The sequence below is a fragment of the Subtercola boreus genome (genome assembly GCF_003399645.1).
In the GTDB taxonomy this organism is placed as follows: Bacteria; Actinomycetota; Actinomycetes; order Actinomycetales; family Microbacteriaceae; genus Subtercola; species Subtercola boreus_A.
This window is the reverse complement of record NZ_NBXD01000002.1, coordinates 1-109,758: the sequence shown is the minus strand read 5'-3', so window position 1 is coordinate 109,758 and position 109,758 is coordinate 1. Positions and strand designations below refer to the sequence as shown.

The 109,758-nt window shown below is 67.0% G+C and carries 122 protein-coding genes, 1 tRNA gene and 1 pseudogene (1 of these 124 only partly in view); 63 read left to right on the top strand and 61 right to left on the bottom strand.

The window, feature by feature from the left end:
• Positions 1-213, top strand: partial view of a ParB/RepB/Spo0J family partition protein gene (locus B7R24_RS00630; protein WP_116417052.1) — the 3' portion only. It extends 756 nt beyond the left edge of the window; the window shows 213 of its 969 coding nt (coding positions 757-969); its start codon lies beyond the left edge, outside the window; it ends in the stop codon at positions 211-213.
• A 111-nt stretch (positions 214-324) separates the two neighbouring features.
• On the opposite strand, the gene B7R24_RS00625 is transcribed toward B7R24_RS00630, so the two are convergent.
• From B7R24_RS00625 to trxB, 4 genes are all read right to left on the bottom strand, one after another.
• On the bottom strand, positions 325-1,287 hold the full coding sequence (locus tag B7R24_RS00625; RefSeq protein WP_116417051.1) for a D-alanine--D-alanine ligase family protein: 963 nt from the start codon (positions 1,285-1,287) through the stop codon (positions 325-327).
• A 2-nt stretch (positions 1,288-1,289) separates the two neighbouring features.
• On the bottom strand, positions 1,290-2,624 hold the full coding sequence (locus tag B7R24_RS00620) for a PLP-dependent aminotransferase family protein (protein WP_116417050.1): 1,335 nt from the start codon (positions 2,622-2,624) through the stop codon (positions 1,290-1,292).
• A 132-nt stretch (positions 2,625-2,756) separates the two neighbouring features.
• Positions 2,757-3,083, bottom strand: coding sequence for a thioredoxin (gene trxA / locus B7R24_RS00615; RefSeq protein WP_116417049.1), 327 nt, complete (start codon positions 3,081-3,083; stop codon positions 2,757-2,759).
• A gap of 63 nt (positions 3,084-3,146) precedes the next feature.
• Entirely contained in the window at positions 3,147-4,139 is a 993-nt protein-coding gene (gene trxB / locus B7R24_RS00610) for a thioredoxin-disulfide reductase (protein WP_116417048.1), read from the bottom strand.
• A gap of 117 nt (positions 4,140-4,256) precedes the next feature.
• Between trxB and B7R24_RS00605 the strand changes: the two genes are divergently transcribed.
• A complete protein-coding gene (locus B7R24_RS00605) occupies positions 4,257-5,051 on the top strand; it encodes an alpha/beta fold hydrolase (RefSeq protein ID WP_116417047.1) in 795 nt (264 codons plus the stop codon).
• A 36-nt stretch (positions 5,052-5,087) separates the two neighbouring features.
• Here B7R24_RS00605 and murJ read toward each other — a convergent pair whose 3' ends face one another.
• Positions 5,088-6,701, bottom strand: a complete 1,614-nt coding sequence (gene murJ / locus B7R24_RS00600; protein ID WP_116417046.1) for a murein biosynthesis integral membrane protein MurJ — start codon at positions 6,699-6,701, stop codon at positions 5,088-5,090.
• Positions 6,694-9,126, bottom strand: a complete 2,433-nt coding sequence (locus B7R24_RS00595) for a DUF6049 family protein (RefSeq protein WP_116417045.1) — start codon at positions 9,124-9,126, stop codon at positions 6,694-6,696. Before B7R24_RS00595 ends, murJ begins: the two co-directional genes overlap by 8 nt.
• A gap of 80 nt (positions 9,127-9,206) precedes the next feature.
• On the opposite strand from B7R24_RS00595, the gene B7R24_RS00590 reads away from it, so the two are divergent.
• Positions 9,207-10,634 (top strand): CCA tRNA nucleotidyltransferase, encoded by a 1,428-nt coding sequence (locus B7R24_RS00590; RefSeq protein WP_116417044.1) that lies wholly within the window; start codon positions 9,207-9,209, stop codon positions 10,632-10,634.
• Between the two features lie 94 nt (positions 10,635-10,728).
• Here B7R24_RS00590 and B7R24_RS00585 read toward each other — a convergent pair whose 3' ends face one another.
• Both B7R24_RS00585 and B7R24_RS00580 read right to left on the bottom strand, forming a co-directional pair.
• On the bottom strand, positions 10,729-11,799 hold the full coding sequence (locus B7R24_RS00585; RefSeq protein WP_116417043.1) for an inositol-3-phosphate synthase: 1,071 nt from the start codon (positions 11,797-11,799) through the stop codon (positions 10,729-10,731).
• 110 nt (positions 11,800-11,909) lie between these two features.
• Positions 11,910-13,157 carry a glycosyltransferase gene (locus B7R24_RS00580; RefSeq protein ID WP_116417042.1) on the bottom strand — a complete coding sequence of 416 codons (1,248 nt, stop codon included), beginning with the start codon at positions 13,155-13,157 and terminating at the stop codon, positions 11,910-11,912.
• Between the two features lie 162 nt (positions 13,158-13,319).
• On the opposite strand from B7R24_RS00580, the pseudogene rpsF reads away from it, so the two are divergent.
• The 7 genes and pseudogenes from rpsF to B7R24_RS00545 form a co-directional block, all read left to right on the top strand.
• Positions 13,320-13,649, top strand: a pseudogene (gene rpsF / locus B7R24_RS17895) (30S ribosomal protein S6); the annotation flags it as partial.
• A gap of 237 nt (positions 13,650-13,886) precedes the next feature.
• Positions 13,887-14,411 (top strand): single-stranded DNA-binding protein, encoded by a 525-nt coding sequence (locus B7R24_RS00570; protein ID WP_116417040.1) that lies wholly within the window; start codon positions 13,887-13,889, stop codon positions 14,409-14,411.
• A 30-nt stretch (positions 14,412-14,441) separates the two neighbouring features.
• On the top strand, positions 14,442-14,705 hold the full coding sequence (gene rpsR, locus B7R24_RS00565; RefSeq protein ID WP_104245567.1) for a 30S ribosomal protein S18: 264 nt from the start codon (positions 14,442-14,444) through the stop codon (positions 14,703-14,705).
• 9 nt (positions 14,706-14,714) lie between these two features.
• Positions 14,715-15,167, top strand: a complete 453-nt coding sequence (gene rplI / locus B7R24_RS00560) for a 50S ribosomal protein L9 (RefSeq protein ID WP_116417039.1) — start codon at positions 14,715-14,717, stop codon at positions 15,165-15,167.
• Between the two features lie 379 nt (positions 15,168-15,546).
• Positions 15,547-16,923 carry a replicative DNA helicase gene (dnaB, locus tag B7R24_RS00555; RefSeq protein WP_116417038.1) on the top strand — a complete coding sequence of 459 codons (1,377 nt, stop codon included), beginning with the start codon at positions 15,547-15,549 and terminating at the stop codon, positions 16,921-16,923.
• A gap of 87 nt (positions 16,924-17,010) precedes the next feature.
• On the top strand, positions 17,011-17,655 hold the full coding sequence (locus tag B7R24_RS00550; RefSeq protein WP_116417037.1) for a hypothetical protein: 645 nt from the start codon (positions 17,011-17,013) through the stop codon (positions 17,653-17,655).
• On the top strand, positions 17,652-17,954 hold the full coding sequence (locus B7R24_RS00545; protein WP_116417036.1) for a hypothetical protein: 303 nt from the start codon (positions 17,652-17,654) through the stop codon (positions 17,952-17,954). The genes B7R24_RS00550 and B7R24_RS00545 overlap by 4 nt, the downstream gene beginning before the upstream one ends.
• A gap of 61 nt (positions 17,955-18,015) precedes the next feature.
• On the opposite strand, the gene purB is transcribed toward B7R24_RS00545, so the two are convergent.
• Genes purB through B7R24_RS00520 form a run of 5 tightly spaced genes read right to left on the bottom strand, consistent with a single transcriptional unit; the run spans position 18,016 to position 23,994 of the window.
• Positions 18,016-19,395 (bottom strand): adenylosuccinate lyase, encoded by a 1,380-nt coding sequence (purB, locus tag B7R24_RS00540; protein ID WP_116417035.1) that lies wholly within the window; start codon positions 19,393-19,395, stop codon positions 18,016-18,018.
• Between the two features lie 28 nt (positions 19,396-19,423).
• Complete coding sequence (locus tag B7R24_RS00535) at positions 19,424-19,978, bottom strand: low molecular weight protein-tyrosine-phosphatase (RefSeq protein WP_116417034.1); 555 nt, start codon at positions 19,976-19,978, stop codon at positions 19,424-19,426.
• Between the two features lie 12 nt (positions 19,979-19,990).
• Positions 19,991-20,398, bottom strand: a complete 408-nt coding sequence (locus B7R24_RS00530; protein WP_116417033.1) for a phage holin family protein — start codon at positions 20,396-20,398, stop codon at positions 19,991-19,993.
• Between the two features lie 15 nt (positions 20,399-20,413).
• The gene (locus B7R24_RS00525; protein WP_116417032.1) at positions 20,414-21,718 is read right to left on the bottom strand and encodes a nucleotide disphospho-sugar-binding domain-containing protein; all 1,305 of its coding nucleotides are present in this window, start codon (positions 21,716-21,718) and stop codon (positions 20,414-20,416) included.
• On the bottom strand, positions 21,715-23,994 hold the full coding sequence (locus tag B7R24_RS00520; RefSeq protein WP_116417031.1) for a glycosyltransferase: 2,280 nt from the start codon (positions 23,992-23,994) through the stop codon (positions 21,715-21,717). Before B7R24_RS00520 ends, B7R24_RS00525 begins: the two co-directional genes overlap by 4 nt.
• Positions 23,995-24,183: 189 nt before the next feature.
• Here B7R24_RS00520 and B7R24_RS00515 point away from each other — a divergent pair, with 189 nt between their 5' ends.
• The 14 genes from B7R24_RS00515 (at position 24,184) to B7R24_RS00450 (ending at position 36,957) form a co-directional block, all read left to right on the top strand.
• Complete coding sequence (locus B7R24_RS00515; protein WP_116417291.1) at positions 24,184-25,290, top strand: histidinol-phosphate transaminase; 1,107 nt, start codon at positions 24,184-24,186, stop codon at positions 25,288-25,290.
• 36 nt (positions 25,291-25,326) lie between these two features.
• Positions 25,327-26,448, top strand: coding sequence for a thiamine pyrophosphate-dependent dehydrogenase E1 component subunit alpha (locus B7R24_RS00510; RefSeq protein WP_172582647.1), 1,122 nt, complete (start codon positions 25,327-25,329; stop codon positions 26,446-26,448).
• A complete protein-coding gene (locus tag B7R24_RS00505) occupies positions 26,448-27,434 on the top strand; it encodes an alpha-ketoacid dehydrogenase subunit beta (protein ID WP_116417029.1) in 987 nt (328 codons plus the stop codon). Before B7R24_RS00510 ends, B7R24_RS00505 begins: the two co-directional genes overlap by 1 nt.
• Before the next feature lie 9 nt (positions 27,435-27,443).
• The gene (locus tag B7R24_RS00500; RefSeq protein WP_116417028.1) at positions 27,444-28,976 is read left to right on the top strand and encodes a dihydrolipoamide acetyltransferase family protein; all 1,533 of its coding nucleotides are present in this window, start codon (positions 27,444-27,446) and stop codon (positions 28,974-28,976) included.
• Between the two features lie 81 nt (positions 28,977-29,057).
• Positions 29,058-30,014: a metal ABC transporter solute-binding protein, Zn/Mn family gene (locus tag B7R24_RS00495; protein ID WP_216363581.1), complete on the top strand. Its 957-nt coding sequence runs from the start codon at positions 29,058-29,060 to the stop codon at positions 30,012-30,014.
• Positions 30,015-30,024: 10 nt separating this feature from the next.
• The gene (locus tag B7R24_RS00490) at positions 30,025-30,939 is read left to right on the top strand and encodes a metal ABC transporter ATP-binding protein (protein WP_116417027.1); all 915 of its coding nucleotides are present in this window, start codon (positions 30,025-30,027) and stop codon (positions 30,937-30,939) included.
• Entirely contained in the window at positions 30,936-31,829 is an 894-nt protein-coding gene (locus B7R24_RS00485; RefSeq protein ID WP_116417026.1) for a metal ABC transporter permease, read from the top strand. The genes B7R24_RS00490 and B7R24_RS00485 overlap by 4 nt, the downstream gene beginning before the upstream one ends.
• 50 nt (positions 31,830-31,879) lie before the next feature.
• Positions 31,880-32,269 carry a Fur family transcriptional regulator gene (locus B7R24_RS00480; protein WP_116417025.1) on the top strand — a complete coding sequence of 130 codons (390 nt, stop codon included), beginning with the start codon at positions 31,880-31,882 and terminating at the stop codon, positions 32,267-32,269.
• 176 nt (positions 32,270-32,445) lie between these two features.
• Positions 32,446-32,682: a 50S ribosomal protein L28 gene (gene rpmB, locus B7R24_RS00475; RefSeq protein WP_116417024.1), complete on the top strand. Its 237-nt coding sequence runs from the start codon at positions 32,446-32,448 to the stop codon at positions 32,680-32,682.
• Entirely contained in the window at positions 32,682-32,849 is a 168-nt protein-coding gene (gene rpmG, locus B7R24_RS00470; RefSeq protein WP_104245585.1) for a 50S ribosomal protein L33, read from the top strand. The genes rpmB and rpmG overlap by 1 nt, the downstream gene beginning before the upstream one ends.
• A 3-nt stretch (positions 32,850-32,852) precedes the next feature.
• Positions 32,853-33,158: a 30S ribosomal protein S14 gene (gene rpsN / locus B7R24_RS00465; protein WP_116417023.1), complete on the top strand. Its 306-nt coding sequence runs from the start codon at positions 32,853-32,855 to the stop codon at positions 33,156-33,158.
• A 111-nt stretch (positions 33,159-33,269) separates the two neighbouring features.
• A complete protein-coding gene (locus B7R24_RS00460) occupies positions 33,270-33,557 on the top strand; it encodes an HU family DNA-binding protein (RefSeq protein ID WP_104245587.1) in 288 nt (95 codons plus the stop codon).
• Between the two features lie 170 nt (positions 33,558-33,727).
• Entirely contained in the window at positions 33,728-35,686 is a 1,959-nt protein-coding gene (locus tag B7R24_RS00455; RefSeq protein ID WP_116417022.1) for a cytochrome c oxidase assembly protein, read from the top strand.
• Positions 35,683-36,957 (top strand): ATP-dependent DNA helicase, encoded by a 1,275-nt coding sequence (locus B7R24_RS00450; protein WP_253259179.1) that lies wholly within the window; start codon positions 35,683-35,685, stop codon positions 36,955-36,957. The genes B7R24_RS00455 and B7R24_RS00450 overlap by 4 nt, the downstream gene beginning before the upstream one ends.
• A gap of 44 nt (positions 36,958-37,001) precedes the next feature.
• Here B7R24_RS00450 and B7R24_RS00445 read toward each other — a convergent pair whose 3' ends face one another.
• Positions 37,002-37,658: a heme oxygenase (biliverdin-producing) gene (locus B7R24_RS00445; RefSeq protein WP_172582646.1), complete on the bottom strand. Its 657-nt coding sequence runs from the start codon at positions 37,656-37,658 to the stop codon at positions 37,002-37,004.
• A 97-nt stretch (positions 37,659-37,755) separates the two neighbouring features.
• Here B7R24_RS00445 and B7R24_RS00440 point away from each other — a divergent pair, with 97 nt between their 5' ends.
• A complete protein-coding gene (locus tag B7R24_RS00440; RefSeq protein WP_116417021.1) occupies positions 37,756-38,274 on the top strand; it encodes a DinB family protein in 519 nt (172 codons plus the stop codon).
• Positions 38,275-38,279: 5 nt separating this feature from the next.
• Here the strand turns inward: B7R24_RS00440 and B7R24_RS00435 are convergent, their stop codons facing one another.
• The gene (locus B7R24_RS00435) at positions 38,280-38,963 is read right to left on the bottom strand and encodes a dienelactone hydrolase family protein (RefSeq protein WP_172582645.1); all 684 of its coding nucleotides are present in this window, start codon (positions 38,961-38,963) and stop codon (positions 38,280-38,282) included.
• Positions 38,960-39,535: an SRPBCC family protein gene (locus B7R24_RS00430; RefSeq protein ID WP_116417019.1), complete on the bottom strand. Its 576-nt coding sequence runs from the start codon at positions 39,533-39,535 to the stop codon at positions 38,960-38,962. Before B7R24_RS00430 ends, B7R24_RS00435 begins: the two co-directional genes overlap by 4 nt.
• A gap of 121 nt (positions 39,536-39,656) precedes the next feature.
• Here B7R24_RS00430 and B7R24_RS00425 point away from each other — a divergent pair, with 121 nt between their 5' ends.
• Entirely contained in the window at positions 39,657-40,901 is a 1,245-nt protein-coding gene (locus tag B7R24_RS00425; protein WP_116417018.1) for an MFS transporter, read from the top strand.
• A gap of 50 nt (positions 40,902-40,951) precedes the next feature.
• Here the strand turns inward: B7R24_RS00425 and B7R24_RS00420 are convergent, their stop codons facing one another.
• The gene (locus tag B7R24_RS00420; RefSeq protein ID WP_116417017.1) at positions 40,952-43,480 is read right to left on the bottom strand and encodes a phosphoketolase family protein; all 2,529 of its coding nucleotides are present in this window, start codon (positions 43,478-43,480) and stop codon (positions 40,952-40,954) included.
• The gene (locus B7R24_RS00415) at positions 43,477-43,833 is read right to left on the bottom strand and encodes a hypothetical protein (protein WP_116417016.1); all 357 of its coding nucleotides are present in this window, start codon (positions 43,831-43,833) and stop codon (positions 43,477-43,479) included. The genes B7R24_RS00420 and B7R24_RS00415 overlap by 4 nt, the downstream gene beginning before the upstream one ends.
• 161 nt (positions 43,834-43,994) lie before the next feature.
• On the opposite strand from B7R24_RS00415, the gene B7R24_RS00410 reads away from it, so the two are divergent.
• Together B7R24_RS00410 and B7R24_RS00405 are read left to right on the top strand one after the other, a co-directional pair.
• Positions 43,995-44,906 carry a methyltransferase family protein gene (locus B7R24_RS00410; RefSeq protein WP_116417015.1) on the top strand — a complete coding sequence of 304 codons (912 nt, stop codon included), beginning with the start codon at positions 43,995-43,997 and terminating at the stop codon, positions 44,904-44,906.
• A 32-nt stretch (positions 44,907-44,938) separates the two neighbouring features.
• Positions 44,939-45,580 (top strand): alpha-ketoglutarate-dependent dioxygenase AlkB, encoded by a 642-nt coding sequence (locus B7R24_RS00405; RefSeq protein ID WP_116417014.1) that lies wholly within the window; start codon positions 44,939-44,941, stop codon positions 45,578-45,580.
• On the opposite strand, the gene B7R24_RS00400 is transcribed toward B7R24_RS00405, so the two are convergent.
• Positions 45,537-46,001, bottom strand: a complete 465-nt coding sequence (locus tag B7R24_RS00400) for a hypothetical protein (RefSeq protein WP_116417013.1) — start codon at positions 45,999-46,001, stop codon at positions 45,537-45,539. The genes B7R24_RS00405 and B7R24_RS00400 overlap by 44 nt on opposite strands.
• Before the next feature lie 181 nt (positions 46,002-46,182).
• On the bottom strand, positions 46,183-46,746 hold the full coding sequence (locus B7R24_RS00395) for an NAD(P)H-dependent oxidoreductase (protein ID WP_116417012.1): 564 nt from the start codon (positions 46,744-46,746) through the stop codon (positions 46,183-46,185).
• 137 nt (positions 46,747-46,883) lie between these two features.
• On the opposite strand from B7R24_RS00395, the gene B7R24_RS00390 reads away from it, so the two are divergent.
• Positions 46,884-47,492, top strand: a complete 609-nt coding sequence (locus B7R24_RS00390; protein ID WP_116417011.1) for a TetR/AcrR family transcriptional regulator — start codon at positions 46,884-46,886, stop codon at positions 47,490-47,492.
• Positions 47,493-47,577: 85 nt separating this feature from the next.
• Positions 47,578-48,408, top strand: a complete 831-nt coding sequence (locus B7R24_RS00385) for a sulfurtransferase (RefSeq protein ID WP_116417010.1) — start codon at positions 47,578-47,580, stop codon at positions 48,406-48,408.
• Positions 48,409-48,508: 100 nt separating this feature from the next.
• On the opposite strand, the gene B7R24_RS00380 is transcribed toward B7R24_RS00385, so the two are convergent.
• Both B7R24_RS00380 and B7R24_RS00375 read right to left on the bottom strand, forming a co-directional pair.
• Positions 48,509-48,724, bottom strand: coding sequence for a helix-turn-helix domain-containing protein (locus B7R24_RS00380; RefSeq protein ID WP_116417009.1), 216 nt, complete (start codon positions 48,722-48,724; stop codon positions 48,509-48,511).
• On the bottom strand, positions 48,724-49,203 hold the full coding sequence (locus B7R24_RS00375) for a DUF2975 domain-containing protein (RefSeq protein ID WP_172582644.1): 480 nt from the start codon (positions 49,201-49,203) through the stop codon (positions 48,724-48,726). Before B7R24_RS00375 ends, B7R24_RS00380 begins: the two co-directional genes overlap by 1 nt.
• A 127-nt stretch (positions 49,204-49,330) precedes the next feature.
• On the opposite strand from B7R24_RS00375, the gene B7R24_RS00370 reads away from it, so the two are divergent.
• The 3 genes from B7R24_RS00370 (at position 49,331) to B7R24_RS17220 (ending at position 51,877) form a co-directional block, all read left to right on the top strand.
• Positions 49,331-50,209, top strand: a complete 879-nt coding sequence (locus B7R24_RS00370; protein WP_116417007.1) for a ferritin-like domain-containing protein — start codon at positions 49,331-49,333, stop codon at positions 50,207-50,209.
• A gap of 15 nt (positions 50,210-50,224) precedes the next feature.
• Positions 50,225-51,106, top strand: a complete 882-nt coding sequence (locus B7R24_RS00365; RefSeq protein WP_116417006.1) for a siderophore-interacting protein — start codon at positions 50,225-50,227, stop codon at positions 51,104-51,106.
• A 204-nt stretch (positions 51,107-51,310) separates the two neighbouring features.
• Positions 51,311-51,877 (top strand): hypothetical protein, encoded by a 567-nt coding sequence (locus tag B7R24_RS17220; RefSeq protein ID WP_147303925.1) that lies wholly within the window; start codon positions 51,311-51,313, stop codon positions 51,875-51,877.
• Between the two features lie 14 nt (positions 51,878-51,891).
• Here the strand turns inward: B7R24_RS17220 and B7R24_RS00360 are convergent, their stop codons facing one another.
• Positions 51,892-52,929, bottom strand: a complete 1,038-nt coding sequence (locus B7R24_RS00360; protein WP_116417005.1) for an oxidoreductase — start codon at positions 52,927-52,929, stop codon at positions 51,892-51,894.
• Positions 52,930-52,938: 9 nt separating this feature from the next.
• Entirely contained in the window at positions 52,939-53,949 is a 1,011-nt protein-coding gene (locus B7R24_RS00355) for an NAD-dependent epimerase/dehydratase family protein (RefSeq protein WP_216363589.1), read from the bottom strand.
• A gap of 123 nt (positions 53,950-54,072) precedes the next feature.
• Here B7R24_RS00355 and B7R24_RS00350 point away from each other — a divergent pair, with 123 nt between their 5' ends.
• Positions 54,073-54,639: a TetR family transcriptional regulator gene (locus B7R24_RS00350; protein WP_116417004.1), complete on the top strand. Its 567-nt coding sequence runs from the start codon at positions 54,073-54,075 to the stop codon at positions 54,637-54,639.
• Between the two features lie 82 nt (positions 54,640-54,721).
• Here the strand turns inward: B7R24_RS00350 and B7R24_RS00345 are convergent, their stop codons facing one another.
• Entirely contained in the window at positions 54,722-55,231 is a 510-nt protein-coding gene (locus B7R24_RS00345) for a GNAT family N-acetyltransferase (RefSeq protein ID WP_253259178.1), read from the bottom strand.
• 134 nt (positions 55,232-55,365) lie between these two features.
• On the opposite strand from B7R24_RS00345, the gene B7R24_RS00335 reads away from it, so the two are divergent.
• Together B7R24_RS00335 and B7R24_RS00330 are read left to right on the top strand one after the other, a co-directional pair.
• Positions 55,366-55,815, top strand: a complete 450-nt coding sequence (locus B7R24_RS00335) for a GNAT family N-acetyltransferase (RefSeq protein ID WP_367302595.1) — start codon at positions 55,366-55,368, stop codon at positions 55,813-55,815.
• 124 nt (positions 55,816-55,939) lie between these two features.
• A complete protein-coding gene (locus B7R24_RS00330) occupies positions 55,940-57,499 on the top strand; it encodes an MDR family MFS transporter (RefSeq protein WP_437123489.1) in 1,560 nt (519 codons plus the stop codon).
• A gap of 75 nt (positions 57,500-57,574) precedes the next feature.
• Here B7R24_RS00330 and B7R24_RS00325 read toward each other — a convergent pair whose 3' ends face one another.
• A complete protein-coding gene (locus tag B7R24_RS00325; RefSeq protein WP_116417002.1) occupies positions 57,575-57,952 on the bottom strand; it encodes a hypothetical protein in 378 nt (125 codons plus the stop codon).
• A gap of 78 nt (positions 57,953-58,030) precedes the next feature.
• On the opposite strand from B7R24_RS00325, the gene B7R24_RS00320 reads away from it, so the two are divergent.
• Complete coding sequence (locus tag B7R24_RS00320; RefSeq protein WP_116417001.1) at positions 58,031-58,840, top strand: DUF1206 domain-containing protein; 810 nt, start codon at positions 58,031-58,033, stop codon at positions 58,838-58,840.
• A gap of 192 nt (positions 58,841-59,032) precedes the next feature.
• Positions 59,033-59,434 (top strand): type II toxin-antitoxin system VapC family toxin, encoded by a 402-nt coding sequence (locus tag B7R24_RS00315; protein ID WP_172582643.1) that lies wholly within the window; start codon positions 59,033-59,035, stop codon positions 59,432-59,434.
• Here B7R24_RS00315 and B7R24_RS00310 read toward each other — a convergent pair.
• Both B7R24_RS00310 and B7R24_RS00305 read right to left on the bottom strand, forming a co-directional pair.
• Complete coding sequence (locus tag B7R24_RS00310; protein WP_253259177.1) at positions 59,422-59,676, bottom strand: hypothetical protein; 255 nt, start codon at positions 59,674-59,676, stop codon at positions 59,422-59,424. The genes B7R24_RS00315 and B7R24_RS00310 overlap by 13 nt on opposite strands.
• A gap of 46 nt (positions 59,677-59,722) precedes the next feature.
• The gene (locus tag B7R24_RS00305; RefSeq protein WP_116416999.1) at positions 59,723-60,097 is read right to left on the bottom strand and encodes a DUF2256 and DUF3253 domain-containing protein; all 375 of its coding nucleotides are present in this window, start codon (positions 60,095-60,097) and stop codon (positions 59,723-59,725) included.
• Positions 60,098-60,213: 116 nt separating this feature from the next.
• On the opposite strand from B7R24_RS00305, the gene B7R24_RS00300 reads away from it, so the two are divergent.
• Both B7R24_RS00300 and B7R24_RS00295 read left to right on the top strand, forming a co-directional pair.
• A complete protein-coding gene (locus tag B7R24_RS00300) occupies positions 60,214-61,059 on the top strand; it encodes a DUF429 domain-containing protein (RefSeq protein WP_116416998.1) in 846 nt (281 codons plus the stop codon).
• 169 nt (positions 61,060-61,228) lie between these two features.
• A complete protein-coding gene (locus B7R24_RS00295; protein WP_116416997.1) occupies positions 61,229-61,927 on the top strand; it encodes an SDR family oxidoreductase in 699 nt (232 codons plus the stop codon).
• A gap of 109 nt (positions 61,928-62,036) precedes the next feature.
• On the opposite strand, the gene B7R24_RS00290 is transcribed toward B7R24_RS00295, so the two are convergent.
• Together B7R24_RS00290 and B7R24_RS00285 are read right to left on the bottom strand one after the other, a co-directional pair.
• Positions 62,037-62,378 carry a TIGR02611 family protein gene (locus B7R24_RS00290; RefSeq protein WP_116416996.1) on the bottom strand — a complete coding sequence of 114 codons (342 nt, stop codon included), beginning with the start codon at positions 62,376-62,378 and terminating at the stop codon, positions 62,037-62,039.
• A gap of 87 nt (positions 62,379-62,465) precedes the next feature.
• Positions 62,466-63,593: an AI-2E family transporter gene (locus tag B7R24_RS00285; protein ID WP_172582642.1), complete on the bottom strand. Its 1,128-nt coding sequence runs from the start codon at positions 63,591-63,593 to the stop codon at positions 62,466-62,468.
• A gap of 92 nt (positions 63,594-63,685) precedes the next feature.
• Between B7R24_RS00285 and B7R24_RS00280 the strand changes: the two genes are divergently transcribed.
• The 3 genes from B7R24_RS00280 (at position 63,686) to B7R24_RS00270 (ending at position 65,368) form a co-directional block, all read left to right on the top strand.
• Positions 63,686-64,516: an alpha/beta fold hydrolase gene (locus B7R24_RS00280; protein WP_116416995.1), complete on the top strand. Its 831-nt coding sequence runs from the start codon at positions 63,686-63,688 to the stop codon at positions 64,514-64,516.
• 76 nt (positions 64,517-64,592) lie between these two features.
• Positions 64,593-65,075 (top strand): MarR family winged helix-turn-helix transcriptional regulator, encoded by a 483-nt coding sequence (locus tag B7R24_RS00275; protein WP_116416994.1) that lies wholly within the window; start codon positions 64,593-64,595, stop codon positions 65,073-65,075.
• 74 nt (positions 65,076-65,149) lie between these two features.
• Positions 65,150-65,368, top strand: coding sequence for a hypothetical protein (locus B7R24_RS00270; protein WP_116416993.1), 219 nt, complete (start codon positions 65,150-65,152; stop codon positions 65,366-65,368).
• A 46-nt stretch (positions 65,369-65,414) separates the two neighbouring features.
• Here the strand turns inward: B7R24_RS00270 and B7R24_RS00265 are convergent, their stop codons facing one another.
• The 3 genes from B7R24_RS00265 to B7R24_RS00255 form a co-directional block, all read right to left on the bottom strand.
• Positions 65,415-66,167: a class I SAM-dependent methyltransferase gene (locus B7R24_RS00265; protein WP_116416992.1), complete on the bottom strand. Its 753-nt coding sequence runs from the start codon at positions 66,165-66,167 to the stop codon at positions 65,415-65,417.
• A gap of 48 nt (positions 66,168-66,215) precedes the next feature.
• Positions 66,216-67,076, bottom strand: a complete 861-nt coding sequence (locus B7R24_RS00260) for an SDR family oxidoreductase (RefSeq protein ID WP_116416991.1) — start codon at positions 67,074-67,076, stop codon at positions 66,216-66,218.
• Between the two features lie 100 nt (positions 67,077-67,176).
• Positions 67,177-67,686 (bottom strand): helix-turn-helix domain-containing protein, encoded by a 510-nt coding sequence (locus tag B7R24_RS00255; protein WP_116417283.1) that lies wholly within the window; start codon positions 67,684-67,686, stop codon positions 67,177-67,179.
• Positions 67,687-67,767: 81 nt separating this feature from the next.
• Between B7R24_RS00255 and B7R24_RS00250 the strand changes: the two genes are divergently transcribed.
• Together B7R24_RS00250 and B7R24_RS00245 are read left to right on the top strand one after the other, a co-directional pair.
• Positions 67,768-68,466, top strand: a complete 699-nt coding sequence (locus B7R24_RS00250; RefSeq protein ID WP_172582641.1) for a pentapeptide repeat-containing protein — start codon at positions 67,768-67,770, stop codon at positions 68,464-68,466.
• Between the two features lie 138 nt (positions 68,467-68,604).
• Positions 68,605-70,005: a glycine--tRNA ligase gene (locus tag B7R24_RS00245; RefSeq protein ID WP_116416989.1), complete on the top strand. Its 1,401-nt coding sequence runs from the start codon at positions 68,605-68,607 to the stop codon at positions 70,003-70,005.
• Positions 70,006-70,056: 51 nt separating this feature from the next.
• Here the strand turns inward: B7R24_RS00245 and B7R24_RS00240 are convergent, their stop codons facing one another.
• Genes B7R24_RS00240 through B7R24_RS00220 form a run of 5 tightly spaced genes read right to left on the bottom strand, consistent with a single transcriptional unit; the run spans position 70,057 to position 75,679 of the window.
• Positions 70,057-70,875 carry an IclR family transcriptional regulator gene (locus tag B7R24_RS00240; RefSeq protein WP_116416988.1) on the bottom strand — a complete coding sequence of 273 codons (819 nt, stop codon included), beginning with the start codon at positions 70,873-70,875 and terminating at the stop codon, positions 70,057-70,059.
• 46 nt (positions 70,876-70,921) lie between these two features.
• A complete protein-coding gene (locus B7R24_RS00235) occupies positions 70,922-71,857 on the bottom strand; it encodes an ABC transporter permease (RefSeq protein WP_116416987.1) in 936 nt (311 codons plus the stop codon).
• Positions 71,854-72,966: a putative B6 ABC transporter permease subunit 2 gene (locus tag B7R24_RS00230; RefSeq protein WP_116416986.1), complete on the bottom strand. Its 1,113-nt coding sequence runs from the start codon at positions 72,964-72,966 to the stop codon at positions 71,854-71,856. The genes B7R24_RS00235 and B7R24_RS00230 overlap by 4 nt, the downstream gene beginning before the upstream one ends.
• Positions 72,963-74,570: a putative B6 ABC transporter ATP-binding protein gene (locus tag B7R24_RS00225; RefSeq protein WP_116416985.1), complete on the bottom strand. Its 1,608-nt coding sequence runs from the start codon at positions 74,568-74,570 to the stop codon at positions 72,963-72,965. The genes B7R24_RS00230 and B7R24_RS00225 overlap by 4 nt, the downstream gene beginning before the upstream one ends.
• Before the next feature lie 5 nt (positions 74,571-74,575).
• A complete protein-coding gene (locus B7R24_RS00220; protein WP_116416984.1) occupies positions 74,576-75,679 on the bottom strand; it encodes a putative B6 ABC transporter substrate-binding protein in 1,104 nt (367 codons plus the stop codon).
• Between the two features lie 184 nt (positions 75,680-75,863).
• Here B7R24_RS00220 and B7R24_RS00215 point away from each other — a divergent pair, with 184 nt between their 5' ends.
• The 4 genes from B7R24_RS00215 to B7R24_RS00200 all read left to right on the top strand — a co-directional run bounded on the left by B7R24_RS00215 (position 75,864) and on the right by B7R24_RS00200 (position 79,422).
• Positions 75,864-76,268, top strand: a complete 405-nt coding sequence (locus B7R24_RS00215; RefSeq protein WP_116416983.1) for a hypothetical protein — start codon at positions 75,864-75,866, stop codon at positions 76,266-76,268.
• A gap of 116 nt (positions 76,269-76,384) precedes the next feature.
• Positions 76,385-77,140, top strand: a complete 756-nt coding sequence (gene pldA, locus B7R24_RS00210; RefSeq protein WP_116416982.1) for a 4-pyridoxolactonase — start codon at positions 76,385-76,387, stop codon at positions 77,138-77,140.
• A 5-nt stretch (positions 77,141-77,145) separates the two neighbouring features.
• A complete protein-coding gene (gene pldH / locus B7R24_RS00205; RefSeq protein ID WP_116417282.1) occupies positions 77,146-77,880 on the top strand; it encodes a pyridoxal 4-dehydrogenase, SDR-type in 735 nt (244 codons plus the stop codon).
• Positions 77,881-79,422 carry a GMC family oxidoreductase gene (locus B7R24_RS00200; RefSeq protein ID WP_116416981.1) on the top strand — a complete coding sequence of 514 codons (1,542 nt, stop codon included), beginning with the start codon at positions 77,881-77,883 and terminating at the stop codon, positions 79,420-79,422. It begins immediately after the preceding gene.
• Positions 79,423-79,474: 52 nt separating this feature from the next.
• Here the strand turns inward: B7R24_RS00200 and B7R24_RS00195 are convergent, their stop codons facing one another.
• From B7R24_RS00195 to B7R24_RS00170, 6 genes are all read right to left on the bottom strand, one after another.
• On the bottom strand, positions 79,475-80,314 hold the full coding sequence (locus tag B7R24_RS00195; RefSeq protein ID WP_116416980.1) for an alpha/beta fold hydrolase: 840 nt from the start codon (positions 80,312-80,314) through the stop codon (positions 79,475-79,477).
• Positions 80,314-81,249, bottom strand: coding sequence for a 3-hydroxyacyl-CoA dehydrogenase NAD-binding domain-containing protein (locus B7R24_RS00190; RefSeq protein ID WP_116416979.1), 936 nt, complete (start codon positions 81,247-81,249; stop codon positions 80,314-80,316). The genes B7R24_RS00195 and B7R24_RS00190 overlap by 1 nt, the downstream gene beginning before the upstream one ends.
• 56 nt (positions 81,250-81,305) lie before the next feature.
• Complete coding sequence (locus B7R24_RS00185) at positions 81,306-82,085, bottom strand: class II aldolase/adducin family protein (protein WP_216363578.1); 780 nt, start codon at positions 82,083-82,085, stop codon at positions 81,306-81,308.
• A 29-nt stretch (positions 82,086-82,114) separates the two neighbouring features.
• On the bottom strand, positions 82,115-82,696 hold the full coding sequence (locus B7R24_RS00180; RefSeq protein WP_116416978.1) for an amino acid synthesis family protein: 582 nt from the start codon (positions 82,694-82,696) through the stop codon (positions 82,115-82,117).
• Positions 82,693-83,841 carry an FAD-dependent oxidoreductase gene (locus tag B7R24_RS00175; protein ID WP_216363577.1) on the bottom strand — a complete coding sequence of 383 codons (1,149 nt, stop codon included), beginning with the start codon at positions 83,839-83,841 and terminating at the stop codon, positions 82,693-82,695. Before B7R24_RS00175 ends, B7R24_RS00180 begins: the two co-directional genes overlap by 4 nt.
• Positions 83,842-83,902: 61 nt before the next feature.
• Positions 83,903-85,039, bottom strand: coding sequence for a M20/M25/M40 family metallo-hydrolase (locus B7R24_RS00170; RefSeq protein ID WP_116416977.1), 1,137 nt, complete (start codon positions 85,037-85,039; stop codon positions 83,903-83,905).
• Between the two features lie 150 nt (positions 85,040-85,189).
• On the opposite strand from B7R24_RS00170, the gene B7R24_RS00165 reads away from it, so the two are divergent.
• Together B7R24_RS00165 and B7R24_RS00160 are read left to right on the top strand one after the other, a co-directional pair.
• Entirely contained in the window at positions 85,190-86,740 is a 1,551-nt protein-coding gene (locus B7R24_RS00165; RefSeq protein ID WP_253259176.1) for an MFS transporter, read from the top strand.
• Positions 86,737-87,177, top strand: coding sequence for a MarR family winged helix-turn-helix transcriptional regulator (locus B7R24_RS00160; protein ID WP_116416975.1), 441 nt, complete (start codon positions 86,737-86,739; stop codon positions 87,175-87,177). The genes B7R24_RS00165 and B7R24_RS00160 overlap by 4 nt, the downstream gene beginning before the upstream one ends.
• Positions 87,178-87,213: 36 nt before the next feature.
• Here the strand turns inward: B7R24_RS00160 and B7R24_RS18490 are convergent, their stop codons facing one another.
• Together B7R24_RS18490 and B7R24_RS17460 are read right to left on the bottom strand one after the other, a co-directional pair.
• On the bottom strand, positions 87,214-87,321 hold the full coding sequence (locus B7R24_RS18490; RefSeq protein ID WP_437184202.1) for a hypothetical protein: 108 nt from the start codon (positions 87,319-87,321) through the stop codon (positions 87,214-87,216).
• 305 nt (positions 87,322-87,626) lie between these two features.
• Positions 87,627-87,875, bottom strand: coding sequence for a zinc-ribbon domain-containing protein (locus B7R24_RS17460; protein WP_172582640.1), 249 nt, complete (start codon positions 87,873-87,875; stop codon positions 87,627-87,629).
• Positions 87,876-88,074: 199 nt separating this feature from the next.
• Between B7R24_RS17460 and B7R24_RS00145 the strand changes: the two genes are divergently transcribed.
• The 3 genes from B7R24_RS00145 to B7R24_RS00135 are packed head-to-tail and all read left to right on the top strand — an operon-like array spanning position 88,075 to position 91,678.
• A complete protein-coding gene (locus B7R24_RS00145) occupies positions 88,075-88,929 on the top strand; it encodes a PhzF family phenazine biosynthesis protein (RefSeq protein ID WP_116416973.1) in 855 nt (284 codons plus the stop codon).
• Positions 88,930-88,979: 50 nt separating this feature from the next.
• Complete coding sequence (locus tag B7R24_RS00140; RefSeq protein ID WP_116416972.1) at positions 88,980-90,161, top strand: hypothetical protein; 1,182 nt, start codon at positions 88,980-88,982, stop codon at positions 90,159-90,161.
• A 29-nt stretch (positions 90,162-90,190) separates the two neighbouring features.
• Positions 90,191-91,678, top strand: a complete 1,488-nt coding sequence (locus tag B7R24_RS00135; RefSeq protein WP_116416971.1) for a M18 family aminopeptidase — start codon at positions 90,191-90,193, stop codon at positions 91,676-91,678.
• Positions 91,679-91,729: 51 nt separating this feature from the next.
• Here the strand turns inward: B7R24_RS00135 and B7R24_RS00130 are convergent, their stop codons facing one another.
• Both B7R24_RS00130 and B7R24_RS00125 read right to left on the bottom strand, forming a co-directional pair.
• A complete protein-coding gene (locus B7R24_RS00130) occupies positions 91,730-91,930 on the bottom strand; it encodes a hypothetical protein (RefSeq protein WP_116416970.1) in 201 nt (66 codons plus the stop codon).
• A 136-nt stretch (positions 91,931-92,066) separates the two neighbouring features.
• Positions 92,067-92,735 (bottom strand): SIMPL domain-containing protein, encoded by a 669-nt coding sequence (locus B7R24_RS00125; protein ID WP_116416969.1) that lies wholly within the window; start codon positions 92,733-92,735, stop codon positions 92,067-92,069.
• A 66-nt stretch (positions 92,736-92,801) separates the two neighbouring features.
• Between B7R24_RS00125 and B7R24_RS00120 the strand changes: the two genes are divergently transcribed.
• Positions 92,802-94,064, top strand: a complete 1,263-nt coding sequence (locus B7R24_RS00120) for a lactonase family protein (RefSeq protein WP_172582639.1) — start codon at positions 92,802-92,804, stop codon at positions 94,062-94,064.
• Positions 94,065-94,239: 175 nt separating this feature from the next.
• Here the strand turns inward: B7R24_RS00120 and phoA are convergent, their stop codons facing one another.
• The 7 genes from phoA to B7R24_RS00085 all read right to left on the bottom strand — a co-directional run bounded on the left by phoA (position 94,240) and on the right by B7R24_RS00085 (position 98,586).
• Positions 94,240-95,940, bottom strand: a complete 1,701-nt coding sequence (phoA, locus tag B7R24_RS00115) for an alkaline phosphatase (RefSeq protein ID WP_172582638.1) — start codon at positions 95,938-95,940, stop codon at positions 94,240-94,242.
• 192 nt (positions 95,941-96,132) lie between these two features.
• Positions 96,133-96,306, bottom strand: coding sequence for a CsbD family protein (locus B7R24_RS00110; RefSeq protein WP_116416968.1), 174 nt, complete (start codon positions 96,304-96,306; stop codon positions 96,133-96,135).
• Positions 96,307-96,364: 58 nt separating this feature from the next.
• Positions 96,365-96,970 carry a hypothetical protein gene (locus B7R24_RS00105; protein WP_116416967.1) on the bottom strand — a complete coding sequence of 202 codons (606 nt, stop codon included), beginning with the start codon at positions 96,968-96,970 and terminating at the stop codon, positions 96,365-96,367.
• Positions 96,967-97,545 (bottom strand): MmoB/DmpM family protein, encoded by a 579-nt coding sequence (locus B7R24_RS00100; protein WP_116416966.1) that lies wholly within the window; start codon positions 97,543-97,545, stop codon positions 96,967-96,969. The genes B7R24_RS00105 and B7R24_RS00100 overlap by 4 nt, the downstream gene beginning before the upstream one ends.
• Positions 97,542-97,925 carry a hypothetical protein gene (locus B7R24_RS00095; RefSeq protein WP_116416965.1) on the bottom strand — a complete coding sequence of 128 codons (384 nt, stop codon included), beginning with the start codon at positions 97,923-97,925 and terminating at the stop codon, positions 97,542-97,544. The genes B7R24_RS00100 and B7R24_RS00095 overlap by 4 nt, the downstream gene beginning before the upstream one ends.
• Positions 97,922-98,119: a DUF2273 domain-containing protein gene (locus B7R24_RS00090; RefSeq protein WP_116416964.1), complete on the bottom strand. Its 198-nt coding sequence runs from the start codon at positions 98,117-98,119 to the stop codon at positions 97,922-97,924. Before B7R24_RS00090 ends, B7R24_RS00095 begins: the two co-directional genes overlap by 4 nt.
• A gap of 2 nt (positions 98,120-98,121) precedes the next feature.
• Positions 98,122-98,586: an Asp23/Gls24 family envelope stress response protein gene (locus tag B7R24_RS00085; RefSeq protein ID WP_116416963.1), complete on the bottom strand. Its 465-nt coding sequence runs from the start codon at positions 98,584-98,586 to the stop codon at positions 98,122-98,124.
• Between the two features lie 139 nt (positions 98,587-98,725).
• Here B7R24_RS00085 and B7R24_RS00080 point away from each other — a divergent pair, with 139 nt between their 5' ends.
• The 3 genes from B7R24_RS00080 to B7R24_RS00070 are packed head-to-tail and all read left to right on the top strand — an operon-like array spanning position 98,726 to position 100,252.
• Positions 98,726-99,289: an RNA polymerase sigma factor gene (locus B7R24_RS00080; protein ID WP_116416962.1), complete on the top strand. Its 564-nt coding sequence runs from the start codon at positions 98,726-98,728 to the stop codon at positions 99,287-99,289.
• Complete coding sequence (locus B7R24_RS00075) at positions 99,286-99,906, top strand: Asp23/Gls24 family envelope stress response protein (RefSeq protein WP_116417278.1); 621 nt, start codon at positions 99,286-99,288, stop codon at positions 99,904-99,906. The genes B7R24_RS00080 and B7R24_RS00075 overlap by 4 nt, the downstream gene beginning before the upstream one ends.
• 16 nt (positions 99,907-99,922) lie before the next feature.
• Positions 99,923-100,252, top strand: coding sequence for a hypothetical protein (locus B7R24_RS00070; RefSeq protein ID WP_116416961.1), 330 nt, complete (start codon positions 99,923-99,925; stop codon positions 100,250-100,252).
• A 49-nt stretch (positions 100,253-100,301) separates the two neighbouring features.
• On the opposite strand, the gene B7R24_RS00065 is transcribed toward B7R24_RS00070, so the two are convergent.
• The 4 genes from B7R24_RS00065 to B7R24_RS00050 all read right to left on the bottom strand — a co-directional run bounded on the left by B7R24_RS00065 (position 100,302) and on the right by B7R24_RS00050 (position 103,047).
• Positions 100,302-101,399: an AraC family transcriptional regulator gene (locus B7R24_RS00065; protein ID WP_172582637.1), complete on the bottom strand. Its 1,098-nt coding sequence runs from the start codon at positions 101,397-101,399 to the stop codon at positions 100,302-100,304.
• Between the two features lie 197 nt (positions 101,400-101,596).
• Positions 101,597-101,893 (bottom strand): hypothetical protein, encoded by a 297-nt coding sequence (locus B7R24_RS00060; RefSeq protein WP_147303924.1) that lies wholly within the window; start codon positions 101,891-101,893, stop codon positions 101,597-101,599.
• Positions 101,886-102,266: a TraR/DksA family transcriptional regulator gene (locus B7R24_RS00055; protein ID WP_253259175.1), complete on the bottom strand. Its 381-nt coding sequence runs from the start codon at positions 102,264-102,266 to the stop codon at positions 101,886-101,888. Before B7R24_RS00055 ends, B7R24_RS00060 begins: the two co-directional genes overlap by 8 nt.
• A complete protein-coding gene (locus tag B7R24_RS00050) occupies positions 102,247-103,047 on the bottom strand; it encodes an HAD-IIB family hydrolase (RefSeq protein WP_253259174.1) in 801 nt (266 codons plus the stop codon). Before B7R24_RS00050 ends, B7R24_RS00055 begins: the two co-directional genes overlap by 20 nt.
• Before the next feature lie 103 nt (positions 103,048-103,150).
• Between B7R24_RS00050 and B7R24_RS00045 the strand changes: the two genes are divergently transcribed.
• The gene (locus B7R24_RS00045) at positions 103,151-103,801 is read left to right on the top strand and encodes a DinB family protein (protein WP_116416957.1); all 651 of its coding nucleotides are present in this window, start codon (positions 103,151-103,153) and stop codon (positions 103,799-103,801) included.
• A gap of 15 nt (positions 103,802-103,816) precedes the next feature.
• On the opposite strand, the gene B7R24_RS00040 is transcribed toward B7R24_RS00045, so the two are convergent.
• Positions 103,817-103,890: transfer RNA gene (locus B7R24_RS00040), tRNA-Gly, on the bottom strand.
• A gap of 1,318 nt (positions 103,891-105,208) precedes the next feature.
• Positions 105,209-105,766 (bottom strand): MarR family winged helix-turn-helix transcriptional regulator, encoded by a 558-nt coding sequence (locus B7R24_RS00035; protein ID WP_216363576.1) that lies wholly within the window; start codon positions 105,764-105,766, stop codon positions 105,209-105,211.
• Between the two features lie 214 nt (positions 105,767-105,980).
• Here B7R24_RS00035 and B7R24_RS00030 point away from each other — a divergent pair, with 214 nt between their 5' ends.
• The 4 genes from B7R24_RS00030 (at position 105,981) to B7R24_RS17725 (ending at position 109,267) form a co-directional block, all read left to right on the top strand.
• On the top strand, positions 105,981-106,634 hold the full coding sequence (locus B7R24_RS00030) for a hypothetical protein (protein ID WP_116416956.1): 654 nt from the start codon (positions 105,981-105,983) through the stop codon (positions 106,632-106,634).
• Between the two features lie 119 nt (positions 106,635-106,753).
• On the top strand, positions 106,754-107,644 hold the full coding sequence (locus B7R24_RS00025; protein WP_116416955.1) for a signal peptidase I: 891 nt from the start codon (positions 106,754-106,756) through the stop codon (positions 107,642-107,644).
• Positions 107,641-108,516: a LamG domain-containing protein gene (locus tag B7R24_RS00020; RefSeq protein WP_116416954.1), complete on the top strand. Its 876-nt coding sequence runs from the start codon at positions 107,641-107,643 to the stop codon at positions 108,514-108,516. The genes B7R24_RS00025 and B7R24_RS00020 overlap by 4 nt, the downstream gene beginning before the upstream one ends.
• Positions 108,517-108,634: 118 nt before the next feature.
• Complete coding sequence (locus tag B7R24_RS17725; RefSeq protein WP_216363575.1) at positions 108,635-109,267, top strand: hypothetical protein; 633 nt, start codon at positions 108,635-108,637, stop codon at positions 109,265-109,267.
• Positions 109,268-109,758 lie beyond the last annotated feature (491 nt).

The window sequence follows — 109,758 nt, the reverse complement described above, 5'->3', positions numbered from 1 at the left end:
AAGAGGGTCCGGCCGACGGCCGGACGTCGGAACGACCACCTGGACGAGATCGCGGAACGCCTCGGCGACCGCCTCAACACCCGGGTCAAAGTCAGTTTGGGCGCAACGAGGGGCCAGATCGTCATCGACTTCGCGACGATCCAGGACCTCAACCGGATCCTGCAGGAGATGGGCGAGTCAACCTTCGGTTCGAACGGGCCGCGGTTCGAGTAGCGCGACGGCGCGGCGCTACCCCAGCGCGCTACCGCCCAGCCAGCTACCGCCCAACCAGCTACCGCCCGGCGCGCTATCGTGTCAGCGTGAGCCCTTCGACGCGCTAGCCCGTCAGCGTGCGTCGCGGATCGCCACTTCGCCGAGTGCTTCGTAGACAGAACCCAGGTCGAGCCCGGCGGCGAGGATTCCCTGCGGCACCAACGACGTCTCGGTGAGGCCGGGCAGCACGTTCGCCTCGAGGAACCACGGCAGCCCATCACTGTCGATGATGAGGTCGATGCGGGAGATGTGTCGGAGTCCGAGTGCCAGATGGATCGCCAAAGCCGCTTCGCCAGCTCTGGCCGCCGAAGCATCGTCGATGCGCGCCGGCGTGTAGAACTGGGTCTCGCCCGCATTGTACCGAGCCTCGAAAGAATAAACCCCTGATCGGGGCACGATTTCGACAGCAGGTAGAGCAAACGGGCCGTCTCCGGTGTCGATGACTCCGACCGAGATCTCGGTGCCTGACACCTTGCGCTCGATCAACGCCGTCTCACCGTACGTGTAGGCATCGACCACGGCACGGGGCAGATCGGCCTCCGTTTCGACCACCGTCACGCCCTGCGCGGAGCCTCCCATGGCCGGTTTGACGACCACCGGTGTGCCGAGATGTTTCAGGACGCCGTCGAGAACCTGTGACGCCCCGAGCTCGCGGAACGTTTCGCGTGGGAGGGTGATCGAATCAGGCGTACGGTAGCCGGCACGAGACACCAGCACTTTCGCTGTCGGTTTGTGCCAGGCGAGTTGTGCCGCAGCAGCTTCCGACCCGACGTAGGCGACACCCTGGGCATCCAGCAGGGCGCGCAACGAGCCGTCTTCACCGCTTGCGCCGTGCAGCGCTGGCCAGACCAGGTCTGGTGACGTCTCCGTGAGGTATGCGAGCAGAGAGCCGTCTGGCTCTCGCATGATGACCCTGTGACCCCTGGTGAGGAGGCTGTCGGCGACGCGGCGTCCCGACCGGAGCGACACCTCACGTTCGTGCGAGATGCCTCCAGCCAGCACGACGACGGTACGGATTTCTCTGGTGTCGGTCATTGTCAGTCCATGTCTGGTGGTGGGGCAGAGAACGAGGGAGAAGAACGGATGGTCTGCAGAGGCCCGGTCGCGTGAAAGGACTCCAGCAGATCCATTTCACCGTGAATGACGGTGGTGAGGCGCCGGATGCCCAGTCTGATCTGCTCGGGAGTGGGGTAGCAGAAGGACAACCGGATCTTGTTGCGGCCTCCCCCATCGGCGTAGAACGCCGTGCCGGGGGTGTAGGCCACCAGCTCTTTCACCGCCCGGGGAAGCATCTGCTTCGTGTCGAGGTAGTCGGGCAGGGTCACCCACACGTAGAAGCCGCCGTTCGGGGTCGTCCACGACAGCTCGGGCAGGTACTCCGTCAGAGCCGAGATCATGGTGTTCTTGCGCTCTTCGTAGACACCACGGAAGGTGCTGATCTGCCCCTTCCAGTCCGCCGTCTCGAGGTATTCGGAGATGACGAGCTGGCTGAACGAGCTCGGGCAGAGGATCGCAGATTCTGCGGCCAGGACAAGCTTCTCCCGAATAGCGTGCGGTGCGATCGCCCAACCGATGCGAAAACCGGGCGCCAGAGTCTTGGAGAACGATCCGAGGTAGATCACTCCCTCGTCTTCTGTGCTGCGCAGCGCGGGCGGCGGCGGACCGTCGAAGTACAGGAGCCCGTACGGGTTGTCCTCCAGCACGAGGATGCCCTCGGACCGGCAGATCTGCAGGATCTCCTCGCGCCTCGAGGCCGAGAGCGTCACTCCGGCGGGGTTGTGGAAGTTCGGGATCGTGTAGAGGAATTTGATCGTGCGACCCGACACCCGTACCCGGGCGATGGCCTCCCGCAGTGCATCCGGAATCAAGCCGTCATCGTCCATCAGAACGTGCTCGACATCGGCCTGGTAGGAACGGAACACCCCGATGGCACCGACGTAGCTGGGCGCCTCCGCCAGGATGACATCGCCCGGGTTGATGAAGAGCTTGGTGATGAGGTCGAGCGCCTGCTGCGAACCGGTCGTCACGACGACGTCGTCGACACTGCCCCGGATGCCCTCCAGCGCCATCACCTCGAGAATGTGCTCGCGGAGCTTCGGTACGCCCTGGCCAGACCCGTACTGCAGGGCAACCGGACCGTGATCGACCATGACCCGGTTCATGGAGTCGATGACGAGGTCGCGGGGCAGCGCGGAGACGTAGGGCATACCGCCGGCGAGAGAGACGACCTCGGGCCGCGAGGCGACAGCGAACAGGGCCCGCACCTCTGACACAGACAGCCCGGCCGCGCGGTCGGCGTAGTTGTTGTACCAGGGATCGAGGTTGGTACCCGATGTCGACGGGGTGTTTTGGCTGTTCACGTGCACTTCCATCAAGAGGCGAAATTCCATGCTATCGAAACGAAAAAGGGCCCGGCGCCACACAACATGTGGCCCGGACCCGTGCACCGCTGTGCTCAGCCGTGCTGGCACACCGCAGTGGGTGGTTCTGTCGAGAGCCTCGCTCTAGGCGAGGTAGTCGGCGAGGTCGTTCTCAAGTGCCGCCTTGGGCTTCGCGCCGATGATGGTCTTGACGACCTCTCCACCGCGGTAGACCTTCATCGCCGGAATCGACGTGATCTGGTACTTGGCTGCGGTCTGAGGGTTGTCGTCGACGTTCAGCTTTACGATACGGATCTTGCTCGAGTGCTCATCGGCGATCTGGTCGAGAATGGGCGAGACCGCGCGACAGGGGCCGCACCATTCCGCCCAGAAGTCGACCAGGATGGTGTCTTCTGAGTTCAGGACGTCTGCTTCGAAGCTGGCATCGGTGACGGAGAGGGCGCTTGACATAGGAGTTCTCACTTTCTGTTCAGACCAGATAAACAGCATCTGATCAGGTAATTTGGATGACTTTTAGGACTGCAGGCTCTCGACGAGCTCGATTTCAGCCTCTGCCTCGCGCAGCTCAGCGATGGAGGAGGCCTCCGCTAAACCCGCGAGGTAGTGCTCTGCGTCGAGGGCTGCGACGGTTCCCGATGCGGCGGCGGTTGCCGCCTGGCGGTAGGTGTCGTCGATGACGTCGCCGGCTGCGAAGACACCGGCGATGTTGGTCTTCGACGACCGACCCGAGACGGCGATGGTGCCCGAAGCGGTGAGGTCGAGCTGGCCGTGCACGAGGTGGGTGCGGGGGTCGTTGCCGATGGCCACGAACAGACCCTGTACCGCCAGATCGCTGAACTCACCGGTCTTCGTGTTCTCGAGTTCCAGACCCTCGACCGTGTTCTCGCCCTCGATGCCGACCACGGCCGAGTTGAAGACGAATTCGATCTTGTCGTTCGCGAACGCGCGCTCCTGCATGATCTTGGATGCCCGCAGCGAGTCCTTGCGGTGGATGAGGTAGACCTTCTCGGCGAACCGGGTGAGGAAGGTCGCCTCCTCCATGGCGGAGTCACCGCCGCCGATGACGGCGATCGTCTTCTTCTTGAAGAAGAACCCGTCGCAGGTCGCGCACCAGGAGACACCGCGGCCGCTCAGACGCTCTTCGTCTTCGAGACCGAGCTTGCGGTAGGCAGAACCGGTGGAGAAGATGACAGCCTGGGCTTCGAAGTCGCCGCTGTACCCGGTGGAGACCTTCTTGATGTCGCCCGAGAAGTCGACGCTGGTCACATCGTCGAGCAGAACCTCGGTACCGAACTTCTCGGCCTGCTCCTGCAGCTTCGTCATGAGGTCTGGGCCCTGGATGCCCTCCGGAAAGCCCGGGAAGTTCTCGACCTCTGTGGTCTTCATGAGCTCGCCACCGGCTTCGACGCTCGACGCGATGAGCAGCGGCTGGAGGCCGGCTCGCGCAGCGTAGATGGCGGCGGTGAAACCGGCGGGACCGGACCCGATGATGATTATCTGTCGCATCGACAAGCTCCTTGATCGCGGCGACGGTGTCACCGGCTTTTGTGCTACGAAGGCCTCAACACATCCTATCCGCCGCATATTCCGGTGCCACGGGTGGCTCACAGGCATGATGGAGGGGTGAGCGAAGCCTTCAATCCCCTCGACGGAACCCGCATCGCCTTCCAGGAGGTCGGGCAGGGCACACCCCTCGTGCTGGTGCATGGATCGGCACTCTCGAGGGCCATCTGGCGCGGCTTCGGCTACGTCGCTGCGCTGCGCGACGAATACCGCCTCGTGCTCATCGACATGCGCGGTCACGGGCTGAGTGGCAAGCCGCACGACCCCGCTGACTACGCGATGCCGCTGGTGGTCGCCGACGTGCTCGCTGTCTACGATGCTGCGGGCATCGACGCCGCGCACTACTTCGGATACTCCTTCGGCGCACGGGTGGGCTTCTCGCTCGCCGACGCACACCCTGAACGGATGCTCTCCCTCACCTCGGCCGGGGGCACCTACCGCATCGGCGCGGGCGCCGTCTCCAGCCTGTTCTTCGAGGGATACGACGAGGCCCTCCGCCGGGGTGGGATGCGCGGGTTCATCGACGGCTGGGAGGCCCGGTCCGGGGCGTCCATCGATCCTGCGACGACCCGGGCGTTCCTCGCCAACGACCCCGAGGCACTGCGCGCGTACTTTCGGCAGCTGCAGGTCGAACAGGGCGTCGATGAGGCACGGCTGGCGGGCATCCTGACCCCCACCCTGCTTCTTGCGGGCACGGATGACCGGCCGCGCTACCTCGATTCCGAACGGGCCGCACGGCTGATGCCGGACGCGCGTTTCGAGCCGCTGCCGGGTCGCGGGCACGCGAACACGCTGTTCCCGGCAGCCCCGGTCATCGAGTTGTTGCGCGGGTTCCTGTCGGAGCTGCCGCGCTGACGCTCGGGCGGAGGGTCACGGGCTACGGGCTACGGCCTACGAGCGCCTGAGGCGCCGCACGATCGGCCCCAGGGCGTCGCTCAACTCGTTCGAGCGCACCACCCGAAGGGCGAGCGCATACACGCCGAGCATGACCAGCCCGATCAGCACCATCGACACGATCGCGGGGAAGCGGCCCGACATCGAGAACCCGTCGTCGAAGTTCCCGCCCAGCAGGAAGAACACCACAAACCCGGCGATCGAGGCCGGCAGGGCTGCCAGGGCGTCCTTCGCGAAGCTCGACACGGTACGGCTGAGACCCCCGCCGAGCTTGCGGTGCAGCAGGATCCCCAGCAGGAGGGCCTGCATGATGCCGGCGATCGACAGCATGAGCGCAACGCTCGCGCCCACGACGTCTTTCGGGGCGATGAGCAGTACGACGAGACAGCCGAGGGCGAAGAAGACGGACTGGAAGACGGTCGTGAAGAACGGTGTGCGTGTGTCGCCGAGCGCGAAGAAGGCCCGCTGCAGCACGAACAGGATACTGAACGCGGGCAGCCCGATCAGGAAGGCGATCAGCACGTTGCCGATCGCGAGCGCGCCCGCGTAGTCCTCGGCGAAGACCCGGCCGAAGGGGTAGGCGGCTGTGAGCAGCACGACCGCCGCAAGCACCATGACGACCGTGATCTGGCGTATGGATGCCGCGATGTCGGCCCTGACGAGGTCGAGCCTCTTGGCGCTGGCGTTCTCACTCATCCGAGTGAAGTAGGCGGTTGCGATGGAGACGGCGACGATGGAGTGCGGCAGCATGAAGATCAGCCAGGCGTACTGCAGCACAGCGACGGAGGCGTCGCTGCCCGAGGCGGTCGAGACGACGTTGGTCTCGACCAGGCCCGCGCCGGTCGTGACGAGGATCATGCCGAACGACCAGCCCGCGATGCGGCCGGTCTGGGCCAGTCCGACGCCCTTCCAGCGGAAGTCGGGACGGTAGCTCAGGCCCACCCGGCGCCAGAAGGCGAACAGGATGAGGCCCTGCACGGCGATACCCAGCGTCGCCGTTCCGGCCAGCACGGCGATCGAGTCGGGCGTCCACCACGCGAACGGCCGGGCACCGGCCGCATCCGACCCGTAGACGGCGAGGAAGACGATGAGCCCGATGAGCGCGATCAGGTTGTTGACGATGGGGGCGAGAGTGAAGGGCCCGAAGGAGTTCCGGGCGTTCAGAACCTCGCCGAGGATCGTGTAGACGCCGTAGAAGAAGATCTGCGGCAGGCACCAGTAGGCGAAGGCGGTGGCGAGCGATGCCTGCTCGGGTGCGAAGTCGTTCACGGTGATCGAGACGAGTAACGGCGCGAGCAGGGTCGCGACGAGGGCCGCCCCGGCGAGAACGACCAGGGCGATGGTCACGAGCTTGTTGATGTAGGCCCTGCCGCCGTCGAGATGCAGGGCACTCTGAACGATCTGGGGTACCAGAACCGCGCTGAGCGCGCCACCGGCGACGATCACATAGATGGTGTTCGGCAGCTGGTTCGCGGCGGCGAAGGCGTCACCGACCGCGAAGACGCCGATGGCCTGGATGAGCACGATGGTCTTCACGAAGCCCAGGATGCGCGAGACGATCGTGCCGCCGGCGAGCAGGGCGCTGGAGCGGCCGATGGTGCGCTCAGCCATTCGGGGTCTCCTCGGTGAGGGTGTCGGAGCTGCCCGGGGCAGCACCCGCGGCATTGCCGGGGGCGACGCCGCGCTCCAGACGCCGGCGCTTCATGACCTGCCGCACGATGCCGAAGGCCAGCAGAAGGGCCGCCAACACGGCGATCACGATCGTTCCGATGCCCTCCCAGTCGGCGCTCACATTGATCTGCCGGGGCGCCGCCTGGTCGATCTCGACACCGCGGGGATTGAAGAGCTGCAGGCGCAGATTCACTTCGCCGCTGGCCACCGCCGCCTTCACGGGTACGCGTGCCGTCTTCTGCGACTTCGCCTCGACCACGACCTCGATGCGCCCGGGCTCCACCACGAGCCGGCCGTTCGACGGGGTGACCTGCAACTCGACGGTGACTGCCTCGGCCAGGTCGTTGCTGATGAGCACCGGAACCTCGCTGCTCGTGGCGAAGAGGTTGATGTTGCTGCCGTCGATGATCTTCACCGAGCCGAGGGCGTTCTCGGCGAGGGTGGCGTAGGCCGCCTCGGCGATCGTGCGGCCGGCCGGATCGTCTGCCCATGACTGGGCGAGCACCGCCATCAGGGTGGCGCGCTGCAGGCCGGTCAGGAGTTCCGGCTTCGCAATGACGGAGGAGAAATCACTGACCTCACGCTCGTACGACATCATCGCGGCGACAGTTGCCTTGCGTTCGGCAGACTCGTCGCTGTTCTTCACGCTCACACCGAGGGTGGGGCCGCCCAGCACTTCGGTGAGCCCCCGCTCGGTCGACCACGGGAGTGCCTCGAGCAGGCTGAGGGAGCGGCCGACGGCCGAGGCCGAAGACGGTGCGTCACGCCCGAGGCTCGCCACGAGGGCCGGAGCCGACGACGAAGCCTGGCCCGAGACCACGGCGAGGATGCCCGAGACTTCTGCGAGGGCGGCGTCACGACCGGTGTCGGTGGTAGCCGCGGTGGCGTTCTGCAGGGCATCCGAAAGCCTGGAATCGACGATGACCGCGGTCTTGTCGCCGATCGTTGCGGGAGCGCTGGGTGTGAGGGTCTCTGCTTCGGCCGGCAGCGCGACGTTGTCAGAGCTCAGGATGCTCGTGGTGAGGCCCGCGGCGGCGAAGAAGTTGAGGTCGTCTGTCGTCACGGTACCCGCGGCGGGCCAGGCGAGATCGGTTCGGGTGTAGTTCCACGCGAGAAGTTCGGAGGTGGTGGGGAGCGTGCCGGCGGCGGGAACGCCGGTGGGCGTGGGTGTGGGCGTTCCGGTGCTGGTGTCGCCGCCGGCGGTGCCGGAACCGGCGGCTGTGGTGTTCGATCCGCCGGCCGTGGTGCCGGTGCCCGTGGCCGAAGTGGCCGAGCCCGTCTGGCCCGGCAGCGCGAACGGGTCGGGAGTCGGCACGGTCTGGAAGTTCGCGCTCTGAAGCGCGTAGTCGAACGAGGTGGGTCGCAGCAGGTCGACGGCTCCGGCCTGGCGTTCGACGGCGATGTCGGCATCGCCGAACGACAGGGAGAAGGTGGGGTTCGAGGCGGCGGCGAGGCGGGCCAGCCAGTCCAGGGCCGACTGGGGGGCGGCCGTGCCGAGAACACGGATAGACACAATCACGCGCGGGTCGATGGCCAGCGTGGCGGGACTGTCGAGCACGGAGTCCAGTTTGTCGGCCAGCACACCACCCGGCGCGGTGTAGGTGTCGAGTTCGGCTGCGGTGAGGAGGCCGCGATCGCCCGCGGGCACGGTGAGCGGCATGATCACGGCGACGGAGGTCTCCCGTGCCGGGGCCCCCACCGACCAGACGACGGTGTTGCGCGCGTCGACGACGGTCGACGCCGCGGTGTAGGTGGCTTCGATGCCATAGGCACCCCAGGCGCTGAGGCCCAGCTGCGCGGCGGGCAGGGCGGTTCGGAAGACCGCCGTCGCGCCGGCGGCGACGCTGCCCGCCGCGAGGTCGACCGCGAGCGAGTCGGGTGACGACGCGTCAGCCGTCGACGGGCTCTGCCACTCGGTGAGGTCGGAACGGGTGCTGAGGGGGGTGCGGTCGAGCAGGGTGCGGATGCTGCCGGCCGGCAACGCCGCCGACGTCGTGTTCGTGATCGAGATCGTCATCGCCAGGTCCTGGCCGGGCTGGAGCACTCCCGCGCCGTCGGGAGCGAGCGCAACGCTCACGGCCCCGGTGTCGACCGACGGGGTCTGGGCCGAACCGTCTGTCTGGGCCGAGCCGTCTGTCTGTGCCGAGCCGTCTGTCTGGGCCGAGCCGTCCGTCTGGCCGGAGACCGTCGGGGCGGGGGAGGGCGACGTGTCGGCGCTCGCGGTGAGGGGGCTGCCGATCATCCCGAGCAGCAGGCCCGCGGAGACGGCCACCGACGCCGTGAGCCGACGGAGCCCGCCCGCTCCGGCCAGCCGGAAGACGCGTCTCGGGCTGCGGCGGACACCCGAATCTAACGCCGCATCCATGCCTGTGATTCTAGGGTGTCGGCCTGAACGGTACCGTGAAGGCCTCGCTGGTGGGAAGGCTCTGCAAGTAGGGTAACGACGTGCAATCCGTGTCGGACTCCCTCCATTCCCTGGCCGAACTCGCCTCGAAACCGCCGATCTCACTGCTCTCCGCGGCGTTCCGTGCGGCCGGGCACGAGCTCGCTCTCGTCGGCGGTCCCGTGCGCGACGCCTTCCTCGGCCGGGTCGTGCACGACCTCGATCTGACGACGGATGCGACGCCCGACGAGATCCTCACGATTATGAAACCGCTGGCCGAGGCGCACTGGGACATCGGCCGCGCCTTCGGAACGATCGGCGCCCGCATTGGCGGAGAGACCGTGGAGATCACGACGTACCGCTCCGACGTCTACGACCAGACCACACGAAAGCCCAGCGTGGAATTCGGCACCTCACTCGAGGTCGACCTCCTGCGACGCGACTTCACCGTGAACGCACTGGCTCTGCGCCTGCCCGACCTCGTGCTGGTCGACCCGTCGAAGGGTATGGATGATCTGCTCGCGGGCATCCTGAGAACCCCGTCGACGCCCGAGGTCTCCTTCGGCGACGACCCGCTGCGAATGATGCGGGCCGTGCGGTTCACCGCCCAACTCGGTTTCACGGTCGACGAGGAGACCAGGTTCGCGCTCGACGAGATGGCCGGGCGCATCGAGATCATCTCGGCCGAGCGGGTCAATGAAGAACTCAGCAAACTGCTGGTGTCTGCGGCTCCCCGGCGGGGTATCGAGCTGCTCGTCGACTCAGGACTGGCCGCGTACGTGCTGCCGGAGGTTCCCGCCCTGAGCCTGGAGATGGACGAACACCACCACCACAAAGACGTCTACCAGCACAGTCTGACGGTGCTCGACCAGGCGATCGATCTCGAGGGGTCGAGGCAGCTCGACGGATCGCCCGACCTCGTGCTGCGGCTGGCGGCGCTGCTGCACGACATCGGCAAGCCTGCGACCCGGCGGCTTGAGCCCGGCGGCGTGGTGTCGTTCCACCACCACGACGTTCTGGGGGCGAAGCTCGCCAAACGCAGGCTGAAGGCGCTGCGCTACGACAACGACACGATCGCCGCCGTCTCGCGGCTCATCGAGCTGCATCTGCGCTTCTTCGGGTACACCGACGGCGCCTGGACGGATTCGGCGGTTCGCCGCTACGTGCGGGATGCCGGACCGCTGCTCGAGCGACTGCACATCCTGGTGCGGGCCGATGTCACCACCCGAAACGTACGAAAGGCCGACCGCCTGTCGTTCGCGTACGACGACCTCGAGGCGCGTATCGCTGTGCTCGCGTCGCAGGAGGAACTGGATTCGACCAGGCCCGACCTGAACGGCGAACAGATCATGGGCATCCTGGGTCTGTCGCCCGGCCGCGAGGTCGGCGAGGCCTACCGCTTCCTCCTCGAGCTGCGGCTCGAAGAGGGCCCGCTCGGCGAGGAGGAGGCCACCCGCCGCCTCCTGGCCTGGCAGGCGGCGAAAGCGTAAGAGAGGATGTGGCTGGTCGGTGGGCTTCCGTGCGACCCACCGGCCCCGATGATCCTCTTCTACGCGGGCTGAGTTGGGGGGCGGGGGGGGGGGGCTAGGTGTTGTCGGCGATGAAGGCCTCGAGCAGGGCCCGGGCCTCGTCGTCGGGGTGCTGCACAGACGGGCTCTTCATGAAGTAGGCCGAGGCCGACTCGACCGGGCCGCCGAGTCCGGCGGCGCGGGCGATCGCCGCGGCGCGCAGGGCGTCGATGACCACGCCGGCCGAGTTCGGTGAGTCCCACACCTCGAGCTTGTACTCGAGGTTGATCGGCGCATTGCCGAAACCGTGGCCCTCGAGCCTGACGAATGCGAACTTGCGGTCGTCGAGCCATGGCACGTGATCGCTCGGACCGATGTGGATGTCGCGTTCCGGCAGTGTCACGTCGATATTGCTCGTGACCGACTGGGTCTTCGAGATCTTCTTCGACTGCAGGCGCTTGCGCTCCAGCATGTTCTTGAAGTCCATGTTGCCGCCGACGTTCAGCTGGTAGGTGTGGTCGAGCGCGATTCCGCGGCTCTCCATCAGCCGGGCGAGCACGCGGTGCGTGATGGTCGCCCCGACCTGGCTCTTGATGTCGTCGCCGACGATCGGCACCCCGGCGTCGCGGAACTTCGCCGCCCAGACCGGGTCGCTCGCGATGAACACGGGAACGGCGTTCACAAAGGCGACGCCCGCATCGATCGCGGCCTGCGCATACGACTTGACGGCATCCTCTGACCCCACCGGCAAGTAGCAGACCAGTACGTCGGCACCGCTCTCGCGGAGGGCGGCGACCACGTCGACGACCGGCGCATCCGACTCGTCGACCAGCTGGCGGTAGTACTCCCCCAGGCCGTCGAAGGTCGGACCGCGCTGCACGGTCACTCCGGTCGCCGCGACGTCGGCGAACTTCAGCGTGTTGTTCTCGCTCGCCCAGATGGCATCGGCCAGGTCGAGACCGACCTTGGCCGCGTCGACGTCGAAGGCCGCGACGAACTCGATGTCGCCGACGTGGTGGCCGCCGAAGCGCACGTGCATGAGGCCGGGAACCGGCTCATCGACGGGAGCGTCGCGATAGAAGGTGACACCCTGTATGAGGGAGTTGGCGCAGTTTCCGACGCCAGCGATAGCGACCTTGATACCCATGTGGCGTGCCGTTCTTTCAGATTGCTAGGAGAAGCCGGCTTCCATCTGTCACCTGCCACCGCGCTGCGGGCGTGAGGGAGGGGGGAAGAGGCGACCACAATTCTAACCAGCTATCGCACGGCCGCTTTCAGGTACAGCAGCAGTGTCTCGTGTGCGGTCTGGTTCCAGCTGTGCCGGACGCCGTAGGCGGTCGCGCTCGCCGAGAGTTGCGCAAAGCGCACCGGGTCGCCCAGCAGTCTCGAGACGACCCAGGCCCAGCTGGCCGGCTCGCGGTCGTCGACCAGCACACCGCTGACGCCGTCAGAGACGCTCGAGACCAGGCCCGACGTGCGCCCCGCGACCACCGGAGTACCGGAGGCTGCCGCCTCGAGGGCGACCAGTCCGAAGGTCTCGGAGTGCGAGGTCATTAGCACGAGCGACGCATCGCGCAACAGCTGAGCTGCGTCCTGGCGGCTCTGCGTGCCGGCGAACCTGACGCGGTCGGCGATGCCGAGCCCGGTAGCGAGAGCCTTCAGCTCGTCGAGGTACTGCTCCGTTCCGGGGGTCGCGGCGCCGGCGATCACGAGGTCAGGCCGCACGGCGGGCGGGATGGCCGCGAGAGTGCGGATGGCGAGGTCCTGCCCCTTCAGGCGCTGGATACGACCCAGGGTCAGGATGAACGGACGGTGCGGTGCGGTGCGGGTGCTGCCGGTCATCCCGCTCTCTGTGCGCGTCGCCCTGCCGGTCATCCCGCTCGCCGGAGGCACCGGGGCGGGGTGGAACAGCGTCGTGTCGACACCCGGTGCCACGACGTGCACCCGCTCGGGGCGCGCCTGGTAGTCGGCGAGGATGGAATCGCGCTCGGCGGCCGTCGAGACGATCGTTCCGCGGGAGCGCGTCACGAGCATCCGCTCGGAGTTGAGGCGGTTCGTGGGTTCGGCCGGGTCGCCGGGTGCCAGGCGCGCGTTCTTGAGGGCAGCGACCGTGTGCAGGCTCTGGATGTGCGGAATGCCCCCCATGGCTGCCACCGGCAGCGCGGCGAGGCCCGACAGCCAGTAGTGCGAATGCAGAACGTCGAACCGGGGGACTTCGGCCAGGGCACCCTGGAAGCGCCCGACCATCGCCGGCAGGTCACGCTTGGGGACGGCTCGGAGAGGGCCCGCCACGAGGAAGCGCACCGGTACTCCCCCGGCCGTGTGGTCGAGGGGCGGTTGATCGGCACTCGTCGCGCGCGTGAGCAGTTCGACGTCGTACCCCGCACGGTGCATCGCCTCGCCCAGTGCCACGACGTAGACGTTCATACCGCCGGCGTCACCGGAACCCGGAGCCGCGAGCGGCGATGTGTGCAGTGACACCAGGCCGATCCGCTCGAGATTCACTGGCCCACTCTAATGCCTGATCTGGTAGGCTCTACAGGTTGTCTGCATCCAGTGGGGTTCTCTCACGCGGATGGCGACTGCTGCACACACCCTCCTGTCACAGAACGTCTGTGACCGATCTAGTCCAAAGGAGGTGGGTTAGTGACGCACAAATACGAACTCATGGTCATCCTCGATCCAGAAATCGATGAGCGCACCGTGGCTCCGAGCCTCGACAAATTCCTCAACGTCATCCGCAAGGATGGCGGTACCGTCGACAGCGTCGACATCTGGGGCCGACGTCGCCTGGCTTACGAGATCAACAAGAAGACCGAAGGCATCTACGCCGTCGTGAAGCTGACCGCGACGGCCGACTCCACCAAGGAACTCGACCGCCAGCTGAAGCTCTCCGAAGCTGTCATGCGCACCAAGGTGCTGCGTGCCGAGGAGGCCATCGCCCAGGTGGCAGAGGCTGCAAAGCTCGCCGAGGCCAAGGCAGCGCGCGCCGCTGCCAACCCGAAGACCCCGTCTTCGTCGTCGGCTCCGGCGTCTGCTCCTGCATCGTCGGCGGCTCCCGCCGCACGCGCTGCGGCATCGGTCAAGGCTGCCCCGAGCAAGCCTGCTGCCGCTCCCTCCGCTGCCGCTCCCTCCGCTGCTGCCCCCTCCGCTGCTGCCCCCTCAGGTGCCGCACCGTCGTCTGCTGCGCCCGCTGCCTCCGCGCCTGCCGCCACAACCGGCGAGTAGTCGACGATGGCTGGCGAAACCGTAATCACCGTGGTCGGCAACCTCACCGGCGACCCCGAGCTGCGCTACACGCAGAACGGGCTGGCGGTTGCCAACTTCACCATCGCATCCACCCCCCGTACCTTCGACCGTGCGTCGAACGACTGGAAAGATGGCGAAGCGCTGTTCCTTCGTGCAAGCGTGTGGCGTGAATTCGCCGAGCACGTGGCCGGGTCGCTGACGAAGGGTTCCCGTGTTGTTGCAACCGGTCGCCTGCGCCAGCGTTCCTACGAGACGAAAGAGGGCGAAAAGCGCACCTCGATCGAACTCGAGGTCGACGAGATCGGCCCCAGCCTTCGTTACGCGACAGCCCAGGTCACCCGTGCCTCGTCCTCCGGTTCTGCCGGCGGTGGCGGCGGCGGGCGTGGCCAGGTCGCTGCCGGTGGCGGCGACGAGCCCTGGGCGGCAAGCGCGCCCGCAACGGCTACCTCCGGTGGCGGCGCTGATGTCTGGAACACTCCGGGCAGCTACAGCGACGAAACCCCCTTCTAAACTTCACCTTTTTCAGAAAGCAGACCAACCATGGCTGGAAAGAGCAGCGGCGATCGCCGCAAGCCGATCCGCAAGGGGAAAGACGGCAAGAACGCCGCCCCCGCGAAGTCGATCCGCGTCGGCGTCATTGACTACAAAGACGTCAACACCCTTCGCAAATTCATCTCGGAGCGTGGAAAGATCCGCGCCCGCCGCATCACGGGCGTCTCCGTCCAAGAGCAGCGCCTCATTGCCCGTGCAGTCAAGAACGCCCGCGAGATGGCCCTGCTGCCGTACGCCGGTTCGGGCAGGTAGGAATTCACAATGTCGAAACTCATTCTCACGCACGAGGTCTCCGGCCTCGGTTCCGCAGGTGACGTGGTCGAGGTCAAGAACGGCTTCGCTCGCAACTACCTGATCCCCCAGGGCTTCGCGGTGACGTGGAGCCGCGGTGGCGAGAAGCAGATCGAATCGATCAAGGCTGCTCGCGCTGCTCGCGAACTCGCGACGATCGAAGAGGCCCAGCACCTCAAGCAGGTGCTCGAGAACAATGTCGTCAAGCTCTCGGTCAAGGCCGGCAAAGAGGGACGCCTGTTCGGCTCGATCAAGCCCAGCACCATCGCCGACGCGGTCTCCGCAGCCGGCTACGGCTCGATCGACAGGCGCAAGATCGAGATCACCTCTCCGATCAAGTCGACAGGTACACACGAGGCTTCCATTCGCCTTCGTGACGACCTGAGCGCAACCATCACCGTCCAGGTCGTGGCCGCAAAATAGCTGTAACCAGAAGGAGGGGGGCGCACAAATGCGCCCCCCTCCTTCTTCGTTTTTGTCAAGTGTTTTGTGCACAGGGCGTGTCGTGCTCCGAACGTTCAACCGTGGATTCAGACATCCGATAGTCCACAGGTTGTGGTCTCAGATAATACCTGATCAGATGCGCTTTACCGGGTCAAAGTTTTTTGTTCTCCACAGCTGATTGCACAGCTTGTACACAAGACACGCCGAGTTTCGCCGAAACAGTCCACAGAGTTATACACAGGATGATTTGTGTCCCTGTGACGGGCCTTCCTAGTCTTAGCCAGCATCGCTCGCGTGTCACACCGCCCGAGTGTCAGACGGTGGCGGTAAGCCTGAGGTCACAACGTAAGGAGTTCGGGTGTCGATTGCACATCTCGGTCTGACGGGCGATACACGCGTCATCGGAGAGACCCGCGGCCACGAACGCACCCCTCCGCACGACCTCCTCGCCGAACAGAGCGCCCTGGGCGGCATGCTGCTGAGCAAAGACGCCGTCGCAGACGTCGTCGAGGTGGTGCGCGGCGCTGACTTCTACATTCCCAAGCACGAGTTCGTGTTCGACGCGATTCTGAACCTGTACTCGCACGGTGAGCCGACCGACGTCATCGCCGTCACCGACGAGCTGATGAAGTCGGGTGACCTCACCCGGGCCGGCGGCGCAGAGTACCTGCACACGCTGACCAGCCTCGTTCCCACAGCGGCCAATGCCGGCTACTACGCTTCGATCGTGGCCGAGAAGGCCATCCTGCGTCGCCTCGTCGAGGCCGGTACCCGCATCGTGCAGATGGGCTACGCCAGCGAGGGCGAAGTGATGGACCTGGTGAACAATGCCCAGGCCGAGATCTACGCGGTCAACGGAAACACCGAGACCGAAGACTACGTGCCGCTGACGACGGCGGTAAACGCGGCGATCGACGAGATCGAAGCTGCGAAGGGCCGCGAGGGCCAGATGACGGGCGTGCCGACAGGCTTCGCAGAACTCGACATGCTGACCAACGGGCTTCATCCGGGCCAGCTCATCATCGTCGCGGCGCGTCCCGCGCTCGGCAAGTCGACGCTCGCTCTCGACTTCGCTCGTGCCGCCTCGATCAAGCACGACATGCCCTCGATCTTCTTCTCACTCGAGATGGGCCGCAGCGAGATCGCCATGCGCCTGCTTTCCGCCGAATCATCCATTCCCCTGCAGAGCATGCGTAAGGGAACCGTCGAGAGCCACGACTGGACGAAGATCGCAGCGACCCGGGGCCGCATCAACGACGCTCCGCTCTACATCGACGACAGCCCCAACATGACCCTGGTCGAGATTCGCGCCAAATGCCGCCGGCTCAAGCAGCGGGTGGGCCTGAAGATGGTCGTCATCGACTACCTGCAGCTCATGACCTCGGGCAAGCGGGTCGAGTCGCGCCAGCAGGAGGTGAGCGAATTCTCCCGTGCCCTGAAGCTCATGGCGAAGGAGTTGCAGGTGCCCGTCATCGCCCTGTCACAGCTGAACCGCGGCCCCGAGCAGCGCGCCGACAAGAAGCCGGCCCTCTCCGACCTCCGGGAGTCGGGCTCGCTCGAGCAGGACGCCGACATGGTCATCCTGCTGCACCGCGAATCTGCCTACGAGAAAGACAACCCGCGCGCGGGCGAGGCCGACCTCATCGTGGCCAAGCACCGCAACGGCCCGACGGCCACCGTCACGGTCGGTTTTCACGGGCACTTCTCCCGCTTCGCGGACATGCCGCACGCCTAGCCCTCGTTGGGTCTGCCCGGCAGGGGAGCTCTCAGGCCGGGCGCAATACAATGGATGGTCAGCGTGTTTGAGAAGAGGCCATTTCCTGTGAGCAACCAGGCAGTCCCGACGGACGGTCGATCGCCCTACTGGGGCGTACCGGTGGCCAGGGCTGTTCCGGCACTCATCGTGGGCGTCTTTCTCGCTTTCAGCCTGAATCACTCGTCGCAGGTTGGTCTGTTCGTCTTCGGGTCGTACGCCATCACTGCTGGCCTGCTCGTGGCGCTTCTCTCGGCGCGCTTCGTCGGCGTTCGGGTCACACGGCGGCTGTTCGTCGCCCAGGGCGTCGTCGGTGTCGTGCTCGGCGGTCTTGCGCTCGTCTTCAACGAGGGCGGCGTTCCCTACTTCCTCTACACCGTGACGCTGTTCGGTGCACTCACCGGGTTTCTCGAGCTCTACGCGGGGCTCCGCAGTCGTGCAGCGGGCGCGACATCCGCTTCACGGGTCGTCGATGCGAACGCACCCCGGGTCGTCGACGCGCTGGCCGCCAAGGACTGGCTGGCGGTCGGTGGATTCACCGCTGTGCTCGCGCTGGTGTTCCTGATCATTCCGCTCGACATCGTGACAGCGGTGGGGCTGTTCGGCGGTTACGCCGTCATCCTCGCCATCTTTCTCCTGATCGGCGGGTTCTCGCTGCGATGGGGTCACCACGTCGATCACACCGCACCGCTGAGCCAAGAAACGATCTCGTGACCTCTTCAGAACCGACCCCACCCACCCGCAGGCAGATTCTCAAGCCGGTCGAGCTGGTGTTGATCTCGGCGGTGCTCGCCCTGTTCGTCGGTCTGACGGTTCTGCTGGCGACCCGGCAGCCCGTGCTGTCGATCGTCTTCTTCGGTATCGCGTTCATCGTGTCGCTCGTCGTGATCGCCATGTTCACTCTCACGTTCAAGCCGAACGAGGCCGAACAGCAGGAGCTGCGCAGCGAAGACGAGCTCGGCGGCGGTGGCGTCAGCGGGCCCTATCTCGGGCCGGGGCCGAAGGGCCACTGAGTAGAGGCCACCGCGGGGCGGCTTCGCGGAGCGCTCCCGGTTTTCGCCCGACGCCCGGACATCACCCGAGGTAGTCGACCAGGTCGCTCGCAAGCCCCGTGTACGACGCCGGCGTGAGCGCCACGAGGCGCGCCTTCGCCTCGGCACCGATGTCGAGACCCTCGACGAATTCGACAAGCTCTGCCTGGCCGATCTTCTTGCCGCGCGTGAGCTGCTTCAGAAGTGCGTAGGGGTCGGTGATCGAACTGCGCCCTGCCGTGATCTCGGCGCGCACGACGGTCTGGATGGCCTCGCCGAGAACCTCCCAGTTGTCGTCGAGGTCGGCCGCAAGCAGGCCTTCGTTCAGTGAGATCTGGCCGAGCCCGCCCAGGATGTTGTCAAGGGCGAGCAGCGAGTGCCCGAGCGCGACCCCGATGTTGCGCTGGGTGCTGGAGTCGGTCAGGTCGCGCTGCAGGCGCGAGGTGACGAGGGTCTGGCTCAGGGAGTCCAGCAGGGCGCTGGAGAGCTCCAGGTTGGCTTCGGCGTTCTCAAACCGGATCGGGTTGATCTTGTGCGGCATGGTCGATGAACCCGTCGCACCCTCGACCGGAATCTGGGTGAAGTAGCCGAGGGAGATGTAGGTCCAGACATCGGTGCACAGGTTGTGCAGCACACGGTTGGCGTGCGCCACCTTCTGGTAGAGCTCCGCCTGCCAGTCGTGCGATTCGATCTGCGTGGTGAGCGGGTTCCACGTCAGCCCGAGGGAGGTCACGAATTCCTCCGAGACGTGCGGCCAGTCGACCGACGCGTCAGCCGCGAGATGGGCGGCGAAGGTACCGGTGGCGCCACTGAACTTCGCGAGGTACTCGGTCTGCTCGAGCTGGTTCAGGATGCGCTCCAGCCGGTACACGAACACGGCGAGTTCCTTGCCCATCGTCGTGGGCGTCGCGGGCTGGCCGTGGGTGCGTGCGAGCATGGCCGCACCCCGGTAGTCGAGGGCCTGACGCCGCAACTCGGCGATGACTGCCCGGAGGGCGGGCATCCAGACACCCGTCACCGCTTCGCGGATGGTGATGGCATAGGACAGGTTGTTGATGTCTTCGCTGGTGCAGGCGAAGTGAGTGAGCTCAGCAACCCCCGTCAGCCCGAGCTGGGTCAGACGGTTTCGCACGAGGTATTCGACGGCCTTGACATCGTGCCGGGTGACGGCTTCGAGCTCGGCGAGTTCGTCGATCTCGGGCTGGCCGAAGGAGGTGGCGAGGTGGCGCAGATCGCGCACCTGCTCCTCGGTGAGACGGGGTGCTCCGAAGAACTCGCGATCGGTGAGGTAGACCAGCCACTCCACCTCGACGTTGACCCGGGCGCGGTTGAGACCGGCCTCGGAGAGGTGTTCGCCGAGGCCCGAGACGGCCTTGCTGTAGCGGCCGTCGAGCGGGCTGAGGGGCTGGAGGGGAAGCGTCATGGTCTGGCTCCGGGGGTTCTGGGGGGGTTCAGGGGGCTGCAGGTGCGGTGGTGGCGGTGGGGCCCTGGTGCCGGAGCGCGGGCTCGAGCTGGTGGAAGAGGGCGCGGGAGGAACGTTCGACGGTGGCCAGGACGTCGTCGAACATGGCGGGTGTCGAGTAGTACGGATCGGGCACGTCTATCGGGGCACCGTTCTCGGCGTCGAAGCTCGACAGCAGACGCACCTTCGACCGGTCGGCATCGTTCGTCGCCCAGTCTCTGACCACCCGTTCGTGGCTGCGGTCGAGCACGACGACCAGGTCGAGTTCGGCGAACCACTCCGGGTCGAACTGGCGTGCGCGATGGGCCTGGCCGTCGTAGCCGTGCTTCGCGAGAGAGGCGATGGTGCGCGGGTCGGCCTGTTCGCCCACGTGCCAGTCGCCGGTGCCGGCCGAGGAGACGGCGATACGGTCGTCGAGACCGCCGCGGTGCACAAGATCGCGTAGAACGACCTCAGCCATGGGCGAACGACAGATGTTGCCGGTGCAGACCACACAGACGCGAAAGACGCCGTCGGTCAGGGGCGTGGCGTGGTCTGCGGGCATACCTCCATTGTCTCAGGCGCGGGAGGTTCGGCCCACGCGGAAGATCGCCTTCAGGATGGCACCGATGATCGCGCTCAGGATGGCCAGCACCAGTGCTCCGAGCACTGCCCACCAGAAGCCGTCGACGGTGAGCCCGAAGCCGAAGAGGCTCGTGATCCATCCGGCGAGCAGCAGCAGAACGGCGTTCACGATGAGCGAGATCAGGCCGAGTGTCAGGATGTAGAGCGGAAAGGCGACCACACGGATTGCGGTGCCGATGATTCCGTTCACAATTCCGAAGACGAGTGCCACAAAGAGGTACGAGACGACCGCGGCGAAGACGCCGTCAGCGTAGGGAGCGAGCTTGACTCCTCCGACGATCTGAACGGTGGCCCAGAGGGCGATCGCATTCGCGACGAGGGAGAGGAGGAATCTGCGCATGCCCCACTATCCCAGCTACGGCCGGGGCGGGGAAGCCAGAAGTTCGTACGCCAGACCGCGACCGGGTGACGCGCGGAGTGCGGCTCCCAGGTCTTTCGCGGTCTGCTGGGCCGGGCCCGTCAGCAACCGGATGCTCGCCTCACGCAGTTCGCTCACCGAGGCCGTATTGGGGGCGAGTGCCAGCCCGACACCGGCGTCGACGACCCCTGCGGCACCCGCGAACTGGTCGGTCGAGAAGGGCAGAACAAGCAGGGGAACACCGGCTTCGGCCGCTTCGGTGACGCTGTTGTTGCCGCCGTGGCTCACGATGAGCGAGGCGCGTGCGAGGAGGGTCACCTGGGGGAGGAACGCGCGCACCAGCCAGTCGGTGGGAACGCCGGCGAACTCCTGCGGGTCGGAGGAGCCGGTTGCGAGGGCGACCCTGACGTCGAGCTGTTTCAGGGCATCCGAAACCCGCAGGAGCACGTCGCTCCGTACGGAGAGAAAGCTGCCGAAACTGACGTAGACGATCGGCCGGTCGGACCGGGCGATCCAGGCCTCGACCTCGTCATCGACCGGTTCGCTTCGCACCGAGGCACCGAGAAACACGTGCGGCGACAGGGCCGCACTGCGTTCTGGCGGATGGAGAGCCTCGGGGTAGTTGAACAGCAGCAGGTCGCCGTGCTCGGCGAATGCGTCGCGCGACGGCGGTAGGGCTGGGTTCAGGGTGGCGAGGGCTGCATTCCATTCCGCGGTGAATTCGTCACGGATGCGCTCGTTCAGCGCTCGGAGGCCGCTCAGCTCGGCGGCGCTCGGCGTGAAGACGGTCGGCCAGAACGGCGGATGCCCGTAGACCTCCTCGCCGACGGGCAGGGCACTCGGATGCCCGAGCACGACATCTCCATAACGGAGCCCGGCGGCATCCAGCCCCAGCCGCGCGCCGAACGCGAGGTGGTCGACGATGATCTGGTCGGGCTTCGTCCTCTCGACCACATCGAGCACTTCGCGGGCTTTCTCCACAGGATCGAACAGGAGGTCTCGGCTCCGCGCCTCGGCCTGGAATCGTAGGGTCTCGATCATCCCTCGGCGTGTCGCGTCGAAGAACCCCCGCAGGGCGTCGTCTTCACCCGTGGGCTGGTCTTCGGCACGAATGACACCGGGGTTCGAACCCCGGCCCAATTGGAGGTTGACCCGTGAGAACCCGAAACCCTGCACGATCGCGGCGGTCGCGGGCCCCGTCGCAACGACGACCTCGTGCCCGTGCTCCTGCCACGCAGTGGCGATCGTGGCGAGCGGCAGCAGATGCGAGGCGTAGTCGGGGCTGATGACGAGCAGAGTCACTGCGCGTACTCCGTGCGCGACGAGCCCGATCCCGCCGTGCCCGGTCCCTGCGGGGCCGTGGCAACGTCCCGGTAGATGCGGGTGAGGGCGTGGGCCATCGCGTGGATGGTGAATTCGTCGCGAATGAGCGCCTGGGCCTGAGCGACGCGCTGCTGCACATCGGCCTCGGGTGCAGCAGCGAGAGCGAACGCGTCAGAAAGCCCTGCCCTGATGCCCGCGGAGTCGCGGGTGTCGACGAGAAAACCGGTCACACCGTCGACGACATAGGTCGCGGGGCCGCCGCCGTTGGGCGCGATGACCACCAGACCCGCTGCCATGGCCTCGAGAAGCGCGATTCCGAACTCCTCCTTGAGGCTGCCGCAGACGTACACGCCACCCGGCGCGATGAGGGGAGGGTCGGGTGGGGTGCCGAGGGAGGTGCCGGCCGGTGTGCCGAACCGAACGGCCCCCAGCCACCGCGCGACCACGTCGTTCGGGCGGTGTCCGGCGAGAATGAGGCCGTCACGGGCTTCGGGATGCTCGGCCAGGGTTGCTTCGATGCGGTCGAGTTGCCCTCTCTCATCGGCAGAGGGGTTCGTGATGTCGCCCCCGACGAGCATCAGGTTAGTGGTGCGACGAAGGTGTGGGTCGGCGGCCCAGGCCTCGACGATGGTGGCCATGCCCTTGACGTGGTGCAGGCGGCCGACGCTGATCGCCAGCGGGAGCCCGTGCCGGTTGGAGGGCAGGGCGCGCACGAGGGAGTCGAGCTGCTCGAAGGGATCGGTCGTGGTCGTGGTCGTCTGCGGCTCCGACACCCGCCCCCGCGCTTCCGTCAGCGCGGTTTCGATCACCGATACATCGATGCCTTCGGGCACGACCGTGAAATGGCCGGGTTTCTCCTCGATGTCGATGCCCAGCAGCTCGCGCAGGTCGCTGTGCAGTTCGGGGCGCGGAAAGAGCACGATGTGCGCTGCCTGGTCGGCCAGGCGCTGCACGAGCCGGGTGCGGAACCAGTAGTGCTCGTGTTCGTCGACCGCTCCGAACCCCGCCCGGGTGAGCGTTCCGGCCATGTCGAGCGCATGGATGACGCCGTGGGGGTCGGGTGCGAGCGTGAAGACGACCGGAATGCCCAGGTGGGCGGCGACGGTCGCGGCGGCCATGCTGCCGACATCTGCCATCCGCAGGTGCAGCACATCGACCGGGCCGAGGGCGAGCAGGGCGCGCCGGATACCCCGTTCGGCCGCGATGCGGCTCGGCCAGGCGCTGGCGGTGGAGGTGGGCGCCGTGAGCAGGGGGACCGGCGCGAGAATGTGGCGTTCCTCGGGTGGGTTCGTCAAGCCCGGCAGCCAGGAGTGTTCTCCGGGCAGAGCGGCCAGGGAGGCAGCGGGGCTCCCGCGGGACAGGGTGATCACCCGATCGATGCCGTCTTCGAGCAGCAGCGCATCCCCGAGACGCACCAGCAGGGTGGCGATGCCGCCGTTGTCGCCGGCTCCCGCCTTGGTGAGCCCCCTGTCGATATCGGCGTGCAGGAAGAGCTGGGCGACAGTGAGACCTGCCGTGCGCGGCACGGTGGCTGAGTCGTCGGCGAGCCTGGCACGGCGCGGAGCGTTCAGTGCGAGTTCGACGTCGTAGGCGGCCAGGCGTGCGACGTCGCCCAGCTCACCAGGCAGCTCGGCATACCGCTGCACGACGCGCAGGCATTCGTTGTCACCGGACCGGTCGCCGAGGGCGGCCATGGCGGCAAACCGCACCACCGGGAACTCCTCATCGTCGGAGGCGAGGTAGCAGAGCGCGCGGCCGGCGACCCGACCCCCGATCAGGCCGAGCGTCTCCGCGAGCCGGGCCCTCGGTTCCGGCATGCTCTCGCCCGCTAGAGCACCCTCCACCGCCAGCGCGATGTGGTCGGGAGTGGAGAGTGCCCACTGCTGCAGCGTTCGCTCCGCGAGAGCACCGGTGAACCCGCCCGAGATGACGCCCTTGACGAGGCGGGAGATCGCATCCAGGCGCGGCAGCCTGGTCCAGAACGCCCACGCCGCGTGCTCGCGGAGGAATGCGCGGTCAGACGACAGCAGCTCGGAGAGCTCGAGCTCGGCCTCGTCGTCGTATATGCGCGCAAGGGCATGAACAGCGGCGATGGCCATCAGCGAGTCGGATTCGTCGCGGATGAGGGCACGCAACTCATCGATCGAACTGCTGCCGAACCGATCCACAGACCCGGCCAGATCATCGGCGGCCCGGAGAACATCCAGAATGAAGGGAGTCTCGTGCAGGTGGAGAAGTGTCTCGTGAAGATCCATGGTGCCCTCTGATTCATGCAGTCCGCCTCGGGGCGGAAACAACCCCTCGATCAAACATCCTCCACGAACCTCTGGCAACACCTTGACAGTGAACGTCCGGCCAACGCTCAGTCGGCGGTGCTGCGCACCTCAGCCCTGTGGATCGGGTGAACGCGGGCCCGATCTGCCGGGAGGCAATAAACTGTGGTGATGACCTCGCCTGGCACTCCCCCGATCAAGCTGCGCCCCGAGATCGTCGCCCTGCCTCCATACCGCCAGGGCAGGGCTGTCGTCGGCGGATTCAAACTCTCCTCCAACGAGAACCCGTTCCCCCCGCTGGCCGGGGTGCTGCAGGCCGCACAGTCGGCGGCCGAGGTACTCCACCGGTACCCGAACGGCCATGCGCCCGAACTCTCCGAGCGACTGGCCGATCGGTACGGCGTGAACACCGAGCAGGTGATCATCGGTGCCGGTTCGGTGGCGGTGCTGGCGCAACTGGTCACCGCAGCGGCGGGTGCGGGCGACGAGGTCATCTATTCGTGGCGTTCGTTCGAGGCCTATCCCCTGCTGCCCGTCATGAGCGGCGCGATCAGTGTGCAGGTGCCCAATCGGCCCGACCACGGCCACGACCTGCCGGCGATGGCTGCAGCCATCACCGATCGCACGAGAGTCATCATCGTCTGCACACCGAACAACCCCACCAGCACGATCGTCACGAAGCAGGAGTTCGCCGACTTCATGACGATGGTTCCGGATGATCTGCTGGTCATTCTCGATGAGGCATACGCCGAATTCGTGACTGACCCTGACGCGGTCAGCGGCATCCCGCTCCTCGGGATCTACCCCAACCTCGTCGTCCTCCGCACTTTCTCCAAGGCGTACGGGCTGGCCGGCCTTCGCATCGGGTATGGCGTCGGTCCGGTCTCGGTCATCGACGCTGCGCGCAGTGCGAGCATCCCGCTCTCGGTGACGCACCACGCCCAGCTGGCGGCGATGGCCTCACTCGATGTCGAAGACGAGCTTCTGGAGCGAGTGGCGAACATCGCCGCGCTCAGAACGACCGTGTGGCAGGGCCTGACTGACCAGGGCTGGGTTCTCCCGGTACCCCAGGGCAACTTCGTCTGGCTGCCGACGGGAGAGCACACCGCTGACGCTGCGGAGGTCTTCGCCCGCAACGGGATTATGGCGCGACCGTTTCATCCGGAGGGCATCCGCGTCTCCATCGGGGAGTCTGAATCTGTCGATAAACTCTTGGTCTCGGCCAAAGAGATTGTCGACAACCTCTCAAACATGCCGTCCGCCCAGCCGATACTTTAGAAGCTGGCCCGAACACAGAAGCACGAGGTAAGCCAGGTGGCAGACGTTTCGCCAGCCGTACAGTTTCTCTCCATCGACGGAACGTTCGCCCCGAACGAGGCTGCCGAGGAGTATCTGCCCTATCTGAATGAGCTGAGCGAGGCAGACCACCGCCAGTTCTACCGCGACATGGCGATCACCCGCCGGCTCGACGAAGAATGCACCAATCTGCAACGGCAGGGCCAGATGGGGCTCTGGCCGCCGAGCCACGGGCAGGAGGCGGCGCAGGTCGGATCAGCACGAGCATCCCGCCCGCAGGACGTGATCTTTCCCAGCTACCGCGAGCACGGCGTCGCCCTGGTGCGGGGCATCGACATCGTCGACGTCGTGAAGGTCATGCGCGGCGTCAGCATGGGCGGGTGGGATCCGACCGACCCGAAGAACGGCAACTTCCGCAACTACTGCCTGGTGATCGGCTCGCACACGCTGCATGCGACCGGTTACGCCATGGGGGTGCAGTTCGATGGGCTAGTCGGAACGGGCGACTCGTCGAAAGATATAGCCGTCATGGCATATTTCGGCGATGGCGCCTCGAGCCAGGGCGATGTGAGTGAAGCATTCGTCTTTTCGGCGAGCAACCAGACGCCCCAGGTCTTCTTTCTGCAGAACAACCACTGGGCGATCTCGGTGCCCGTGACGACCCAGTCCCGAACACCCCTCTATCTTCGGCCGCGGGGCTTCGGGATTCCCAGCGTGCAGATCGATGGCAACGATGTTCTGGCGAGCTATGCGGCGACAAGAAAGCACCTCGACGACGCCCGTGCCGGCTCCGGCCCCTCCCTGATCGAGGCGCTCACCTACCGCATCGGCGCCCACACGACCTCCGATGACCCGACCCGCTATCAGACGCCCGAGCAACTGGCGTTCTGGGTGGCGAGAGACCCGATCATCCGGTTCGCCGCCTACCTGCGGAGCCGCGGCGCCGACGACACGTTCTTCGCGGAGGTGAAGACCGAGGCCGACGACTTCTCCTCCGACCTCCGACGCCGCACGCTCGAACTCGAGTCGCCCGATCTCGCTGTCATCTTCGACAGCGTCTACTCGGAGACCCATCCCCTGGTCGACGAACAGAAGGCGTGGCTCGATGAGTACGAGCAGTCGATGAAAGCAGGTCTCTGATGGCTGCCGTTGCAGAAGAACTCCCGATGGCCAAGGCGCTCAACGCCGGCCTTCGGGCGGCCCTCGCGGCAGACGACCATGTGCTGCTGATGGGCGAGGACATCGGCAAACTGGGTGGAGTGTTCCGTGTCACAGAGGGCCTGCAGGAGGAGTTCGGGGTTCGCCGGGTCATCGACACGCCACTCGCGGAGTCGGGCATCATCGGCACGGCCATCGGCCTCGCCATGCGGGGCTACCGTCCCGTGTGCGAGATCCAGTTCGACGGGTTCATCTTCCCGGGGTTCGACCAGATCACCACCCAGCTCGCGAAGATGACGTCGCGCACCGCGGGCGCTGTGCCGATGCCCGTCGTCATCCGGGTGCCGTATGGCGGGCACATCGGCGCCGTGGAGCACCACCAGGAGAGCCCGGAGGCGTACTTCGCGCACACTCCCGGGCTCCGGGTCGTGAGCCCGAGCACTCCGAACGATGGGTACTGGATGATCCAGGAGGCCATCGCCTCAAACGACCCTGTTCTGTTCTTCGAACCCAAGAGCCGGTACTGGCCGAGGGGCCCGATCGATTTCGGCCAGAGTGCTGCGGCGCTGCATGCGACACGCGTCGTTCGCACCGGAACCGACGTCACCGTCATCGGGCACGGCGCCATGGTGGCGAACCTCCTGCAGGCGGCGCAGCTGGCGGCCGAGGAGGGCGTGAGCATCGAGGTGCTCGATCTGCGATCGCTCAGCCCGGTGGACTATGCGCCGATTCTGACGTCGGTCGAGAAGACGGGCCGACTCGTCGTGTGCCAGGAGGCGCCCGGCTTCGCGAGCATCGGCTCGGAGATCGCCGCGACGATCGCCGAGCGGGCGTTCTTCTCGCTCGAATCGCCCGTGCTTCGAGTGTCGGGCTTCGACACCCCCTACCCGCCTTCGAAGATCGAGTCTTTCTACCTGCCAGACGCAGACCGGGTGCTTGAAGCCGTCGACCGCGCCCTGGCGTACTGAGGAGCTGACATGAGTGATTCCCTGTTTAGACTGCCTGACGTGGGCGAGGGTCTGACCGAGGCGGAGATCGTCTCGTGGCGGGTCACCGCCGGCGAGACCATCTCGATCAACCAGGTCATCGTCGAGATCGAGACGGCGAAGTCGCTCGTCGAGCTGCCGTCGCCTTTCGAGGGTGTGGTGGGCGAGATCATGGTCGACGAAGGGATGACCGTGGAGGTCGGCACGCCGATCATCCGGGTCACCTCCAGCGGCATCCTGCCCGGGGAGGGGGCCGCTGTCGGGGCTGCAGGCGGTACGGCGGTCCAGGCCCTGCCGGGCGCTTCCCAGGTCGCGGCCGAGGCCCTGCCCGCCGTCACCGCTGCTGCGCCCGCCGCGCCCGCTTCATCCGGTGCGCCCGCTGCTCCCGCCGCTTTGCGGCCCAGTGCCGAACCGCAGGAGGCGGCGGGTGCCGTTCTCGTCGGATACGGAACAAAGAGCCACGTCATCAGCCGTCGACGCACCCGCGGTGCGTCCAAGCCCGCGCAGGGCGCTGCCCTCACCTCCCCCGCCTCGCCATCCGCCGGTTCTGCTCCCTCTGCTCCGACGGGTGTTGCGGGCGGCCCCACGCCGGCGGGCCACAGTGGCGCCTCGACCCCGGTCGCAACCCGGCCGATCGGCTCGTCCTCCCCCGCGATCACCGGTCTGCCGGTCATCGCGAAGCCTCCCATCCGCAAGCTCGCGAAAGACCTCGACGTGAAGCTCGCCGAAGTCACCCCGACGGGCCTCATCGGCGACATCACCCGCGACGACGTCATTCGGCACGCTTCACAGGCCAAGGTCTTCCACAACATCGAGACCCCGCAGTGGGCCGAAGAGCGTGAGGAGCGCATCCCCGTCAAGGGCGTTCGCAAACAGATCGCCCGTTCGATGGTGCAGAGCGCATTCACCGCGCCGCACGTGAGCCTCTTCGTCGACGTGGATGCGACGCGAACGATGGAGTTCGTCAAGCGTCTGCGCACCTCCGCCGACTTCGCCGGCGTGAAAGTGAACCCTCTCCTGATCATCGCCAAGGCGATCATCTGGGCGGTGCGACGCAACCCGATGGTGAACTCCGCCTGGACCGACAAGGAGATCATCGTTCGCAACTACGTGAACCTCGGCATCGCGGCCGCCACTCCCCGCGGCCTGCTGGTGCCGAACCTCAAGGAGGCCCAGTCGATGACGCTCCTCGAGCTCGCGTCGGCCCTCGAGAACCTTACGCTGACGGCCCGTGAGGGCCGCACGACGGCGGGTGACATGGCTGACGGAACGATCACGATCACCAACATCGGTGTCTTCGGCATGGACACCGGAACCCCCATCCTCAATCCCGGCGAGGTGGCGATCGTCGCTCTCGGAACGATCAAGCAGCGGCCCTGGGTCGTCGACGGCGAGGTGCGGCCCCGCTTCGTGACCACGCTCGGCGCGAGCTTCGACCACCGGGTGGTCGACGGAGACGTCGCCAGCCGGTTCCTGGCCGATGTTGCGGCGATCGTGGAGGAACCCGCCCTGCTGCTCGACTGACCACACCGATGGTGGGTGTCTGTCGATGGTGGGTGTCTATCGGTTTTGACAATCATTATCAATAAGACCTAGCATCGTGTCATGAGCTTCCGTGCATCCGCCGCCCGAACCGCCGCCGTCTCGTTGTCCGTGGTGATGGCCGTCACGCTTGCCGGGTGCTCCCCAGCAGCGACGGGCCAGGCCGCCGGCCAGCCTGCAGACACCACCGGCGCGGGTTCCTCCACCCCGATCGCGATCGTCGCTTCGACCAATGTCTGGGGTGACATCGTCGCCCAGGTCGGGGGAGACCGGGTTTCCGTCACCTCGCTCATTGACGACCCGGCCAAAGACCCGCACGAGTACGAAGCCGACGCCCAGAACCAGCTCGCTCTCTCGAAAGCGGCGATCGTGGTCGAGAACGGGGGAGGGTATGACGACTTCGTCGACACGATGATCGCAAGCGCGAACAACTCGAAGGCCGTCGTACTGAACGCCGCGGAGATCTCGGGATACGACCTCGAACCCAGCACAGGGGAGTTCAACGAGCACCTCTGGTACGACTTTCCGACCGTCTCGAAGGTGGTCGACCAGGTCGCGAGCAGCCTGGGCTCGCTCGACGCCGCCGACGCTTCGACATTCACGGCCAACGCCACGGCATTCAAGGCCAAGCTCGACGCCCTCATCAGCACCGAGAACACCCTGAAGTCCCAGTACGCCGGCAGGGGAGCGGCGATCACCGAGCCGGTTCCGCTGTACATGCTCGACGCCATCGGCCTGGTAGATAAGACGCCCGCCGAGTTCAGCGGGGCCATCGAAAGTGGTACGGATGTCGCGCCCGACGTTCTCGCCCAGACGCTCGCCCTCTTCAGCGGAGACCGGGTGAGTGTTCTCGCCTACAACTCCCAGACCAGCGGGCCGCAGACCGAGGCGGTGCTCGCGGCGGCCACCGCCGGCAACGTGCCCGCGGTTGCGGTGACGGAGACCCTGCCCGACGCAATGAGCTACATCGACTGGATGACGGCGAACCTCGCGGCGCTGTCGAGCGCGCTTTCGCAGTAATCTTCGCTAGATGACTTCCTCGAGACCTCCTTCCGGTGTGTCCGGTTCCACCGTTTCTGCAGGGCCTGACGGTGGCGTGCTGGCACTTCGGGCGGCGGCACTGCGCTTCGGGGACCGCACGCTCTGGAGCGGCCTGGACCTCGACGTTCGGTCGGGTGAGTTCATCGCCGTGATCGGAGCGAACGGGTCGGGCAAGACCAGTCTTCTGAAGGTCATCCTGGGGCAGCAGAGGCTGAGCTCGGGATCGGCGACCTTTCTGGGCGCTCCCCTTCGTCGGGGCAACCGCCGGATCGGCTACATTCCCCAGCAGAAACTCGCCGACGACGGAACGCCCCTGCGGGCGCGCGACCTCGTGGGCCTCGGCTTGAGTGGTCATCGCTTCGGCATTCCACTGCCCTCGACCCTCAGGCGACGCCGAGTCGACGCGTTGCTCGCCTCTGTGGGGGCGGAGGACTACGCCAATGCACCGATCTCGTCTCTTTCGGGCGGGGAGCAGCAGCGCTTGCGTGTCGGACAGGCGCTCGCCGGAGACCCCCGACTGCTGTTGTGCGATGAGCCTCTCCTCTCCCTCGATCTGAACTATCAGCGCGCCGTGAGCGAGCTGATCGATGCGCAGCGCCGACAGCGAGACCTCGGCGTGCTCTTCGTGACCCACGACATCAACCCCGTGCTCAACATGGTCGACCGGGTGCTCTACCTCGCCAACGGAGCATTTCGCATCGGTACACCCGACGAAGTGCTGCAGTCACACGTTCTGTCGGAGCTGTACGGTTCTGCGGTCGACGTGTTCCGCAGTCGGGGCCGGGTCATCGTCTCGGGGACCCCCGAGGAAGCCCACGCTCACCTTCATGAGGCACGTGGTGGTCGTGACAGTCTCGGAGAGAAGGGCGGCTTCGGCGGTTCGAACAAGAGGGTGCCGTCGTGACGGTCGCCGACAGCGACCTCTGGCCGCAGCTGTTCAATTTTCAGAACTACGGCGAGCTTCTCGTGCTGCTGCAGAACTCGATCATCGCCGGAGCGATTCTCGGCCTGGTCGGCGGTCTGATCGGCGTGTTCGTCATGTCGCGGGACATGGCCTTCGCCGTGCACGGCATCAGCGAGCTGTCGTTCGCCGGGGCATCCGCCGGTCTGCTCTTCGGCGTGGGTGTCGTGGAGGGCTCCCTGATCGGTTCTCTGGTGGCGGCCGCCCTGATCGGGCTTCTGGGAACGCGGGCCCGCGATCGAAATTCGATCATTGCCGTGCTCATGCCCTTCGGCCTCGGTCTCGGCATTCTCTGCCTGGCGCTGTATCCCGGTCGCACCGCGAACAAGTTCGGCCTCCTGACGGGCCAGATCGTCGCCGTCGACAACCCCCGGTTGGGCTCCTTGATCGCCATCTCGATCGTGGTCATCGTCGGCCTCGCCGTGGTCTGGCGGCCCCTCATGTTCGCGAGCGTCGACGCCGACGTGGCTGCGGCGCGCGGTGTTCCCACCCGGTTCCTGTCGCTGTACTTCATGGTTCTCCTCGGTCTTGCGGTCGCGGTCTCTGTGCAGATCGTCGGTTCGCTGCTGGTGCTGTCGATTCTGGTGACGCCGGCCGCGGCAGCACTGCGGCTCTCGTCGTCGCCCGTTCTTGTTCCGCTTTTCAGCACGGTCTTCGCCGTCGTGTCACTGGTCGGAGGCATCCTCCTCGCGCTCGGTGGCTCGGTGCCGATCAGTCCCTACGTGACCACGATCTCCTTTCTCATCTACGTGGTCTGCCGGGTCGTGCAGGCGGTACGAAAGCGGCATGGCAATACTGGCCGCACAGCTGGTCGGGCCCTCCCGCAGAGCTAAAGTTGTGGAGAACCCGACGTGAACCGCCTTTGTGCAGGAGAGGAGTAACGATGAAGCGCAACACCTGGCAGCGCGAAGCTGTGCGCACGGCCCTCTCCACGCAGGTGGGTTTCGTCAGCGCGCAGAACCTGCACTCCGACCTTCGGGGGGCCGGTTCGCACATCGGCTTGGCGACGGTCTATCGGGCCCTCGGTGACCTCGCCACCGAGGGCGAAGCCGATTCGCTGCAGTCGCCCGAGGGTGAGAGCCTCTATCGGGCGTGCTCGACGGGCCACCACCATCACCTGATCTGCCGGGGATGCGGACTGACGGTCGAGATCGAAGCCGACGACGTCGAGGTGTGGGCCCAGAGCGTGGCACGCCAGCACGGTTTCTCGCAGGCGGAACACGTCGTCGACGTCTTCGGGTACTGCTCGGCGTGTGTGCCGGCGGTCGGCTGAGCCTGCCCTCTCGATTGCTGCACAGCGCGAGGTGGTGCTAGGCTTGCTCGTTGGTCGGCGGTATCTCCGTCTGCCTTTGTATGCGCATCCCCCCTCTGCACCATTCGCGGGTGATGACGCATGCCGACAAGAGAACTTGGGTAGAGCATCCGCTCTACGGTAATTGGAGGAAAACCATGGCCGCAGTGTGCCAGGTGACTGGAGCCGTTCCCGGCTTCGGGCACAACATTTCGCACTCGCACCGACGCACCAAGCGTCGTTTCGACCCGAATGTGCAGAAGAAGACCTACTACGTTCCGTCGCTCCGACGGAACGTCAACCTGACCCTTTCGGCCAAGGGCATCAAAGTCATTGATGCTCGCGGTATCGAAGCGGTCGTCAAAGAGATTCTGGCTCGTGGGGTGAAGATCTAATGGCAAAAGCACAAGACGTACGCCCGATCATCAAGCTGCGCTCGACCGCCGGAACCGGGTACACCTACGTGACCCGCAAGAACCGTCGCAACAACCCCGACCGCCTCGTACTGAAGAAGTACGACCCGGTCATCCGCAAGCACGTCGACTTCAGAGAGGAGCGGTAACACATGGCTAAGACAAGCAAGATCGCGAAAAACGAGCAGCGCAAGGTCATCGTTGCGCGCTGGGCAACCAAGCGCCTCGAACTGAAGAAGGCCCTCGTCGACCTCAACGGAACCGACGAGTCGCGCGAAGCCGCTCGCGTGGGGCTGCAGAAGCTCCCCCGCGACGCCTCTCCCATCCGCGTGCGCAACCGTGACGCCGTCGACGGTCGCCCCCGTGGCCACCTCTCGAACTTCGGCATCTCGCGCGTGCGCTTTCGCGAGATGGCGCACCGGGGCGAGTTGCCCGGTATCACGAAGTCAAGCTGGTAGGTTACCCTCGCGGCACCGCTTGCGCGCAGGCGGTGCCCCATCAGCACAACAGATCGATAGTTCTACACAAGTTGCTGCACACGCAGCAGGATGGTCCGAGGAGGACACTAAATGGCTGACAAGTCACTGAACAAGACCGAGCTCGTCGCTGCCGTCGCCGCTTCATCTGGCCAGACGCAGACTGCTGTCAACGAGGTACTCGACTCGCTGTTCGCAACCCTCGCCGACTCGGTGTCGAACGGCGTGAAGGTCACGATCCCGGGTTGGATCGCCGTCGAGCGCACGTCGCGTGCCGCCCGCACGGGCCGCAACCCGCAGACCGGCGAGGCCATCGAGATCGCCGCAGGCAACTCGGTCAAGATCAGCGCCGGCAGCAAGCTGAAGGCAGCCGTCAAGTAGTCATCGCTCAGATCACGAAGAGGGCCTCCGACAATTTGTCGGGGGCCCTTCTTCGTGCGCGGGCGACGGCGGGCTCCGGATGCTCCTCCACAGGTTGCTGGTTTGCAACAGTTCTTCCACAGGGGCCTTGCAGGGCGGGGTTCACAGGTGCGCTGACGTAGGGTTGACGGGTGCCGAAACTGATCCGTGTCATCGGCCCGGCGGCGCTCGCCGGGGTGGCATTCGTCGCGCTCATTCTCGGGCTGGAATTCGGCGGCGGAGCGACCGCGCTGCTGCTGGCAGACCCCGGCCCCCTCGTGCGCTTCGGGCTGCCGATCGCGACGATGTTCGTGAACCTCAGCGCCGCGCTCACCATCGGTGCGCTCGTGCTGGCTCTGTTCGTCCTGCGCTCCGACAAACCCGAGTTCGGGCGTGCCCTCGATGCGGCAGCCGCGGGTGCTGCGCTGCTCACGGTCACGTCCGCCGCCACCGGCTTCCTCAGTTTTCTGAACGTCACCTCCTCGTCGGCCAGTCTCGACTCGAAGTTCGGCGAGATCCTCGGGCAGTTCCTCGTGGCGGTGCCGCTTGGTCAGGCCTGGCTCGAGACGACGCTGCTCGCCGCTGCGGTGACGGTGCTGTGCTTCGCCGTGCGCAACCTCACGGCCCTGGCGTTCGTCGCGGGACTTGCCGTGCTCACCCTCGTGCCGATGGCGCAGCAGGGTCATGCCGCAGGCACCGACGGGCATGACGCGGCCATCACCGCTCTCTTCCTGCACATCCTCTTCGCCGCCGTGTGGCTGGGCGGTCTCCTGGTGCTCGCACTGCTCTCCCGGCAGCTCGACAACAAGCGACTCGTCGAGATCGTCACCCGCTATTCGAGCATCGCACTCGTCTGCTTCATCGTCGTGGCGGCATCCGGCTACGTCAGCGCAGAGCTACGGATCGGGTCGCTCGACCGACTGCTGACGCCCTACGGCATCCTCGTGCTGGTCAAGGTCGGGGCACTGATCGTGCTCGGCCTCATCGGCGCGATGTACCGGCGGCTGCTGATCCGGGGTCTCGCCGACGGCGCCGGCCGGCTCACCTTCTGGAAGGTGGTCATAGCCGAGCTCGTCTTCATGGGCGTCGCCTCGGGCGTCGCGGTGGCTCTGGCGCGCACGGCGACCCCCATTCCCGAGGTGCTGCCGACCGCAGCGACGCCGGCAGAGCTCCTCACCGGCTCTCCGCTTCCGGTCGAGCTCACCTACGGCAACTTCTTCACTGCGTGGAACTTCGATCTGCTCTGGGTCCTGGTCTGCGGTTTCGGCATCTTCTTCTACGTCGCCGGCGTCGTGCGGCTCAAGAAGCGTGGCGATTCGTGGCCGCTGCACCGCACCATCCTCTGGGTGCTGGGTATGCTTCTGCTTCTGTTCGTCACCAACGGGTTCATGAACGTGTACGAGAAGTACCTCTTCAGCATCCACATGCTCGGGCACATGATCCTGGCCATGATGATCCCCATCCTGTTGGTGTCGGCGGGCCCGGTGACGCTGGCGATGCGCTCCATCCGCAAGCGCACCGACGGAACACGGGGAGGCCGCGAGTGGATCCTGCTCGCGGTGCACTCGAAGATCGGCAACTTCCTCTCTAACCCGATCGTCGCGGCGGCGCTCTTCGCCACCAGCCTGCTGACGTTCTACTACACCCCCCTGTTCCGCTGGGCCACGACCGACCACATCGGGCACGAGTGGATGATCGTGCACTTCCTGATCGTCGGGTATCTCTTCGCCCAGGCGCTGATCGGGGTCGACCCCGTCCCCTACAAGCTGCCGTACCCCTTCCGGCTGGTGCTCCTCCTGGCCACCATGGCGTTCCACGCCTTCTTCGGGCTGAGTCTCATGACCGGTTCGGGGCTGCTGCTCGCCGACTGGTACGGGTCGATGGGCAGGCCGTGGGGGGCGAGCGCCATCGGTGACCAGCAGGCAGGCGGCGGTATCGCCTGGAGCATCGGCGAGATTCCGACCATCATCCTGGCGATCGCCGTGGCCATCCAGTGGGGGCGCAACGATACCAAGGAGACGAAGCGTCTCGACCGCAACGCTGACCGCACGAACGATGCAGAGCTGACCGAGTACAACCGGATGCTGGAGCGATTGGGCAGCAGGCCGTGACCGCCCCGGCCGGTGCGAAGGTGCTTTCGGCCGAACAGCAGAAGGTCTTCGAGCTCATCGAGGGCACGAAGAAGCACGTGTTCGTCACGGGGCGGGCGGGTACGGGTAAGTCGACGCTCCTGAACCATCTCGCCTGGAACACCGATAAGCAGCTCGTCATCTCGGCTCCGACGGGAGTTGCTGCGCTGAACGTCGGTGGCCAGACCATCCATTCGCTGTTCCGGCTGCCGATCGGCGTGATCGCCGACCACGATATCGAGCAGAACGCCGAGGTGCGCAAGCTCCTCAACACGATCGACACCCTGGTCATCGACGAGGTCTCGATGGTGAACGCCGACCTGATGGATGCGATCGACAGGAGCCTGCGGCAGGCACGGCAGCGGCCGCTGGAGGCATTCGGCGGGGTGCAGATCGTGCTGTTCGGCGATCCGTACCAACTCGCGCCCGTGCCCGGCGACGCCGACGAACGGGCGTACTTCGCCGATCACTACGCCTCGATGTGGTTCTTCGATGCCAAGGTCTGGCAGGAGGCCCAGCTCAACATCGTCGAACTCACCGAGATCCACCGCCAGCGCGACGACGACTTCAAGTTCATGCTGAACGCCGTGCGGCACGGAATGGTGACGAAGGAGATCGCCGACGTTCTGAACGGTGCGGGTGCCCGCACGCCACCGCACGACGGAACGATCACCCTGGCTACCCGCAACGACTCGGTCAATCGCATCAATGCCGAAGCGCTGAAGCGTTTGAAGGGGGCGGTGAAGACGGCCAGGGCGGAGGTCTCGGGCGACTTCGGCGGGCGCAACTTTCCGGCCGACGAGAGCCTCGAGCTGAAGGCCGGGGCGCGGGTGATGTTCCTCCGAAACGACTCGGAGCAGCGCTGGGTGAACGGCACGGTGGGCACGGTGACGAAGATCGCCGGCTCGGTGTGGGTCGAGGTCGACGGCACGGTGCACGAAGTGGAACCGGTGAGCTGGGAGAAGTACAAATACTCCTACTCTGCGACGAGCAAAGAACTGAAGAAAGATGTCGTGGGGGAGTTCACCCAGTTCCCACTGCGGTTGGCGTGGGCCGTCACGATTCACAAGTCGCAGGGCAAGACCTACGATTCGGCGATCGTCGACCTCGGCGCCCGCGTGTTCAGCTCCGGACAGACCTATGTGGCACTCAGCCGCCTGACCTCACTGGAGGGGCTGTACCTCACTCGCCCGCTCCGCCCGGCCGACATGATCGTCGACGGAGCAGTGCAGCGATTCATGCGGCGCGCCTGAGAAACGGCGCGACCGGATTCGGGACAGCGGAGTTTCACACCCCGTCAGGCCGCTGCGGCTGCTGCCTTGGCGTCTTTCAGATCGACGAAGAGATCGGTGTTGAACGCGTAGGCGACGAGAACCTCGTCGATCACGCGCTCACGCTCTCGTTCGTTCCAGCCGACCGCGTCGAGTTGCGCGCGGTAGGTCACTTTGAACTCACGCGGTGCAGCGATGTCGGCGAACAGGTAGAAGCCGACACCATTCGTCTCGAACCCGAACCGCTTCTGCATCAGCGTGCGGATGAACTGGCCGCCCGACAGGTCGCCGAGGTAGCGCGTGTAGTGGTGGGCGATGAACCCACCGCTCCAGGTCGCTGCAACCTGCCTGATGCGTTCGACATACCGCGCGGTAGTGGGGAGCGGAGTGATCTGTTCGGCCCAGTCGTCACCGAGGAGGAAGCTCAGATCGGCGGTGATGGCGGGGAGGCGAGTGAGTTTGGGGGAGATGAAGGCGGCTGCCACGGCATCGTTCTTCATGCGCTCGGCAGCGGCCTCGATGGCCTCGTAGATGAAGAAGTGCTGGGCGACGAGGGCGATGTAGTCGTCACGATCGCCTCGGCCGTTCATCAGATCGGTCATGAAGCCGGCACCGTCACCGTTGCCCTGGCCAGACCACGTGCGCTCGCGAAGGGCCTCCGAGAAGGAAATCACGTTCATCATCAGCACTCCCAAGTAAGCCTGCCCTTACCTTAGTCGACCGAACCCCACGGGCGTCAGTGCGGAGACGAAATGGTCTGTTGCCTCCTAGGCTGAGGCCATGGCTATCGTTCCCGACACGAAGAACTGGACCTGGGTGCTCGAACGCGAGTGCCCGGAATGCGGTTTCGACTCCTCTGCCACGGCTGCGACTGACGTGCCGTCGCTGATCAGGCAGAACGTTGTGGCCTGGCCTGCCGTACTCGAACGGTCGACCGTCACAGAGCGGCCCGACGAGACGACCTGGTCCGATCTGGAGTACGCCGCCCACGTTCGCGACGTGTTCCGCATCTTTCGCACGCGCCTGGGGCTGATGCTCGAAAAGGACGATCCGGCGTTCCCCGACTGGGATCAGGATGTCACGGCCATCGAAGACCGCTACAACGAACAGGACCCAGCAACGGTCCGCGCCGAACTCATCGAGGCGGGCGAGGCGGTGGCCCGGGCGTTCGAAGCGGTTCCGCCGGGCGACTGGCAGCGCACCGGCCGCCGCGGCGATGGGTCGGGCTTCACCGTCGAGACCCTGGCCCGCTACTTCATCCACGACCCCGTGCACCACCTGCACGATGTGCGGGGCTGATCGCTTCAGTCAGCCAGCTGTTCCTGTAGGAAGTTCGTCGCCCGGGCGAACGCCAGTGCCGCGGCGTTCCTGTCGAGCCGCTCCACCAGAGTGGCGTTGGCGAAGATGTCTTCTGTGCCCGAGTAGATGTACCGGGTCACCGGCGTGCCCATCTCCTTCAGACGACTGACGAACAGGTCGGTCTCATGGCCGGTACCCCAGTCGCCGAGGTCTGAGTAGTTCAGGAGCACCGGGCACGGAATGATGCCGGATTCGTGTTCGCTGAGCCCGCCGGCGTAGGCGACGACCGCGTCGACGCTGCCCGACTGCGCGGACTGCAACCCCAGCCAGCCGCCGAGCTCGAAGCCGATGAGGCCCACCTTGCTGCTCGTCGAATGGATGCTCGCGTCAGGCGCGCCGTCGAATCCGTGGCCCCGGCCGAGCTCCACAGCATCATCGATGGCAGCGAGGGCGAAGCCGAGGTCCATCGCCTCTCGCAGCTCGTTGGCACTCGGCAGGTCGATCGTCGCGAGGCCGTTGAAGAGGTCGGGAACGACGACGTAGAAATCGCGTTTGGCGAGGGCCGCCGCATAGGACTCGAGGTAGGGCAAGCGGCCGAAGCGGTCGTGCACGATCACCACCGACGGGTGCCCCGGGGAGCCGAATGTCAACGGCCAGCCGGGCGACGGGATGTCGATGAACTGGCTCACGGGAGGTCGGGCCCCGAAGGGGACGAGAACGCGGCGGCGGCAGCGGCTTTCGATTCACGGCGTGCTTCGACGATCGCGCGGAGGCAGGCCGCCATGCCGCGCCGCATGTACCGCATCCAGAGGGGCCCGATGAGGTGCTTCATGATGAAACGGCGACCCGGAAGCGGGCGGTACCCGTAGGTCCAGGTGATGTGGGTGCGTCCCGTCGAACCGTGTGCATAGGTCCACCGGGCGACACCGTCCGACACGATGCCGCCGAGGATGCCCGTGAAGGCCGACACGTCGTAGTCGAAGTGGCCCGCGGCATCCGGAGCCGTCCCACCAGGACGCTCGAAGCGCACGATCTGCTCGCGGAACGAGCCGCCGTCAGAGAGCTTGACGGTGCGCGAGGCACCGGGATGGTCGTACTCGCCACCCTCGAAGTCGACGATGTCGACGACCGCGGGCAGGACCTTCAGGTAGCCCGTGAAGAGAGTGGTGTCGTCGCGGGGAACGACGACATCGAATGCGGTGGGCGGCGGCGAGAAACTCACACCGACCACGGTGAACATGATCAGTTCTTCGTGCTTCATGGCTCTCCCAGCAGATGTCGCGGTTGATCGATTCTACGGTGCCGCAGTCTAAACTGATGGTGTTGCTCCGAGTCGCCGGCAGGCTTTCCTGCCTTCGGAGCTGCGGGGCAGCGGGGTTCGCATGACGGCCGGCTCCGCCCATCGATCATCGGGCGTGCGGTTGCTTGGTTCATATACCGACATCCTCGCCGTGCCGGGTGCCCGGCGCTTCGCCCTTGCCGGATGGCTCGGCCGGTTCGCGCGGTCCACGAGCGGTATTGCCACCATTCTGCTGGTTTCGGCCGAGACTGGCAGCTTCACGCTCGCCGGTGCGGTTGCCGGCGCCATTGTGCTCGGGATCGCCGTGGGCGGCCCGCTGTGGTCGAGGGCTGCGGATGCCCGGGGCCAGGCCAGGGTCATTCCGTTCAGTCTGGCCATCACCGTCGTCTGGGCCGGCGCGCTCGCGGCTGTCGTCGTTCTCAGGGCGCCGGTCTGGAGTTGGTTCGCCTGCGCATTTCTGCTCGGGGCTAGCTCGATCGATATGGGATCGCTGGTGCGCACCCGGTGGCGCGGCCTGCTCGGATCCCAGGCAGAGCGGCACACCTCCCTCGCCTTCGAGGCCGTGATGGACGAGCTCGTGTTCGTGGTGGGGCCGCCGGTCGTCACGCTGATCGCGGCGACGGCCGGCCCGCTCTCCGGACTTCTCGCCGGAATCGTCGCCACGGTGGTCGGGGGAACCTGGTTGTGGGCCCAGCGGAAGACCACGCCGACAGTGGTCGTTCGCGATACGATCGTCGGTCGGCGGCGGGCTCGGTGGCGCCTGCCCGCGGGGGTACTCGGAATGCTGCCCGTCTATCTCGCGGTGGGCGTCGTCTTCGCGTCGATCGATGTCGGTGCCGTCGGAGTGGCGCGGGAGGCCGGGCAGACCTGGCTCGCCGGCATCATCCTCGGGGTGTTCGCCGTCGGCAGCGTCGGCGCGGGTCTCGCTTTCGGTCCGCTCAGTGTGCGGTGGCCGCCGGCCACCCGTGTGCTCGCCTCGACCGTCGCGTACGCGGTCGTCGTACCGTGCCTGCTCCTTCTGCAGACGCCGGTGGCGATCGCCAGCGTCATCTTCGTCGCCGGGCTGGTGACCACGCCGGTGCTCATCTCGGGCACGTCACTGATCGCCGGACTGGTCGACGATGCCCGGCTGACGGAAGCGCTGACCTGGCCGTCCATCGGTCTCTCTGTCGGTGTGACGCTCGGCGGGGCCATCACGGGGCTTGTCATCGACAGGGGCACGGCCTTCAGTGCCTTTCTGGTCTCTGCGGTCGCGGCCGTCGCGGTCGGGGTCTTCGGCACGCTTTGCGGGTTGCGCGAACGCCGGCGCCCCAGGGCATCGCGCTGACCGACGATGTTCCCGGGACGCCGGGCGCCGCCCGTGTCCTGGCCGGCGCGCTAGGCCACAGCGTTGTCTCCACCGGTGTCATCGGCCATCGTGCTCTGCTGCGAGATGCCGGTGGCGGGGCCGGCCGACCAGCTCCAGTCGGCCACCTCGGGAATGTCTTCGCCGTGTTCGCGGGTATATGCCCGGGCGCGCATACGGGCATCCTGCATCTCCTGGCGGAGCGATGCAGCGCGCACCGCGAGCCCGGGAACACGGTCGATCACGTCGATGACCAAATGGTACCGGTCGAGGTCGTTGAGCATCACCATGTCGAACGGGGTCGTGGTGGTGCCCTCTTCTTTGTAGCCCCTGACGTGCAGGTTGGCGTGCCCCGCACGGCGGTAGGTCAGTCGGTGGATCAGCGAGGGGTAGCCGTGATAGGCGAACACCACGGGCTTCGTCGGCGTGAAGATGGTGTCGAACTCCCGATCGCTCAGGCCGTGCGGATGCTCCGTGGCCGACTGCAGGCGCATCAGGTCGATCACGTTGACGAAGCGCACCGTCAGCTCAGGAAGCTTTTCGCGCAGGATCGACGCTGCGGCAAGTGCCTCGAGGGTCGGAACATCGCCGGCCGACGCCAGGACGACGTCGGGTTCTGTGCCCGGTTGTTCGGTTCCGGCCCATTCCCAGATGCCCAGTCCGCGGGTGCAGTGGGCGACGGCACCGGCCATCGACAGCCAGTTCGGCGCCGGCTGCTTACCCGCGACGACGACGTTGATGTAGTCGACCGAGCGCAGGCAGTGGTCGTACGTCGAGAGAAGGGTGTTCGCATCGACCGGAAGGTAGACGCGAACCACATCGGCCTTCTTGTTGACCATATGGTCGATGAACCCCGGATCCTGGTGGCTGAAGCCGTTGTGATCCTGGCGCCAGACATGCGACGACAGCAGATAGTTCAGGGACGAGATCGAGCGGCGCCAGGGAATCGAACGCGAGACCTTCAGCCACTTCGCGTGCTGGTTCGCCATCGAATCGATGATGTGGATGAATGCTTCGTAGCAGTTGAACAGCCCGTGCCTGCCGGTCAGCAAGTAACCCTCGAGCCAGCCCTCGCACTGGTGCTCGGAGAGCATCTCCATGACTCGGCCCGCCCGGGCGAGATGCTCGTCGACTGGCCAGATGGCACTGTTCCACTGTTTCTCCGTCTGGGCATAGACGCCCTGCAGCCGGTTGGACGCCGTCTCGTCGGGGCCGAAGATGCGGAAGTTGTCGGGGTTCTGCTCGATCACACCGGCCAGCCAGTCGCCGAGCACCTTGGTCGCCGACTCGCTCGTGGCCCCGGGGGAGGGCACCTCGACACCGTGGTTCCGAAAGTCGGGGAGGTCGAGTTCGCGGCGCAGCAGACCACCGTTCGCAAACGGCGTGGCGCTCATCCGCAGCTCACCGGCGGGGGCGAGCGACGTGATCGAAGCGAGGGGGCGGCCTGTTTCGTCGAAGAGCTCTTCGGGCTTGTACGTGTGCATCCAGTCTTCCAGAATGCGGGTGTGCGCCTCGGTGTCCCGGGCATTCGCGAGCGGTACCTGATGGGCACGCCACGTGTTCTCGACCGGCAGGCCGTCGATCTCGGCGGGGCAGGTCCAACCCTTCGGCGTGCGCAGGATGATCATGGGCCAGTTGGGCGTGCCCTCGAGTGTTCCGTCGGCGGCGTGTCGCTTGATCTCGGCGATCTCATTCATCACGAGATCGAGGGTTTCGGCCATCCGTTCGTGAACCAGCAGAGGGTCTTCGCCGTCGAACCCGCCCGAGACCAGATGCGGGTTGTGGCCGTAGCCGCGCATCAGGGCGAGCAACTGCTCCTCAGGCATCCGGGCCAGCACTGTCGGGTTCGCGATTTTGTATCCGTTGAGGTGCAGAATCGGAAGGACAACGCCGTCTTGGGCAGCATTCAGAAACGCGTTCGAATGCCAGCTCGTGGCGAGCGGGCCGGTCTCCGCCTCGCCGTCGCCGACGACGCAGGCCACGAGCAGGTCGGGGTTGTCGAATGCCGCGCCGTAAGCGTGCGAGAGCGAATACCCGAGCTCACCGCCCTCATGGATGCTGCCGGGGGTCTCGGGCGCGTTGTGGCTGGGGATGCCGCCGGGGAACGAGAACTGGCGGAACAGCCGCTGCATGCCTCTCTCGTTCTGGGTGATGGGGGAGTAGACCTCGCTGTAGGTGCCGTCGAGCCAGGCGTTCGCGACCATGCCGGGGCCGCCGTGGCCCGGCCCGGTGATGTAGAGGGTCGCCTGGCTGCGCTGCTGGATGATGCGGTTGAGGTGCGCATAGACGAAGTTCAGCCCCGGGGTGGTGCCCCAGTGTCCGAGCAGGCGCGGTTTGATGTCATCGCGGCTGAGGGGCTCGCGCAGTAGGGGATTGTCGAGCAGGTAGATCTGCCCGATCGAGAGGTAGTTGGCCGCACGCCACCAAGCGTCGACCCGGTGGAGGTCATCGCCTTCGAGCCTCTGGGGTTCCAGGTGGGGCCAGCAGGCGACGCCCGGTGTGATCGCGGCGCGGAAGGCCGTTCCGACGGTGTCGGTCTCGGCTGTACTCGAATGGGTCATGAGATGGCTCCTGGAGTGGTTTGACTTGCCGCGAGCACCAGCACTGCGGCGAGTGCGGTGACGGCCATGAGGATCATGAGGGCTGCGAGGATGCCCAGCCGGGGCCTGCCTCGTCGGGTGACGAGCTGGGTGATGACCATCGAAGCGTAGAGCAGCACGATGACGATCAGGGCAACGGCCGCCAACCCGTGGGGGGTGAACGGAAGAAGGAAGAACAGCACGGCAGCCGAGATCGCGGCGAACAGCCCCCCGACGATCAGCCAGATCCTGCCCGTCGAGGTGGTGAGCGCGGGCTGGCTGGTGACGCGGGTGGGGTCGAGGGGCGCGTGCGGGTCGTGCAGGGGTTCGGGCATGGTTCAGGTCTAGACCACCGGTCGACGAGGCGGTAGCCCCCGCCCCCGAAGGGAACCCGGGCTCGCAGCAGGAATTGCGGTATGGGGGAGGGGGCGCTGATCCCACCCAGGGGCGCGGGTGGGGCGCCGGCCGCACCCGCGGGCGCGGATAGTCTGTGGGCATGAACTGGGGTCGCCGCTACTTCGCTCTGCAGGCCGTTGCGGGAGCGGCTTGGTGGGTCACGGTCTTCGCATCGCCGTGGGTGCGTGAGACCACGCTGGGCGGTCTTCACCCGGTGGCCGTCGCGGCAGTCGACATCCCCCTCTTCGTGATCGCGTCGGCCCTCGCCGCCGGTGGGGTGCGGAGCGCCTCGATCGTCGCAGCCGGGTGGACCCTGCTTGTCGCCGTCGCTCTGGCGGTCTACGCCACACTCACCGCGCAGGCCGGGTGGGGCGTCGTGCTCATGGCGGGCGCAGCCGCCGGGTCGCTGTTCGCACTTGGCCTCGTGCTGTGGGGCCGGGTGCCCACCGAGTGGATCATTCGCGGGCCGTTCGCACCCCGAGTCGCAGTCGCCCGTGCCGGGGCGGGGCGCCATGTCGCCCTGACGTTCGCACAGATCGTCGTCTTCTGGGGCTTCTTCCTGGTTGTGCTTCCCCTTGTCATCGTCGCGCTGGAACGGCGCTGGGCCGTGGGAATCGACCTGCCGTGGCCGGTGACCGCCGCCGGAATCGGCGTTCTCGTACTGGCCAGTGCGCTGGGTATCTGGTCGGCCGTGACGATGTCGACTCTCGGTGACGGCACGCCCCTCCCGTCGGCCACGGCCAACCGGCTTGTCATCGCCGGACCCTACCGGTGGCTTCGCAACCCGATGGCGCTCGCCGGTATCGCCCAGGGTGTCGGCGTGGGGCTCCTCCTCGGCTCCTGGCTTGTCGTCGTCTATGCGCTCGCCGGCTCGCTGGTCTGGAACTACGCCGTCAGGCCGCACGAGGAGGCGGACCTCGAAGCGCGGTTCGGTGACGATTTCATGGCCTACTGCGCCGATGTGCGGTGCTGGATACCCCGGGTACCGTCTGGCCGGCAGCTCACTCACTAGAACATATGTTCGAATCTGGCTAGGCTCGAGCCATGACACTCGCATTCCAATCCTCACTCTTCGATGACCTCGATGGCGACCCCGAGCTCGAGCAGCTGGGTGACAGCGTGCAGAGAATCGAGCTGACCGAGGGTGCCTGGCTCGACATCCGCCCCGGGTGGGTCAGCAATTCGGATGCGCTCTTCGAACGGCTCGCGCAGGAGGTGCCCTGGCAGGCCGACAAACGGGAGATGTACGACCGAGTCGTCGCCGTACCGCGTCTCGTGTCGTGGTTCGGCCCCGACGCGCTGTTTCCCGACCCGGTGCTCGAGAGCGCCCAGGCCGACCTCAATAAGCACTACGGCAGGCCGAAGGACCAGGTCTTCGAGACGGCCGGGCTCTGCTTCTATCGCACAGGCGATGACAGCGTGGCGTGGCACGGCGACCGGGTCGGGCGCGCCATCGACCGCGACACTATGGTGGCCATCGTCTCGGTGGGCGCGGCACGTACCCTCTCGCTGCGGCCGAAGGCCGGTGGGGAGACCCAGCGCTTCGCTCTCGGTCATGGCGATCTGCTGGTGATGGGTGGCAGTTGCCAGCGCACCCACGAGCACGCGATCCTGAAGACCAAGCAGGCTGTCGGCCCACGCATCAGCATCCAGTTTCGACCGCACTGGAAGCGGCTGTCGGCGTGACCGCGCCATAGTCGGCCGGGCTGAGCAGTGTGACACCGCGGGTGTGGCTGAGGAGCTGGGCCCGCAATCGCACTCCGCGCCGTAGGCAGTTCTCCGCGAGCGCGCGAGCCCAGACGGTGTCGGGTTCTGCGAGCCTCCCTCGGCCGGGCCTCTCCCAGACGAGGATCAGCTGGCTGGCGTCAGCGATGTCGAGGATACCCGCGAGGCGACTCACGAGCACGTCGGTCTCGGTGCGATCGGGCACTGGTGGTAGATCGTCGAGCGGAATGACGATCGGAACGTGATTGTGCAGGTCGTCGAGCATCATCAGCCAGAGTTGGCGTCTGGCGGCTGTTCCGATCACCCGAAGTGCGCGGTCTTCGATCTGCGTGTCGGTGGTCAGGGGGTCATGGAGTGCCTTCTCGGCGGTTCGTGTGTTCATACCGAGAAGACTGGCTCCCCGCAGCCCGCCCCGCCGCGACAAACCATGATCTGTGGATAACCCTGTCGAAAGCGAGTTTGTGGAGAAGGGGAGACCGCAGCGCTTCGCTGAGCGAGCTGTGGCCCCGAACCGCCGACCGGGTCGGGGTGCGGGGCCACAGGGGTGTTGCTGGGGGTGAGGGCTAGGCCGCAGCCTTCTCCGACACGGCAGCCACGACGTCGCGCACGACAGACTCGAGCTGGGCGACGACTTCGGCGTCATCCTTCGGGTGGATCTCGGCGAAGCGCACGACCGAGCCGGGGATGGAGAGCTTCGTCTCCTCGAGCACCGAGGCGCCGGCTGTGGCCAGTGACTTGCGGGCCTCGTCCTGCGCCCAGATGCCGCCGAACTGGCCGTAGGCGCTGCCGATGGCCGCGACGGGCTTGCCCGAGAGCGAGCTGGCGCCGAAGGGACGCGAGGCCCAGTCGATGGCGTTCTTCAGCACGGCGGGGATGGTCGCGTTGTGCTCGGGCGTGATGACGAGAACGGCATCTGCTGCCGCGACAGCGTCGCGGTACGTGGTCGCCGCGGCGGGAACGGAGCCCTCGACGTCGATGTCCTCGTTGTAGAACGGGATGTCGGCGAGGCCTTCGAAGATGGTCAGTTCGACGCCCTCGGGGGCGACGCCCACGGCGGCTTCGGCGAGCTGGCGGTTGGTCGAGCCGGCGCGGAGGCTGCCGACGAGAACGAGAATCGAGGTTGACACGGTTGCTCCTAGGTAAAGAGGGAAGCCGGGGTGAGCCGGCAGAGGGGTGGTCTGACACAGAAGTAAACCGGACCGCAGTCCGTTTATTCCCGCCGGTCGGGTCAATCTGAGAATGTCCACCTGCTACGGTCGGGTGCATGGATGCCCGGCTGCTGCCAATCGCGGGCCCGAACCCGCCCGAACGAGCCGATGCCGTACGAAACCGTGGGCTCATCCTGGAGGCGGCCCGTCGCATCCTGAACGACCGCGGCGTGGACGGGCTCACCATGGATCTGCTTGCCGCAGAGGCCGGGGTGGGCAAGGGCACCATCTTCCGCCGCTTCGGCTCCCGCTCGGGGCTCCTGCTCACCCTGCTGAACGAATTCGAGACCGACTTTCAGCGACGGTTCATGAGCGGCCCGGCGCCGCTCGGCCCGGGGGCTCTGCCGATCGAGCGCCTCGTCGCGTTCGGGCGTGAGCGCCTCGCGCTACTCGAGGTGCAGGGCGACCTGCTGCGCGCGGCCGAGGAGCGCCCCGACTTGCGGTACGCCTCGGCGCCGCGGGCTGCGGGGGCGATGCACATCCACATTCTGCTCAACCAGGCGGGATACGACGGCGACACGGCCGTGCTGGCGTTCACTCTGCTGTCGTCGCTGGATGCCACGGTGGTGCTCTACGAGAACCGGTCGGCGAACATGTCAATGCAGCGGCTCGCCGACGGCTGGGAAGACGTGGTGCGGCGGGTGACGGCGCCCCGGGCATCCTGAACTGCGGGCCCGGCTCGGGGAGGCGTCGGGGCGCCGAGGCGTTCGGGCATCCCGAACCGGTCGCGTTCGGCCTACGCTTCTGTGCATGAGCATCCTCGTGACGGCTGAGCAGCTGCAGGCCCTCCTCGCATCCGGTGACCGCGTCGTCGTGCTCGACGTGCGCTGGAAGCTGGGTGGCCCACCCGGGAAGCCGCTGTACCTGGCGGGGCACATCCCGACGGCCGTCTACGTCGACCTCGACACCGAGCTTGCGCGGCACGGCGAGAAGGATGAGGGGCGACATCCGGTGCCCCTCATCGACGACCTGCAGCGGGCCGCGCGCTCCTGGGGGATCGATCCCGGCGACACGGTGGTTGTCTACGACGACCTCTCGAATCTGTCGTCGGCGCGGGGGTGGTGGCTGCTTCGCAACGCGGGCATCACCGATGTGCGCCTGCTCGATGGGGCACTGGGAGCGTGGATCGCCGCGGGCTACGAACTCGAGACGGGTGACGTTCGGCCCACGCCTGGGTCGGTGACGCTCGAGTACGGGTCGCTGCCGACGCTCGACGGCGATGGTGCTGCGGCCCTGGCGTCGACCGGGGTGCTGCTCGATGCCCGTGCGCCGGAACGGTTTCGGGGTGAGGTGGAGCCGATGGATCCGCGGGCGGGGCACATTCCGGGTGCGCGCAATGCACCCGCGGCGGCGAACGTCGACGCTTCGGGCCGGTTTTTGCCCGCCGACGAGCTGCGCGCACGGTTCGAGGCGCTGGGTGTGCGGGACGATCGGCCGGTGGGTGTGTACTGCGGATCGGGTGTCACGGCAGCGGCCGACGCGGTGGCGCTGACGCTCGCAGGGTTCGCGCCCGCGCTGTACCCGGGCTCATGGTCCGCGTGGTCGAACACGCCGGGCCGGCCGGTCGCGACGGGGGCCTGACGCGCCCACCCGGCCCGCCGACTTTGCGCAAAAGCACCCAAACCTCAGGTCTTGGGTGCTTTTGCGCAAAACGCGGCCCGGTCGGGCGCGCGCGGCGCGGTCAGGGCACCTCGTCGGGCACATAGCTCAGGATGTCGCCGGGCTGGCAGCCCAGAACGGAGCAGATGGCGTCGAGCGTCGTGAAACGCACCGCCTTGGCGCGACCGTTCTTCAGGATCGACACGTTCGCGACCGCGAGGTCGATCGCGGCGGCGAGGTCGGTCACCGACATCTTCTTCTTAGCGAGCTCGACGTCGAGGTTGATGACGATCGCCATCAGATCACCTCGGCGAGTTCGCTCTGCAGGCGGATGGCAGTGTGCAGCAACCGACGCATGACCACGACGATCAGCGCGAGCGCGGTCGCGGCGGCCGACACTGTGAGGGCCAGTACGGCGAGCGGGAGAGTGGTCGGCTGCGGGTCGGCGACGAGCCAGACGGCGAAGTAGACGAATCCGGCGGCGGCGATGACGGCGCCGACACTCAGAGCGCCGATGGCGGTGTTCACCCAGGTGTCGGCGTGTGCACGGTCGTCGAAGATGCGGTCGCGGTGAACCATCGTGACGAGCATCCACGCGCTGACCAGCACGCATTCGACCGCGACGCAGCCAGCGATGACGACCCCGACGAGCACCCCGGCCGACACTCCTGACAGCAGTGCGGTCGCCACCGCTCCGGAGGAGGCCTGCGCCGCGAGGGCGCCCGCGAACAGCAGGACGAGCAGCGACCTGAGCGAGAGCAGAGTCAGTCTGGACATGAGCACCCCATATCGAATACCGTGCATTTTGTATCGATATTCGATACGTTAACGGACAACACATTACCGCATCAGCCCCGCGGCGGCCAGTTCGCCGGGCGTTGTGCGCCAGACACAAGGAGTTCTCATGCCCGCATCGACCACCACCCAGCCCGCCGACTTCGCGATCTGGGACGACTACTTCGAGGCCAACCTCGCCCGGCACGACCGTCTCGACGCCCTGATTCCGTGGAACACCGTCTCGCTCCTGCCCGCTGGCGACGTCGTGGCGCTCGCGCGATCGCTGCAGCGTTTCGAGCTGGGAGAGAGCGGGGAGGGCGAGGGGCTCCGTTCGAAGGCCCGCAAGCGGAACGACCCCGCCTACGACCGGGCGCTCGTGCGTTTCGTCGCCGAGGAGCAGAAGCACTCCGCGCTCTTCGGCGCCGCGCTGGCCGGGTCCGGTGAGAAGAGGCTCACGTCGCACTGGTCGGATGCCGCGTTCGTGGTGCTGCGCCGCCTGATGGGTCTGCGCACCGAGGTCACCCTCTTCCTCATCGCCGAGACGACCGCGATGGAGTACTTCCGCGCGCTCGGTCGGTGCGGCGACCCGGTCATCAGAGGCGTCGCGCGGCGGGTTCTGACCGACGAGGTGGAGCACGTGCGGTTCCAGATCGATCAGCTGAGGGTGGGTTTCGAGCACACGCCGCAGGCGGGCCGGATGATCGCCGCAGCCGCCGCGTGCGTCGTCGCCGCGGGCGCGGCGACGGTTCTGGCGCTCGACCACGCGCCGGCGATGCGGGCGTGCGGATTGCATCCGCTGCTGTTCTGGGGCCGAGCCCTCCGCGCCTTCGGCCGGGCGGTGCCGCAGGCGTTCCGGCTGGGCGGGGGCGGGGAGGTGCGCTTCGGCCCGAGAACCCCCGCAGCCGTGGCCGGCACGGCGGCAGTGCCGACCGCGCAGACGGCGGGCGGTTGCGGAATGTCGCCGGTGAGCCTCGGTGTGCGACCCGAGCAAGTTAGGCTTACCTAACCTCGACAGGAGTTCATGATGACCGCGGCCCCACCCTCCCCACCAGAATCCGTACCCGCGCAGGACCCGGCGAGGCGCGGCGGGCGCCCCGCGCGGCCGCAGCTCACCCTGACGGTGGTGCGGCGCGAGCAGCTCGGTCCGCACCTGGTGCGGGTGGTGCTGGGGGGAGACCGGTTCGACGAGTTCGCCACCACCGAGGCGACCGACGCGTACGTGAAGATCGTCTTCGCGAAGCCGGAGCTGGGACTGGTGCCACCGTACGATCTGGCCGCGCTGCGGGAGAGCGGTCTTGCCGCAGCAGATCTTCCCGTGACGCGCACCTACACCGTGCGGACGGTCGATCCGGTCGCCCGCGAGCTCTCGATCGATTTCGTGGTGCACGGCGACGAGGGTCTCGCGGGGCCGTGGGCGAACGCCGCCCAGCCCGGTGACACGCTCACCTTCAGCGGGCCGGGTGGTGCCTACGCGCCCGACCCCGCCGCCGACTGGCACCTGTTCGCCGGGGATCTGTCGGCGCTGCCCGCCATTGCGGCGGCGATCGACGCCCTGCCCCGTACGGCTTTGGGGCTCGCGTTCATCGAGGCGACCGCCGAGAACGATGCTCTGGTTCTGGATGCCCCGGCGGGCGTGACCGTGCAGTGGCTGTTCACCGGTGGTGGCCACCGCGCGCGTCTCGCGGAGGCGGTCTCGTCGGCCGAATGGCTCCCGGGCCGCCCGCAGGTCTTCGCCCACGGAGAGCGGGACGCGATGAAGGCGCTGCGCGATGTCTTCGCCCAGCGCGGAGTGCTTCGCTCGGAACTCTCCCTCTCGGGCTACTGGGCCGCGGGACGCACCGAAGACCGCTTCCAGGCCGAGAAACGCGAACCCATCGGCGCGATCGAACCCGTCTCCGACTGACGCCGCCCCGGCAATGGCTCATCGAATCATTCCTTGACTTGTGAACCGCCCGAGGCCAAAGTGAGGATTGCCCAATAAAAGGAAATCGGGTAATGGAACGCTCAACAAGTAGGTCGCGCCTCGGTGCGGCGGGGTTGGCTATGGTCGTAGGCCTTACGGTGCTTGCAACGCTCGGCGTGGCGACACCGGCTGAGGCTTTCAAGAATGGAGCTGGAACGCGCCGTGAAAATGCTTCCTCATGGCCTGATCGTCGTCTTCTGTGGCTCTCTGTTTCTCTCCGGGTGCGCCGGCGAAGCCGTTGCTGATCAACCGGGATCGGCGTCGGCCCTGTCGACCTCAGGTGTGCCGCCTACCTCGGCCGAACCGACCAATGAATCACTGGACTGCACGACGGAAGCCAACAGAAGAATCCCCACCTGCACGGGAGAGTTCTTGCCCGGAGTCGCCCCCACTCCTGGGCAAGCAGTCATAGACGAGAGGACGGCGATCTCGATAGCGGTTCACGGGTATGGTTCCCCCGAGGGCTCACCCGCCGCTGCAAAGCTCATCACATACGCAGAATGGGTGGGTCACTATGGCGGCGGAACCACCTCCCAGATTGAAGACAGCAGGCCTGTTTGGGTGGTGGTGGTCTCGCAGTCGACGACGAACCTGCGGCAGCTGGGGCCTCCCGGTTCGACTATCCCAGCGGCGTCGGGTTACACGGTACTTCTCGATGGGTACTCCAGTGTGCCGATCGAGCTGGTCTACGGTGAACTGAAGATCACCTAGCCGCCCGCTGCCTCCTACCGCCGCGCCGCCCGCACCCGGCCCGCCACCACGGCCGCCACTCCGGCGGCCAGAGCGAGCGCACCGACAGCCCCGAGCGTCGTCGGCGACACGCGGGCGGAGGCCGCAGCATCCTGCAGCTCGCTGCCGACCCTGACGGTGGCACTGCCGACGGGGGCGGGGGAGAGGAACGGCACACCGGTCAGACTCTCGGCGAGCTCCCAGAGGCCGGAGGCGACCTTCAGGTCTCGCGACAGCGGCGTCGAGGAGGCGATGCGCGGGTACCCGCGAACCTCACCGGGCCCGCCGGGTCCGTAGTACTGCCCGCCGACCGCTTCGGGCGAGGTCGCTGCATACAGCACCGGCAGGGCCCCTTCGGTGCTGGCCTGGCCGACGCGGGTGAGGGCCGCGATGAGCGCGCTCTGCACCGGGTCGGTGTGCGTGTGCAGCTCGGTTCTTGCCAGGCCCGGATGCGCCGCGAACGACCGCACGGCAGATCCGGAGGCCGAGAGTCGCCTCTGCAGTTCGTAGGCGAACACGAGGTCGGCGAGTTTGGACTGGCCGTAGGCGGGCCAGCGACGGTAGGTGCGCCGCAGGTAGTTCGGGTCGTCGAGATCGATCCGGCCCATCAGATGGGCGAGGCTCGACAACGAGACGACCCGCTCGGTGATGAGCGGCAGCAGAAGCCCGGTCAGGGCGAAATGGCCGAGGAAGTTGGTTCCGAACTGCAGCTCGAACCCGTCGGCCGTGCGCTGCTGGGGGGTGGCCATGACGCCGGCGTTGTTGATGAGAACGTCGACCCGCTCGGTCTCCGCCGCGAACCGTCGCACCGATTCGAGGTCGGCGACATCGAGCTGCCGCACGGTGACGTCACCCGGCATGCGTGCAGCGGCGGCGTCACCCTTGGCGACGGTGCGGCAGGCCAGCACGACGTGCGCACCGTGCCCGGCCAGGGCGGTGGCGGCGGCCTCGCCCAGCCCGCTGTTCGCACCGGTGATGATGATCGTCTTGCCGGTCTGGTCGGGGATGTCTGAGGCGGTCCACTGGGCAGTCATGACTTCAACCTACGGCTCTCCCGGGCCCCGTCGTGACCTGGATCGCCGACACCCGCGTTTCGGTCGTCCTCGGCCTGTCGTCGGCCTGTCGCCGGGCTCGGCGGTCATCGCCATCGTCAGGGGTGCCTCGTGCCGTCGATCCCGGGCGATCAGTCGGTGTAGTAGCCCGCGTCGAGGTCGGCGAGGAGGCCCTGGTGGGTGGGAGTCCAGCCGAGCAGGGCCTGGGTGATCTCGCTCGAGGCGGGCACGTCGACCCCGAAGAAACGACCGATCCAGCCGAAGTGCCCGGCCGCAGCATCCGGAGTCACCGACACCGTCTCGAGACCGAGCTTGCGGCCGATCGCCTCGGCGATCTCGCGGGTCGGAATGCCCTGCTCGCCGACCGCATGCACCACAGACCCGGCCGGGGCCTTCTCGAGTGCCAGCCGCACCATGTTCGCGGCGTCGAGCCGGTGCACCGCAGGCCAGCGGTTGGAGCCGTCGCCGATGTAGGCCGACACACCCTTGGTGCGGGCGACACCGACGAGGGTGGAGACGAAGCCGTGGTCGCCCGCGCCATGCACCGTGGGTGAGAACCGCAGGGCAACGGTGCGCACTCCGCGCGCGACGGGGGAGAGCGCAAGCTCCTCGGCTCCGCCGCGGGGCGCATCGGGGCCGGTCATGGGGTTCGCGTCGTTCTCGGTCGCGAGGCGTCCGGGTGCGAGGAGGGCAACTCCCGAGGCGAAGAGAAAGGGCTTGTCTGTGCCGCTGAGGGTGTCGAGGAAGGTCTCGACGGCCGCGCGTTCCGTGCGACCGGCACCCAGGTAGTCGGAGAAGTCGTGGTTGAAGGCGAGATGGATGACGCCGTCGGCGTTCTCGGCGCCCGTCCGGAGGCTGTCGAGGTGTGACGCCTGCTGCGGCAAGGGCGGCCTCAGCCTCGGTGGAACGGGCGAGGCCCACCACCTCGTGGCCGGCCGCGAGGAGTTCGGGAACGACGGCTCCGCCGATCCAGCCGGATGCTCCAGTGACGAATACGCGCATTCTTCTGCTCTCTTTCTGGGGTCGGGTGATGATCGGCCGACCGTGATGTCAGTTGCTGTCATGAGCGTAGCATGATCATGACAGTCACCGACATCACCTCTTCTCGCACGGTACGCTGAGGGGGTGGGACGATGGCAACCGGGGGCGCACGAGCGCCTGATGCAGAGTGCGATAGAGCTGTACTCCGAGCGCGGTTTCGAGCAGACCACGGCCGCCGAGATCGCCCAGCGGGCGGGGGTGACCGAGCGCACGTTCTTTCGCTACTTCGCCGACAAGCGTGAGGTTCTGTTCAACGGTTCCGCCGAGCTGCAGCGCCGGGTCGTCACCGCGATCGCCGAGGCGCCGGCCGAGATGGCGCCCCTCGACGTGATGAGCCGGGCGATGCAGGGCGCCGCAACGCTCATGCAGGAGAACCGCGCGTGGTCGAGGCAGCGCACGGCAGTGATCGCGCTGAACCCGGGGTTGCAGGAACGGGAGCTGCTGAAGTTGGCGCGGCTCGCCTCCGCCGCAGCTGTCGCGCTCCGCGAGCGCGGCGTGCCCGAGCTCGCGGCGAGCCTGGCCGCCGAGACCGGGGTGACGGTGTTCAAGATCGGGTTCGAGACCTGGGTCGGTGACGACGCGCATCCGGATTTCGCGCGGTGCATCCGCGACTCGCTCGACCAGCTGCGGGGAATGACCTCGGGGGTTTAGGCGGGCACCCCTGCGCGGCCTGGGGCCGCGCCCCACCGCGGCCCCAGGCCGCACATCGCCGCGCCCCGCTGCCCCCCGCCGCTCAGAGCGGCTTGCGCATCTCCAGCTCGCGCTGGTGCGGATTCAGGATGTACGGAAAGAGCCGCCCCGTCTCGACGTAGCCCCGGCGCCGGTACGCTGCGATCGCCCGGGAGTTCTCGGAGTGCACGTGCAGCAGCAGGGCGTCTGACTCGGTTCGTGCCCACTCCTCGACCCTCTGCAGCAGCGCATCGGTGACACCGGAGGTTGCTCCCCGCCAGGCCGGCGACACGAACACCCCCACGAGCATCGGCCCGGCCGGGTCGAGGTAGCCGCCCATGGTTCCCACCCAACGGCCGCCCGCGGCCTCGTCGATGGCGACGAGTGCCGTGCCGCGCGTGTTCTCGCCGCGCCGGGCCCGCTCACGCCAGGTCGACTCGCCCAGCGACTCGGCCGTGGCGAGCGTCTCGCCGAACGCGATCGGGGTGTCGGCGAGCATCTCGAGCCGCAGCGCACGCACCCGGCTCCAGTCGGCTTCGGATGTTCGGCGAACGGTGATCGTGGGCGGGCTCACCCTCCCAGCGTAGGCCGCGTGCGGCGCCGGCGGGCGCCGTGGGGCCGGCGGGCGCCGCGGCGCCGGCGGGCGCCGTGGGGCCGGCCGAGGCGTCTGGCGGTGCCGCCGGGTAGGCGAAGATGGATCGGGTGACCGTGACGATCTCTCCCACCGACTGGAACGACCCCGACGCCGACCGCCTGCGCCGCGCACAGCGCGCGGAACTCGACACCCGCTACGGCGCCGACACCGAACCCGGTACCAAACCGACCGCAGACGACATCGCCGTGTTCCTGGTGGCCCGCGACGAATCCGGTGCCGCCGTCGGCTGCGGCGCGCTCCGGATGCTCGGCCCCGGTGAGGCGGAGGTGAAACGGATGTTCGTCGAGAGGCCGTCGCGGGGCACAGGGGTCTCCACGGTCATCCTGCGCGCCCTCGAAACCGAGGCGCTTCGGCTCGGGGTCACGACGCTGAAGCTCGAGACTGGTCCGGCCCAGCCGGACGCCGTGCGGTTCTACACGCGTGAGGGGTACACGAGCATCCCGCGGTTCGGGTACTACGAGGAATCCGAGGGCTCCCTGTGCTTCGCCCGGCGACTCTGCTAATGTAAACGATGTTCACATCGGGGGGTCGGCGTGGCGTGGAATAAACACCCGGCGCCCGCGCTTCTCGGGTGGAGGGGGCCTCACAGCCCGCCACCGACTACTGCTTCCACCGACAGGAGCCACCGTGTCTGACAAGACCCTTCCCGATCTTCGCAAGGGGGAGCCCACCGCGACCGCTGCGCCGGCCGTGCCGGCTGGGGCTGCCGGGGCTGCTAGGGCCGCCGCGACCGCCGCGCCCACCGGGCCCGACGCCGACGCCGCTCTCGCCGCGCGCAACAGGCTGGTCATCGGCATCCTGCTGGTCAGCGCGTTCATCGTCATTCTGAACGAGACCATCATGAGCGTGGCCCTGCCCCGCCTGATGGAAGACCTGGTCATCCCGGCCGAGTCGGCCCAGTGGCTCACGACGGCGTTCATGCTGACAATGGCCGTGGTCATTCCGATCACCGGCTTCCTGCTGCAGCGCTTCAACACCCGGCCCGTCTTCATTGCGGCCATGGGGCTGTTCTCCATCGGAACGTTCGTCGCGGCGACCGCCCCCGGGTTCGAGGTGCTGCTGGTTGCCCGCGTCATCCAGGCCTGCGGAACGGCCATCATGATGCCGCTTCTGATGACCACGGTGATGACGCTCGTCGCACCCGCCTCGCGTGGGCGCACGATGGGCAACATCTCCATCGTCATCTCGGTGGCGCCGGCGATCGGACCGACCATCTCGGGCCTCATTCTGAGCGTGCTCGACTGGCGCTGGATGTTCTGGCTCGTGCTCCCCATCGCCGTCGCAGGTCTCATCGTGGGCGCCCTGCGCATCCCGAACGTCACGACGCCGCGCAAGGCGCCGTTCGACGTGCTGTCGGTGGTGCTCTCCGTCTTCGGCTTCGGCGGTCTGGTCTATGGGCTGACGACCATCGGCGGGGCGAATGCGGTGAGCTGGATGCCCAGCTGGGGCCCGCTCGTCATCGGAATCGTCGCGCTCGCGGCCTTCGTGCTGCGGCAGTTGCAGCTGCAGCGCACGGATCGTGCGCTGCTCGACCTGCGCACCTTCCTGTCGAAGAACTTCACTCTCTCGATCGTGATGTTCGCAATCAGCATGATGGCACTGTTCGGCACACTGATTCTGCTGCCGCTGTACCTGCAGAACGTGCTGCGTCTCGACACGCTCTCGACCGGACTGCTGCTGCTGCCGGGTGGGCTCGTGATGGGTGTGCTGGCTCCGTTCGTCGGGCGCATCTACGACAGGCGTGGGCCGATGGTGCTGCTCGTTCCGGGCGCCATCATCGTGAGCGGGGTGCTCTGGTCGCTCACGCAGGTCACGTCGACAACGCCGGTGCCGCTCATCCTCGTCGCGCACATCGTTCTCTCCGTCGGGCTCGCGCTGCTGTTCACGCCGCTGTTCACCGCGAGTCTCGGATCGCTGAAGCCTGCGCTGTACTCGCACGGCAGCGCCGTCGTCGGCACGGTGCAGCAGGTGGCGGGTGCCGCCGGTACCGCGGTCTTCGTGACACTCATGTCGACCCGTGCCGCGTCACTCGTGGCGACCGGGGCCGACCCGATCCTGGCGCAGACCGACGGCATCCGGGCCGCGTTCCTGGTCGGCGCGATCGTGTCGGTCGGCGCGGTCGTGGTCTCGTTCTTCGTGCGCAAGCCCGCCGATGTGCAGGGTGGGTCGGCCCCGCTGGGGCACTAGCCGCACTCTGATGCGGGCAGACGGGGGCTGTCCGTTCGGGGTCGCCGTCGGGCTCTCACGTTCGGCCGGAGCCTGTCAGGCGAAGATGCGGAAGCCGTTGGCGATGCGGTTGACGGGGGTGAAGAAGGCGAAGAGCGGCACGATGATGCGCAGCATGTAGACGATCACGGTGATGTCAGCCAGGTCGGAGATGAGGAACAGCACGATGGCGACGAGGCCGAAGAGCATCGCTCGAACGGCGGTGCGGCGCCATTCCACGAACAGGATGGCGAGGCCGACCGACACGAGCACGAGGCCCGTGTCGACGACGAAGGCGCCGAGCTGGGGGTTCGTGATGAGGTGCGCGATGCTCCACAGAACGATGGCGACAGCCCACATGGTGACGAATGCCAACCCGGCGACCGGCTTCGGCAGCGACGCGCCAGGAGACCTGACCACAATGTTGTCGACCATGTGCGTTCAAACTCCTCGTTCGTGAATGTCTGAGATCCCTGGTGAAAGCTTATCCTGCGGTCGGGCTACCCTCGGAGCATGCCCGAGAACCCCGCAACGAAGGCCGCCGCCGACGCTGAGAACAGCAGAACCTTTCAGGTGCTCGCCCGCCTCGGCTATGCCGTCAACGGGCTGCTGCATGTGCTGATCGGGGTCATCGCCCTCTCTGTGGTGGTGGGCGGTGGCGGTGGGGAGGCCGATCAGTCGGGCGCGCTCTCGCAGCTCGCCAGCAATCCGGCCGGCGTCGCGCTGCTCTGGCTGATCGTCGTCGGGCTCTTCGCGCTCGGGCTGTGGCAGATCGTCGCGGGCTTCCAGGTGAGACGGAGCGATCCGAAGAAGGCCTGGGGCAAGCGCGTCTCCGAGTTCGGCAAGGCCCTCGCCTACCTCGCCGTCGGGGTCACGGCGCTCACGTTCGCACTCGGGGGCTCGAAGAGTTCGTCGGGATCGAGCCAGGGCGCGAGCGCGACGGCCCTCGCGACACCGGGCGGTGTGTTCGCAGTGGTCGCTGTGGGGCTGGTCGTGTTCGGTATCGGTGTCTTCTTCATCGTGCGGGGCATCTCCCGCAGATTCACCAAAGACCTCCGGATGCCCGCCGGTACGGCCGGCCGGATTGTCGTCGTGCTCGGGACGGTCGGCTACATCGCGAAAGGCATCGCGCTCGCGGTCGTCGGCGCGCTGTTCGTGGTTGCGGCAGCGACGTTCGACGCGTCGAAGGCGACGGGGCTGGACGGCGCCCTCAAGGCGCTCGCGGCTCTTCCTTTCGGAGCGGTCATCCTGATCGTGATCGGTATCGGACTGATCGCGTACGGGGCGTACCTCGGGGCGCGTGCGCGCTGGGGCAGGCTCTGACCCCCTCGCCAGGCCTTCCGAGCGCCCCACCGGGGCAGAAGGATCCTGACTTGTTCGCGTCGACGAGGGAGCCCCCGTGCACACGGGCAGCCAGGCCGCGGAGTGGTTGACCCGCAACCCGCCTCCCGCGTACTCAGTGCGTTCATCTCATGAGCTCGACGAGCAGATCGAGGCGGAGAGAGACTCCTGGGAGTGATCTACCTCGACTCGTGCATCGTCATCTACGCGGTCGAAGATGACGGGCAGCAGGGGCGTGCGGTGCGTCGGCGCCTGGCTGAGCTCGGTGCGCAGACGGTGGTCATCAGCTCGCTGGTGAAGTTGGAGTGCCTCGTCGGTGCTCATCGGAAGGGTGATCTCGCGTTGGTCGACCACTATCTGCGGGCGTTCGAGCAGTTCGGGCTGGTCGAGCTCGGCGACGCCCAGTACCTCCGAGCCGCAGAGCTCCAGGCCCGGCACGGCATCAGGACGCCCGACTCCCTGCATCTGGCTGCGGCACAGGGCGCAGGGTGCTCTGAACTGTGGACCGCAGACTCCCGGTTGTCGGCGGCATCCCTCGGTCTCGCGGTCGACGTCGGGTGCGGTTACGGCGTCTGAGAGCGTTTGGCGATCATGCGGGGGGCGATCCAGAGGAGCGCGACGGTTCCGACGATTGCGCGCACTGCTGCGAAGACGAGCACCCACCAGCCCATACTCTGGCCGCCGACGAGCAGGGTGACGCCGATGAGCACCAGGGCGACGTCGGCCGCGTAGGGCACCTTGAGCCAGAACATCAGTCGGCGGGTCGGGTCCATGGTTCCGTTGTGCGCCCGCAGGGCACCCGGCGCCTGTGAGCCCACGGGTGATCTCTGCAGGGACGCGCCCGTCGTCCGCGAGCCCACGGGATCAGCGGCGGCGACGGATGCGGATCGGCCCCTTCGCTGTCGACGGGTCGACGACCGAGCCGCCCTGCGTGATCTCCACTTCGCCGGCCGCGACCATCCGCCTGGCCGCCCGCCGGACCGGCTCCATCAGGGCTCGCCACTCGTCTTCGTTCGAGGTGACGGCCCGTGCGACATCCGAGGGGCAGATCGTCGACGAGGCGGCTCGGCCGGCGAGCAGGCTCCGGATGCCGTCCTCCAGTTTCAGATCGGATGCCGACACCTTCTGCCGCCGGCACGCATCGCTGCAGTAGCGCACGTCATCCCAGTTGCGCTCCCACTTCTTGCGCCACTCGATGCGGCGTCCGCAGGAGGCGCAGGTCTTGTCGGCGGGAGGCATGCTTCCATCATCCGTCGGACGAACACCGGATGCCACGGGTTGCGCTGAGGGCGAAGCGCGAAACACTCCGGCACCCCGCGACCGAAGCGCTCGGCGCGTCTTGCTACGCTGCTGGCATGATCACCGCCGGAGTCGACCTCGCGGCGGAGGCGAAGGGCACGGCGCTCGCCATCATCGAGTGGAGCGACGCGGTTACCGTGGCCGCCCCGGCCGACGGCGCGACCACGGCGACCCCCGGAGCGGTGGACGCCGGTACGGAGGAACCTGCGCCAGGCGACTCGATGACCGCCCAGCGCGCGACCCTCACCGCCCTCACCCTGGGCGTCGGCGACGACCTCATCGCCGAGACGGCCACGAGAGTCGACAAGCTCGGCATCGACTGCGCCCTCGGCTGGCCCGACGAATTCGTCGACTTCGTGGTCGCGCACCGCGACGAACGGCCCCTCGACCCCTCGAGCGACGGCGGGATGGACTGGCGCCGCAGCCTGGCCTACCGTGAGACAGACCGCCGGGTGCGCGCCCGAACCGGGCGCTGGCCCCTCAGCGTCTCAACCGACCGCCTCGGGCTGACCGCCATGCGCTGTGCGGGCCTGCTCGCGCGCATCGCGGAGCGAGGCATCCCGGTCGACCGTTCGGGCGCCGGCCGGGTGGTCGAGATCTACCCGGGCGCCTCGCTCAGGCTCTGGGGCTTCGTCACGACCAACTATCGAACGGATGCCCGGCGGCGCTCCGAGCTCGTGACAGAGGTGCTGGCGGCCGCGCCCTGGCTCGAGGTGGGGGCGTTCGGCGCCCTCATGCACTCCTCGACCGATGCGTTCGACGCGGTGATCGCCGCCCTTGCGACGCGCGCAGCAGCCCTCGGAGCATACGACGCCCCCGACGAACGGATGCTCGCCCGCGCTCGCCGCGAGGGGTGGGTCGCCCTCCCCAACGGCACCGTCGACTCGCTCGCCGGTCGCTGAGCACCCCGGTCGCCGCGCTACGCCGCGCTGCGCCCGGCCGCACTGCACCCCACCGCGCAGAGCCGCGCCGCGCAGAGCCGCCACGCGGCGCCGCGCCGCACCCCACCGCGCAGAGCCCCACCGCACCGCACCGCACCGCGCAGAGCCGCCACGCGGCTAGGCTCGCGGCATGACCACCGCTCGCCCCACCGCGCGCCCCACCGCCCTCGTCACGGGCGCAACGAGCGGCATCGGCCGCGCAATCGCGATCGACCTCGGCCGCACCCACCACGTTCTGGTCGGTGGCCGCAACCGTGCACGCATCGACGAGCTCGTCGGGTCGCTGCCGTCGGCCGAACCGTTCGCCGGCGACCTGGTGCAGGGTCCGATCCCACCTCTGCCCGCCTCGCTCGACGTGCTGGTGCACTCCGCGGGGGTGGAAGCCGGATCGACCGTCGAACACACCGAACGCGAGACCTGGGAGACCGTTTTCGCCGCGAACGTGTTCGCGGTCGCCGAACTCACGCGGCTGGCGCTCCCGGCGCTCCGTGCGGCATCCGGGCTCGTCGTCACGATCAACAGCGGATCCGGCTTCAGCAGCACCCCGGGCGGAGCGGTGTACGCCGCCTCGAAGTTCGCCCTCCGCGCCTTCACCGATGCACTGCGGGAGGAGGAACGCCTTCACGGCGTCAGGGTGTCGAGCGTGCATCCGGGGCGCACAGACACAGCGATGCAGCGGGCCAAGGTCGCGGCTGAGGGCGACGAGTACGACACGCGGCTGTACCTGGCGCCGGAGTCGGTGGCCGCAGCCGTGCGTAGCGTGGTCGACCTGCCCCCGGGCGGAACGATCGAGACGCTCTCGATGCGCCCGACCCTCCGGCGCGGGTAGGCCCCGGCCGTCGACCACTCGACCGGAGCTCAGCCGATGTGGAGCACCCTGGAGATGCGATCTGGCGGAGCTCCGTCCTGGTGGAACAGAGCCCCCGCCCGAAGCGGGGTCAGGCCGTGCGGGCCTTGCGCTGCTCGCGCCGACGTCGCCACCACGCGGATGCCCTGCCGAGCATCCGGCGCAGGAAGGCGTTGACCCGCCGCGCGGCGGCGAACTCGGTGCCGAGCACCGCGAACCCGAGGAACACGATCAGCCAGCCCGGACCCGGCAGCGGAATGAGCACGATACCCACCAGCACGATCGTGATGCCGACCGCCGCGACCGCGACGAGGTAGGAGAGGCGAAGGCGGGGATGGAGCTCGATGAACGCCCGGCGCCGGGCGAGCCACAGCCGGAACGGATGTCTCGCTGAACTTCCCTCGTCGATGCTTCTCTGCCAGGCGGTTGTCATGTGCCCAAAACTAGGCCTGCCCACTGGGAGAAACACGAGTGCGAGGTGCGCATTGCATGTCCGTCGGAACGCGCGTGCCGCGGCGGGTCAGGCCTCCGCTGGCTCCTTCTCGGGCTCCGGGTCGGCGGGCGCTGGGCGCTCGGCGTGGTTCCACACCTTGATGGTCGCCCAGGCGACCGCCGCGATCGGCACCGCGAGCACGGCCCCGACGATGCCGCCGAGGATGGTGCCCGCGGTCAGCGCGACGAGAATGACCAGTGGATGCAGCTTCAGCGAGTTCGCCATCACGACGGGCTGCAGCAGGTTGCCCTCGAGCTGGTTCACGGCGACGACGATCAGGATCACGATCAGCGCGATGAACGGCCCGTTCGCCACCAGCGCCACGAGGGCGGCGAGCACCCCGGCCAACGTCGCTCCGATGATCGGGATGAAGGCCGTGAGGAACACGATGACAGCCAACGGCAGCGCCAGCGGCACCCCGAGCACGGCAGCGCCCGCCCCGATGCAGACCGCGTCGACGAACGCCACGATCGCCGTGCCGCGCACGTAGCCGCCGAAGGTCTTGACGGCGGTGCGCCCGATGCGCACTCCGCGATCGTGCCGGTAGCCGTGGAACGGGCGGAGGAAGAACGCCCAGATGCGGTCGCCGTCTTTGAGGAAGAAGAAGAGGATGACGATGGCGAGAACCGCCCCGGTGATCACCGAGCCCGCCGCCGAGACACTCGCTATGGCGCCGGTGCCGAACTGGCTGCTCGTCAGAAAGCCAACCACCGCGTCACGCGCGGACGTGAACTGCTCCTGTCCGACGTTGAACGGAGGGCCCTGCACGAACTGCTGCAACTGGTTGACCCCCTCGACGGCCGACGTCGACAGGTCGTTCCACTGGCCCTCGACCGCGAAAACGATGAGAGCGATGATGCCGCCGAAGATCAGGATGCCCGCGACGAGCGTGATCCAGGTCGCCAGCCCTGCCGACACGTGCTTGCGCATCACCGTGATCACCGGGCTGAGCGCGGAGGCCAGAATGAGCGCAATGAGCACCGGGATCACCACGAGCTTCAGCTGCACCAGCGCGAACACCACCGCGGCGGCGAGCACGAGCACGACGATGATCTGGCCGCTGCGCAGGGCGACCTGTCCGAATTTGTCGGTGAGCATGTCGCGAAGGCTCGGGCGGCTGGGGGCGGTGGGCTGGTCGATCATCTCGGCTGGCATACGACAACACTAGAGGCGAGCATCCGGAGCCCGACGAAGCACCGCAGAATGCACCGGACCCTTGACAGGGAAGAGGGTCGATACTGGAGATCATGGCCCTCCCTCCCGAGACTCAGTCCACGCTCGATGTGCGCGGCGCGCGCCTGGCGTACACCGATACCGGCGGCGACAGCCTGCCCCTCGTGATCAACGCGCACGGCCTCACTTCGAGTCGTGCCAGCGCGATCTCGTCGACCCTCGGCGACTATCGGGCCGTCGGCGAGACGGGCCGGCGGCGGCTCCTCTCCTACGACGCCCGCGGCCACGGAGAGTCGGGTGCGGGTGACGCGCCGCAGGTCGAGGATTTCGTCTGGACCGAGCTGGCGCTCGACCTGCTCGCCGTGGCCGATCGATTCTCACCCGACGCGCCGGTCTCGGGCATCGGTCTCTCGATGGGTACGGGAACGCTGCTGCACGCGGCCGCCCACCTGCCCGGTCGATTCGACCGCCTGGTGTTGACCGCCCCGCCCACCGCCTGGCAGACGCGCGCCGGCCAGGCCTCGATCTACACGATGATGGCCGACACGATCGAGCGGTATCCGAGCGCCGAGGAGGCCGAAGCGGCGCTGATGGCGATGTTCGCGTCGGCGCCGCTGCCGGAGTTGTTCGCCGAGCTGCCGAACTATCCGGGGGTTCCGGACGTCTCGATGCGACTGCTGCCGACCGTGCTCCGAGGTGCGGCCGAGTCCGATCTTCCGTCGTTCGAGGCGCTCGCCGAGATCATCCAGCCGACGCTCATTCTGGCGTGGGCGGGCGACCCCGCGCATCCGGTGTCGACGGCCGAGAAGCTCGCCGAACTCCTGCCGAACTCCGAGCTCGTGGTGTCGTCGACGCTGCAGGATGTTCGGGGCTGGGGTGACCGGGCCGCAGCGTTCCTCGGCTGAGTCCCGGCGTGTTCTCACGCCCCTTCCTCGGGTGGCGGAAGGTTGTTGCGTCAAGCATTGGGGTTAGGATGCTGCCATGACCGATCAGCGCTGGCTCTCCCCGGCCGAATTGAGCGCCTGGAAGAAGTTCATCGCCGTCGTCGAGCTGCTTCCCGGGGTTCTGGACTCCCAACTGCAACGCGACGCCGACCTGACGCACTTCGAGTACTTCTCCCTCGCGATGCTCTCGGAGGCGCCCGATGAGACGCTGCGGATGACCGCCCTCGCCTCGCTGACGAACTCCACCCTGCCCCGGCTCTCGCACGTCGTCTCGCGGTTGGAGCAGCGCGGCTACATCCTCCGCTCGCCCTGCGCGGAGGATCGTCGCGCGACCAATGCCTCCCTCACAGCCGCCGGTCGAAAGAAAGTCATGCACACCGCGCCCGGTCACGTGGGCACGGTTCTCGCGAACGTCATCTCGCCGCTCTCCGCAGACGACGTGAACGACCTCGACCGCATCATGGGTACTCTGCTCGAGAAGCTCGACCCGGAGAACAGGTTCCAGGCGCGCGGCGCCTAGCGTTCAGGCGGCCCGGGCGTCAAGCGTTCTGCCGCGACCTGCGTGCGTGCAGACCGGAGTGCTAGACATGACGCATGAAGAACAAAGTCGGTTTCGTATTCCTGGCGCTCGTCGCCTTCCTCGCGTACACCCTCGGCGCAAAGGCCGGTAAGGCGCGGTACAAGGAGATCTCTTCCACAGTCAACAACTTCTGGAACGACCCCAAGGTGAAGAAGGCCCGCAAGCGCGCCGTCGCCAACGCCAAGAAGGCTTCCAAGAAGGCAGCGAAGAAGGCCGAGAAGCGCTTCAAGTGATCGTCGGGCCGATTCGGTGACTGTCGCGGGCTGGGCGGGATGACGGTCATCTGAGTGGTCGCGCGATCGTCATCCGCGTCACGTACGGCATCGGGTAGACGGTTCGGTGGGCGAGGTGAGGATGCTCGTCGAGCAACTTCTCGACCCGGTCGAGCAGCGCGGCCCGCTCATCGCTGCCCATCGCGATGATGTAGCTGCGTGAAGTGATCATCGCGATCACCTGGTCGCGGGTCAGCGGATTCTCCCAGAAGAACTCCGCGTAGGCGCTGCGCTCGAGGTGTGCGCCGAGTGGCGGCTCGATGCTGTCGTAGTCTTCGGCGGCCGACGATCCCATGATGCCGGTGAGCTCTTGCACCCAGTCGACCCGGTCGTCGCGGATGTTCCAGACCAGCGCCAGCGCACCGGTCGCCTTCAGTGCGCGAGCGATCTCCGCGGAGGCAGCATGCTCGTCGACCCAGTGCCACGCCTGGGCGAACGTCACGAGGTCTGCTGAGCCATCACCGACCGGTAGGTGCTCGCCCGTGCCCTCGAGGGCCCGTACCTCGGGGAGGTTCGCGCTGAGCGTGGCGCGCATCGTCGCATCCGGTTCGACGGCGACGACCTCAGCACCGCGGTGCAGGAGGGCCGCCGTGAACTTGCCCGTACCGGCCCCGACGTCGACGAACGTGCGGCCCGCCGGCTCGCCGCCGAGCTGGGCGAGCATCCATTCCACCGCGGCGGCCGGGTAGCTCGGCCTCCCGAGTTCGTAGGCGGCGACGGCGTTGCCGAAGGAGAGAGCATTACTGGTGTCGCGCTGCATAGTGTTCTCCAGGACGGGGCGAGTGTGCGTCAGGCTGAGGCAATCGCGTCAGGATCGGGCGAGTTCCCGCAGGGTGTCAACGGCCGGTGTGGTGGGACGGCCGATGAGGGTCGAGAGGTCGTCGGAGCTCTTGTCGAGCGCGCCTGCCGCGATGTTCGCATCGAGACCGGCGACGAAGCCGGCGGTTCCCTCGTCGAGGCCCGCGGCGAGGAGGGCCGCCGTGTGGGCCTCCGTCGACAGCGACTCGAACCGTACGTCGCGCCCCAGCACCTCGGCCAGCGTCGCCGCGAACTCGGTCCCGTTCCAGGCGGTGTCGCCTGAGAGCTCGAACGTGCGGCCTTCGAGACCGTCGGTGATGAGCGAGACAGCCGCGGCCTCGGCGTAGTCGTGGCGCGAGGCGCTGGCCACGCGGCCCTCACCCGTACTGGCCGCATAGACGCCCGTCGCTTCGGCCTGAGTGAGCGTCTGGGCGTAGTTCTCGGTGTACCAGTTGTTGCGCAGGATGGTGAACGGAGCCCCGGATGCCCGCAGGTACTCCTCGGTCGCCTTGTGCTCGGGGGCCAGGATCAGATCGGTCGAGTCGGCGCGGGGCGCGCTCGTGTAGACGATGCGCGAGACGCCGGCCGCCTTCGCGGCATCGATCACGTTCTGGTGCTGCTCGACACGCCCGCCGAGGTCGCTGCCGGAGACGAGCAGAACGGTGTCGCCCCGGCCGAACACGGAGGCGAGCGTCGAGGGGTCGGCGAAGTCGATGACCGCTGTCCGCACGCCCAGCCCCTCCAGGGCTGCCACTTTCTCGGTGTTCCTCCCGGCGGCGACGATCTCGGCGGGGTCGACCCCGCGGGCGAGCAGGTTGGTGATGACGAGACGGCCGAGCTGGCCGGTTGCGCCGGTGACGACGAGTGACATGAGGGCTCCTTAAGGCGTGCGTGCGTGGTCGGGGCTCCGGATGAATCGCTGGCTCCCTGAGCGTCAACGCAGGTGCTCGCCCTGAGCTTCCCGCTTCGTCCTACGAGCTCGTCGGCTCGGGGTCTGCCTGTGCGGCCGGCGCTTTCGCGGCCGCATCCGCCGCCGCGGCCGCCGCCTTCGTGGCCTTTGCGGCCCGCGCGGACTCCAGGTACCGCATCACGTCGGCCAGCCGGAAGCGGCGGTGGGTGCCGCGGTACTCCACCGGCAGGGTGCCCTCGTTCGCGAGGCGCAGGAGGTACGTGGCCGAGATGCCGAGCAGCTCTGCGGCCTGCGAGGTGGTGAGGAGCGAATCCGTCGAACCGACCACGACTGCCTGCCCGTCGGCGAACCGCTGGAGGAGGTCGAGTACGGCGTCACGCACCTCGGTGGGCACCCGGATGGCCGTCTCATCCACACTCACCGATGCCAGCCGCCCGACTGAATCGCGGGTCGGCGTCGGACTCGACGCGGCGTCGGTGTCGGCCGAGGGGATGTTCGCCAGCGCCTGTGCGAGGCGCCCCGCCGCCGCAGCGTCGACCGCTCCTGTTGCGCGTTCCCTGAGCAGAGGCATCCGTTCTCCTGACATGTCATCGAACGCTCCATCGTAGAACGCGCCCCGGCCCATGTCGGCTTCGCCCTCTACACTCGCCGTGTGCCCCCGAAGCCCGCCCATTCGAAGCCCGCCCACCCGAAGAAGCCGCTGCCGCCGCCCTCGGTCGACTTCGAACCGATTGTGCCCGACCGCCTCACCGTGGCGGCGCTCGACGAACTGGTCGCGGGAGACAGCCGTGAGAGGGAGCACTATGAGGGCGGTGCTGCCGACGGCGAGGCGCTCACCGGATGCTCGTTCCTCGAATGCCGTTTCACCGGGGTCACGCTGACCGACGCCGAGCTTCGCGGCAGCCGGTTCGTCGAGACGGTGTTCGAGGCGCCGTTCGCCCACACGCTGAAGGCGGCGCGCACGACCTGGCGTGACGTTCGGGTCGTGAACCCGCGCTGGGGGTCGGCGGAGCTCTTCGACAGCGAGCTCGACTCCGTGCACCTCACCGGTGGCAAGATCGACTACCTCAACCTGCGGGGCTCACGTCTCAGCAACGTGGTGCTGGAGGGCTGCACCATCACCGACCTCGACCTCGCCGATGCGCGGGTGACGCGGGTGGCCTTCGTCGACTGCCGGATCGGTACGCTCGACGTCACCCGGGCATCCTGCTGCAGCGTCGACCTTCGATCGAGCGAGTTCAGTCGGCTGCACGGCATCGAGGGGCTGGCGGGAGCGACCATCGACGACCTGCAACTCTCGCTCTTCGCGCCCCTCTTCGCCGAGCACCTCGGGCTGCGGGTCGAGGGCTGACACCCGGGGGTCGACGGCCGACGCCCCGGGGGTCAGGGGCCGACGCGCCGCGTTCGTTAGAGTTGGAGGCGAAGTCGCCACCCGAGGCGTCTTCGCCGCACACTCCAGCTTTCGTATACCCGTAGGGAACACCCCACCATGGCTCAAGAGCCCCGCGAGCAGTCTCGCCTCGACGCCGTCATCGCCCTCGCCCAGCACCGAGGGTTCGTCTTTCCGTCGGGCGACATCTACGGCGGAACCCGCTCGGCGTGGGACTACGGGCCCCTCGGCGTGGAGCTCAAGGAGAACATCAAGCGCCAGTGGTGGAACACCTTCGTGCGCGGGCGCCGCGACATGGTCGGGCTCGACTCGGCGATCATCCTGCCCACTCCCGTCTGGGAGGCATCCGGCCACGTGAAGGTCTTCAGCGACCCGCTCACCGAATCGCTCGTGACGCACAAACGGTACCGCGCCGATCACCTGTTCGAGGCCTACGAGGCCGAGCACGGGCATCCGCCGGCCAACGGGCTCGACGACATTCCCGACCCGGAGCACCCGAAGAAGATCGGGCAGTGGTCGCCCATCCGCCAGATGTCGGGAATGATGAAGACCTACCTGGGCGTCGTCGACGACGAGACCGGGCTGCACTACCTCCGCCCCGAGACGGCGCAGGGTATCTTCACCGACTTCGCGGCCGTGCTGCAGACGTCGCGCAAGAAGCCGCCGTTCGGCATCGGCCAGATCGGCAAGGCGTTCCGCAACGAGATCACGCCCGGCAACTTCATCTTCCGCACGCGCGAGTTCGAGCAGATGGAGATCGAGTTCTTCGTCAAGCCCGGCGACGACGAACAGTGGCAGCAGACCTGGATGGACCTGTGCTGGAACTGGTTCATCGACCTGGGGGTGTCGGCTGACAACATCCGTTTCTTCGAGCACGCCCCCGAGAAGCTGGCGCACTACTCGAAGCGCACCGTCGACATCGAGTACAAATTCGAGTTCGCGGGCAGCGAGTGGGGCGAGCTGATGGGCGTCGCGAACCGAACCGACTTCGACCTGAAGACCCACTCCGAGGCCTCGGGCAAAGACCTGTCGTACTTCGACCAGACGACCGGGGAGCGGTACACCCCGTACGTCATCGAGCCGTCGTTCGGTCTGACCCGCGCCCTGATGGCCTTCCTTGTCGATGCCTACGACGAAGAGGAGGTTCCGAACGCCAAGGGCGGAACCGACAAGCGCGTCGTGTTGCACCTCGACCCGCGCCTGGCGCCCGTGACGGTGGCCGTGCTGCCGCTCTCCCGCAACGAGGCCCTGTCGCCGCTCGCACGGCAGGTGGCGGATGACCTGGCCGGCGAGTGGAACATCGAGTTCGACGACGCCCAGGCGATCGGACGTCGTTACCGCCGTTTCGACGAGATCGGCACGCCGTTCTGCGTCACGGTGGACTTCGACTCACTCGAAGACGCGGCCGTGACCGTGCGGGACCGCGACACCATGCAGCAGGAGCGCGTGCCGATCGCCGAGCTGCACGCGCACCTCGCGGAGCGGCTGCGTCGCCGCTGACGGGCCTCATCCCCCTCCGAAGCGGCCCGACGTCGCGACCGCGGGCGGGGGCTAGCGGCGGCGTCCGTCGAGCGCGGCGCGGAATTCTTCTGCGCCCGCGCGCACCGAACGGGCGATCTCGGTCTTGTGCTCGTCGGAGAGACGGTAGTCGGGAGCGACGATCGTGAGGGCGCCCACGAGTGTGCCGTTGGTGTGGACGCTGGCCGCGCTGGCCCAGACACCGCGGTCGACTTCGCCGGCACTCTCGGCGTAGCCGGTCTTCCGAAGCGTTTCGAGGTCGGTCTCGAGTTTCTTCTGGGCGGGCTTCGACAGGGACGGCACGAGACGGTTGAAGTACTGCGCGAGCTTCGACGGGGTCAGTTCGCTCAGGAGCAGCTTCGCGCCGGCGCCTCCGTGCAGGGGCATACGGTTGCCCGGCTGGAAGGAGATGGAGATCGGATGTTCCGACTTGGCGATGGCCAGGCAGACCGCCGAGTCGTTGACGCGTCGGAGATACAGAGCGGTCTCACCGGTCTCTTCGGCCATGGTGTTCAGGATGGGCTGCACCTGCGCGCGGAAGTCCATCGTCGCCTCTGCCGCACGGGAGAGGCGCAGAACCTGGGGTGACAGCACGAAGCGACCCTTGTCGCGCTCCTCGATGAGGTCGAGTTCGCGCAGGAGAGAGATGTAGCGGTAGGCGCTCGGAACCGAGATGTCGTGCTTCTCGAGAATGTTGTCGACCGTCAGTTCCGGCATCTGCTCGCTGAACTCGAGAAGGATCTGCAGCGCCCGACGGGCGCTGTCGACACCCTTCGTGCGCTGGGGCTCGGGTGTCGCCTGCTCAGCGGCGGGGGTCTGGGCCAGCTCGGCGTTGTTGTCGTTGGCATTCATAGTCGGCTCCGATCGATCTTATCCGCGTGTTGCTCCAGACGGGCCCTCACCGCGCTCCGCGTGTGTACGGTGCGCCCAGGGCCGGCGGCACGACGGAGCTTCGCGCGAAGACGATCAGCATCACGATGACAATGATGAACGGGAGCATCTTGATGATGTCGGCGGGCACGGTGAACCCGACCACCTGAAGTGCCGGGCCGACGGCCACGGCCAGACCGTAGACGAGAGACGTGATCATGACGACGAGGATGCGCCCCCGGGAGAGCATGGTGATGACGATCGCGATGAAACCGAGTCCGTTGGTGAGGAACGGGCTGAATGTGGCCGTTGTCAGAAGGGAAAGGTAGGCACCGCCCAGGCCGGCGAGGGCGCCGCTCAGCAGCACGGCCATCGACCGGGTGCGCATCACACTGCCTCCGGCCGCGTCGAGAGACGATGGCTTCTGCCCGGCCGAACGGGTCGACAGGCCCCAGTTCGTGCGCGCCAGGGCGAAGGCCAGGCCGAGCGTCAGCAGAATGCAGATCCAGAAGATTCCCGACTGCTGGAACAGCGCCTGGCCGATCACAGGGATGTCGGAGAGCCCCGGCAGGGTGAGCTTCGGCTGCTGGCCCAGGCTCGCGGGGGACTTGGTGTAGTTCTGCAGGTACAGCACGCTGGTGATGCCCTCGCCGATCAGTGTGATCGCGAGCCCGATGACGATCTGGTTCAGGCCGAGCCACACGTTCAGGATGAGCATGGCCAGGTTCGCGGCCACGCCGCCGATCGCGCCGCCGAGCATCCCGATCCAGAAACTGCCCGTGGTGAGGGTCACGACGAACCCGGTGTAGGCGCCGACGAGCATCACGCCCTCGATGCCGAGGTTGAGCACGCCCGCCTGTTCGCCGAGGGTCTCCCCGACCGCGGCCAGCATGAGGGGCATCGCCTGAGCGATGACCGTGGCGATGAAGACGGTGACGAAGGCTGCCGAGAGCATGTCGCTCATACCGGGGTCCTCTCGGACTCGGCGCGGAGGGGAACCGGCAGGCTGCGCCTGAGGCCCGGCGGAAGGTAGCTCTGACCGAGTCGGCGGCGCTCTCCGATGTACTCGGTGACGGTCATGAAGAGCAGGATGAGGCCCACGATCACCAGGAGGAAGTCCACGTTCAACCCCGCCTGCTGGCTGGCCAGCGTTCCACCGGTCGCGAGTACGGCGTAGAACGCCACGAACGGAATGGCGGCGACCGGACGGAATCGCGCGAGGAACACCAGTGGCATGACTGCGTCGCCGTACCGGGGGTCCCAGTCGGCCCGCTGGTAGCTGAACTGGCCGAGAATGTCGATCGATCCCGCGAACGCGATCAGACCGCTCGAGAGAGCGAACAGCAGAATGACCATCCAGGTCGAGTTCAGCCCCATGTGGCGGGCCGCCTTGGGGCTTGCGCCGAAGATGTCCACCCGCAGTCCGAAGGAGGTACGGCTCAGAACGTACTGCGCCACGATGGCCAGCACGATCGCCAGCACGAAGCCGATGTGGATCTCGGTGCCGGGAATGTAGGGCAGCAGATCGGTGTCAGGAATGACCGTGGTCTGCGGCGTCGAGGTGCCGGGGTCTTTGAACACGCCCTTGATGAGCAGGTTCACGACCCCCACGGCGATAAAGGACATCACCAGCGACGTGATGATCTCGTTGGTGCCGTACCGGGCCTTGAGCAGCGCGGGGATGAGCGACCACACGGCGCCGGCGAGGATGGCGACGATGAAAACGATGATGGTGGCGAGGAAGGCGGGCATGACCGCGAACAGCATCGGCCCGAGCCCTGACGCGACGACGGCGCCGAGCAGGTACTGACCGTTGTAGCCGAGGTTCCAGAGCTGGCCGCGAAAGGCCACGATGAGTCCGATGGCCACGATCAGCAACGGCGACATCAGCGAGAGGCTGCGCTGCCAGTTGCTGCCGGTGATGCCGTACTTCCACACGCCGGCGAAGAAGTCCAGCGGGTGGGCGCCGATGGCGAGCATGATCAGGCCCGAGACGAGCAGCGCCAGCAGCACGGGTACGACGGATCGCACGAGACCCTGGGCCAGTCGGGGGGCCGAGCCGGTTGGTTTCATCGGTCAGTGCCTTCGATCGCGCCGGTCATGTACTGGCCCACCTTCTCTGCCGTTCCGGCTCCGTCGTTCACCACGGAGCCAACAAGGCGACCCCGCGAGATGACGTCGATGCGGTGGGAGAGCTCGATGAGCTCGTCGAGGTCGGTGGAGAGCAGCAGCACAGACCCGCCCTTCGCCGCGAAGTCGATGAGTATCTCCCGCACCAGGCGCACGGTCTTCAGATCCAGCCCGTAGGTGGGCTTGTTGACCACGACGAGCCGTGCGCCGTTGGTGAGTTCGCGGGCCAGGAGGATCTTCTGGATGTTGCCCCCGGAGAGGGTTCCGGCGCGAGTGCCCGGCGACGGAGTACGGATTCCGTACTCGTCGATCAACCGCCTTGCCTCGGTGTCGACAGCCTTCGGCTGGATCCGGCCCGAGCGCCAGAAGGGCCGCTGCCCGATGCGTTTGATCACGAGGTTGAGTGCGACCGACATCGAGCCCACCGTGCCCTCGTAGAGCCGGTCATCCGTCACGTATCGCACGCCGAGTTGCTGGCGGCTGTGCACGCCCGAGCGGGTGATGTCGGCGCCGTCGAAGATCACGGCCCCGGATGACGCCGAGCGCTGCCCGGCGACGACCTCGGCGAGCGCTGCCTGGCCGTGGCCGTCGATGCCGGCAATACCCAGGATCTCGCCCTCCCGCACCGTAAGCGTGACGTCTTCGGCCTCGACGTCGCGCCCGCTCGCGCGGCTGGTCACGCCCCGCAGCTCGAGGCGGACGGGGCGCGTGTCGGCGTCGATGGAACGCGACTCGAGGGTGGCCTCGGCTGCGCCCGCGAGCTCGGAGGCACTTTCTCCGGCCGCAGCGAGGTCGTCGCCGAACATTGCGGCGAGGATGGCGTCACGCGCCTGGTCTTCGGTGTAGGAGGCGAGCTCGTCGACCCCGATGGTGCCGACGTTGCGGCCGCCGCGGAGGATGGTCACGCAGTCGCCCATCGCGTACGCCTCGCGCAGCTTGTGCGTGATGAGCACGACGGCCAGGCCCTGGGCCTTGACCCGGGCGATGCTCTCCCCGAGGTGTTCGATGGCCTGCGGGGTGAGCATCGACGTGGGCTCGTCGAGGATCAGCAGCCGACTGCCCTTCCACATCGCCTTGGCGATCTCGACCTGCTGCTGCTGCCCGAGCCCGAGGTCGGAGGCCAGAACGTGCGGGTCGATCTGCACGCCGAGCAGGTCGGCGAGTTCGGCGAGCCGCTCGGCCGCCCGCTTCTTGTCGAGCATCACGCCGGTCTCGCCGAGCATGAGGTTCTCGAGCACGGTGAAGGCGGGAACGAGGGTGGAGTGCTGGTGCACCACTCCGATGCCGTGGTCGACGGCCACCTTCGGCGACGAGATGTCGACGATCTCGCCGCCGATGGCTACCGTTCCCGAATCGGGTTGCTGCATACCGGCGAGGATGCTGATGAGCGTCGACTTGCCAGCCCCGTTCTCGCCCAGCAGGCAGTGCACCTGGCCGCCGACGATGTCGAGAGAGACATCGTCGTTGGCGATGACGCCGGGGAACGCCTTGGTGATGCCTCTCAGCGAGATGACGTCACCCGTGGTCAGTGCACCGGCGATGGTCATCGTGCTCAGGCGCCCTTCTTGGCGGCGATCACCGCAGCGACCTCGGCCGCCGAGGTGGCGATCGTCGGCTTGATCGATCCGTCGATGATGCCCTGCGAGGCCTTGTCGACGGCAGCCGTGATGTCGGCGGTCATGGCATCGGTCTTCTGCAGGTACATGCCGCCGTTCTCGACGTCGACCGGGTATGTCTTCGTTCCGAAAGTGCCGGCGTCGACATCCTTGATCGCCGCCACGTAGGCGGGTTCGTAGTTCCAGCGCACCGAGGTGAGGAGCTTTCTCGGGTCGCTGAGGCCGGGGGTGACGTCGCCGATGTCGGCGATGTACTTCACACCCGCGGCAGCATCGATCGCCTGAAGGTAACCGTGCGTCGCACCGTCGCCCATTCCGAACACGACATCCGCTCCAGAGGCGATGATCTGTTCGGTGGCGGTCTTTCCCCCCGCGGCGTCGGCATAGGCTGCCGGACCGACGGAGGTGTAGAGCACCTGAATGGTCGGGTCGACGCTGAAGACGCCCTCTGCGAATCCCGACGACATAGCGAACCAGTTCGCGTTGTCGGCCGACACCACGATTCCGACCTTCTTGGTGGTCGTCGACATCGCGGCGGCGATGCCGGCGAGGTAGCCGCCCTCCTGGCCTTCGGGCTTGGCTGCCGCGATCTGTCCGGGCACGTTCTCGTCGGCGCCGGCATCCTGAATCAGAATGGGGACCTTCTTGGCGGCCGCGGTGCTGGCGGCGCCCACGTTGTACCCCGAGGCGTGAGCGACGATGAACTGCGCTCCTCCGTCGGCCACCTGGGTGAGGACGGTCTCGATGTTGTCGTAACCGGCGTCGGGCACGACGGTGACAGCGATGCCGAGCTCTTTGGCTGCGTCGTTCGCCGCGTCGATACCGGCCTGGTTGTAGCCGTAGTCCGACTCGTTCTCGGGGGCGACAAGCGCGAACTGGGTGACCGTGGTCGCGGCCGACGATGCTCCGGAGCTGCTGGAGTCGCTGGAACCGCGGCCCGATGAACAGGCGGCGAGGCTGAGGGCCAGCGCGCCGGAGACGGTGATGACCGTCAGGCGCCTGGCGGTGCTGCGGCGGCTGCCGCTGGTGAGACTTGTCATTGCCGGGATCTTCCTCTCAAGGTGATGGGCCCCCGGGTTCAGGTGCTGCGATAGCGAAGTTCTCTTACATTGTGCAGGGGTGACGCTACGATATGAGAATTTACAACAGATGCCAAGCTTGAAATTCAGTTGTTACACGCTCGAAACACGCTCCGCCAACGATGACGTACGAGGAGGTTGTCCTATGAAACGCCGCACCCCGATGGCGCTCGTCGTCGCGCTCACGCTGGCGCTCACGGCCTGCGCCGGCTCGCCTCAGCCGTCGACTCCGCTGTCGTCTCAGGATGCCGCCGCACTCGAGACGCTGGCCCAGGTGGCCGGTCCGACGTCGAACGTCGACCCGGCCGAGATCACCAGTACGGAGTGCTGGCTGCCGTCTGAGCATCTCGTCATCGACGAGACGGTCAGCGCCTCCACCTGGCGGGTTCTCTGCCGAACGCACTATGTCGATTCGAGCGGTGACCGTTATCAGGACGCGACCTGCGTCGGTGACTTCGATGCCCGGCCGATGCTCGACCACTGCTACCGCTGGGCCTACTACACGGGAACGCCCCGCTTCGAAGACGCCCCCGCTGTCGCGGCCGGGTGAGCGGGTCCGTGTTACCGGCTCGTAAACTCCCCGGCCGACGCTTGACAGGCCTGTCACAATTCTCATAGCTTGATTGATTGTTAACGTCTGATGATAATTTGTGAAAGCGGGACTTTATGACAGACCCGAAGGTCTATCTGCTCGACGGCGGCACGCTGGTGATCGATGAGTCAGACGTGCACTGGCACATCAACGCAGGCAACCCGGTGCGTTTTCCCGTGTACAGCGTGCTGGTCGAGCATCGCGACGCCCTGATCCTCTACGACACCGGTTTCGACCTCGACCACGTCAATGCCGTGCTGCCGTTCGAGCTGCCCCTGCAGACGCCCGAGCAGACCATTCCGGCGCAGCTCGCCGCCTGCGGCTTCAGCCCCGACGACGTCGACATCGTGGTCAACTCGCACTTCCATTTCGATCACGTCGGCGGCAACAAGCACATAACGAAAGCGGCGACCCTGGTGCACAAAGAGGAGCTCCGCCACGCCAAGGTGCCTGAGCCGTTCGAGCGCCTCGGCTACTCCGACCTGTCGTTCGACCACGCCGATGTGACGTACCGCCCCATTTCGGGCGACTACGAGATCGTTCCGGGTGTCTGGCTGTTCGAGACTCCCGGCCACACCATCGGCCACTACTCACTGCTGGTCGAGCTCGAGAATGACCGCAGCATGCTGTTCTGCGGCGATGCGGCATACACCCGCACGACACTCGAGAAGGAGTGGATCGCGGGCTTCCACCTCGACCCCACGAAGTCGGTCGAGGCAATCCGCCGCCTCAACTACCTCGCGCGAACGAGAGACGCCGACATCTATCCCTCCCACGAGCTCGCGTCGTTCCAGGAGTGGAAGCTCGCTCCCCACTATTACGGAGGATGAAAGACATGCCTGAGACAACACAACGCGTCGCCCTCGTCACCGGTGCTGCGCAGGGGATCGGGGCGGCCATCGCCGACGAGCTGGCCGCCGACGGGATGCTGGTGGTCGTCGCCGATGTGAACCTCGAGGGTGCCGAGGCGGTCGCCGCCCGCAACTCCGGCGTCGCGAAGCTGCTCGATGTGAGCGACCCCGAGCGGGTGCAGGCCGTCGTCGACGAGATCGTGGCCGAGTTCGGTCGCATCGATGTTCTCGTCAACAACGCCGCGCTCGTACCTCTCACGCCCTGGGCCGAAATCTCCTTCGAAGAGTGGCGAAAGGTCATGTCGGTCAATCTCGACGGCATCTACCTGACGACCCACGCCGTCACCGCGGTCATGGGCAAGGCCGGCTACGGTCGCATCGTCAACATCGCCTCCAACACGTTCGTGGCCGGCACGCCGGACTGCGCCCACTACGTCGCCACCAAGGGAGCGTCGATCGGCCTGGTTCGCGGCCTGGCCGGCGAACTCGGCCCCCTGGGCATCACCATCAACGCGGTCGCTCCCGGCATCATCGCGAGCGAGGGTGTGCTGTCGGGGCCGCACGAGGCCGGGTTCGAGTTCGTCGTTCCGATGCAGGCCATCAACCGTCGTGGCCTACCGCGCGACGTCGCGCCGGCCGTCGCCTTCCTGGCCTCGGAGAAGGCGGCCTGGATCACCGGCCAGACCCTCGTGGTCGACGCCGGCCACACCCGCAACTGAATGGGCGCCGACGTTCTGATCATCGGGGCCGGCTCGGCGGGCAGTGTCGTCGCCAACCGGCTCAGCGCCGACCCGACCAGGCGCGTGACGGTGCTCGAGGCGGGCACCAGGGTGACCGACCCCGAGATGCGGCGGCCCGAACTATGGCCGTTCATCCACGGCCGGTCGTACGACTGGGCCTACCGCACCACGCCGCAGGCCGGTCTCGCTGGGCGTTCACTCGACTGGGCGCGCGGCAAGGGACCCGGTGGGTCGAGCCTCGTGCACGCGATGGCGCACATGCGCGGATGCCGTGCCGACTTCGAGCGCTGGGTACAGCTGACCGGTGACGACCGCTGGTCGTGGGACTCCCTGCTGCCGGCATTCATGCGTTCGGAGAGCTTCTCGGGTGGCAGAGATGAGGTGCACGGAGATACCGGCCCCCTCCCCGTGCTGCTTCCCGGCCCCGAGGCCTCGAGCCCCCTGGTGCTCGACTACCTCTCCGCCTGGGAGGCGCTCGGAGTCGCCCGCATCCCCGACCACAATCGCGGCGAGATGATCGGGGCCACCCCCAACTCGCTGACCATTCGGGGCGGCGAGCGGGTGACCGTCTGCGATGTCTATCTCGACCCGGTGCTCGAACGGCAGAACCTGACTCTTGTGACCGGGGTGACCGTTCACCGCCTCCTTCTCGACCACGGCCGGGTCACCGGTGTCGCCGTGACCCGGAATGGCCGGAGCGAGGTGCTTCAGGCCGACGAGGTCGTTCTCTGCGGTGGATCGATCGGCGACCCGCTGTTGCTCATGAGGTCGGGTATCGGCGATCCGGAGGTGTTGCGTGCGGCCGGTGTCGAGACCGTGGTCGAGTCGCCGCAGATCGGCACCAACCTGCACGACCATCTGCTCGGCGCGGGCAATCTGTATTCGTCGCGGATTCCGGTTCCGCCGACGAGGCTGCAACTCTCGGAGTCGATGACCTACCTCTCACGCAATGGGATCGCCGAGACATCCGGAGTCGTCGATCTGGTGGTGGGCTGCGTGGTGGGCCCGAGCGCCTCGGAGTCGCTGGCGCCGGATGCGGCGGGCGTGAACCCCGGAGAGGGCTACACGCTGCTGTTCGGCGTCACCAATCCGACGAGCCGAGGTTCGCTTCGCATCTCGGGGCCCGACATCGAGAACGAACCGGTGATCGATCCGAACTACCTCAGCACCGAGCACGACCGGGACATGTTTCGACTGGCGCTCGAACACGCCCGGTTGGTCGGCGGGTCGGAGGGGCTCGCCCGCTGGCGACGCGCCGAAGTACTGCCCGTCGGGCCGCTCTCGACCCGAGCGGAGGAGGATGCATTCATCGCCCGCGCCGCGATCACGCACCATCACCCGGTCGGCACCCTGAGCATGGGCCGTTCCGATGAGGCGCCCGTGACGCCGGATCTGCGACTGCGCGGAGTGGACGGGGTGCGCGTCGTCGACGCCTCGGTGATCCCCTCCATCACGGCGGGGCCGGTGCATGCTGCCGTCCTGGCGATCGCCGAGACGTTCGCGGCCTCCTACCCGGGGTAGACCGCGTAACCGGCCCAGGCGGGTGATCGGTCGTGCCGGAAGGAGCGGCCGGTCAGGTGTCGAGAGCGCGAGCGATCTCGACGGCGACGAGCTCGGGTCGCTCCTCGGGAATGTAGTGGTCGGCGCCCGCGACCTCGACCCAGCGGTCTGCGGGCCGGTCGGCGATGGTTCTCAGCCAGGCGGTCGGGCTGACGAGCGCGCTCTTACTGCCGCGGAGGTGGGTCATTGGCACGGTGACCTCGCGGAATTCCCGATCGTAGGGCGTACGGAAGCCGTCGATGAGCTTCGCCATCGCCGGCGCTGACGCCCGCGGTACCCACTGCCCGTCAGCGAGCAGACGGTAGCCCCACCGGGTTCGCCGCTCGATCGCGCCGGGCAGGATGGCCGGGTAGCGGCCTCGAAGATAGGCCTCGATCTCGTCGGGTGAGGCGAACGGACGAAAGCCGAGGGCGACGCGTTCCTCGAGCTGGTCGAGCACGGGCATCTCGACGTAGGGGGAGTAGTCGACGACGACGGCCCCCACGACCCGGTCCGGATGCCGCGCCGCGGCGAGCCAGGCATTCCGCCCGCCGAGAGAGTGGCCGGCCACCAGGGCCTGCTGCACCCCGAGGGCATCGAGCACAGTGATGACGTCGGTGACGAAGTCGTCACCCGAGTAGCCCTGGGCCGGCTTGTCGCTTCGCCCGTGGCCGCGCTGGTCGAGAGCGATGACGGTGGCCCGCCCTTCCAGCGCATCGCCGACCGGCTCCCAGACGGCGTGGTTCGCCGTGGTGCCGTGCAACAGCACGACGGCGGGGCCGGAGCCCCGCACCCGGAACGCGATGTCGACGGGAGCGTTCCGGGTGCGGTGGAGGTCATCGCCGATGCTCTCCACCGCAGGGCCGTCGACCATCAGACGTTGGGAATGGTGGCCAGCGTCTTGCGGGCGGCGATGAGACCGGTGATGATCTCCTTGCGCTTGGCGTCGACGTCGCCCTCACCATATTCGTACATGCCGCCGTTCGACTTGAAGCCGAGTTTGCCCGCCGCGATCTTGTCTTTGATGAACTGGGGTGTGTCGGTGCTCACGTCGAGGTCTTTGTTCAGGTAACCCGAGACGGCCTGGTAGATGTCGAGCCCCGCCATGTCGAGAAGCCTCGTTGGGCCGATGACAGACAGCTTGTAGCCGATGCCCCACTTCACGCAGGCATCCAGGCCCTCGGGCGTGACGATGCCCTCTTCGAGCAGCGCCATGCACTCGCGGAGGATCGCGTAGAGCACGCGGTTCTCCACGAACCCGGGAATCTCCTTCTCGAGCACGGGCACGTAGTTGAACGCTTTGACGATCTCGGTGAGCTGGCCCACGAGGGCCGGATCGGTGGCGGCGCCCGGAATGATCTCGATCATCGGGATGAGGTGCGGCGGGTTCGACCAGTGCATGCCGATGAGGCGTGCGGGCACGGTCATCGACGTCGCCATGGTGCTGATCGGGATGCCGGAGGTGTTGGTGGCGATGATGACGTCGTCGCCGATGCGCGCCTCGAGGTCGGCGAACACCTTCTGCTTGAGCTCGAGGATCTCGGGCACGGCCTCGATGATCAGTTCGGTGCCGACGAGGGCCGCGTCGAGGTCGGTGCCGAAGCTGACAGAACCGCCCGGGGCGGAGGGCGACTCCACGGCCGCGAGCACACCCTGCACGACGCCGTAGGCGGCCTCGGCGCGGGCGATCGCGTCTTCAGAGATGTCGTACAGACGCACCGTGGCGCCCGCTCGCGCCAGAACGGCCGCGATGCCGGGGCCCATGGTGCCCGATCCGATGACGGTGGCGATGGAGGGAAGGCTGCTCATCTGTTGCTCTCTTTCACGAAGGGGTGGGATGTGGGTGAAAACGGGTGGTGGCTGGCTCAGATGCCCGGGGGGAGCCCGATCGGCGAGATGCCGATGCCGAATGCCGCCTCGACACGCTCGAGGCGGCGATTGAAGTAGGTCCAGAAGTTGTGCTGGGCCTTCGCCGGGTAGATGCGGTCGAACTTCTCTTTGGTCTCCTCGGCGTCGGGCTCCAGGGGGGTGAAGCCGGATGCCTTCAGATCGACCTGGAAGCGGGCCGCCTTCTCGAGGAAGATGCCGGTGAGGGTCATTTCGGCCGCCGTGCTGCCGACGAAGGCCACCCCGTGATTGGCGAGCAGCAGCGCCTGGGCGTTTCCGAGGGTCTTCGCGGCCGCGATCCCGAGCGGGACGGTCGTGATGATGTGGCTCGTTTCGGTGAACCGGGGAACGCCCTCATATGCAAACCACACACCGTGGTTGTTGTATGGTTTCAGGCTCTCGTCAGAGGCGCCGAGCACGGTCGAGTAGTGAGGGTGCGAGTGCCCGACGAAGTTGACGTCGGGGCGCGCCTTCATGATCTCCGCGTGCAACGGCCACTCGAGGTGGCGCAGTCCGGTTCCCTCGAGCATGGTGCCGTCGAAGCCGATCAGAATGAAGTCGTCTCCTTCGACTTCGCTGAGCGCCAGGTTGCCACGCTTGAGCCAGAGGCCGCGACCGAACGGATCGCGGAACGAGACGTGTCCCATCGACATGTCGCCATGGCCCTCGAGCTCGAGAATGCGATGGGCCCGTGCAGCGTCGGCGAGAATGCTCGCGATGGACTGGTCTTCGTAGTACTGCGTGTGCGTGTAGGTCACTTCGGCTCCTCGTTATCCGTTCGGTTCGATCACGTGCCGGCGACGACGTCTGCGACCGTCATGCCGCCGACCCGGGCGTTGACCCGGCCACCGGTGGCCACGGCCGCGATGATGACGATCTCGTCGGGTCGCGGCGCATCCGGCAGTGTCAGTGTGATCGCGTCGTAGTGCGAACGCACGTACACCTCATCTTTGTACGCCAGAGGCACATCGATCGACGCCCCGGTGGTCGCGACCTTCGTCGCCGACGAGATCCAGGCCTCGCCCCCGCCGACCGCGGCGCGCAGCGCGTTGCCGAAGACGGTCGTGACGCAGGCCACGATGTGCTCCTGCTCGCCGTTCACGCCGACGAGCCCGCCCTTGCCGTAGCTCTCTGCGGGGCGACCGCCGAGCAGGGCCACCGCCCGGGCACCCAGTTCTCTGCCGAGGCTTTCGCTCGCGTCGGTCAGCGGTGACAGGTCTTCGACCCACCTGCCGGCGAACGGATTCGTGAAGACCACTGCGACGGCGGCCTTCACGAGGGGATGTTCGGGCGCCGGGCCCAGCTCGTGCACGGTCTCCTGCACGAAGGAGTGCCATGCGCGCACGCTGTAGAAGGGATCGATGCTCATGCTGCGTGTACCTCGTGTCGGTGGGGGTCGGTGGGATTGTAGAGGGCGGTCACGACGCTCTCACCGGTGAACTGGTTGCCTTTGGCCATCTCGCGGGTGTCGGCATACCACTGCGAGCGATCCTGGGCGATGTCGGTGTAGGGCCGCTCGAGCCGCTCCCACTCGGTGAGCGCGGCGGGCAGGTCGACGCCGGCGGCCAGGGCTTCTGTCGCTGCCACGGCGAGGGTCCAGGCGTTCTGCATCGACGTGCCGGCGCCCTGGGCGAGGGCCGGGCACATGGCATGGGCGGAATCGCCGATCAGCGCGACTTTCCCCTCGGTCCAGCGCTCGAGTCGGGTGGTCTGGTAGCCGTAGTAGCGCCCCTGGATCTTCGCGGCATCCTCGAGAACGGGTGCGAGCTGCGGAAAGATCGAGGTCCAGAGGGCGAGATCGATCGGCACCCGCGATCCGTCGGCATCTGCCGAGGGAGACATGAGGGCGAGGTAGAGCTCTTCGTCGTTTGCCGGGGTGTAGAGCACCCGGAGCACCCGCGGATCGAGGTTCCAGAAGTCGATCACGTTGTCCCACTCGGTCTCGGGCTCCAACGCGAGGAGTTCGGCCTTGCGGCGAGGCACCAGGAACCGGGAGATCCCATCGCCGGATCGCTGCCTGGTGAACGGAATCGAGAGAGAGTCCCGCACGGCCGAGGTCACCCCGTCGGCCCCGATGACCAGGTCGGCGGTGGCGGTCTCGCCGCTGGCGAGGGTGATCGTGCCATCGGGCGTGGCCTTCGTCACCGCAGAGCCGGCGATGACCTCGACGCCCGACTCCCGCGCCGCCGTCAGCAGGGTCTGGTGCAGGTGCGGGCGGGTCATGGTTCGCCACCGGATGCCGTCGAGCGTCTCCTGCGACTGGATGACGTTGTTCATGCGGGTCTCGTAGGCCGGCGGGGTCATCGAGCGCGACTCGAGATCCGGTTTGGCGCCGATCTTGTCGAGCACCTGCAGGCTGTTGTTCCACAGCACGATCCCCGCGCCCTCGGCCCGCAGCTCGTCGGCCTGCTCGTGCACCCGCACGCGCCATCCCATCTGGGCCAGGGCGGTGGCTGCGGTGAGACCTGCGAACCCTCCGCCCGCGATCTCGGCGACGTGTCGGCTGTCGGTCATGTGTGGTGTTCCTGTTCTGTTCTGGTGGTGGGGGGATGGTGCGGGTTGTCTGGGTGGTGCTTCACAGCTCCGTGGCGGCGCAGAGCCTGATGACGGAGAGGCCGATGACCTCGGCGGTCGCGACAGCAACGTCTCTGCCGGCCGGCCCCGCGAACTGCTCTGCGCCCTCCGCGGTGTGATAGCGCCAGCCGCCTTCCCGACCGACTCCGACGAGCGCCGCTCTGGCCACCTGGGTGACGTTGCCGAAGTCGGTCGCGAATCCGAGGGCCGGCGGGCTCGAGTCGAATTCGCGGCCGGCTGCACGGAAGGCGTCGCCGACCACGGCCGTGACGGCGGCGTCGGGTCGCACCCCGGCGATCGCTGCAGAACTCGTCCACGAGGCCGGGCCGAGCAGCTCGTGCAGCTCGGCCGCGCGTTCGTCGAGTTCGAGCTCGGTCTTCGCGAAGAGCAGAAAGCTGGCCTCGAACGTCATGCCGGCCGACTCTTCGACGTCTCCGTCGACGATGACCGTCTCGATGATGAGCATCGCCGGATCGAACGCCTCCGCGATCGTGGTCACGTTCGCCAGCGCCCGGAGCGGGGTCGAGATGACGTCTCGCCGCAGTGTTCGCTGCCCGATCACCCGCGCCGTCTCCCGGCGCATCCAGAGCGACGACGGCCAGACCGTGTCGATGAACTCCGGATGCGGGTAGAGGGCGAAGTCGATGCTGTCCCAGACGCCGTGGTCAGCCGTCAGCGCCTTGCCGCTTCCCTGCCGCCTCGTCATCGGCGAGTGGATCTCGTCGGCCGGGCAGCCGACGATGACGACTGTTCCCGAGAGTTCGTCGCCGATGCGGGCCAGTGCCAGGGCGGCTCCGATCACTCCACCGGCCTGCGGGCCGTGGCCGCAGGAGTGAACGGGTTCGACCGCTCCCTCGGAGTTGATCGACGCAGGGGCGTCGTAGACGGCGACGACCCCGACGGTTCTGCCGGTCGTGCCGAAGGCGAGCTCGGCGCGAAAGGCCATCGGCATGCCTGCGATCCCCGTCGTGACGGAATACCCGGCACCGCGGAGCTGCTCCACGAGGTACCCGGACGTCTCCGTCTCTTCGTGCGCGAGTTCAGGATGTTCGGTGACGAAATCGACGACCGCCTCGATCTGAGGGGTGACCAGGGCCACGGCATCCCGGTACGCCAGATCTGTCGAACTGCCTGCCATGTCACACTCCCGATGCTCGTATTTCTCACCATGTGGATAGGACTTTCATCATATGACACAGACTGAGCGAACATTTCGCGAGTCGCCGAGATGTAACACGGTATTAACACGGGGGTTGACAGACGATAGTTGTGTAAACACAATAGTTGTGTGCTTACAAATATGCGGTCGGCCAAGACGGCCCCGAAGAACCTCATTCTCGCGATCTGCTGCCTGAGCCTCTTCATCGTGTCGATGGACGTCACGATCGTGAACGTCGCGCTGCCGTCCATCCGTGTCGACCTCGGCGCATCCGTCTCTGACCTGCAGTGGATCGTCGACGGCTACACCCTCACGGTCGCCAGCTTCCTGCTGCTCTCGGGCTCGACCGCCGACCGTCTCGGCCGGCGCCGGGTGTTCCAGGTCGGCCTCGTCATCTTCAGCATCGGTTCGCTCCTGTGCAGCATCGCCCCGAGCATCGGCTTTCTCATCTTCGCGCGCGTCGTGCAGGCCCTCGGCGGTTCGATGCTCAACCCCGTCGCCATGTCGATCATCACCAACACCTTCACCGTTCCCAAGGAGCGGGCGCGCGCGGTGGGCGTCTGGGGGGCTGTCATGGGCGTGAGCATGGCGTTCGGCCCGCTCGTCGGGGGCGCCCTCACCGAGAGCATCGGCTGGCGTTCCGTGTTCTGGGTGAACATTCCGATCGGCATTGCCGCGATCATCCTGTGCGCCGTTTTCGTGCCGGAGTCGAAGGCATCGAAGGCCCGCAAGCTCGATCCGCTCGGCCAGCTCTTCGTCATCGTCGCGCTGGTCGCGCTCGTGTTCGGTCTGATCGAGGCGCCGCGGCAGGGCTGGGACAACCCGCTGATCATCGGCCTGTTCGCGATCGCGGTGCTGGCGGTCGTGCTGCTCATCCGGCACGAGGGGCGCACCCGCGAACCCTTCGTCGATCTGCGCTTCTTTCGCAGCGTGCCCTTCAGTTCGGCGACCATCACGGCGGTCTGCGGCTTTGCGGCGTACGGTGCCTTTCTCTTCGTCAATGCGCTCTACCTGCAGGATGTCCGGGGTCTGTCAGCACTCGAGACGGGTCTGTACATGCTGCCCCTCGCCGTAGCGACGCTGGTCTGTTCGCTCATTTCGGGACGACTCGTCGCGCGATTCGGTACCCGACCCTCCCTGGTGCTGGCCGGATCGCTGATCGCCGCCAGCGCCCTCGTGATGACGACCCTCACTGCGACGACCGAGAACGTGGTGCTGCTCGGCGCCTACGTTCTGTTCGGTCTGGGCTACGGGATGATCAACGCACCCATCACGACGACGGCTGTCTCTGGCATGCCCCGGTCACAGGCCGGCGTCGCGGCGGGGCTCGCCTCCACGAGCCGCCAGACGGGCAGCTCGATCGGGGTGGCGCTCGCCGGAACGGTGACGGCTGCGGGAGACGTGGGCGCCTCGGGGGCGGCGGGGGCCATCGGTGCGGAGTTCGCGCTCGCGACACATCCGCTCTGGTGGATCGTGGTGGGCTGCGGCGCCGTGATCGTGGGCCTCGGCATCCTCTCGACCACCTCGTGGGCCGACGGCACGACGGCGCGCATCGCGCACCTGTTCACCGGCGCGGACGCCGACGCCGACGCCGCCGCCGCCGCGGCATCCGCCGACTCCCGCGCCGCCGCGGCCGACGCCGACTCCCGCGAACCCTCCGAGACGGGCATCCGCTCGTGAGCAGCAGCAGCAGCAGCAGCGCCGACGAGGTCTGGTCCAGCCTCCTCACCCTCGCCACCCACAACCTGGAGGACTACCGCCGCCAGGTCTCCGAGGCGGTGGGCCTGCCCTTCAGCCGGGTACGCGTCATCCGACGCCTGGCCGCCCGCCCGCTCACCATGGGCGGGGTGGCCGATGCCTCAGGAATGGACGCGCCGGCCGCTTCGGTCGCCGTGAACGACCTCGAGCAGCGCGGGCTCGTGGTGCGTGCGACCGACCCGTCGAACCGGCGAGTGAAGATGGTCGAGCTCACGGCGGCCGGGCGTGAGCTGCATGCCCGTGTCGAAAATGTCGCTCCGAAGGCACCGCCGGAGTTCGCCGTGCTCGAGCCGTCCGACCTGGAGGCGCTGGCGGGCATCCTGGCCAGGGTGGGTGAACGCCCGATCAGTCTGAGCTGAGGGCGGGGTCGTCCTCAGCGGAGGGCGCCTTCTTCGTTACCACGGCCACCGGCCGGTGATCTCGAGCTCGGGCGAGTAACTCAGAAAGGTGCTGATCAGGATGATCGCCGCGGCCACCGTGACGCTGTCGAGGGTCGGCGTCACTGCCACTGTACGGATGATGTCCGCGGCAACCAGAAAATCCAGACCCAGCAGGATCGACCGATCGAGTTATTGGGGGTACACACTATGACCGGGCGTTGCCCGCGAAAGATCCTGACCAGAACGAGCTCGGTGGAGCTGGCTGCACCGCCGACGATGATGAGCACCCCGGCGCCGTCGATGAGTGTTCCGGCGAATTCGACGATGCTTTGTAAGTCCGTCTACTTGAGCCAGAAAGACCCGGACCATCCCGAAACCCCGAGCGAGCCCGTCGGCCGGCCAGGTGGAGGCCAGTATGACGTCGGCTGTCAGCGTTGCGCTTCGGCCCACTCCAGGCTGTGCCTGGCCTGGTCGGCGGTGAGCTCGGTCAGTCCGCCGCAGTTAGTGCACTGGTTGACGTACTTCGTCGAGAACGGGAACAGCGGTACAAAGAACAGGGTGAAGCGGTTGGAACGCTTGATCACGTTCTGGGGCGCCTGCTGGTGGCAGTAGCCGCAGACGAAGGTGACCATGTTGATGATGGCCTCGCTGATGCGGCTGCCGAAAATGAGAAGCATGGCCATTCCAATCCGGGTCGGGCGGTGTGGGCGCGGCTGCGCGGGTGAGGTTCCACAGTGCCCCATCGTCCGTGGCCGGCATAACGGGTTGTCGTGCACACTGGTTTGTGCAGTGGGTCGTCTTGGCGACGGGTATCGTCGGGTCGACACGCGCTGCGGCAGGGATGCCGGGCGCCCGTCTTCCATAAGGAGTTCTCTGATGCGCGAACGCCCGTTCAGCCAGGTCGATGTGTTCTCGGGCACGCCCTACCGCGGAAACCCCCTCGCCGTCGTGCTCGACGCCGTCGACATCGACGACGAGGCACTCGCCCGGTTCGCGAACTGGACCAATCTCTCCGAGACGACGTTCGTTCTCCCCGCCTCGCCCGAGGCTGCCGCCCAGGGAGCCGACTACCGCGTGCGCATCTTCACCCCGAGCCGCGAGCTGCCGTTCGCCGGACATCCGACCCTCGGCACGGCCCACGCCTGGCTCGAGGCGGGCAATGAGCCCCGCGACCCGTCGGCCGTGGTGCAGGAGTGCGGCGTGGGCCTCGTTCGCATCCGCCGCGAGGAAGACCGGCTCGCGTTCGCCGCCCCGCCCCTCGCGAGGAGCGGCCCGATCGCCGCAGACGATCTCGCCGAGATCGCCGCCTTCGTGGGCGTCGGGGTGTCTGACGTCGTCGATGCCAACTGGATCGACAACGGACCCGGATGGTCGGGGGTGCTGCTCGCGTCAGCCGACGCCGTGCTGGCGCTCGAACCCGATTTCTCACGTCTGGGCTCGAGCTCGGTCGGGGTCGTCGGCCCCTACCCGAACCCGGCCGCAGGATCGCCGCAGTTCGAGGTGCGGGGGTTCGCCGGCGGCGCGGGCGTGTGGGAGGACCCGGTGACAGGGAGTCTCAACGCGGGCCTTGCGCAGTGGATGATGGCGGCGGGCCACGCTCCCGACCACTACATCGCCGGCCAGGGTGCGCGACTCGGCCGCGACGGGCGGGTGCACCTCGACCGCATCGATGGGCAGGTCTGGGTGGGAGGCTCGAGCGTGACGTGCATCGGGGGAACGATCATCCTGTAGCGCCGCGCCCACGGCCACCCCGCCCGCCCCCGGCGTGGGAGGATGAAACGGTGACCGCCACCCAGCCCGAACGAACGCGCACCCGGCGGCGGCGCTGGCCGTTCATCCTGATAGCGGCCGTGCTCGTTCTCGCGATTGCGGCCGTCATCGTCGCCGCGGTCGCCATCAAGCGGGCGCCGACGGTGGGGGCGCTCGCCGATGCCCAGCCGGGACAGTGGTCGAGCATCCCGCTCCCGGCCCCCGCACGGAACGGCGATGGGTCGTCGTACTCTCTCTTCGTAAAGCCCGGCTCGGGCGCGAACCTCATCGTCGTCTTCGGCGACGGTGGCCTCAACTGGAACGAGCAGACCACCCGCGAACCCATCACGCCGCAGTCGAGTTTCTTCGGCACCGGCGGCAACTTCTACTCCGACAACGTTCCCTTCACGGCGCTCAGCAGCTTCGGCGGACTGCTGCGAACGGATGCCCCGGCCCCCTTCGGCGACTCGACGATCGTCTACATCCCCACCACGACGGGCGATCTCGGGGTGGGCGATGGCCAGGCGGTGACGATGACCTCCGAGGAGGGCGACACCGCCACGGCCGACTTCAACGGCTACAACAACAGCCGCGCCGCGCTCGACTGGGTGTACGAGAACGTGCCCGCGCCGGCCGGAGTACTCGTCGCGGGCGCCGGAACCGGCGGGCTCAACGCAGCGTTCTGGCTCGGTGACGTCGGCGGTCACTACAGCGACGTTCCGCTCATCGAATACTCCGACAGCTCCTTCATCACGGCCGCCGCCCTTCCGTACACGATCGGCGCGCTCTGGCAGTCGCAGTTCACGACGCGCTTCGGCTTCGCCCCCGGCACCGATCCGCTGCGGTCGGCCGTCGTGCACAACACCGCAGCTTTCGGCTCCCGGCTCACGACGCTCCTCTCGCTGTCGATGCTCGACCGCACGCTGGCGGGCTTCTCGGCCGGGCTCGACGATGGCTACTACACCCCCCAGGCCGGCGCCGACTGGAACTATGCGATGAAGTCCACGGTGCGGGCCCTGACCACCGACGGCGGCGGCGTCTACGTCTACCTCACCGAGGCGGGGGCCGACTCCCGCGGCGAGACGCGGCACGTGCTCTCGACAGTCGACTCCTTCCAGACCGACCGGCAAGACGGGGTCACGGTCGAAGAGTGGCTGGCCGCCGCAGTGGCCGGGCATCCGGAGTCGGTCGGGGCCCAGCTCGCCCGGCAGTGAGCCGCAGGCCGAGGTGGTTGACTGGGCGAATGGATGCTGCACTCGACTTCTCCGCCTACATCGACGACTTCGCCCGGTTCATCAGTGCTTCGCCCTCGTCGTACCACGCGGCCGCCGAGGTGGGGCGACAGCTGTCGGAGGCCGGGTTCACCCGCCTCGACGAAACGGAGTCGTGGGCGGCCGGGGCCGGCGGCGGCTCTGTCGCGGGCGAACCTGAGGCGTGGTCGGCCGGGGCGCATCCATCGACGGCAGGGCGGTTCTACGTGATCCGCGACGGCGCTGTGGTGGCGTGGATCGTGCCCGAGGGCGCCGGACCGACGAGCCCCTTCCGCATTCTGGGGGCGCACACCGACTCGCCCGGCTTCAAGCTCAAGCCGAAGCCCACCATCGGGTCGAACGGCTGGCTGCAGGCCGGGGTCGAGGTCTACGGCGGTCCGTTGCTGAACTCCTGGCTCGACCGCGAACTCGAGCTCGCGGGGCGGCTCGTGACCCGGGATGGCCGTGAACTCCTCGTGCGCACCGGGCCGTTCCTGCGCATCCCGCAGCTGGCGATCCACCTCGACCGAGACGTCAACACGGGCCTCACCCTCGACCGGCAGCGTCACACCACTCCGGTCTTCGGAGTGGGGCCGCTCGATTCGACCGATCTCGTCGACCACCTGGCCGGCCTTGCCGAGGAGGGGCTGTCGGGGGCGGATGTCGCGGGCTACGACATCCTGACCGCCGACACGACGCCTCCCGCGCGTTTCGGGCTCGACGGGCAGCTGTTCGCGGCCGGGCGGATGGACAACCTGACCTCTGTGTTCGCGGGACTTCGGGCGCTTCTGGAGGCGGCCGCCGCACCCGACCGCGGCGCGGCTGGGGCTGGCGCGGGTGCGGCTGGTGTCGGCGCGGCTGGGGTCGGCTCGGCGGGTGTCGGCGCGGCTGGGGCCGGTGCGGCGGGTGTCGGCGCGGCTGGGGTCGGCTCGGTGGCGGCGAGCCCGCACATCAGCGTGCTTGCCGCCTTCGATCATCAGGAGCTCGGGTCGGAGTCGCGTTCCGGTGCCAGCGGGCCGCTGCTCGACGACATCCTGACCCGTATCTCGGGCGGGCTGGGAGCCTCGACCGAGCAGCGCCTCCGTGCCTACGCCGGTTCGTGGTGCCTGTCGGCCGATGCGGGTCACTCCGTGCATCCGAACTACCCCGAGAAGCACGACCCGGCGAACCGCGTGATCGCGGGCGGTGGGCCGCTGCTGAAGATCAACGCGAACCAGCGTTACGCGACCGACGCCCAGGGCGCCGCTCTCTGGGCCGCAGCCTGCGAGCAGGCCGGTGTCGCGTACCAGGAGTTCGTCTCGAACAACGCCGTGCCGTGCGGCTCGACCATCGGCCCGCTCACCGCGACGCGCCTCGGCATCCGCACCGTCGATGTCGGTGTGCCCCTGCTCTCGATGCACTCCGCCCGCGAACTCTGCCACGTGAACGACCCCGTCGCCCTCGCGGCCACCATCACCGCTTTCTTCGCGCCGCGCCCCTGACCCCCTGACCCTCCGCTGTCGCGCTCGGCCCGTGGGTATTCAGGCGGTGGGTCAGGCGGAAGCGTAGAGCTCGCCGAGAGCGTGCTCGATGGTGTCTGAGGTGCCGACGAGTCGGTCGCTGTCGTCGTAGATGTCGAAGGCAGCACCGCTGCGGGTCACGACGCCCGCGGGCTCATCGGTGATGCGGTGCTTGATGCTCCAGCGGCCCTGGCCGGCGTGCACCAGGTAGAAGAACTCCGAGTAGGCGAGCATCACCGGTCCTTAGATTTGCTGAGGCAGCCTTCACCGGTCACCCGAGAGCACGGTATGCGATCCCGTTGAACAGCGCATGACGAAAGGATGACGCCCTGGTAGCACCGCGGGCCAAGCGCCCCCGCGGGCCGAACCCTCAGCTGGCCGCGAAGCGGGCGTGTACGCGGGAGGCGACCGTGATGTCCTCCGGTTTGAGGTCGAGGCCGCCGCTGCCGCCAGACGTTGCGGCGAGAGCCCGGCTCATGGGTGCCGCTCCGACCGACGGCTGAGGGCGTGACTCGTCGCCGAGCATGCCGGGGTCTGCGACCGCCAGGGGGCGAACGGATGACAGCCCGAGGCTCTGGGCGTAGGCCGTCGCGCGGGAGACGGCATCCTGAACCGCCCGGTTCTGGGCCTCTGCCGTGATGCGCGCCTTCGTGACCTCGGTGAGAGCCCAGCGGATGCCGGCCACCGTGACTCCCTCGACCGTCGCGATGGTCTCGGCCCACTCGGCGAGGGCGCCGAGGTCGGCGAACTTCACCTCGAGACTGACGCTCGCGTGGTGAACGAGGGGCAGTTGTTTGCCGTCGGAATTCCAGGGCCGTTCGCTCCAGGCACGCATCCGGTCGGCCGAGAACCAGGTGACCGAGCCGCTGGAGCTGAGCTGCTGTGCCTGCGTGACGAGCGTGCTGTGCGTGCCGGTGGTGCGGGTCACGACGGCACCGCGGTCGGGCCCCTCGAATCCGGCGCTCAGCGTGACGGTGCCGCGTTCGGCAGGGTGGTGGTAGTCGAAGTGACCTTCGACGGTGATGATCGTGTCGCCCATGCCAGCACCCTACCGGCATGCCGGCGCTCGCCGTCTGCGCGAGTGCGGTGGCACGATGGTGGGGTGATGAACGAACGGAACACTCTGCCCGCCGCTCCGCTGATCTGGGTGGGCTGCTACACCGCCGACTCGGGCCGCGAGGGGGTCGGGATCGGGTTGATGCGCCTGTTCGCGCCCGGCGGGGCGGCGGCCGATGCGCCGCAGTTCGAATGGGTGGGGACTGCGGTCGCCGCGCCGTCGCCCTCGTTCATGGCCGTGCATCCGACCCTCCCTGTTGTGTACGCGGTGGGGGAGGCGGCCCAGACGGTGGCCGCGTACCGCCGCACCGGCGCCCGCGCCGTCGGCGACAACGGCACCGTCGTCGACGGCGATCCGGCCACGGGAACGCGCGGCGAGAGCGGCACGCTCGAATCACTGGGTGACCCCTGGGAGGCGGGAGAGGCGGTGTGCCACGTTGCAGTCGATCCGGCGGGGCGCTTCATCACGGCAACCTGCTGGGGCGACGGCCGTGTGCTGCTCTACGGCCTCGACGACGCGGGACGGATCGTCTCCAGGTTCGTGGCGGCTCCGGCCGCAGACCCCCACACTGTTTGGGCGCTCACCACCGGGCCGGTCGAAGACCAGCCGCCCCGTCAGAGCCGTGCCCACGCCAGCCTGATGCTGGCCGACGGCCGGGTGATGACGACCGACCTCGGATTCGACCTCGTGCGGGTCTGGCGGGTCATTCCATTTCGCGCAAATGCACCCAAGAACTCCGAGGTTGGTGCTTTTGCGCAAAATCGAGACCACCCGTCGGGGCTGGAACTCGACCACGAGATCGTGCTCCCGTTCGGCTCCGGGCCCCGGCATCTCGTGCAGCATCCGAACGGCACGGTGCTCATCGTGACGGAGTACTCGGTCGAGGTCGTGGTGCTCGAGCCGCAGGCCGAGCCGGGCGCCCGGTCCGCGGGTGCACGCTTCGCGGTCTCATCGGTCGGCCCTGCGACCCAGCGCGGCGCGCGCCCGGGCGATGCGGGAGCCGAGATCACCCTCACCCCGGGCACCGGGCTCGTCCACGTGACCGTGCGTGGCTCGAACCTGGTCAGTACGCTTCGAATGGATGACCGGGGTACCGTGCATCCGATCGCCGACGTCTCAAGCGGAGGAGACTGGCCCCGCCACCACCTCGTTCTGCCCGCACCGTCCGGCTCGAACGTACTCCTGCTCGTCGCCCACGAGCGCTCGAACGACGTGACCGTGTTCGCTCTCGACCCCGACACGGGTCTCCTCGAGGCAATACCCTCCGCCCGGCTGCACGTCGAGGCCCCCACCGCCCTCGTTCCCGCCTGAGAAGAAACCCCGCCTGAGAAGAAACCCCGCCTGAGAAGAAACCCCGCCTGAGCAGAAACCGCGCCCGAGCAGAAGCCGCGCCCGGCAGCGCTGGACCGCACACCGCCCGGCAACGCGAAGAGGGCGGCCCCACCGGTGTTCCGGTGAAGCCGCCCTCGAGGCGTAACGGGTCGAGCTACTTGACGGTGATCTTCACCGGGAAGCTCTTGCCCGACTGCACACCCGTCAGGGTGAGCGTCACGTCGCCGGCCGTGTTCGGCGCGGTGAACGGCACGGTGACCTTGCCGTCGATCACGTCGAAGGTGCCGACGGTGGCGCCGATCGAGGAGGTCACGGTGACCTGGCGGTCGCCGTTGAAACGGGTTCCCGTGATCGTGATCTTCTCGCCCTTGGTGGGGCGGTAGTCGCTCGACGCGGCGCTCGCGCTGCGGCTCAGGCTGGGCAGGTCCTTGTTCACCTTGAGGGTGTCCGTGATGGTGAAGAAGGTGTCGGTCTGGTCGGTCAGACCGACAACGTTCGCAGCTCCGGGGCCGTAGGCCGCGACGCGCACCTGGGTGCCCGTGTGCTGCTGCGATCCACCGGCGGCGGCGGTTCCGTAGGAGATCTTCAGCGTGGTGCCGTCGACCGTCTTGAGCGCGGTGCTCAGCGAGGTCGGCGGCGTGCTGTCGACGATCTGGCTCGAGTGGGCGTGGTCGGCAGTCACGATGACGAGCGTGTTGCCGTCTTTCTTCGCGAAGGCCATTGCTGCCTGAACGGCTTCGTCGAAGTCGAGGGTCTCACCGATCTGGCCGCAGGCGTTCGCAGCGTGGTCCTGCTTGTCGATCGACGCGCCTTCGACCTGGAGGAAGAAGCCCTTGCCGTTCTTGTTGGTGTCGAGCAGCGAGATCGCCTTGTTCGTCAGGTTCGGCAGCGACAGGTCGTTGGTGAGCCGGTCGGGGTTCAGGGCGCAGGTGCTCGGTGCGGCATCCGCTCCACCGACGGTGGCGACCGTGGGGAGGAAGCGGGTGGGGAAGTTGCCGGGCGTGAACAGGCCGAGAACGGGCTTGCTCTGGTCGGCGGTCTTCACCGCGTTGAGGCCGGCAGCATCCTGAACGACCTGGTAGCCGCGAGCCGAAGCCTGCGAGAAGAGGGTCTGGCCCGAGTAGGCGCCGGCCTTGGCGGTCTGCGCGAACGTTGCCGCGCCTCCACCCAGGGTGACGTCTGCGCGGGTGTTGAGCAGCTGCTCGCTGATCGAGCCGAGTCCGCCGGCGGCGAGGGCGTCGCTGCCGCAGGTGGGGGAGTCGGGGCCGTAGCAGGAGCGGGCGCCGACGTGGGCGACCTGGACGGCGGGCGTGGCATCCTGGATCTCGGCGGTGCTGACGTCACCGGTGTTCATTCCGTTGGCCTTGGCGATCTCGGTGATCGTCTGCTGCGGCTTTCCGTCGATGTCGACGGAGATCGCGTTGTCGTAGGTCTTGGTGCCGGTCGACCAGGCGCTGCCGGTCGCGGCGGAGTCCGGCACGTAGTCGGGCTTGCCCTTGTTCTCGCCGTCTTTGTAGAGCGAGTAGGTCGTGTACTGGCCGGTGAGGGGCGGGGCATCGATTCCGGGGAGGCGGCCGGCGGCACCGTACGCGTAGTCACGCGCGATGGTGATCTCGGAGTCGCCCATGCCATCACCGATGAGCAGGATGACGTTCTTCGCGGAGGCGTTCTTGATCTCCGAGCGGATGGCGGTGGTCTGGTCGCCGTCGAGACGGGTTGCGCCCCCGTTGGCCGAGAGGGCGACGCCGGCACCGGCGAAGGCCGCGGCGGGGAGAAGGACTGTCGCTGCGACGGCTGCAGCGGCAATCGAGATGACGCGGCGCTTTCCGCGCGCCGGGGGTGGGGAAAGCTTCATGGTTCGAACTCCTGTCAGGGCACTCATGATGAGCGTTCTCACAGGATCACGTGTCAAAAAGACTGCTTAGCAAACACAAAGCAAGCAGCAGGGAAACTCCGCCAGCAACCGGCCCGCGAATGACAGAAGGAGCGGGGCATCCATCGCCCCGCTCCTTCTGATCAGTGCGCCGAGGAAACGGCGCGACCGAACTCAGTCCTTGAAGACGTCTTTGACGTTCTCGCCGGCCTTCTTGGCGCTCGCGGAGGTCTGATCGGCCTTGCCTTCGGCGACCTTGGAGTCGTCGTTGGTGGCGTTGCCGAACGCTTCCTTCGCCTTGCCGGCGAGGTCCTGGGCGGCGTTCTGGATCTTGTCTGCTGCACTCATGATGTGTTGCCTTTCTTGTTGTGAAGGTCGGCCCGGGGATCGGGTCGAACGAACGGGCTCACGCCAGCCGGGTTACCCCAGCGGTTCGTGTGCGAAACCCCCCACTCACCTGGATGAGGGCGGGAACAGTGGTACCGAGCAGGGCGTCGAGGGCGATGAGCTGTTGCTCCACCAGGTCGCGCGCATCGACGGGGGAGACCCCGCGCCGGCACGACACCGAGACCTTCAACACCGAGGTGCCCTTCACGTCGTAGGTCGTGACGCGTGACCCGACGAGCTCGGGGTGTGACGCAAGCGACTCCTTGAGCAGGTCTTCGGCGACGGATGCATCGACCACCGTCGAGCCGTCGTCTGTCGGCTTCTGCGAGAGCAGAGCGCGGGTGTGCCCGCGCCCCTGGCGTGCGATGAAGACGACGAACAGCACGGCGAAGACGAGCAGCACCGGGGCCGCGATGAGCCAGAGCCAGCTGTGCCCGGTCGCGCTGAACGGCGTGGCCTTCAGCGCGTCGGTGAGCGTCGACGTGACGCCGGGGGCGGCATCATCGAACGCCCTGCTGAACCCGGGCAGTGCGCCGAGGGCAAGAGAAACCAGGCCGAGGGCGAGGAGCACGAGACCGGCGAGCAGGATGACTGTCCGGTTCGCGCCGCGATTGGTGCTGTTCATGCTCCGACCTTTCCCTGGCTCTCGATGATGACGCGCGAACGGATGCTCGGCTCGAGTTCATAGGCAGCGAGCTGTTCATCGACGGCCGCACTCACAGCATCGCGGTCGACGGTGAGCCCGGAGGCCGGGGTCACCCGCACGATCGCCCTACGGTGTGAAACGGTGACCTGCGTGTTGTCGGGACTGATGCGGGCCGCGTAGGCCGCGTGCCGAGCCAGGGCCGACGCGATCACCTCGTTGTCGATGACGGTGGCCGCCCGCTCCGACGTCAGCGTGTGCCGGGCCCGGCGGCTGCCGGAGAACGCGACGATGACGAGGATCAGGCCGATGACCGCAGCGACGATGCCGCCGGCGATCAGGGCGCCAGCCGGGTAGCCGGGCGCATCCGTCACCGCTTGGGCGAGCTGGGCCGGCGCGACGAGCAGGGCGGAGCGGCCCAGCAGCCGCAGCACGAACTCCACGCCGAGGTAGGCCAGCGCGAGGATGGCGAGCAGCGCCAGAACAATGGCCAGACCAGACAGCGGGGAGTGCGTTTCGCGACGGCTCAGTCGTCGGTAGAGCGATGTCGTACTCATCTCACCCTCTTCTCTGACTGGACGTCGATTCCGGTGAGCCGCACCGTGACGGTGGAGATGTTCGATCCGCTGAGGTCGGAGGCACGCCGACGGATCTCGGTCTGCGCGACCGCGGCACGCTCGAGGAGCGTGCCGCCCGTTCGAGCGACGATGCCCCGGTCATCCTGAACCCGGCCGAGCGACACCACGCGAAGCGGCGATCGAACGGTCACGGTCAGCGCGCCAGCGGAGTCGGCGAGGTCGATCGAGACCGACGATGCGTCGACCCCGAGAGCCTCGGCCGCCACCGCGGCGATCACGCGGTTGAGGGCTTTCGCTGTCACCCGCGTTCGGCCGGCGGCGGGCGCCCGGAGGGGACGCGACGCCACAACCGTGCTCACGATGACGAACGCTTCCCTCTGAACGCGCCGATGAGGGCGGTGAGGTCGAGCTTGCCCTCCATCACGCGACCGACGAGGGCTCCGATCGCCATCGCGACGGCGACGAAGACGAACGCCCAGAAGCCGAAGGCGATCCAGGTGAGGGCGAGAACGGCACCGATGACGATGCCTGCCCGGGTTGCAGAACTGGTCATGACTACTGAACCCGCGCTTCGGTCTCGTCATCGGCGTCGTCGGACGGGATGAAGACGTCGACGATGGTCACGTTGACCTCGGTGACCTCCATGCCGACGAGGGTCTCGATGGCGTCGACGATCGACGAGCGCACCTTGTCCGCAACATCCTGCAGCGGTACCGGGTACTCGGCGACGATGGTCACGTCGACGGCGACCTGGGTCTCGCCGACCTCGACGGTGATGCCCTGCGAGAGGTCGGTGTTGTTCATGGCGCTGCGGATGGAACCGAGAACGCGGGCCGCTCCACCGCCGAGGGCGTGCACTCCGCTGACCTCACGGGCCGCGATACCGGCGACTTTGGCGATGACGCCGTCGTTGATGACGGTCTTGCCGATGGCGATCTCAGCGGTCGGCGACGCGGGAATCGTGGCCGACGAGGTCACGACGGTCGGCTTGACGGTTGCGGGGGTGGTGGGGGTTGCCATGGTGTGCTCCTTGATCTGAGTGCGGGGCCCCGAGCAGAAGCCCGGGGTGTTTGTGCGATAGTCACTAGTAAGACGGTGGCCGAGTCCCATTCGTCACACCAGTGGGTTGCTCTATTTCTGTGAAGGGTGCGTGAGTCGAATGGATGTCCATTCCCCCCCTTCGCTCAGCCAGGCGGATGACCGAACCATCGTGGGCCGCGCGGCCGACGGCGACGTGCGTGCCTTCGAGGTTCTCGTGCGGCGGTACGGACCGTTGATGCGGGCCTACGCGACCCGGGTGCTCGGGTCGAACGACGAGACCGACGATGTGGTGCAGGAATCGTTCATCACCGCCTGGCAGCAGCTGTCGACCCTCACCGACGCGGGTGTCGTCAAGAGCTGGCTGATGCGCATCGTGAGCCGTAAGAGTATCGACCGCATCAGGGCGCGAAAGCAGCACGTCGACATCGACGACTTCGAGCAGGAGGCGCCCCGGGCACACGGGCCGGAGCGCATCGCCGAGGCGCACTCGCGCGAGGCGGCGCTCAGCCGCGCACTGCGTGCGATGCCCGCCCAGCAGCGCCAGTGCTGGGTTCTCAAGGAGATCGCCGAGTACAGTTACGACGACATCGCCGCCGAGCTCGACCTGCCCACCTCGACCGTGCGCGGGCTGCTGGCCCGGGCGCGCAAGAATCTGATGCGTGAGATGGAGGAGTGGCGATGAGCGACGAAATCGCACTCGAAGGTTTCGAACCGGCCGATCTCGACGGCCACACCATCGACGAGCTCAGCGACTACCTCGAAGCCGGCTGCCTGCCGTTCGACCCGTCGATCGAGTCGTCTCCCGGCTGCCAAATCGCCATGGCCGCACTCATCCGCCTGCGGGGGGTGTCGTTGTCGCTGCTCGAGACCGAGGCGATCGACGAGCCGGCGCGCGACGACAGCTGGGTCGCGGGCATTCTGAACCGAATCGGTTTCGAGGCGCAGGCCGGGCGCAGCATCCCGGTGTCGCATCCCTCCGCCCAGGCCTTCCTCACCCTCACCGAGGGCGCGGTCCGCGGGCTCATCCGCGCCGCGGGCGACTCCGTGACGGGGGTTCTCATCGGGCGATGCCGGCTGCAGGGCGATGTGACGGTTCCGGGCGAGCCCATCACGGTGCTCGTCGACGCGAGCGTCTTCTGGGGAGAGTCCATCCCCGAGGCGGCCGCGCGGGTGCGCGAGGCGATCTACGCAGAGCTCCTGAAGCACACCGAACTGACCATTGCGGCGATCGACGTCGTGATCCATGACGTGCATCTCTCCCGCAGCCTCGGTGAAGACGCTGCCGAAGAGATCGAGTGACAGGGGTACGGGAACAATGGATGATCGAACTGCTCTGACGCGCGACCTGACCGACCTCGTCCGGCTCATTCCCGGCGTCGCGGCCGTCTACTCCTCGGGACCCGTCGTGGTCGAGGCCGTCTCTGCCGTGACGCAGGTGGTGTTGCGCGGCGCCGTCGCTCACGATGTCGTGGCGGTCGCTGAGGCGAACGGTGGCCTCACGGTCTCGGTCACGATCGGCGTGAGCGAGGGTCTGCCGGCCACCGAAGTGTGCCGGCAGGTCTACGACGCGATCGCCGAACGCCTCCTGCTGGGCGGGATGGCCGAGACGGCGTCGATCGCGGTGAAGGTCGCGCGCATCGGCTGAGCGAAGGCGCGGAGCGGAGCGGTTCGCCTCGCCGCGCGCCCTCTGCCGGTCATCCGGCGGCCGCCAGGGAGGTCGTTCGAAACTCGCTCGGCGTCATGCCGTGCTTCGAACGCAGGGCGAACCTCATCTCCTTGATGCTCGAGAAGCCGTTCATCAGCGCGACCTCGCCCAGCGAGAGGTAGGGGCTCGTTCCGCCCGTCATCGTCGCCACGACTGCGGCGGCGCGGCGCTCGCGCACAGCATCGCTGATGGTCGCGCCGTTCTGGGCGAAAGCCCTCTGAAGGTGCCGCAGTGAGACGTGCAACCGGTCGGCCAGGGCGCCAGGGTCGAGCATCGGGTTGGCGAACTCCCGGTCGATGACCGCCATGGCCTGGGCCCAGAGGCCCGAGGTGAGGTCGGTGGAGTCCAGCCGGAAACCGGCCTGCTCGATGAACAGCCCCGAGACGAGCTGGGTGAGCACGGCCGCGGCCGGATGACCGTTCGACGTGCTGCCGACGCTCCGCGGGCGAGCTTCCCGAAGGCTGCGTTCATCGGTCGTGTGCATCAGTTCGAGCACGAACGAGAGGGCCGGCGCCGTCAGCATCATCTGGCTCTTGAACACACCGAACGGGCGGTGACGCTTCTCCACGCCGTTGAGAGCACACCGCGGAACGGAGACGCGTGCGAAACGTGACGTGTGCTGATTCGTGGCCGTGACCCTCGTCCAGCCGGGAAACCACCCCGATCCCCCCTTGGACACCGTGAACGGCTGGCTCCCGTCGAAGATGGTGAACCCACCCGTCATGATGAAGACGACACTCACATAGTCGGCGTCGCCGGTCGCCTCCTCGAACGTGGGGGTGATCGAGCAGGGTGTCATGACGACGTCGGAGGCGATGACGTCGCCGAAGGTCCAGAGCACGCCCCGCGAGCGGAAGTTCTTCGGGTCGTCGCAGGTGACATTGCCCGCTGAGAGATCGAGGGCCTCCTGGCCCTGCCTCGACCACTGCTGGCGGGTCGTCGCCTGTGTCTCGGCGAAAGCCTGCGGCGCGGGTGCGTGCAACCACGGTGTCGGCTGGTTTCGCACGATCGGGTGCGGCTGCGCGGTCGGGTGGTGTGGTGCGGTCGGATGGTGCTTCGCGGTCGGGTGCTGTGGTGCGGTCGTCATTTCGTCCCCTTGGTCGATCTGACGCCGGCTCCGCGTGCCGGGGGTCAGTCGACGAGTACCTGGCATTGTCGAGGAACACCAGCGTCGTTCTTGCCACAGCGGCTTTCTGGGCTGTGCACTGTGCGTCGAGACCCCCTCACGCACGGTCACATCAGGTTGCCCCATTCGGGGGACGCTGCCTAGCCCCCGAATGGGGGTCAAGACGACGTGGTCGGGATCTCTGCCTCGGGCCCGTCAGGGCAGTAGAGCTGGGTGCGCTCACCGGCGCGATCGATGGTGTGCTCACGCATCGGTCGTCCGCAGAGGGGGCACGACCCCGCACTGGCGCGTTCCGTCTTCGACTCGGCCGATTCGGTGTCGAACGGGCCGAGAGGAGGGGGGCCGAGGTAGGGGAAGAGCCGTGCATTCAGCCAGCCGCCGAGCCCGCCCGGGCGCTTCCCGTCGCCGGCGCCCTTCCTTCCGCCGGCGCGGTTCTTGCCGCCCGACTCAGCCACGGCGTGCACAGGTGATGCAGAGCTCGGCGAAGGGGCGGGCATCCAGTCGCCCGGCGTCGATGGGCAGACCGCACCGGATGCACGTTCCGTAGGTACCCCGCTCGAAACGCTCGAGGGCGCCGTCGATCGCGGTCGAGCGTGCCTGCAGTTCTGCGGTGACCCCAGCGATGCGCGACCACTCCGACGAGAGCGTCGGTCCCTCGGGATCGTGTTCGTCATCGGCCGAGGCGTCACCACGGGCGTCCCGCACGTCGTCGAGCGATCCCGTCATGCGCTTCAGCTCGGTGTCGAGTTCGGAGCGCAGCCGCTCGAGCTCCCGCCGCAGGTGCGCCAGCCGGTCATCGGTCAGCCGGTCATCCGTCAGTCGGGTCATCCGTCACCCGGTTCGCAGCCGCCTGCAGCTCAGGGATGAGCTTCTCGAGGTATGCGGCCGTGTCGTGCCAGCCCTCGACGGCCACGCACGAAACTCCCATGGCCTTCACGGGGTAGTCGTTGCCGTTCTCGTCGAGGCGGTCGCCGATGAAGAGCATGTCGTCGAGCGGGATTCCGGTCAGGTCGGCGAGCTTGTTCATGCCGTACGCCTTGTCGATGCCCCGGCGGGTGATGTCGACGCTCGTCGACCCGCCCGCACGCACTTCGAGGTCGGGAAGCTCCGCCTGGGCGGCCTCCCGCAGGGCGTTCTTCTTCTCGCCCGACGGGTCCCACGCCATCTTCGCCGCGACGGGAGCAGCCTGGCCGAGGGCCGAGAACGTGATCTGCGAACCGCGGTCTTCGAGAATGGGCCCCCAGGTCTCGGTCTCCCAGAAGCCGAGGTGCTTCGCGACGCGCTCGACCACCTCGAGGGCGCGTGCCTTCTCGTCATCGGTCAGGTTCTGGGCGTAGATCTGGCTCCAGGCGCCGTTCTCGTGTCGGTAGTACTGCGTGCCGCAGGTGGGCATCAGGTGGAGTCGGGCGAGCTGGTCTTCACTGGCGTCACCGAGATTGTCGATGACCTGCATCTGGAACTGGGCGATCTGCCCGCCCGAGATGATGCAGACCGGCGACACGTCGAGGAGCCTGATGAGAAGGGCGGCCATCGCCGGGTCGAGCGGAGACTTCGACGGTGCGAGCGTGTCGTCGAGGTCGAAAGCGACCAATCGGGGAGATGTCGTCACGGGTGATTCCTTCACGTGTCTGGGGTGCGCGACAGATTTCCGCGCCGCTCCATGGTACGGGGTAGCCCCATCCGGTGTCGGAAGGGTGGTGCAGAATCGGTTCATGGACGAGAAAGAGACACTCCGCACCTACCTGCAGAGGCGCCGGTCAGACCTCCTCGGCACGCTCGACGGTCTGGACGAGTACGACGTGCGCCGGCCGCTGACGCCGACGGGCACCAACCTGCTTGGGCTCGTGAAGCACGTGGCGAGCGTGCAGCTCGGGTACTTCGGCGAGGTGTTCGGGCGCTCGGCGACGCATCCCGTTGCCGAGCAGATCACCGCTCTGGATGCTGCCGAGGCGTTGGCCGCGTTGGCTGGCTCCGTAGGTCTGCCGGGCTCTTTCGGCGTGGATGCTGCCTTCGAAGACGCGGACATGTGGGCGCCGGCGGAGCAGTCCCGGGTCGAGGTGCTCGACTTCTTCGATTTCTCCTCCGCCCACAGCGACGCAACCATCGACGTCCTGCCTCTCGACGCGACCGGCACGGTGCCCTGGTGGCCCGCCGATCGCTGTGACGTGACGATGCACCAGATCCTCGTGCACGTCGTCGCGGAGGTCGCCCGCCATGCCGGGCACGCAGACATCATGCGGGAACTCATCGACGGCCGCGCCGGAAACGGGCCCGCCGATCCGAACATCCCCGCGCGCGATGCCGCCGCGTGGCAGCGGTACGTCGCCCGAATCGATGACGCGGCGCGCGCCGCCCGGCGCTGAGCCTCGCCGGCCCCGTGGAGCGGATGACGGGAATCGAACCCGCACTATCAGCTTGGGAAGCTGAAGTTCTGCCATTGAACTACATCCGCATGTGCCTTGATCCCCGTCATTTCGGGGATCTCGGTGTCTAGCGATTCAAAGTTTTCGCCGAAAGTCAATGTTTAGTCAAGGTTTTGGCGGGAGACGTTGAACGTTTCCAGAATAGCAGTGAGGTCGCGACGGTGGAACGGAATGATTCGGTAATGCTCCTTGAGATCGCGTCCCTTCCAGAGCCGCGTGCCATTGCAACAGGAAGTTACTCGGGGCCCGGAGTGTGCCCGTGGAGGAGGGAAACACGAGGTCAGTCGATGCGTCAATTCTCCGACGCTCTAGCATCGAGTGCGCAAAAGGAGAGAGCTTCACGACGCGCTGGGAGCTGGCGCTCTTCGTCTTGGGCTGAATGACAAGACCGCCGGCTTTGCGGACCACCGTCCCCTGCGATAGTGAACGTAGCCGGCGCCGCCGTGAAATTCACTGCCTCCCACCTGGCGGCCAGCACCTCACCAGTTCGACATCCTGTCGCGAGATACATGTCGATTGGGTCCGCGAGATCGCTGACTCGTTTCATTCCTCGCCGATCAAGGCCGTCATCCCAGTGTTGGGCCTAGTGTCGTCGTATGAGCGACCCTGAGATCCTCGACCCGAAGGTCATCCACCTCCTTCCCGATGATGCAGAGAGTGTGATCTGGCTTCCCGAGTCCGGTTTCATACGACAAGTCCAGACTTTCAAATGGTCTAGTGGAGGCCATGCAGAATTGGGAGCTTTCCTACACCGTGGTCGTCCCGATGAGCAGACCTGGTCGAGTCCAAGTCTGAGGGACGCCTTTGAAGCAGAGGGGGCGAGGCTAGCCGAACTTCTCAGTATGGAGGTGGGCCGAAACTTTGTTGTGGAACTTCCCCTGACGGAGCCTGAAGCGGAAGTGCGTAGATTTGCTTCCTCAGCCGCGCCCTGAATCTCCGTGCAAGCTACGTCGTCCCTGATGGGGAAACCCCATAACCAACGGCATGAGCTCCTGCGTGAGCCGCGTCCTTGGGGGAGTGGGCGTCGTTTAGTCTGGTGCAGACCTTAGACGGGTCGCTCAGTGGGACGGGTTCAACCAATCGGTGCCGTGGCGCGACTTGTAAGTGACGCTCGCTGACGTTATTTTGGAGCCACTGAATGGTGCGTTCCACGTCTACGGTGAGCTCTTTCGCGTGGACAGGGTGGCGGGCGGCAGGATACGCCGGACAAGTCGCTTCCAGTTGTCTGACGCGATCTGCGGCCGGTCAAACCGGCAGATTGTTGAGTGTTGCGCGGCGGCCGTATTTAGCCATCGATCTGGTTCAGCTTTGCGGACCGATGTTCCAGGCCAGGTATGGGGGCAGTGTTCAATGCGCCGGGTCGGCGATATGTGTGGTGGTCGTGTTAATGATTTCAGTAATGTGGTCGATGGTCTCGGTGAGTTCGTTTGCTGTGAGCGCGTTGTGGGTTGTGACGGCGGTGGCGGCGAGGCTGGTGTAGGCGTTGACGACCCATGCGGCTTGGGTTTTGCCGTGGGGGGTGGGTTCTAGGAGCACGCTTCGCCGGTCGTCCGGATTCGGGATCCGGTGTACGAGGTCGACTTTTTCGAGTCGGTCGATCATCGCGGTCGTTGCGCCAGTCGTGAATCGGAGGGTTGCGGCAAGTTCTTTGGGTGTGGTGGTGCCGGTTTCGGCGATGTGCATGAAGGCGTCGTATTCGTTGTGGGTAAGGCCGAGGTGATCGGCGAACGCGGTGCGGAGCTTCCGGTGTTCCACATCCAGCCGGTGCAGCGCGGATGCATACTCGGCCGCCCCGTCGGCTGCGGTAGCGTGCTCCGCTGCCTCCTTCTTTGGCTTCGAAGCGCGGGGAAGTGCGGTGAGGTGCCCCTTTTTGGTGGCGTCGTCCTTGGTAATCAGCATGGCCATGGGGTGAAATCTTTCGGTTGAGTGCCTCCGCTAGGAACAGAGGGGTTCGTTCGAGCATAGGGTGCTGGTTTAGGGGGTGCTGCGCCCCAAAACGGGGGGTTTGCATTAGCTCTAATGTTTCTTCATACTAAAGGTGCTTGCCGATGATGTAGATAACCCGCAGGGTGATTTCAGGGCAAAGCTTCACTCACTTCACTCCTAAGGGGATTCATTCATGTCTGGTCACGCTGCTCTTCCGAAGAACAAACGCCGCCGTTTCGCACCTGTCGCTCTCGGCGCCGGTGTCCTCGGTGCTGTCCTTCTCTCCCTGAGCCTCACCGGGACGATGTCCGGGTTCGTTGCGAGCATCACCAACTCGCAGAACACCGCAGCGACGGGTGCGCTCGTCATGCAGGAGCAGAACTCCGGCGCCACGGTCACCTGCCTCAGCACCGACGGTGGCAGCGTCTCGACGAACGCTTCGACGTGCGCGACGATCAACAAATTCGGTGGCAGCACGACCATGACGCCGGGTAACACGGTTACGACCCCCATCACGATCAAGAACATCGGCACGGTCGCCGCGACGACGTTCACCCTCACGCCTGGTGCGACATGCACCCAGACAAACGTCGGAACCCAGAACGGTACGGCCACGGATCTCTGCGCGAAAATGAACATCGTCATCACCTCGGGTGCGACGACCGTGTTCAGCGGCACCCTCGCCTCCCTCGCCGGCGCAGCGCCTGCCGCGTTCACAATGCCCTCAGCGCCGGCGGCAGGTGTGTTGGTTCCGTTCTCATTCGCTGTCACCCTCGCGTCGACCGCGGGTAACACGTACCAAGGCCTGCAGGCTTCGCTGCCGCTGACCTGGACCTTCGGCAGCTAGTTCCCATCCACCTCATCGTGGGTATCGCGGGTTCGCCTCAGTAGTCCGGGGCGGATCCGCGATACCTCTTTCACCCCCACGCCCGGTACTTCGCTGGTGAACTGTTAGGAAGGAGCCCGATGCCGTCACAACGCGAACAGAAGGGTGCTCATTCCGGACCCTACCGGTGGATCCCCAAACAGGCCCCCCTCAGTCTCCCTGGCCGGTTTCTGTTCGTCACGGCGGCGTCCGTTCTAGGCGCGGTCCTTCTTGCCGCTTTGGTGTTCTTCCTGACCGGTGGGCGGTGGTTCGTGGTGCAGACCCCCTCGATGGGGGAAACAGCACCCGTGGGGACTTTGATCCTCACCACCCCCACCTATGACTCCAACGAGGTCGGAGACGTAATCACGTTCCACCCCCCGACAACACCTGACGAGGTCTACACCCACCGCATCATCAGCATCGACGCGGACGGCGCCATCAGCACCCGCGGAGACATCAACGGCGCAACCGACCCGTGGCAACTGCGGTCCTCTGACATCATCGGCCACGCGAGCTTCATCCTCCCAACGGCCGGCTGGGTCGTGAAAGCCATCCCGATCGTCGCCGTCGGGTCGCTCCTGGTCTGGGCCCTATCGTCGATGTTCCGGTCTCCGACAACCCGATCCGCGCTCCGGGTCGCCGGAACCTCCCTCGTCGTAGCCGTCGCAGCGTACATCCTCCGCCCCCTGATCGGGATCGTCGTCCTCAGCACCACCGCCGACACCACCGGAGCCACCGCAACAGTCGTGTCCACCGGAATCCTCCCGATCCGGGTCCAAGCCGCCGGCGGAAACACCGCCGACCTCGTGACCGGGCAAGTCGGCACCCTCACCGTTCCGAGTCTCCTCGACACCAGCCAATACCATCTCGCCTCGGCTTTGAACCTGTCCCTTCTGGGCTGGGTCATCCTCCTCGCGGTCTGCGCGATACCGCTGCTCTGGACAATCATCATCGGCCTGCCCGCAGACCCAGAAAACGGCACCGCATGAGCATCCGCACACCCGGCAACCCGCCCCTCGCCCCCTGGCGTGGCCTAGGCATCACTGCCCTGACTTTCCTGCTCATCGCGGTGATCGCCGTGACCGCGTTCGCACCCGGTACGTCTTCAGCGTATGTAGCCAAGATCACCAACAACACCGACACTGCAGCGACGGCTGCGAACTTCACCTGCACCGGCGCCTACGGCGTCGACAAAGCCAACGCCCTCTTTCAATACCCCCTGACCGAAACCACCGGCACCGTCGCAGCGGACATCTCAGGGAAGAACGCGAACGGCACTTACCAGGGCTCTCTTGCGTCGAGCACAACCACCCCGATCGCTTGCCCCCGCGACACCGGCAGCTCCTACGTGCTCAACGGCAGCACCAGCTACCTCACCACCCCCACCCAGGTCACCAGCCCCGCAACCTTCACCCTCGAGACCTGGTTCAAAACATCCGTCGCGTCGGGCAAGATCGTCGGGTTCGAAAACGGACAAACCGGAACCGCGTCCGGCCAGTACGACCGCCAGGTATACCTCTCACCCACCGGGCAAGTGATCTTCGGCACCTACAACAACGCTGTGCAAGTCATCACCAGCCCCGCCGGGTACGCCAACGGCGCCTGGCACCACATGATCGCCACATTCTCCGCCGGAACGGGCATGAACCTCTACCTCGACGGGACCCTCGCCGCCAGCAACACCACCTACACCGCCGCCGAGCCCCACGCCGGGTACTGGCGTTTCGGGCAAGGAAACCAAAACGGCTGGCCCAACACCGGAACGAACACTTTCTTTACCGGAACCCTCCGCTACGCCGCCGTGTACACAACCGTGTTCACCCAGGCCCAGACCAACAATCACTACGCCGCAGGCCGCTAAAAAATCAGTCTCAGACGGCTCCGCCCAAGTCTCCATTGCCGGACGTCAAGTGGGGCAGGGTTGCGTAGTCGGTTGTGAGAGATGCAGCGAGTTCATGCCGTCGTGGTCAGAATGGAGCATGATCACATCGGCGGCCGATTACAAACAACATTTCGACGAACAAGACAGTGTCGAACGGTTCCGTTATCTTTGTGACGCCGTCGCTTCGGTTGACACTTGGCTCGCCGTGGTTCGTGAGTTCCCTGAATGCCGGTTCATGGTGTCGTTCAATCGCAACCTTCCGATAGAAGCGTTGGAGGTGCTCAGGCATGATCTCGACTACGCCGTGCAGATGAAGGTTCGAAGGTCTAAAACATGGCGTTCGGCCTACCCGGACGATCGAAACGTCAGAGGGGCTGAGCGAGATGAGCCTGTCGACTTTCGGCTGACATCCGTTGAGAGAAGTGTTCTCCGCAATGGACTGCGGGAATGGGGTGGTCCGGCCAGACCCACTGATGAGTTGGCAAGGGTGACGGGCTTCGCTTCGAAAGCCGATCTGTTTGCGACTGGATCGAGGATCGCCGAAGACATAGTTCAAGGCAGGCCGATGAAGCGCCATGATTGGACGCGGGCTCTTGTGTCGACCGAGTTTGTCTTCGCAAGCGACGTTCTTGGCTCGGGGGTCGATTGGTCTACGACAACTGGCCTTCGCGATCAGTTGACGTTGCAGACGCTACGCGACTTGCAACGGCATTTGGTTTTTGCTCGATAAATGCGGTGGTGGTTTGCGCAATCCACCTCCAGCTCGAATCCCCGACTAAGCGATTCGAGAACCGGACGTCAACCGGGATGACCTGGTGCCCGGTTGATAGGCGATCCTTTTGGTTAGCGCGGACCGAACCTTAAGCGCACTTCGTCGTCAGGCGGAACGTGCAAGCGGCTTTCATGCTCCACTTTTGCGTCGTGTGCCATTTTCACGAATGCTGCTCTCGCGGCCGCGTTCGTTCCGTTGCCTGTTCCGCGCACCCTCGCAGGCTTGGGTGCACCCTCTTGGTAGTTGAGGTATTCCACCTCGACCGCGTCGCCGAGCTCGCCGGCTAGACGATTTGCCAACCTCAGCCCTTCTAGGTCAAAGGTGACGGCGCTCAGCGAATTTCCCCAGTCCTGCTCGTTGAAACTCCCCAGGTCGCGGGGTTAGGTTAGCGCAGGTTTGTGCCGGTGGTGATGCGGCGTAGTTCGTCGGATGCTGCGGTGTGGTTGCGG

Coding starts and splice junctions, on each gene's coding strand:
- B7R24_RS00625 (WP_116417051.1), bottom strand. CDS start 1,287: ATGACCGACACCAGAGAAATCCGTACCGTCGTCGTGCTGGCTGGAGGC.
- B7R24_RS00620 (WP_116417050.1), bottom strand. CDS start 2,624: ATGGAAGTGCACGTGAACAGCCAAAACACCCCGTCGACATCGGGTACC.
- trxA (WP_116417049.1), bottom strand. CDS start 3,083: ATGTCAAGCGCCCTCTCCGTCACCGATGCCAGCTTCGAAGCAGACGTC.
- trxB (WP_116417048.1), bottom strand. CDS start 4,139: ATGCGACAGATAATCATCATCGGGTCCGGTCCCGCCGGTTTCACCGCC.
- murJ (WP_116417046.1), bottom strand. CDS start 6,701: ATGGCTGAGCGCACCATCGGCCGCTCCAGCGCCCTGCTCGCCGGCGGC.
- B7R24_RS00595 (WP_116417045.1), bottom strand. CDS start 9,126: ATGGATGCGGCGTTAGATTCGGGTGTCCGCCGCAGCCCGAGACGCGTC.
- B7R24_RS00585 (WP_116417043.1), bottom strand. CDS start 11,799: ATGGGTATCAAGGTCGCTATCGCTGGCGTCGGAAACTGCGCCAACTCC.
- B7R24_RS00570 (WP_116417040.1), top strand. CDS start 13,887: ATGGCTGGCGAAACCGTAATCACCGTGGTCGGCAACCTCACCGGCGAC.
- rpsR (WP_104245567.1), top strand. CDS start 14,442: ATGGCTGGAAAGAGCAGCGGCGATCGCCGCAAGCCGATCCGCAAGGGG.
- rplI (WP_116417039.1), top strand. CDS start 14,715: ATGTCGAAACTCATTCTCACGCACGAGGTCTCCGGCCTCGGTTCCGCA.
- purB (WP_116417035.1), bottom strand. CDS start 19,395: ATGACGCTTCCCCTCCAGCCCCTCAGCCCGCTCGACGGCCGCTACAGC.
- B7R24_RS00535 (WP_116417034.1), bottom strand. CDS start 19,978: ATGCCCGCAGACCACGCCACGCCCCTGACCGACGGCGTCTTTCGCGTC.
- B7R24_RS00530 (WP_116417033.1), bottom strand. CDS start 20,398: ATGCGCAGATTCCTCCTCTCCCTCGTCGCGAATGCGATCGCCCTCTGG.
- B7R24_RS00520 (WP_116417031.1), bottom strand. CDS start 23,994: ATGGATCTTCACGAGACACTTCTCCACCTGCACGAGACTCCCTTCATT.
- B7R24_RS00515 (WP_116417291.1), top strand. CDS start 24,184: ATGACCTCGCCTGGCACTCCCCCGATCAAGCTGCGCCCCGAGATCGTC.
- B7R24_RS00505 (WP_116417029.1), top strand. CDS start 26,448: ATGGCTGCCGTTGCAGAAGAACTCCCGATGGCCAAGGCGCTCAACGCC.
- B7R24_RS00500 (WP_116417028.1), top strand. CDS start 27,444: ATGAGTGATTCCCTGTTTAGACTGCCTGACGTGGGCGAGGGTCTGACC.
- B7R24_RS00495 (WP_216363581.1), top strand. CDS start 29,058: ATGAGCTTCCGTGCATCCGCCGCCCGAACCGCCGCCGTCTCGTTGTCC.
- B7R24_RS00490 (WP_116417027.1), top strand. CDS start 30,025: ATGACTTCCTCGAGACCTCCTTCCGGTGTGTCCGGTTCCACCGTTTCT.
- B7R24_RS00480 (WP_116417025.1), top strand. CDS start 31,880: ATGAAGCGCAACACCTGGCAGCGCGAAGCTGTGCGCACGGCCCTCTCC.
- rpmB (WP_116417024.1), top strand. CDS start 32,446: ATGGCCGCAGTGTGCCAGGTGACTGGAGCCGTTCCCGGCTTCGGGCAC.
- rpmG (WP_104245585.1), top strand. CDS start 32,682: ATGGCAAAAGCACAAGACGTACGCCCGATCATCAAGCTGCGCTCGACC.
- rpsN (WP_116417023.1), top strand. CDS start 32,853: ATGGCTAAGACAAGCAAGATCGCGAAAAACGAGCAGCGCAAGGTCATC.
- B7R24_RS00460 (WP_104245587.1), top strand. CDS start 33,270: ATGGCTGACAAGTCACTGAACAAGACCGAGCTCGTCGCTGCCGTCGCC.
- B7R24_RS00445 (WP_172582646.1), bottom strand. CDS start 37,658: ATGATGAACGTGATTTCCTTCTCGGAGGCCCTTCGCGAGCGCACGTGG.
- B7R24_RS00440 (WP_116417021.1), top strand. CDS start 37,756: ATGGCTATCGTTCCCGACACGAAGAACTGGACCTGGGTGCTCGAACGC.
- B7R24_RS00430 (WP_116417019.1), bottom strand. CDS start 39,535: ATGAAGCACGAAGAACTGATCATGTTCACCGTGGTCGGTGTGAGTTTC.
- B7R24_RS00425 (WP_116417018.1), top strand. CDS start 39,657: ATGACGGCCGGCTCCGCCCATCGATCATCGGGCGTGCGGTTGCTTGGT.
- B7R24_RS00420 (WP_116417017.1), bottom strand. CDS start 43,480: ATGACCCATTCGAGTACAGCCGAGACCGACACCGTCGGAACGGCCTTC.
- B7R24_RS00415 (WP_116417016.1), bottom strand. CDS start 43,833: ATGCCCGAACCCCTGCACGACCCGCACGCGCCCCTCGACCCCACCCGC.
- B7R24_RS00410 (WP_116417015.1), top strand. CDS start 43,995: ATGAACTGGGGTCGCCGCTACTTCGCTCTGCAGGCCGTTGCGGGAGCG.
- B7R24_RS00405 (WP_116417014.1), top strand. CDS start 44,939: ATGACACTCGCATTCCAATCCTCACTCTTCGATGACCTCGATGGCGAC.
- B7R24_RS00400 (WP_116417013.1), bottom strand. CDS start 46,001: ATGAACACACGAACCGCCGAGAAGGCACTCCATGACCCCCTGACCACC.
- B7R24_RS00390 (WP_116417011.1), top strand. CDS start 46,884: ATGGATGCCCGGCTGCTGCCAATCGCGGGCCCGAACCCGCCCGAACGA.
- B7R24_RS00385 (WP_116417010.1), top strand. CDS start 47,578: ATGAGCATCCTCGTGACGGCTGAGCAGCTGCAGGCCCTCCTCGCATCC.
- B7R24_RS00380 (WP_116417009.1), bottom strand. CDS start 48,724: ATGGCGATCGTCATCAACCTCGACGTCGAGCTCGCTAAGAAGAAGATG.
- B7R24_RS00375 (WP_172582644.1), bottom strand. CDS start 49,203: ATGTCCAGACTGACTCTGCTCTCGCTCAGGTCGCTGCTCGTCCTGCTG.
- B7R24_RS00370 (WP_116417007.1), top strand. CDS start 49,331: ATGCCCGCATCGACCACCACCCAGCCCGCCGACTTCGCGATCTGGGAC.
- B7R24_RS00365 (WP_116417006.1), top strand. CDS start 50,225: ATGATGACCGCGGCCCCACCCTCCCCACCAGAATCCGTACCCGCGCAG.
- B7R24_RS17220 (WP_147303925.1), top strand. CDS start 51,311: ATGGAGCTGGAACGCGCCGTGAAAATGCTTCCTCATGGCCTGATCGTC.
- B7R24_RS00360 (WP_116417005.1), bottom strand. CDS start 52,929: ATGACTGCCCAGTGGACCGCCTCAGACATCCCCGACCAGACCGGCAAG.
- B7R24_RS00355 (WP_216363589.1), bottom strand. CDS start 53,949: ATGCGCGTATTCGTCACTGGAGCATCCGGCTGGATCGGCGGAGCCGTC.
- B7R24_RS00325 (WP_116417002.1), bottom strand. CDS start 57,952: ATGGTCGACAACATTGTGGTCAGGTCTCCTGGCGCGTCGCTGCCGAAG.
- B7R24_RS00320 (WP_116417001.1), top strand. CDS start 58,031: ATGCCCGAGAACCCCGCAACGAAGGCCGCCGCCGACGCTGAGAACAGC.
- B7R24_RS00305 (WP_116416999.1), bottom strand. CDS start 60,097: ATGCCTCCCGCCGACAAGACCTGCGCCTCCTGCGGACGCCGCATCGAG.
- B7R24_RS00300 (WP_116416998.1), top strand. CDS start 60,214: ATGATCACCGCCGGAGTCGACCTCGCGGCGGAGGCGAAGGGCACGGCG.
- B7R24_RS00295 (WP_116416997.1), top strand. CDS start 61,229: ATGACCACCGCTCGCCCCACCGCGCGCCCCACCGCCCTCGTCACGGGC.
- B7R24_RS00290 (WP_116416996.1), bottom strand. CDS start 62,378: ATGACAACCGCCTGGCAGAGAAGCATCGACGAGGGAAGTTCAGCGAGA.
- B7R24_RS00285 (WP_172582642.1), bottom strand. CDS start 63,593: ATGCCAGCCGAGATGATCGACCAGCCCACCGCCCCCAGCCGCCCGAGC.
- B7R24_RS00280 (WP_116416995.1), top strand. CDS start 63,686: ATGGCCCTCCCTCCCGAGACTCAGTCCACGCTCGATGTGCGCGGCGCG.
- B7R24_RS00275 (WP_116416994.1), top strand. CDS start 64,593: ATGACCGATCAGCGCTGGCTCTCCCCGGCCGAATTGAGCGCCTGGAAG.
- B7R24_RS00270 (WP_116416993.1), top strand. CDS start 65,150: ATGAAGAACAAAGTCGGTTTCGTATTCCTGGCGCTCGTCGCCTTCCTC.
- B7R24_RS00265 (WP_116416992.1), bottom strand. CDS start 66,167: ATGCAGCGCGACACCAGTAATGCTCTCTCCTTCGGCAACGCCGTCGCC.
- B7R24_RS00260 (WP_116416991.1), bottom strand. CDS start 67,076: ATGTCACTCGTCGTCACCGGCGCAACCGGCCAGCTCGGCCGTCTCGTC.
- B7R24_RS00255 (WP_116417283.1), bottom strand. CDS start 67,686: ATGCCTCTGCTCAGGGAACGCGCAACAGGAGCGGTCGACGCTGCGGCG.
- B7R24_RS00245 (WP_116416989.1), top strand. CDS start 68,605: ATGGCTCAAGAGCCCCGCGAGCAGTCTCGCCTCGACGCCGTCATCGCC.
- B7R24_RS00240 (WP_116416988.1), bottom strand. CDS start 70,875: ATGAATGCCAACGACAACAACGCCGAGCTGGCCCAGACCCCCGCCGCT.
- B7R24_RS00235 (WP_116416987.1), bottom strand. CDS start 71,857: ATGAGCGACATGCTCTCGGCAGCCTTCGTCACCGTCTTCATCGCCACG.
- B7R24_RS00230 (WP_116416986.1), bottom strand. CDS start 72,966: ATGAAACCAACCGGCTCGGCCCCCCGACTGGCCCAGGGTCTCGTGCGA.
- B7R24_RS00225 (WP_116416985.1), bottom strand. CDS start 74,570: ATGACCATCGCCGGTGCACTGACCACGGGTGACGTCATCTCGCTGAGA.
- B7R24_RS00220 (WP_116416984.1), bottom strand. CDS start 75,679: ATGACAAGTCTCACCAGCGGCAGCCGCCGCAGCACCGCCAGGCGCCTG.
- B7R24_RS00215 (WP_116416983.1), top strand. CDS start 75,864: ATGAAACGCCGCACCCCGATGGCGCTCGTCGTCGCGCTCACGCTGGCG.
- pldA (WP_116416982.1), top strand. CDS start 76,385: ATGACAGACCCGAAGGTCTATCTGCTCGACGGCGGCACGCTGGTGATC.
- pldH (WP_116417282.1), top strand. CDS start 77,146: ATGCCTGAGACAACACAACGCGTCGCCCTCGTCACCGGTGCTGCGCAG.
- B7R24_RS00200 (WP_116416981.1), top strand. CDS start 77,881: ATGGGCGCCGACGTTCTGATCATCGGGGCCGGCTCGGCGGGCAGTGTC.
- B7R24_RS00195 (WP_116416980.1), bottom strand. CDS start 80,314: ATGGTCGACGGCCCTGCGGTGGAGAGCATCGGCGATGACCTCCACCGC.
- B7R24_RS00190 (WP_116416979.1), bottom strand. CDS start 81,249: ATGAGCAGCCTTCCCTCCATCGCCACCGTCATCGGATCGGGCACCATG.
- B7R24_RS00180 (WP_116416978.1), bottom strand. CDS start 82,696: ATGAGCATCGATCCCTTCTACAGCGTGCGCGCATGGCACTCCTTCGTG.
- B7R24_RS00175 (WP_216363577.1), bottom strand. CDS start 83,841: ATGACCGACAGCCGACACGTCGCCGAGATCGCGGGCGGAGGGTTCGCA.
- B7R24_RS00170 (WP_116416977.1), bottom strand. CDS start 85,039: ATGGCAGGCAGTTCGACAGATCTGGCGTACCGGGATGCCGTGGCCCTG.
- B7R24_RS17460 (WP_172582640.1), bottom strand. CDS start 87,875: ATGCTTCTCATTTTCGGCAGCCGCATCAGCGAGGCCATCATCAACATG.
- B7R24_RS00145 (WP_116416973.1), top strand. CDS start 88,075: ATGCGCGAACGCCCGTTCAGCCAGGTCGATGTGTTCTCGGGCACGCCC.
- B7R24_RS00135 (WP_116416971.1), top strand. CDS start 90,191: ATGGATGCTGCACTCGACTTCTCCGCCTACATCGACGACTTCGCCCGG.
- B7R24_RS00130 (WP_116416970.1), bottom strand. CDS start 91,930: ATGCTCGCCTACTCGGAGTTCTTCTACCTGGTGCACGCCGGCCAGGGC.
- B7R24_RS00125 (WP_116416969.1), bottom strand. CDS start 92,735: ATGGGCGACACGATCATCACCGTCGAAGGTCACTTCGACTACCACCAC.
- B7R24_RS00120 (WP_172582639.1), top strand. CDS start 92,802: ATGAACGAACGGAACACTCTGCCCGCCGCTCCGCTGATCTGGGTGGGC.
- phoA (WP_172582638.1), bottom strand. CDS start 95,940: ATGAAGCTTTCCCCACCCCCGGCGCGCGGAAAGCGCCGCGTCATCTCG.
- B7R24_RS00110 (WP_116416968.1), bottom strand. CDS start 96,306: ATGAGTGCAGCAGACAAGATCCAGAACGCCGCCCAGGACCTCGCCGGC.
- B7R24_RS00105 (WP_116416967.1), bottom strand. CDS start 96,970: ATGAACAGCACCAATCGCGGCGCGAACCGGACAGTCATCCTGCTCGCC.
- B7R24_RS00100 (WP_116416966.1), bottom strand. CDS start 97,545: ATGAGTACGACATCGCTCTACCGACGACTGAGCCGTCGCGAAACGCAC.
- B7R24_RS00090 (WP_116416964.1), bottom strand. CDS start 98,119: ATGACCAGTTCTGCAACCCGGGCAGGCATCGTCATCGGTGCCGTTCTC.
- B7R24_RS00085 (WP_116416963.1), bottom strand. CDS start 98,586: ATGGCAACCCCCACCACCCCCGCAACCGTCAAGCCGACCGTCGTGACC.
- B7R24_RS00080 (WP_116416962.1), top strand. CDS start 98,726: ATGGATGTCCATTCCCCCCCTTCGCTCAGCCAGGCGGATGACCGAACC.
- B7R24_RS00075 (WP_116417278.1), top strand. CDS start 99,286: ATGAGCGACGAAATCGCACTCGAAGGTTTCGAACCGGCCGATCTCGAC.
- B7R24_RS00070 (WP_116416961.1), top strand. CDS start 99,923: ATGGATGATCGAACTGCTCTGACGCGCGACCTGACCGACCTCGTCCGG.
- B7R24_RS00065 (WP_172582637.1), bottom strand. CDS start 101,399: ATGACGACCGCACCACAGCACCCGACCGCGAAGCACCATCCGACCGCA.
- B7R24_RS00055 (WP_253259175.1), bottom strand. CDS start 102,266: ATGACCCGACTGACGGATGACCGGCTGACCGATGACCGGCTGGCGCAC.
- B7R24_RS00045 (WP_116416957.1), top strand. CDS start 103,151: ATGGACGAGAAAGAGACACTCCGCACCTACCTGCAGAGGCGCCGGTCA.
- B7R24_RS00035 (WP_216363576.1), bottom strand. CDS start 105,766: ATGGCCATGCTGATTACCAAGGACGACGCCACCAAAAAGGGGCACCTC.
- B7R24_RS00030 (WP_116416956.1), top strand. CDS start 105,981: ATGTCTGGTCACGCTGCTCTTCCGAAGAACAAACGCCGCCGTTTCGCA.
- B7R24_RS00025 (WP_116416955.1), top strand. CDS start 106,754: ATGCCGTCACAACGCGAACAGAAGGGTGCTCATTCCGGACCCTACCGG.
- B7R24_RS00020 (WP_116416954.1), top strand. CDS start 107,641: ATGAGCATCCGCACACCCGGCAACCCGCCCCTCGCCCCCTGGCGTGGC.
- B7R24_RS17725 (WP_216363575.1), top strand. CDS start 108,635: ATGATCACATCGGCGGCCGATTACAAACAACATTTCGACGAACAAGAC.